Source organism: Paenibacillus sp. IHBB 3054 (genome assembly GCF_051594305.1).
Classification (GTDB): Bacteria; Bacillota; Bacilli; order Paenibacillales; family Paenibacillaceae; genus Paenibacillus_AQ.
Window position 1 is genome coordinate 1 of sequence record NZ_JBOFBG010000029.1, and the last position, 89,225, is coordinate 89,225.

At 49.0% G+C, this 89,225-nt stretch carries 70 protein-coding genes and 2 pseudogenes; 54 read left to right on the forward strand and 18 right to left on the reverse strand.

Annotated elements, in window-relative coordinates; genetic code table 11:
- The 4 genes from ACQ76X_RS24810 to ACQ76X_RS24825 form a co-directional block, all read left to right on the forward strand.
- The coding region (locus ACQ76X_RS24810) for an amino acid adenylation domain-containing protein (protein ID WP_438496405.1) at positions 1-5,425 on the forward strand (5,425 nt) is incomplete at its 5' end.
- Between the two features lie 97 nt (positions 5,426-5,522).
- Complete coding sequence (locus ACQ76X_RS24815; protein WP_438496406.1) at positions 5,523-9,242, forward strand: SDR family NAD(P)-dependent oxidoreductase; 3,720 nt, start codon at positions 5,523-5,525, stop codon at positions 9,240-9,242.
- 33 nt (positions 9,243-9,275) lie between these two features.
- Positions 9,276-10,268, forward strand: coding sequence for a BtrH N-terminal domain-containing protein (locus ACQ76X_RS24820; protein WP_438496407.1), 993 nt, complete (start codon positions 9,276-9,278; stop codon positions 10,266-10,268).
- A 79-nt stretch (positions 10,269-10,347) separates the two neighbouring features.
- Positions 10,348-10,629: a hypothetical protein gene (locus ACQ76X_RS24825; protein ID WP_438496408.1), complete on the forward strand. Its 282-nt coding sequence runs from the start codon at positions 10,348-10,350 to the stop codon at positions 10,627-10,629.
- Positions 10,630-10,925: 296 nt separating this feature from the next.
- On the opposite strand, the gene yhbH is transcribed toward ACQ76X_RS24825, so the two are convergent.
- Complete coding sequence (gene yhbH / locus ACQ76X_RS24830) at positions 10,926-12,089, reverse strand: sporulation protein YhbH (protein ID WP_341097605.1); 1,164 nt, start codon at positions 12,087-12,089, stop codon at positions 10,926-10,928.
- A 701-nt stretch (positions 12,090-12,790) separates the two neighbouring features.
- Between yhbH and ACQ76X_RS24835 the strand changes: the two genes are divergently transcribed.
- Positions 12,791-14,383 carry an amidohydrolase gene (locus tag ACQ76X_RS24835; RefSeq protein WP_438496409.1) on the forward strand — a complete coding sequence of 531 codons (1,593 nt, stop codon included), beginning with the start codon at positions 12,791-12,793 and terminating at the stop codon, positions 14,381-14,383.
- Between the two features lie 173 nt (positions 14,384-14,556).
- The gene (locus ACQ76X_RS24840; protein ID WP_438496410.1) at positions 14,557-15,444 is read left to right on the forward strand and encodes a hypothetical protein; all 888 of its coding nucleotides are present in this window, start codon (positions 14,557-14,559) and stop codon (positions 15,442-15,444) included.
- A gap of 107 nt (positions 15,445-15,551) precedes the next feature.
- On the opposite strand, the gene ACQ76X_RS24845 is transcribed toward ACQ76X_RS24840, so the two are convergent.
- Entirely contained in the window at positions 15,552-16,016 is a 465-nt protein-coding gene (locus ACQ76X_RS24845; RefSeq protein ID WP_438496411.1) for a hypothetical protein, read from the reverse strand.
- A gap of 172 nt (positions 16,017-16,188) precedes the next feature.
- On the opposite strand from ACQ76X_RS24845, the gene ACQ76X_RS24850 reads away from it, so the two are divergent.
- Positions 16,189-16,566: a DUF423 domain-containing protein gene (locus tag ACQ76X_RS24850; RefSeq protein WP_038588519.1), complete on the forward strand. Its 378-nt coding sequence runs from the start codon at positions 16,189-16,191 to the stop codon at positions 16,564-16,566.
- A gap of 90 nt (positions 16,567-16,656) precedes the next feature.
- Here ACQ76X_RS24850 and ACQ76X_RS24855 read toward each other — a convergent pair whose 3' ends face one another.
- Positions 16,657-17,163 carry a hypothetical protein gene (locus ACQ76X_RS24855; RefSeq protein WP_340899557.1) on the reverse strand — a complete coding sequence of 169 codons (507 nt, stop codon included), beginning with the start codon at positions 17,161-17,163 and terminating at the stop codon, positions 16,657-16,659.
- A 201-nt stretch (positions 17,164-17,364) separates the two neighbouring features.
- Here ACQ76X_RS24855 and ACQ76X_RS24860 point away from each other — a divergent pair, with 201 nt between their 5' ends.
- The 11 genes from ACQ76X_RS24860 (at position 17,365) to ACQ76X_RS24910 (ending at position 29,489) form a co-directional block, all read left to right on the forward strand.
- The gene (locus tag ACQ76X_RS24860; RefSeq protein WP_438496412.1) at positions 17,365-17,667 is read left to right on the forward strand and encodes a YunC family protein; all 303 of its coding nucleotides are present in this window, start codon (positions 17,365-17,367) and stop codon (positions 17,665-17,667) included.
- A 369-nt stretch (positions 17,668-18,036) separates the two neighbouring features.
- Entirely contained in the window at positions 18,037-18,498 is a 462-nt protein-coding gene (locus ACQ76X_RS24865) for a Dps family protein (RefSeq protein ID WP_038588528.1), read from the forward strand.
- A gap of 183 nt (positions 18,499-18,681) precedes the next feature.
- Positions 18,682-19,254 (forward strand): DUF1802 family protein, encoded by a 573-nt coding sequence (locus ACQ76X_RS24870; RefSeq protein WP_438496413.1) that lies wholly within the window; start codon positions 18,682-18,684, stop codon positions 19,252-19,254.
- A gap of 229 nt (positions 19,255-19,483) precedes the next feature.
- The gene (sufC, locus tag ACQ76X_RS24875; protein WP_038588534.1) at positions 19,484-20,266 is read left to right on the forward strand and encodes a Fe-S cluster assembly ATPase SufC; all 783 of its coding nucleotides are present in this window, start codon (positions 19,484-19,486) and stop codon (positions 20,264-20,266) included.
- Between the two features lie 28 nt (positions 20,267-20,294).
- On the forward strand, positions 20,295-21,596 hold the full coding sequence (sufD, locus tag ACQ76X_RS24880; protein ID WP_438496414.1) for a Fe-S cluster assembly protein SufD: 1,302 nt from the start codon (positions 20,295-20,297) through the stop codon (positions 21,594-21,596).
- Positions 21,593-22,819 carry a cysteine desulfurase gene (locus tag ACQ76X_RS24885; RefSeq protein WP_438496415.1) on the forward strand — a complete coding sequence of 409 codons (1,227 nt, stop codon included), beginning with the start codon at positions 21,593-21,595 and terminating at the stop codon, positions 22,817-22,819. Before sufD ends, ACQ76X_RS24885 begins: the two co-directional genes overlap by 4 nt.
- Complete coding sequence (gene sufU / locus ACQ76X_RS24890; RefSeq protein ID WP_038588542.1) at positions 22,806-23,243, forward strand: Fe-S cluster assembly sulfur transfer protein SufU; 438 nt, start codon at positions 22,806-22,808, stop codon at positions 23,241-23,243. Before ACQ76X_RS24885 ends, sufU begins: the two co-directional genes overlap by 14 nt.
- Before the next feature lie 20 nt (positions 23,244-23,263).
- Positions 23,264-24,661 (forward strand): Fe-S cluster assembly protein SufB, encoded by a 1,398-nt coding sequence (gene sufB, locus ACQ76X_RS24895; protein ID WP_038588545.1) that lies wholly within the window; start codon positions 23,264-23,266, stop codon positions 24,659-24,661.
- A 155-nt stretch (positions 24,662-24,816) separates the two neighbouring features.
- On the forward strand, positions 24,817-25,365 hold the full coding sequence (locus ACQ76X_RS24900) for a dihydrofolate reductase family protein (protein WP_438496416.1): 549 nt from the start codon (positions 24,817-24,819) through the stop codon (positions 25,363-25,365).
- A 499-nt stretch (positions 25,366-25,864) separates the two neighbouring features.
- Positions 25,865-27,640, forward strand: a complete 1,776-nt coding sequence (locus ACQ76X_RS24905; protein WP_038588551.1) for an ABC transporter ATP-binding protein — start codon at positions 25,865-25,867, stop codon at positions 27,638-27,640.
- On the forward strand, positions 27,630-29,489 hold the full coding sequence (locus ACQ76X_RS24910; protein WP_438496417.1) for an ABC transporter ATP-binding protein: 1,860 nt from the start codon (positions 27,630-27,632) through the stop codon (positions 29,487-29,489). The genes ACQ76X_RS24905 and ACQ76X_RS24910 overlap by 11 nt, the downstream gene beginning before the upstream one ends.
- Positions 29,490-29,583: 94 nt before the next feature.
- Here the strand turns inward: ACQ76X_RS24910 and ACQ76X_RS24915 are convergent, their stop codons facing one another.
- Positions 29,584-29,832, reverse strand: a complete 249-nt coding sequence (locus ACQ76X_RS24915; RefSeq protein WP_341377870.1) for a DUF7667 family protein — start codon at positions 29,830-29,832, stop codon at positions 29,584-29,586.
- A 301-nt stretch (positions 29,833-30,133) separates the two neighbouring features.
- On the opposite strand from ACQ76X_RS24915, the gene licT reads away from it, so the two are divergent.
- The 3 genes from licT to ACQ76X_RS24930 all read left to right on the forward strand — a co-directional run bounded on the left by licT (position 30,134) and on the right by ACQ76X_RS24930 (position 34,533).
- Positions 30,134-30,979 (forward strand): BglG family transcription antiterminator LicT, encoded by an 846-nt coding sequence (gene licT, locus ACQ76X_RS24920; protein ID WP_076113283.1) that lies wholly within the window; start codon positions 30,134-30,136, stop codon positions 30,977-30,979.
- A 221-nt stretch (positions 30,980-31,200) separates the two neighbouring features.
- Entirely contained in the window at positions 31,201-33,057 is a 1,857-nt protein-coding gene (locus tag ACQ76X_RS24925; RefSeq protein WP_438496419.1) for a beta-glucoside-specific PTS transporter subunit IIABC, read from the forward strand.
- A gap of 18 nt (positions 33,058-33,075) precedes the next feature.
- Positions 33,076-34,533 carry a glycoside hydrolase family 1 protein gene (locus tag ACQ76X_RS24930; protein ID WP_438496420.1) on the forward strand — a complete coding sequence of 486 codons (1,458 nt, stop codon included), beginning with the start codon at positions 33,076-33,078 and terminating at the stop codon, positions 34,531-34,533.
- Between the two features lie 129 nt (positions 34,534-34,662).
- Here the strand turns inward: ACQ76X_RS24930 and ACQ76X_RS24935 are convergent, their stop codons facing one another.
- Complete coding sequence (locus tag ACQ76X_RS24935; protein ID WP_438496422.1) at positions 34,663-35,703, reverse strand: HD-GYP domain-containing protein; 1,041 nt, start codon at positions 35,701-35,703, stop codon at positions 34,663-34,665.
- 79 nt (positions 35,704-35,782) lie between these two features.
- Entirely contained in the window at positions 35,783-36,496 is a 714-nt protein-coding gene (locus tag ACQ76X_RS24940; RefSeq protein WP_438496423.1) for a molybdenum cofactor biosynthesis protein, read from the reverse strand.
- A 137-nt stretch (positions 36,497-36,633) separates the two neighbouring features.
- Between ACQ76X_RS24940 and ACQ76X_RS24945 the strand changes: the two genes are divergently transcribed.
- The 8 genes from ACQ76X_RS24945 (at position 36,634) to ACQ76X_RS24980 (ending at position 44,436) form a co-directional block, all read left to right on the forward strand.
- Positions 36,634-38,085, forward strand: coding sequence for a bifunctional metallophosphatase/5'-nucleotidase (locus ACQ76X_RS24945; RefSeq protein ID WP_438496424.1), 1,452 nt, complete (start codon positions 36,634-36,636; stop codon positions 38,083-38,085).
- Positions 38,086-38,162: 77 nt separating this feature from the next.
- A complete protein-coding gene (locus tag ACQ76X_RS24950) occupies positions 38,163-38,990 on the forward strand; it encodes an undecaprenyl-diphosphate phosphatase (protein ID WP_438496426.1) in 828 nt (275 codons plus the stop codon).
- A 151-nt stretch (positions 38,991-39,141) separates the two neighbouring features.
- Positions 39,142-40,245, forward strand: coding sequence for an HD-GYP domain-containing protein (locus ACQ76X_RS24955; RefSeq protein ID WP_438496427.1), 1,104 nt, complete (start codon positions 39,142-39,144; stop codon positions 40,243-40,245).
- A 298-nt stretch (positions 40,246-40,543) separates the two neighbouring features.
- The gene (yfkAB, locus tag ACQ76X_RS24960) at positions 40,544-41,680 is read left to right on the forward strand and encodes a radical SAM/CxCxxxxC motif protein YfkAB (RefSeq protein ID WP_438496428.1); all 1,137 of its coding nucleotides are present in this window, start codon (positions 40,544-40,546) and stop codon (positions 41,678-41,680) included.
- Positions 41,681-41,701: 21 nt separating this feature from the next.
- The gene (locus ACQ76X_RS24965; protein WP_438496475.1) at positions 41,702-43,060 is read left to right on the forward strand and encodes a hemolysin family protein; all 1,359 of its coding nucleotides are present in this window, start codon (positions 41,702-41,704) and stop codon (positions 43,058-43,060) included.
- 254 nt (positions 43,061-43,314) lie between these two features.
- A complete protein-coding gene (locus ACQ76X_RS24970) occupies positions 43,315-43,533 on the forward strand; it encodes a spore coat associated protein CotJA (protein WP_341377872.1) in 219 nt (72 codons plus the stop codon).
- A 4-nt stretch (positions 43,534-43,537) separates the two neighbouring features.
- Positions 43,538-43,804, forward strand: a complete 267-nt coding sequence (locus tag ACQ76X_RS24975) for a spore coat protein CotJB (RefSeq protein WP_038588588.1) — start codon at positions 43,538-43,540, stop codon at positions 43,802-43,804.
- A 62-nt stretch (positions 43,805-43,866) separates the two neighbouring features.
- Positions 43,867-44,436, forward strand: coding sequence for a manganese catalase family protein (locus tag ACQ76X_RS24980; protein ID WP_341091374.1), 570 nt, complete (start codon positions 43,867-43,869; stop codon positions 44,434-44,436).
- A 99-nt stretch (positions 44,437-44,535) separates the two neighbouring features.
- Here ACQ76X_RS24980 and ACQ76X_RS24985 read toward each other — a convergent pair whose 3' ends face one another.
- Entirely contained in the window at positions 44,536-45,105 is a 570-nt protein-coding gene (locus ACQ76X_RS24985; protein ID WP_438496430.1) for a TetR/AcrR family transcriptional regulator, read from the reverse strand.
- A 159-nt stretch (positions 45,106-45,264) separates the two neighbouring features.
- Here ACQ76X_RS24985 and ACQ76X_RS24990 point away from each other — a divergent pair, with 159 nt between their 5' ends.
- The 4 genes and pseudogenes from ACQ76X_RS24990 to ACQ76X_RS25005 form a co-directional block, all read left to right on the forward strand.
- Positions 45,265-46,146, forward strand: coding sequence for a ketopantoate reductase family protein (locus ACQ76X_RS24990; RefSeq protein ID WP_438496432.1), 882 nt, complete (start codon positions 45,265-45,267; stop codon positions 46,144-46,146).
- A 24-nt stretch (positions 46,147-46,170) separates the two neighbouring features.
- Positions 46,171-46,395 (forward strand): annotated as a pseudogene (locus ACQ76X_RS24995) (manganese catalase family protein); the annotation flags it as partial.
- Positions 46,396-46,646: 251 nt separating this feature from the next.
- Positions 46,647-51,179: an S-layer homology domain-containing protein gene (locus tag ACQ76X_RS25000; RefSeq protein WP_438496433.1), complete on the forward strand. Its 4,533-nt coding sequence runs from the start codon at positions 46,647-46,649 to the stop codon at positions 51,177-51,179.
- 105 nt (positions 51,180-51,284) lie between these two features.
- Positions 51,285-51,359, forward strand: a pseudogene (locus ACQ76X_RS25005) (spore coat protein CotJC); the annotation flags it as partial.
- A gap of 77 nt (positions 51,360-51,436) precedes the next feature.
- Here the strand turns inward: ACQ76X_RS25005 and ACQ76X_RS25010 are convergent.
- Together ACQ76X_RS25010 and ACQ76X_RS25015 are read right to left on the reverse strand one after the other, a co-directional pair.
- Positions 51,437-51,778: a nuclear transport factor 2 family protein gene (locus ACQ76X_RS25010; protein WP_438496435.1), complete on the reverse strand. Its 342-nt coding sequence runs from the start codon at positions 51,776-51,778 to the stop codon at positions 51,437-51,439.
- Between the two features lie 29 nt (positions 51,779-51,807).
- A complete protein-coding gene (locus ACQ76X_RS25015; protein WP_438496436.1) occupies positions 51,808-52,602 on the reverse strand; it encodes an SDR family oxidoreductase in 795 nt (264 codons plus the stop codon).
- Between the two features lie 176 nt (positions 52,603-52,778).
- Between ACQ76X_RS25015 and ACQ76X_RS25020 the strand changes: the two genes are divergently transcribed.
- Complete coding sequence (locus tag ACQ76X_RS25020; RefSeq protein ID WP_438496438.1) at positions 52,779-53,663, forward strand: LysR family transcriptional regulator; 885 nt, start codon at positions 52,779-52,781, stop codon at positions 53,661-53,663.
- Between the two features lie 146 nt (positions 53,664-53,809).
- Here the strand turns inward: ACQ76X_RS25020 and ACQ76X_RS25025 are convergent, their stop codons facing one another.
- Positions 53,810-55,549, reverse strand: a complete 1,740-nt coding sequence (locus ACQ76X_RS25025) for an SGNH/GDSL hydrolase family protein (RefSeq protein WP_438496439.1) — start codon at positions 55,547-55,549, stop codon at positions 53,810-53,812.
- Between the two features lie 231 nt (positions 55,550-55,780).
- On the opposite strand from ACQ76X_RS25025, the gene ACQ76X_RS25030 reads away from it, so the two are divergent.
- Positions 55,781-58,687, forward strand: coding sequence for a glycosyl hydrolase 115 family protein (locus ACQ76X_RS25030; protein ID WP_438496441.1), 2,907 nt, complete (start codon positions 55,781-55,783; stop codon positions 58,685-58,687).
- Here the strand turns inward: ACQ76X_RS25030 and ACQ76X_RS25035 are convergent.
- Positions 58,666-59,757, reverse strand: a complete 1,092-nt coding sequence (locus ACQ76X_RS25035) for a GerAB/ArcD/ProY family transporter (RefSeq protein WP_438496442.1) — start codon at positions 59,755-59,757, stop codon at positions 58,666-58,668. The genes ACQ76X_RS25030 and ACQ76X_RS25035 overlap by 22 nt on opposite strands.
- 175 nt (positions 59,758-59,932) lie before the next feature.
- Between ACQ76X_RS25035 and ACQ76X_RS25040 the strand changes: the two genes are divergently transcribed.
- The 4 genes from ACQ76X_RS25040 to ACQ76X_RS25055 all read left to right on the forward strand — a co-directional run bounded on the left by ACQ76X_RS25040 (position 59,933) and on the right by ACQ76X_RS25055 (position 63,929).
- A complete protein-coding gene (locus tag ACQ76X_RS25040) occupies positions 59,933-61,462 on the forward strand; it encodes a spore germination protein (protein ID WP_438496443.1) in 1,530 nt (509 codons plus the stop codon).
- Positions 61,443-62,666: a Ger(x)C family spore germination protein gene (locus tag ACQ76X_RS25045; RefSeq protein WP_438496445.1), complete on the forward strand. Its 1,224-nt coding sequence runs from the start codon at positions 61,443-61,445 to the stop codon at positions 62,664-62,666. The genes ACQ76X_RS25040 and ACQ76X_RS25045 overlap by 20 nt, the downstream gene beginning before the upstream one ends.
- Before the next feature lie 5 nt (positions 62,667-62,671).
- Entirely contained in the window at positions 62,672-62,902 is a 231-nt protein-coding gene (locus ACQ76X_RS25050) for a hypothetical protein (RefSeq protein WP_438496447.1), read from the forward strand.
- A 175-nt stretch (positions 62,903-63,077) separates the two neighbouring features.
- Positions 63,078-63,929 (forward strand): DNA-binding protein, encoded by an 852-nt coding sequence (locus tag ACQ76X_RS25055; protein WP_438496449.1) that lies wholly within the window; start codon positions 63,078-63,080, stop codon positions 63,927-63,929.
- Between the two features lie 320 nt (positions 63,930-64,249).
- On the opposite strand, the gene ACQ76X_RS25060 is transcribed toward ACQ76X_RS25055, so the two are convergent.
- Positions 64,250-65,089, reverse strand: a complete 840-nt coding sequence (locus tag ACQ76X_RS25060; RefSeq protein WP_438496450.1) for a MerR family transcriptional regulator — start codon at positions 65,087-65,089, stop codon at positions 64,250-64,252.
- Between the two features lie 227 nt (positions 65,090-65,316).
- Between ACQ76X_RS25060 and ACQ76X_RS25065 the strand changes: the two genes are divergently transcribed.
- Positions 65,317-66,816, forward strand: coding sequence for an MFS transporter (locus ACQ76X_RS25065; RefSeq protein WP_438496452.1), 1,500 nt, complete (start codon positions 65,317-65,319; stop codon positions 66,814-66,816).
- A 90-nt stretch (positions 66,817-66,906) separates the two neighbouring features.
- On the opposite strand, the gene ACQ76X_RS25070 is transcribed toward ACQ76X_RS25065, so the two are convergent.
- The 3 genes from ACQ76X_RS25070 to ACQ76X_RS25080 form a co-directional block, all read right to left on the reverse strand.
- Positions 66,907-67,449, reverse strand: coding sequence for an NADPH-dependent FMN reductase (locus ACQ76X_RS25070; protein ID WP_076113308.1), 543 nt, complete (start codon positions 67,447-67,449; stop codon positions 66,907-66,909).
- A 177-nt stretch (positions 67,450-67,626) separates the two neighbouring features.
- A complete protein-coding gene (locus ACQ76X_RS25075) occupies positions 67,627-67,788 on the reverse strand; it encodes a hypothetical protein (RefSeq protein ID WP_438496454.1) in 162 nt (53 codons plus the stop codon).
- A gap of 22 nt (positions 67,789-67,810) precedes the next feature.
- Positions 67,811-68,398, reverse strand: a complete 588-nt coding sequence (locus ACQ76X_RS25080) for a sugar O-acetyltransferase (protein ID WP_438496455.1) — start codon at positions 68,396-68,398, stop codon at positions 67,811-67,813.
- 213 nt (positions 68,399-68,611) lie between these two features.
- Between ACQ76X_RS25080 and ACQ76X_RS25085 the strand changes: the two genes are divergently transcribed.
- The 4 genes from ACQ76X_RS25085 (at position 68,612) to ACQ76X_RS25100 (ending at position 72,528) form a co-directional block, all read left to right on the forward strand.
- Entirely contained in the window at positions 68,612-69,550 is a 939-nt protein-coding gene (locus ACQ76X_RS25085; RefSeq protein WP_438496457.1) for an aldo/keto reductase family protein, read from the forward strand.
- Positions 69,551-69,568: 18 nt separating this feature from the next.
- Positions 69,569-70,591: an SDR family oxidoreductase gene (locus ACQ76X_RS25090; RefSeq protein ID WP_438496458.1), complete on the forward strand. Its 1,023-nt coding sequence runs from the start codon at positions 69,569-69,571 to the stop codon at positions 70,589-70,591.
- A gap of 172 nt (positions 70,592-70,763) precedes the next feature.
- Positions 70,764-71,423: a class I SAM-dependent methyltransferase gene (locus tag ACQ76X_RS25095; RefSeq protein ID WP_076114285.1), complete on the forward strand. Its 660-nt coding sequence runs from the start codon at positions 70,764-70,766 to the stop codon at positions 71,421-71,423.
- A 76-nt stretch (positions 71,424-71,499) separates the two neighbouring features.
- On the forward strand, positions 71,500-72,528 hold the full coding sequence (locus ACQ76X_RS25100; RefSeq protein WP_438496460.1) for a CapA family protein: 1,029 nt from the start codon (positions 71,500-71,502) through the stop codon (positions 72,526-72,528).
- Positions 72,529-72,616: 88 nt separating this feature from the next.
- Here ACQ76X_RS25100 and ACQ76X_RS25105 read toward each other — a convergent pair whose 3' ends face one another.
- Together ACQ76X_RS25105 and ACQ76X_RS25110 are read right to left on the reverse strand one after the other, a co-directional pair.
- On the reverse strand, positions 72,617-73,453 hold the full coding sequence (locus ACQ76X_RS25105) for a carbohydrate ABC transporter permease (protein WP_038588763.1): 837 nt from the start codon (positions 73,451-73,453) through the stop codon (positions 72,617-72,619).
- Positions 73,453-74,343 carry a carbohydrate ABC transporter permease gene (locus tag ACQ76X_RS25110; RefSeq protein ID WP_342439198.1) on the reverse strand — a complete coding sequence of 297 codons (891 nt, stop codon included), beginning with the start codon at positions 74,341-74,343 and terminating at the stop codon, positions 73,453-73,455. Before ACQ76X_RS25110 ends, ACQ76X_RS25105 begins: the two co-directional genes overlap by 1 nt.
- A gap of 414 nt (positions 74,344-74,757) precedes the next feature.
- Between ACQ76X_RS25110 and ACQ76X_RS25115 the strand changes: the two genes are divergently transcribed.
- The 9 genes from ACQ76X_RS25115 to ACQ76X_RS25155 all read left to right on the forward strand — a co-directional run bounded on the left by ACQ76X_RS25115 (position 74,758) and on the right by ACQ76X_RS25155 (position 87,243).
- Complete coding sequence (locus tag ACQ76X_RS25115; protein ID WP_438496462.1) at positions 74,758-76,455, forward strand: sensor histidine kinase; 1,698 nt, start codon at positions 74,758-74,760, stop codon at positions 76,453-76,455.
- Positions 76,448-78,094: a response regulator transcription factor gene (locus tag ACQ76X_RS25120; RefSeq protein ID WP_438496464.1), complete on the forward strand. Its 1,647-nt coding sequence runs from the start codon at positions 76,448-76,450 to the stop codon at positions 78,092-78,094. Before ACQ76X_RS25115 ends, ACQ76X_RS25120 begins: the two co-directional genes overlap by 8 nt.
- 124 nt (positions 78,095-78,218) lie before the next feature.
- Positions 78,219-79,547: an ABC transporter substrate-binding protein gene (locus tag ACQ76X_RS25125; protein ID WP_438496465.1), complete on the forward strand. Its 1,329-nt coding sequence runs from the start codon at positions 78,219-78,221 to the stop codon at positions 79,545-79,547.
- Positions 79,548-79,815: 268 nt separating this feature from the next.
- On the forward strand, positions 79,816-81,912 hold the full coding sequence (locus ACQ76X_RS25130; RefSeq protein WP_438496466.1) for a glycoside hydrolase family 36 protein: 2,097 nt from the start codon (positions 79,816-79,818) through the stop codon (positions 81,910-81,912).
- A gap of 166 nt (positions 81,913-82,078) precedes the next feature.
- Positions 82,079-82,726 carry a DUF6033 family protein gene (locus ACQ76X_RS25135; protein ID WP_438496467.1) on the forward strand — a complete coding sequence of 216 codons (648 nt, stop codon included), beginning with the start codon at positions 82,079-82,081 and terminating at the stop codon, positions 82,724-82,726.
- Positions 82,727-83,140: 414 nt separating this feature from the next.
- Complete coding sequence (locus ACQ76X_RS25140) at positions 83,141-83,398, forward strand: AbrB/MazE/SpoVT family DNA-binding domain-containing protein (protein ID WP_038588784.1); 258 nt, start codon at positions 83,141-83,143, stop codon at positions 83,396-83,398.
- A 206-nt stretch (positions 83,399-83,604) separates the two neighbouring features.
- Positions 83,605-84,276: an HAD family hydrolase gene (locus ACQ76X_RS25145; RefSeq protein WP_438496469.1), complete on the forward strand. Its 672-nt coding sequence runs from the start codon at positions 83,605-83,607 to the stop codon at positions 84,274-84,276.
- Positions 84,277-84,586: 310 nt separating this feature from the next.
- Positions 84,587-85,306, forward strand: coding sequence for a glycosyltransferase family 2 protein (locus tag ACQ76X_RS25150; RefSeq protein WP_438496470.1), 720 nt, complete (start codon positions 84,587-84,589; stop codon positions 85,304-85,306).
- Positions 85,307-85,377: 71 nt separating this feature from the next.
- Positions 85,378-87,243 carry an LTA synthase family protein gene (locus ACQ76X_RS25155; protein WP_438496472.1) on the forward strand — a complete coding sequence of 622 codons (1,866 nt, stop codon included), beginning with the start codon at positions 85,378-85,380 and terminating at the stop codon, positions 87,241-87,243.
- 54 nt (positions 87,244-87,297) lie between these two features.
- Here ACQ76X_RS25155 and ACQ76X_RS25160 read toward each other — a convergent pair whose 3' ends face one another.
- Positions 87,298-87,765 (reverse strand): MarR family winged helix-turn-helix transcriptional regulator, encoded by a 468-nt coding sequence (locus tag ACQ76X_RS25160; protein ID WP_438496473.1) that lies wholly within the window; start codon positions 87,763-87,765, stop codon positions 87,298-87,300.
- A gap of 244 nt (positions 87,766-88,009) precedes the next feature.
- Between ACQ76X_RS25160 and ACQ76X_RS25165 the strand changes: the two genes are divergently transcribed.
- Positions 88,010-89,050: an RICIN domain-containing protein gene (locus ACQ76X_RS25165; RefSeq protein WP_438496474.1), complete on the forward strand. Its 1,041-nt coding sequence runs from the start codon at positions 88,010-88,012 to the stop codon at positions 89,048-89,050.
- The last annotated feature ends 175 nt before the right edge of the window (positions 89,051-89,225 follow it).

The window sequence follows — 89,225 nt, forward strand, 5'->3', positions numbered from 1 at the left end:
AGCGGTAGTGTACGGGGAGCAGCAGCTGACCTATGCGGAGCTGAACGCGCGGGCGAATCAGCTGGCGTGGACGCTGCTCGGGCAGGGTGTAGGGCCGGATCACATCGTTGCGATCCTGATGCAGCGCTCAGCAGAGATGATCATCGGAGTGCTCGGCATTCTGAAGGCCGGCGGGGCGTACTTGCCGATCGATCCGGCGCTGCCGGCCGAACGCATCCAATACATGCTGGCGGACAGCGGCAGTCAGTGGTTGATAGGCGATGAGACGCTACTGGCAGAAACGGCCTTTGATGGAGTTAAGCTGGGACTGATGACAGCAAGGGCCGAAACCGCTGCGACCGGTACAATGCATGTCGGGGAGAGCAGCATTATATATGCGTGCAATTTAGGGGCAATCAGCGGACCGGAGAGCCTGGCATACGTCATCTACACTTCGGGCTCTACGGGGCGGCCAAAAGGAGTGATGGCCGAGCACCGGAGTGTGGCCAACTTGACGTCTATGTTTAAACATTATCTACAGGTTACCGGTGATGACCGGATTCTCCAATTTGCGTCCCTCTCGTTCGATGCGTCTGTCTGGGAAATCGTGATCAGCCTGTGCAGCGGGGCGCAATTGCATATAGTGCCGGTGGAAGTGATCCATCACCTCGGGGAGTTCGAGCAGTACATCCGGAAAAACGGGATTACAATAATGAGCTTGCCGCCGGCGTACTTATTACGGATGCATCCGGAGCAAGTCCGTTCGCTGAGAACGGTCGTCACGGCGGGCTCGGCATGTCCGCAGGAGGTGGTGCGGAAGTGGAGTCCTTACGTCAACTTGATCAATGGGTACGGGCCGACGGAAACGACAGTCGGCGCTACGATGTGGCCTGCAGACGGAGCAAAAGAAGAGATGACGATCGTTCCGATTGGCAAACCGATGTCCAATACTCGGGTGTATATACTGGATCAGGAAGGCCGATTACTGCCTATGGGTGTGCCGGGCGAAATTTGTATCACGGGAGCCGGCGTGGCCCGGGGCTATCTGAACCGGCCAGAGCTGACGGCGGAGAAATTCGTCGACAACCCGTTCGAGCCGGGTGCGCGGATGTACCGGAGCGGAGACTTGGCGAGATGGCTGCCGGATGGCAACCTGGAGTACCTGGGCCGGATCGACCAGCAAGTGAAGATCCGCGGCTACCGGATCGAGTGCGGAGAGATCGAGACGCAGCTCATGGCGCATCCACAGATTCGCGAAGCCGTCGTCGTCGACCGGAAGGATGAGCAAGGGCTGGCGTACTTGTGCGCATATATCGTAAGCGACGAAGCCGTTCCGGCAGCTGAGCTGCGTGCGCACCTGGTGGCACAACTGCCGGATTACATGATTCCGTCCTACTTTGTAGCTATGGATGGAATCCCGTTGACTGCCAACGGCAAGGTGGAGCGCAAGGCGCTGCCGGCACCGGACCGGGAGGCGTACAGCGGAGGCTATGAAGCGCCTCGGGATGCGCTGGAGACACAATTGGCGGAGTTGTTCGCAGAGGTGCTGGGGGTAAACGAAGTCGGCATCGGCGATTCGTTCTTTGAGCGCGGCGGTCACTCGCTAAAAGCGATGACGCTGGTGTCGCGTATTCATCAGCAGCTGGCGGTGGAGCTGCCGCTGTGGGAGCTGTTCGCGCGTCCGACGGTGAAGGCGTTGGCGGAATATGTGCGCAGCACGGAGGAAAGCGACTACGGCCGGATCGAGCCGGCGGCGGCGCAGGCGTCGTACCCGCTGTCTTCGGCGCAGCGGCGGCTATACGTGCTTCATGAGATGGAGCCGGAGAGCATGCGCTACAACATGCCGGGCGTCCTGGAACTGGCCGGGAAGGTGGATGCGGATCGGCTGGAGCAAGCGATCCGCTCGGTCATCGCCCGTCACGAATCGCTGCGCACATCGTTCACGTGGATCGGCGGCGAACCAAGACAACAGGTACACGAAGACGTGGCATTTGAATGGGGATGCCGGGAGGCGGAGGAAGCGCAGGCCCGGGAACTCATCTGGAGCTTCGTGCGGCCGTTCGCACTGGATCAGGCGCCGCTGCTGCGGGCCGGGCTGCTGCGGCTGGCGGCGGAGCGCTACTGGCTGGTCTGGGACATGCACCATATCGTGTCGGACGGCGTGTCAGTGAACCTTCTGGTGTCGGACTTCATGACGGCGTATGCCGGCGGGGAGCTGGAGCCGCTGCGGATCCAGTACAAGGACTACGCGGTCTGGCAGCAGGGCACGCTCGGGGTGGAGCGGATGCAAGGGCATGAGGCGTACTGGCTGTCGGCTTATGCGGAGGAAGTGCCGGTGCTGGAGCTGCCGGCCGACCGGATGCGTCCGGCGGTGCCCGGCAGTGAAGGCGGACAGGTATCCACTGAAGTGAATACCAAGACGGCAGAGGCCCTGAAACGAATCGCAGCCGAAAGCGGAGCGACGCTATACATGGTGCTGCTGGCGGCCTATAACGTGTGGCTGCACAAGTATACGGGGCAGAGCGACATTGTGGTCGGGACGCCGGTGTCGGGGCGGACGCATGGGGATACGGAGCCGATGATCGGGATGTTCGTGAACACGCTGGCACTGCGCAATGCCCCGTCTGGGGACAAGCGGTTTATGGACTTCCTGCGCGAAGTGAAAGAGCGGACGCTGGCGGCATTCGAGCACCAGGACTATCCGTTCGAGGAACTGGTAGAGAAGCTGAATGTGCGGCGCGATAGGAGCCGTAACCCCTTGTTTGACACGATGTTGGTGCTGCAGAACATGGAGCAAGCGCGTTTTGGGCTGGCGGATATTGACGTTCGTCCGGTCGAGCTGGACCAACGGACGGCGAAGTTTGACCTGACGTTAAACGTCGCGGAGAACGATCAAGGACTTCACCTGCTGCTGGAATACAGCTGCGCGCTGTTCAACGAGGAGAAAGCCGGACGGTACCTGACACACTTCGTGCAGCTCTTGTCCCAAATCAGCGGGGAGCCGGAGGCAAGCATCGGCTCGTATGAGCTTGTCACATGGGAGGAGAAAGAGCAGCTGCTGCACGGGTTCAACGACACGGCGGCGGCGTATCCGCAGGAAGCGACGATCCACGGGCTGTTCGAGGCGCAGGCGGAGAAGACGCCGGATGCGGTGGCGGCCGTGTACGGGGATCAGCAGCTGACCTATGCGGAGCTGAATGCACGTGCGAACCAGCTGGCGTGGACACTGCGCGGGCAAGGTGTAGGGCCGGAGCGTATCGTGGCGATCCTGATGGATCGCTCGGTGGAGATGCTCGTTGGGATGCTCGGCATCCTGAAGGCCGGTGGGGCGTACTTGCCGATCGATCCGGCGCTGCCGGCCGAACGCATCCGGTATATGCTCGGGGACAGCGGCGCAGCGGTACTGCTGATTCAGCCTTGCCTGGACCCATGCGGATTTGAGGGCACGGTCATCGAGTTGACGCCTGGAGGACAAGCGCAATCCGAGGCCAACCCGCCGCTAGAGCTGGATTCCCGGCATTTGGCGTATGTGATCTATACCTCGGGCACGACCGGAAACCCCAAAGGGGTCATGATTGAGCATCGCGCGGTGGTTAACTTCATCACAGGGATGACGAGAGTGATTCCATTCGGCCCGGCGAAGTCGATTTTATTTGCGACCACGGTGTCATTCGACATCTCGGTGGTGGAGACGCTGCTAGCGTTGACGCAAGGCATGCGAGTCGTGGCAGCGAGCGAAGAACAGCAGAAGGACCCTCAGCAGCTGGCGGCGCTGATCGAACGCCAGCGCATTGGCATGGTGCAGATGACGCCGTCGCGGCTGAAGATGCTGTTGTCGGCGGGCTGCGTGGCGTGGCTTGAAGGCGTAACGGAAATACTGGTCGGCGGGGAGGCATGGACGGACGATCTGCTGGCTGATCTGCAAAGCAAATCGAAGGCCGCGCTGTTCAATATGTACGGTCCGACGGAGACAACGATTTGGTCCGCGGTGCGGGAAGCGACTGCCGATCAGACAGTGACCGTCGGGGGACCGATCGCCAATACGCGGCTGTACATTGTGGGTGACAACCGGCAGCTGCAGCCGATGGGCGTCGCGGGGGAGCTGTGTATAGCGGGCGAGGGTCTGGCGCGGGGTTACTTCAACCGGCCGGACCTGACAGCGGAGAAGTTCGTAGACAACCCGTTCGAGCCGGGGACACGGATGTACCGGACCGGAGATTTGGCGAGATGGCTGCCGGACGGCAACCTGGAGTACCTGGGCCGGATCGACCATCAAGTGAAGATCCGCGGTTATCGGATCGAGTGCGGGGAGATCGAAGCACAGCTTATGGCGCATGCGCATATCCGCGAAGCCGTCGTAGTCGACCGGAAGGACGAACAAGGGCAGGCAAATCTGTGCGCTTATCTGGTATGCAGTATGCCGCTGACTGTAGCCCAAATACATGCTCACCTGTCCGGATATCTGCCGGACTATATGATCCCGTCCTATTTTGTCGAAATGGACCGTATCCCGCTCAATAATAACGGTAAAGTGGACCGGACACTTCTACCTGTTCCGGATGTAGCCATGCAGGATCAAGAAGAGAACCTGCCGCCGGCTACTGAGATGGAGTCTGACATTTTGAAGGTATGGCAAGAGGTTCTTCACAAAGATGATATCGGGGTCACGGATAACTTCTTCCATGTGGGTGGAAACTCGCTGCGCCTTGTGGATATATATGCCAAGTTAGAGCGGAAATATCCGGGCGTTCTTGTTGTAGCGGATTTGTTCGGAAATCCGAATGTGCGTCAATTGGCTCAGTATATCGAAACGGTCCACGCGCAAAAACAAGCACCACCATGGAAGCCCCTTCCCCTCGCCTTCCCGACGACAGGAATGGCCGGGCAAATAGTCTACATTCCGGGCGATGTCCTGCGCTTTGAGCTCCCGGAACGGACGGCTCAAAGCCTGGAATGCATTTCGGGTCACTACAGCATTCAGAAGAGGTCTGTGCTGTTGACCGCTTTTGCCTATTTAATGTCGGAATACGCACAGACAGAAACGGTTACTTTGCCTTGCCTGATAGAAGGCGGCGATGTATGCCGGGTTGAGGTTTCGTTCCGGGAAGCCGAAGAGCTGGAGGAAGTTTTTGCAATAGTAGACGGATACCTGAAAACGGAAGGGCGATTTCATTGGGACCAGGTGAAGTATGCTGTTTATGAGCCGCAAGAAGGCCAAATCCTTTGTGCATTTACAGGCGTTGCCCCATTGCCGTCAGGCTTTGCAAAGCAGTTTGATCTCGTGCTGAGCTGTGGAGAGGACGGTCTTGTCCTGTCGATGACCTGTGAATACAACCAGAGCCGGATTTTACAAGCGTCTGTGGAGAGGCTGCTTCGCCAGTTCGTAAGCTTATTGACTAAAATGCTGGAACAATGCGAAAGGAAGCTCGGTCAGCTGGAGGTGTGAAGTGAACAGGAGAAGTGAGGGGAAGGCAAGCGGTTGTCCTTCTCCTCTATGCTGCCGATGATACATCAGGCGCAGGTTGCGAATTGGAGGGTATGTTGTGAAAAAAAGATTGGTTGATTTCGATGCTTCCGGAATGCTATTCACGGACGAGAATATCAAGTTTGAACAAATCTCAAGTAAGGATATTGCAGTGATTGGTGTGTCCTGCCAAATTGGGAGCGCCAAAAATACAAATGAGTTTTGGGATAGTATGGTTGAAGGGAAGTGTCTGGTTGAAGAAATTCCGCAAGCACGCCAAAAAGATATTACAGATGCGCTGAAGCAAAGCGGCATCGCTCATCAGGAATTTAAGAAAGCTGCTTACCTTGGCAGCATCGACACGTTCGATTATAAGTTTTTTTCTCTGCCGGCTATCGAGGCTCAGTTAATGGATCCGCACCAAAGGCTCTTTCTGGAGACTGTCTATGCCACCATGGAGGATGCGGGGTACGGAGGAAGGGAGCTCGTTGGCAGCGAAACCGGAGTATTTGTCGGATTATCAAGCGACGGGCCCAATGAATACAAAGCATTTGCGCAAATGTCCGCTCCGGAGCTTGTGGGTCTGACAACTTCAGGTAACCTGAAATCGATTATCGCCGGCAGGATTTCCTATATATTTGATTTTAAAGGCCCCAGCAGTGTGGTGGATACTGCATGCTCTTCCTCTTTGTCTGCACTTCACCTGGCATGCCGCTCTATCCGCGCAGGCGAATGCAATACTGCGATAGCGGGAAGCGTCAAAATTAATATGTTACCGGCCAGTCAGTCGAATGACTACAATATGGGAATTGAATCCTCAGTCGGGTACACCCGAACCTTCGATGCAGAATCGGATGGAACGAATGGTGCAGAGGGAGTCGCGGCTGTTCTGCTGAAGCCACTGCATCAAGCGATGGTCGATCATGATCATATTTATGCGGTCGTGAAGGGCAGTGCATGGAATCAGGATGGCAGCTCGGTAGGACTCACAGCACCGAATCCGGCCGCTCAGGAGCGGGTTATTCTGCGGGCATGGCAGGATGCGGGAATCGATCCCGAATCCATCTCCTATCTGGAAGCCCATGGTACGGGAACAAAGCTGGGAGATCCTATCGAAATCCAAGGAATAAATAATGCTTTCCGCAAGCATACCTCCAAGATGCAATTTTGCGCCGTTGGTTCCGTCAAGACGAATATCGGTCATTTGGATCATGCAGCGGGAATCGCTGGTTTTATTAAGGCCGTGCTGGCCTTAGAGCATCAACAAATTCCACCGATGCTGCATTTTAAAGTGCCTAATCCTAATATATCGTTTATTGATTCCCCAGTTTATGTTGCAGACCGGTTAATTCAGTGGGAGCGTTCACCAGGTTCAAAAAGAAGATGCGGGGTAAGTTCGTTCGGTTTAAGCGGAACGAATTGCCATGTCGTTTTAGAGGAGGCTCCTGAACGAACAGAGACTTCCCCTGACCATTTACATCATATTTTCACCTTATCCGCTATGGAACAAACGAACCTGTTAGATATGGTGAAAAGATATATACGTTTCCTATCGGGTTCTGCCGGCCAATATAGAATCGGGGATATTTGCTACACCGTTAACACGGGGAGAGGCCACTACGCTCACCGCTTGGTGCTGAAGGCATGCAGCATAGAAGAACTACTTCAGCAATTGGAGCGATTTCTTAAAACCCCATTCGTTACGATGGAAGAGCATCATATTTATTACGGCAGCCATAACGTCAGCGCTAACAAAGTCACCTGGCCGAATCCTGAAACTGCGACCGGTTCCGCCTCCAAGGACGTCAAAGAACTTCTGTCCAATATTAGCAAGGATTCGTCCGGTGCGGGAAGAACGTTTCATGATTTCGCTCAGGCTTATACACAAGGAACAGAGATGAATTGGAAACTGTTATATCCGACACGTTCTTACAATAAAGTCAGTTTGCCGACCTACAGCTATTCGAAAAGCAGATGCTGGATCAGCATTCCGAAGAAACATATAGAGCCTGTTGAGAGACTCGAAACTTTAACATCCCTGCATGAAGAGCGGCATTGTTATTATCAGCCGAAATGGGTGCCCCTGAGTATTGATGACAAGCGTACGGAGCCCATTGACGGGATGACGGTTTTCTTTCGAACAACAGCTCCGGTTTGCAGCCAGATCCGTACATTGCTGGAAAGACAAAACCGGGATTACATTGAAGTTTATTATGGATCCCAGTACAGCAAAGTAACGGATTGTGAATATGTGATTTCGGGCAATGATTCTGATTATCTCTTATTGCTCGAGCAAGTAGGAAAGGTTGGGCATGTCATCCATGCCTTTGATCTCGAAGAACGGCTGCCGTACCATACCTTGGAGCTGCAGGAACGCCTCGCTCGCAGCATGTACAGTTTGGCTTCTTTATCGAAAGCATTGTTCAAGAAGCAGCGTAGGCAAGAAACAGTGATTTCCGTGTTTACCCGATTTGCAAATGCCGTGACAGGAGACGAGCAACAAATCGATCCGGTCGGTGCCGCCATGCTCGGGATGGCGAAGGTGATTCACCAAGAGCATCCGTACCTGTACACTCGCAGCTTTGATTTGGACGTAACGATTAAACCTCCTGTACTTGGGCAAATGTTATCCCCAATCCGAGAAGCGGCAGAATGTGCATACCGAAACGGTGTCAGATATATCGAAAGCATTCAGGCAGCGGAGCTTGGAACAACCGAAGCCGAAGCCGTTGGTGTTCGGGGCAATGGCGTCTATGTCATTACAGGAGGTCATGGGGGAATTGGCTTAGAGGTGGCCAAACATTGGGCGAGACAACATCAAATCTCCATTGCACTTGTAAGCCGGACACCATTGCCGAGCCGTGAAGAATGGAGCTTAATTAAAGCGAAGGCTGATCCTAAACGCAAACGCATCATTGAGAGCATAGAGGAAATGGAGAGCCTGGGTTCTTCGATACATTCTTACAGCGCGGATGTTTCCGATTTCGATCAAATGGACGCGCTGATCCGGCAGATTAGAGCCAGCCTCGGAAATATTAATGGCATTTTCCATGCGGCAGGCATCGCAGGAGACGGAATGCTGTTCAGGAGAAGCCAAGAGCAAATGGATGCGGTCCTATCTCCTAAAGTAATGGGGACATGGAACTTACACTTGCTTACGAAAGACAATGATCTTGACTTTTTTGTGCTGTGCTCGTCGCTCGCTTCGCTTACTGGGGGAGTGGGTCAAGGAGACTACACGGCTGCCAACCGGTTTATGGATTCATTCGCCTCCTACCGATCCCGATTAGGAATGACGGCTTGTTCTATCAATTGGCCGGCCTGGAAGGAAGTCGGTATGGCTGTTGAATACGGTGTCAAAGAAAGCGACAACGTTATTAGCCATATTTCACCTCGTTCTGCGCTGGCTGCACTTGATCAAATCCTATATTCGAATCGGCCCAGAGTGATTCTGGGACAGATGAACTCTGCACACGCAAATCAAGAAGTAGCGATGAATGGTCAGATTCAGGAACAACCGTTCTTCAAGAACGTACAGCTGGTTGGAAGAGAATCCGGTGAATACACAGAACTTGAGAAATTATTGGCAAGCATTTGGGGAGAACTGTTCGAACGTGATGTGATGAGGGTGGATGACAATTTTTACGACTTGGGGGGACACTCCTTATTGCTTATCCGGGTCGAGGTAGAGCTGGAAAAGCATGGTGTGGCGGTAGACCGTTTAAATATTGAACGGGACCGGACGCTTGAGAAAATAGCGGAAACTCTGGAAAACTCGAATTCTAAGGTTGAGGACTGAGTGCGTGCTTGAAGTGAAAGCGGGGAAAAAGGGATGCCAAAAATCATTGAACCGATAGAACCTTTTAACGAAATCTATTATCAAAGCTGCTTGTATAATTCGTTGTTTCCGGTTATACGGCATTTTCAGCTTAGTATATTGCCGTTACTGATTAACGATTGGGTTGTGTATGAAACGGCCCGGACAGGGGAAGGCACTCTTTGCGGAATCTCTTACAGAAGCAATAAGGGTCTTATTGAAGCTCTTGCAGGGCTTGGAATCGCAGTCGAGAAGGAACGGTTTGCCAGAACAGTTGTTGACAAAATCAAGAGTGCGGTAGACATGGGGAGACCTGTCGTACTATGGGTTGATTGTTACGAATTGCCGATTCGCAAAGACACTTTTCGGAAGAAGCATTTGCCACACACCATCTTAGTTCATGGATATAATGATTGTACCGGCCGTTTTCATATTATTGAACATTTGCAGATGGAGAACCTGTCCTATGATAAAAAAACAATTCGGATGGAAGATTTGGAGCGGGCTTATATTGAATTTGATCATGAATTCAATCAAGGACAAATGAAGCTGGATTCCTACTATGAATTTTATAGGCTGAATCAAGCTGCTTCTATGATTTCCGGCGAAGCGGAACAATACCAGGAACTCATTCAGGCAAATATGAATGTAATTACAGAAGGTCTAGACCAGCTGCTGGAAGTGTCGGAGCTGTTGTATGGGAGATTGATGCAGCAAGCGCACATAGCTATAGATTATGCTGCACAGCAACTCGATAAGCTGAATTCAATCATATTGGCGAAACAAGCGGAGAGCTACAAGCTGAAGCTTTTGCAGATGGAGCAGGAGCCTTTAAGTGCCATTCTACAGAGTATTACTAATGAGTGGAGCATGATTAGAACGATCGTGGGCAAATATGTATACTCCAATCAGTTTAAAGTTGAACAATTCGCCGAATTGCCGGATCGAATCAGCAGTATTTACGATGCCGAGTTAAAGTTTTACGAAACCTTTTTAACGAAGCAATGAAGAGTACACAGATGAACGAGATTATACAGATCGATGATGGTGTTAACACATACTAGGTCCATACAAAGGAGCGTCTACTATGCATTCCATGGATACAATTACTCAGGAATTGCTTGAAATCATTAATGCTCATCTCTTGCAAAGAGCTGAAGAAGCAGGAAAATCGAGTGAAACTGGATTGCTGACCAGCTTGGAAGGTGATCTGGAGTTGTCCAATTATATTAATTCCCTTGATTTCATCATGATTCTCGTTAATATTGAAAAAAAGTTTAACGTGGTGCTGCAAGGAGACCTGAATATACTAACAGATCGAAGTTTTATCCAAATTGCTGAATTTATTGCAAAAAACAGGAATGATTAATGTTAGCCCTGAAAAAGCTTGTATTTAGGGAAGAGATCTTCAGTTAGGGGCTATGTGCAGTATAAAAATGCAGCGCGTATCCGCTTAGGCTACGCGCTGCATTTTCATTTTAGGGGATATGTCACTCACGGCAGATGCTGACCGATGCGGTTCGAAGAGAAGCGCTGTTGGATGCCGTCACCTGCGTACCACCGGGCATCGCTTATCCGCCCGATTAACCGAAAGTAATTCGCAAAGCGATCAATGGCAGCGATTCTTCTTATTTTTTTATTAGTTCTCCATCTAAATCCGGCTCATCACGATTTCGCCAAATCTCTTTTACCGAAAAAGGTCTTGAGCGCCTGATACACTTCCTTCTTATCCTTAATCACATAATGCATGAACTGCTCCTGCTTCAGATGGCGGTAGGCGGACATCAGCGTGCTGCTGCGGTTGTACTGGTTCACCTCGCCGTATCCGAACATATTGCTGCGCTTCAGCAGCTCCCCGATCAGCTTGACGCAACGTTCGTTATCCGAGGTGAGATTGTCGCCATCCGAGAAATGAAAAGGATAGATATTGTATTTGGCCGGCGGATACCGGCTGTCGATAATCTCCAGCGCCTTCTGGTAGGCTGACGAGCAGATCGTGCCCCCGCTTTCACCCCGGGTGAAGAAATCATGCTCACTGACCTCTTTGGCTTCCGTATGATGAGCCAGGAACACAATCTCGACCTTTTCGTATTGCCGGCGCAGGAAGCGGGTCATCCAGAAAAAGAAGCTGCGGGCGCAGTATTTCTCAAAGGTGCCCATGGACCCTGAGGTATCCATCATGGCGATGATGACTGCATTGGAATGAGGAACGGTAATATCATCCCACGTTTTGTAGCGCAGATCATCGGGACTGATGCTGTGGATGCCGGGATTTCCGTTGCTGGCGTTGCGCCGCAGATTCTCCAGCAAGGTGCGCTTCTTGTCGATGTTCGACATCATGCCTTTTTTGCGGATATCGTTGAAGACGATGGACTTGACCTCGATCTCTTCTTTATCCTTCGGTGCTAGGTGGGGCAGCTCCAGGTCCTGGAACAGAATGTCCTCCAAATCCTCAAGGTTCACTTCAGCCTCAACCGTATCCTGACCCGGCTGATCTCCGGCTTTGTCGCCTTTGCCCGGTTGGGCAGATTGCGAATCACGGCCGAGCACATCACCAACCTGGCTTTCCCCGTCTCCTTGGCCGACATGCTTTTGCTTGCGGAAGTTATAGATAATCCGGTACTCATCCAGACTGCGGATCGGCACCTTTACAATCTGTTTTCCGTCCGACATGATAATGTTCTCTTCGGTAACGAGGTCGGGCAGATTATCCTTAATGGCTTCCCTGACCTTCTGCTGATGACGTTCCTGATCCTGATGGCCTTTGCGGTGAAGGGACCAGTCTTCTTTTGACACGACAAACGCATATGGACCGGGTGATTGCGACAGGATGACCACCTCCCATGGAATATAAATCGGTACGGGCGTAAGCACATGCTTCTTAAAGAGAGTGACTCTGAGGCATGCTGTAACTAAAGTATATTCAGGGGTAGGGAGGATATGTGAAGATATCAATGGGTATAAACTGCGGAGCCGGGAACTTTAATCCCTTATTCACTGATCTCTTCAATAAAAAGCCTATAGCTGTTGGACCGGGATATTGCAGATTGCCTTGGTTCTGCACCGCCGGGGTCTGCTTGATGTCAGTGGCTGCAGGGATAGTCACATGACGGCAAAGTGGTATATGATTTCATGAACTACATTAGACTGAAGTGTCTTGAGCATCTCAAGCTCTTCTGCTTCGTAGAGCGAGTCGTTAAACGGGTATTGATAGAATAGCTCCATCCGCAGCAGTCTGTAATCGAAGGGCGGAGAAGGACCGGATAATCGGGAATCACCGGAGAGAGCGGACTTGCGGAAGGCTGGAAAAAGCGGTTTGTGAAATACCGGGGAGTGTACTCGTCGAATTTTTGTTTAAAAAAAGGATTGGAGACGTGAGGGAAGCTATGTGCGAAGAGCCTTATTTACGTCCTAAAAAGGAGCGATTTCCTTGTATTAATTCCGCAGTTGCATGCTTCCGGCTCATGCCCATAGATTGAAAGAAACATGCTTTTAATATAAAAGTTGTTATAACAAAGGAGCAGAAGTACATGACCGCAACCTTATTTAAAAATGGCGTTCTGCCATTTCGCAGCCACCCCGGCGATAATGCTGTATATGTGGAGGACGGCAGGATCACTGCCGTTGGAGAGGGCAGGGACTTGGCCCTGCAGCTTAGCGGCAGAGAATACAACGTTGTCGATTGGGACGAAGCCTATGTGCTGCCCGGTCTGACCGATGCGCATGTGCATCTGGGCATGCACGGGATGAAGCTGGACATGCTGGATTTCACGGGTATGACCTCCAAAGAAGAGATGCTGAATGCAATTGCCAGACGCGCAGAGCTTACGCCTCCCGGGGAATGGATCCTCGGGCTGAACTGGAACGAGAACGAATTCCGGCCTGCCGCAGCGCCGCATATGTCCGAACTGGATGCGGTGACAGAGCGGCATCCCGTATTCCTTACGCGCACTTGCTTTCATGCCTTCCTTGGCAACAGCGAGGCTTTCAGGCGGGCAGGCGTGACCGAATCTACACCAGACTTTGCTTCCGGTGCTTACGGCCGCGACAGTGAAGGGAAGCTGAACGGCTGGATTTATGAGGATGCCTCACAGCCGTTTAATGCCGTGCAGCCGGCGCCCGATTATGCCGCCAAGAAGAATGCGGTCCGCCGGGGAATTGCCGACGCGCTCTCCATGGGGCTTACAGCCGTGCATACAGAGGATCTGCGGCTGCTGGACAGTGTGGAGACGATGCTGCAGATTCACCGTGAGCTGCGCGAAGAAGGCCTGTTCTTCCGCACACACCAGCTGCTGTATTATGGCTATCTGCAGGAGGTGGAGGAGCTGCGGCTGCAGGCAGGCAGCGGTGACGAGTGGCTGCGGCTTGGTGCGGTCAAGCTGTTCGCCGACGGTGCCATCGGCGGACGGACCGCACTGTTGGAGCAGCCTTACAGCGATGCCCCGGATACATCCGGCATCGCAATCCACACACAAGAGAAGCTGAATGAAATTGTCGGCGCGGCGAGACGGCTGTCATTCCCGGTTGCTGTGCATGCGATCGGAGATGCGGCAGCCCGGATGACGCTGGCTGCGATGGACCATCACCGGCTGTCTCCGGAAGCCGTCCTGCCGGACCGCTTCATACATGCCCAGGTGCTGAATGGCGCGCTGGTGGAGCAAATGCGCGGACTTCGGCTCATTGCTGATATCCAGCCGCGTTTTGTGGCCAGTGACTTTCCCTGGGTGCTGGAACGGGTAGGCCCGGCAAGAACAGGGCATCTGTATGCCTGGAATAAGCTGATGAAGGCCGGAATTACCTGTGCCGGTGGCAGTGACGCGCCGATTGAGCCGTTGAATCCATTTCTTGGCCTGCACGCTGCCGTTACCCGGCGCAAGCCGGGGGAATCCCATGAGGGCTACTTGCCGGGTGAGAAGCTGAGCATCCCGGAGGCGATAGGTCTGTTCACAACGGGCAGTGCGGCTGCCGCGGGAGAAGAGCGGGAACGCGGACGTATCGCACCGGGCTTGCAGGGGGATTTCACAGTAATTGACCGTGACGTGATGAGCGATCCCGAGGAGCTGCTGCAGGTGAAAGTACGGATGACTGTGGTCAATGGGGAAATTGCCTACTGTGCGCAATGAAAAAAGCAGTCCGGGTACCGGATGATGAGCTGAAGAAATGCCGCCTCATACGCTTCTAGTGCGCTCCCCATCAATTTCGGCAAAGTTTATGCAACCCCGACTATGGGTTAAACGTTAATAAGGGTAGCAAGCAGATATTGACCATACCGCACGTCTATGAGGAGGCAGTCAACATGAAATCACAACGTTCATTACCGGCTATTGCGGCAGTCGCTGTATTGATGCTGACATTAACCGCTTGCGGAGGCAACACTCCTGCTGAGGCTCCGGGTGAGCCTTCGGCAACGGTTTCTCCGTCACCTGTGGCAAACACTGCAGCGCCTGCACCTAGTCCTACCGCTACTGCTGAAGCACAGGTCATCCAAGGAACCGGCAGCTATGTCGGTCAAATTGACAGTCATTCGATTGAAATAGAAACGGAAGAAGGCCCTACCGCTTTCGAACTGGATGCTGGCACCGAGAGTGTGCTTGAAGGTCTTGAGATGGAGGACCCTGTAGTTTTTGAATATGTAGAAAAGCCGGTGGAGGGTGATCCTTCCGTCGTCCAGCGGATTCTTTCCAAGCTGTCCAAGGCGGAAGAAGGGGCAGCCCCGGCGGCCAAACTGCCGGAGACCCGAACCATGAAGCTTACGCTTGAAGGCATGGCGGAAGAGAAGACTGCCACGCTTGCGGACGGAGAAGGTTATTCGCTTTATGTATTTGATATTTTTACCTTTGATGCGGCAAGCAACCGGTTATCTATGAAGGTGGATCCTGATTATTACGCAGAAATTGAAAAATTGCCTTCTGATTATAATCTCGATCTTTTGGAGCAGGAAGGCCGTAAGGAATTGTCTGCTACTGGCAAGGTGACAGCACTCAGCAAGGAAGAGCGTGATCTCAGAATGTCTGACCTGCGCTTATATTTGACCGCAACAGGTTCCGGCCTGACCCGGCAAACGATCGTCAAGGAAATTGACGGCCAAGGCTACATGATCAAACTCAATATTCCACAGAGAGAGGCCTCGGAAGGCTTCGGGCCACATGTCTACGCATCGCTGGATTCCATCGTAAGCCGCTAGCAGGTGCCTGCATTTCAGCTTAAGTTGCAGTATTAAATAAGAGAAGAGCCACTCCACGAACGACGGGAGTGGCTCTTCTCTATAAATGGAAGTAAATAGCGGGATAATCAGTAGGAGCCGGCATTGACCAGAACGGTAGAAATGAGCAGCATGAACAACAAAAGGATGATAGCATTGATAATGGTGCCGATGACGGCGAAAACTTTGCGGCGGTTGCGGAGAGTCAGCCCGATAATTCCGACAACTGCGCCGATTACATTAACAGCTGCAAGAATCAAAACGGTCAATCCCAGAAACATGAAGGTTCCTGCAGACTCATTGATGATGCTGTTGCTTTCACTAAGAATGGAAGAAGCCTGCATCCCTACCATCACAAAAGTAATCGCATAACCGATAAACGTGACCAGCGCGATCACGAAAGAGGCGATACCTGGGCCGGAATGTTTGAAATCACGTTTATTCTCTTGGTAGGTGTAAGGTACTTCAGGTTTTGACAGATCATTTTGTCCTGGAAATAGGCTTTCCTGCCGGGCTTCCTGTGAGTCGGATTTTGATGGAGAATTATAGTCCATAATAAAAGTTAGCTCCTTGTAAAAGAATGGATTCTTGATACTATCCACTTTTTCATAAGAACGCTTCAAATGCAAGTCCCACATTGAAAAAATCCCGGAACTCCGCTGGAATTGACCCTTGCCGATAAGGTAAGATAGGGGAAGTCCAATAATAAGGAGTTGTATTCTGATTATGCAACGGAGATTTATCGCCTGGGGAGCTTTGCTGGCTATGCTGGCAGTGGGGATCGGCGCATTCGGAGCGCATATGCTAAAGGCTTCGATCAGCGAGGATTACATGAAGGTGTATGAAACCGGTGTGCATTATCATATGATTCATGCACTGGGACTGATATTGGTCGCGATTATTGCAGGACAATGGGGAGAGAGTGTCCGCCTGCGCTGGAGCGGCAGGCTGCTGATCGCAGGAATTGTTCTCTTCTCCGGCAGCTTGTACGTACTGAGTATTACCGGGATCAAAATCCTTGGAGCGGTTACCCCGCTCGGCGGCGTATGTTTTATTGCCGGCTGGATATGTCTGGCCTGGGAAGCCCTTTCCCGTAAGAACTGAAGCCAGCCGGATGGCATAAGCAAATAAAACAAGCACCTTTCACGGAATGCCATTCCGGTAGGGTGCTTGTTTGTGCTGCACAGGTTCGTGCTAATGAAATTCGTCAATTTCATTGAGGTTAAAGGTATAGACCTGTTTCTCATCAACGTGGTAGATGCTTATCGAGTTGGCCGCTTCATCAAAATTTAGAATACGGCAGGGCATGGACATCTGCTTGCCATGACGGTTCGTCCGAATACGGACCAGTTGATTGTTCTGAATGTACTGTCTGATCTTTCCATAAGCATCCGCACGGCTTTCCACTGACGGCTTATCCTCTGTGGGTTTTTCCGGTTGTTTGTCCGCCGGCTTCACTGGCAATTTAAATGGAACTGGAGGGGCTGACTCTTGTTGCAGAGCTATCTTCGCAGAACGTAGAAGGTTGTCAATGGTTCTTCCCAGCTCAAGACCTGAGTTAATGTTGAAATCTGTGATTTTGTCGCTGTTATTCAACATTTCAAGTAAATATTGCAGTGCAAGCGGGTTGGTACGGGCATTAATCAGGATGTCGACGTTAAATAAATAATTTCCGTCCGTGTGTTGTAGTTTCTTGTCCATAAATCCCCCAGCTTTTTACTAAATCGATTCGTAAAGTAAATAAACTATACCATTAAATAAACAATAATCATATACTTCTTTGCTTGGAAATAAGGCTTAAAGTCTCTGTATTTTATTAGGATATAGGACCATCGTCCACACACAGCAAAAGGGCTCCGCATACACATAGAGCGTGGATGACGAAAAAAGGAGGCGCTGCTATTGGTTACCATAGAACCTATTCAGGTCGGAGATCACACCTTAGTTGGAGTCGAGGTGAAACTTCCCAAAACAACGCTGCTCACCATCAGCACAAGCCGAGGGTATATTATGTGCGGAGCGCTGGATGTGGGACTGCTGAATAAGACGCTTAGTGACCGGCAGATTATTGCCGCACGGGCCGTAGGCGTACGCACATTGGCGCAGCTCCTGGCAGCCCCGCTGGAGTCTGTTACTATAGAAGCGGAAAATCTTGGGATTGTGCCGGGGATGGCAGGCAGTGAGGCATTGCTCCGCATGCTCTGAGCGGTAATGAAGGTAATGATTTGGCGTGTTGCAGGGGCCCTCTTGGGGCCCTTTTGTTGAAGTATAAGCATTTATATGCTTTACGCTATAAATTATCCTTCTATTTCTCGCTGAAACGGATACCGTCCTTTTGAGGACGGTATCCGTTTCCACTTGTGCGGGCAGTTAAAGGGCATAAGGCGGGCAATCTTGGTCATCCTACGGATAAGGAGTTGGTTTAAGCCCTCTGAGAGAGCTCGATTTCACTGCAGGTGTGGCTTCCATTTTGTTTCGGCTAACCGCTGGAAGGGTAAAGTAAGTATAGACAATTGCAAGGCCGGACCTTGGACAAGCAGCCGGCTAAATTATGGATAAGGATGGGATCATATCATGGCTAAAGCATCTAACAAAGTAAACACTGCATCATTGGAACAAGTCCTCAACCGTCAAGTTGCGAACCTGAACGTATTGTACGTTAAAGTTCATAACTTTCACTGGTATGTCAAAGGCGAACAATTTTTCGCCCTGCATGTGAAATTTGAAGAGCTTTATGATGATATTACGCTGAAAATGGACGAAGTTGCTGAACGTCTGCTAAGTATCAAAGGCAGCCCTGCGGCTACAATGAAAGAATATCTGGAGATTGCCACCATTCAGGAAGCAACGGGCAAAGAAGATGCCCGGGGCATGGTCCAATCCCTCATTGAAGATTTTGCTACGGTATCCGAAGAACTTACGGAAGGCATTGAGCTTGCGGAGAACGCCAGCGATCAGCCGACAGCCGATTTGTTCATCAAGATCCGCTCCGATCTGGAGAAGCAGCAATGGATGCTGCGCTCGTTTCTGGGCTGATTCCAGCCTGACCCGAAATTACATTTGAAATTCTGCAAAGCCTCCTGTGTGGAGGCTTTGTTTTTGTGTTACTGTGGCATGAGCGTTGGCAGGCTGCGAAATTTGTAGACTCCTGCGGCAAGGGATATAATTTATAGTGAAGATGATGATTTTGAACAGGATAAGTGGAAGGAGTGATTGTCCTTGAACGCCAACCCCGTAGCTTTAAAAGAATGGGCCTCAGCCATCCAAACGCTGACAGAAGGCAAAATGATTATGCTGATGCGTAAAGGGGGGATAGAGGAAGAAACACGGCGTTTTGAACTTAAAAGCCCTTCGTTCTATCTCTATCCCACTTATGAACACCAGCGTGCCGAACTGCTGAAGGAGCCATACCGCCCGCTCGTCGGCCAGACACTGGAAGCAGGCGGCGCAGACTCCGCTGTGATTTCATTGAATGCATATGCTGAAGTGGCTGCTGATCTGGAGGTTCGTGATTTGAATCAGCTGGAACGGCTGTACCCCTATCACATCTGGAGCGAAGGACTTGCGTCCGAAAGATTGCGCTGGAAAGCGAAGGAACCGCTTCATGTCCTGCTGCTTCGTGTATACGTTCCCGAGGCTCCCGCCATTATTCAAGTGCGGCCGGAGTATTCAGGCTGCCGCTCCTGGATTGAACTGGAGTCCCCGCCTGAAGCCGGCAACTTGCGCCCGGTTCTGGGCGACGAAGAGTTCCGGATCAGGAAAGAGGAAATCATCTCCGCTCTTGGGCAGTAGCAGGCTGAGAAAGCGGTAAACGTGGTAGACGGGTATGAAAATTGAAAATAGATATTTGTAAAAAAACTTCCTTTGTAATAAAATTAGTGAGAATCATTGATAATCACTGTGATTCACTTTATAATAATTATAATGTGATATAAAATCTAATTGTGCTGGCAAACAGGGACCCCCTGTTTCAATACAGCTTTCTGATTTTGCAAATTGATGAGTGGAGGGAATAATTATTATGGCAGCAGATTTTGTCATTGAAGGACTAAAAGCGACAATCGAAGGAAAAGAAATTCTGAAGGGTATCAATCTTCAGATGAAGGGCGGCGAAATTCACGCTATCATGGGTCCGAACGGTACAGGTAAAAGTACACTGGCTTCGGCACTCATGGGTCATCCAAAGTATGTAGTCACTGAAGGCACGGCTGTGCTGGAAGGCGAAGACCTGCTGGAGATGGCAGTAGATGAACGCGCACGCGCCGGTTTGTTCCTGGCCATGCAATATCCAAGCGAGATCAGCGGAGTAACCAACTCCGACTTTCTGCGCAGCGCAATCAATTCGCGCCGTGAAGAAGGCAGTGAAATCTCCCTCATCCGTTTCATCCGTCAGATGGAAGCTAAGATGAAGGAACTGGATATGAATCCGGAATTCCTGCACCGTTATCTGAACGAAGGCTTCTCTGGCGGCGAGAAGAAACGCAACGAAATTCTCCAAATGATGATGCTGGATCCGAAGATCGTCATTCTTGACGAAATTGACTCCGGCCTTGATATTGATGCACTCAAAATTGTCGCTGAAGGTGTAAACTCGATGCGCAGCCCGGAACGCGGTTTCCTGGTTATTACCCATTATCAGCGTCTGCTTAACTACATCACGCCTGATTACGTGCATGTTATGATGCAGGGCCGCATTGTGAAATCCGGCGGACCTGAACTCGCGCAGCGTCTGGAAGCAGAAGGTTATGAATGGGTTAAAGAAGAACTCGGCATTGAAGATGAAACTGTAGGACAAGAAGCTTAAAGAGACGCCAGGAAGGAGGAAACCACTTATGACGACGCAAACCATTCTTCCGGTGGATGCCGGACGTCTCAGCGAATTATCGCAGAGCAGCGGCGAGCCAAGCTGGCTGAAGGACAGCCGGTTAAAGGCGCTGGAACTGGCAGCAAGCTTGGAGCTGCCGAAACTGGAAAAGACACGGATAGAACGCTGGAACGTGAACAACTATGGAACCTACAAAGCAAGCCAGCCTTTTACAGCACTTAGTGAAGCACCTGCTTCCATAACGGCCCTGATTCAGGGTCAGGAGGAAGGCAGTCTGATTATTCAACGTAATTCAGGCGCTGTCTATACACGGCTGTCTCCTGAGCTTGCTGCGCTAGGCGTGATTTTTACCGATTTGCAGACAGCAGTCAAAGAGCATGGAGATCTTGTGCAGCGTTATCTGCATAAGGCAGTGCTGCCAGACGAGCATTCTATTGCTGCACTTCATGCCGCCCTGTGGAACGGCGGAGTATTCCTCTATGTTCCCAAGAATGTGGTTATCGACACTCCGCTGCAAGCGGTGCTGCTGACGGATGATGCAGAAGCTGCTTTCGTTCCGCATATTCTGGTGGTTGCCGAATCGAACAGCTCTGTAACCTATGTAGACAACTATGTATCCGACAAAACGGATGCCGGACTGCATAACGGTGCGGTTGAAGTATTTGTAGGTGCAGGCGCCAAAGTGCGCTTTGCTTCGGTACATCAGCTTGGCGTGGACACTACGGATGTGACCTACCGCCGTGCAGTTGTTGAGAACGATGGAACTATTGAGTGGATTGTCGGCGAAATGAATTACGGCGATACAGCGAGTGACACGAAGTCGGTGCTGAAAGGCAATGGTTCAAGCTCCGATGCCAAAGTGATCGCGGTAGGATCGGGTTCGCAGAAGCTGAACTATACGACTCAGGCGCAGCACTTCGGCAAGAACACGCCGAGTGACATGATTACCCGAGCTGTTATGCGGGATTCTGCGACTTCTATTATTAACGGAATTACGAAGATCGAAAAAGGCGCGACAAGAGCCGATGGACAGCAGACCGAGAAGGTTCTGATGCTGAGCCCGAAAGCACGCGGCGACGCCAACCCGATCCTTCTTATAGATGAAGATGATGTAACAGCCGGCCATGCCGCTTCCGTAGGACGGGTCAATTACGAGCAAGTATATTACTTGATGTCCCGCGGGATTTCACGGCACGATGCAGAAACACTGATCATATACGGCTTCCTGGCACCTGTAGTGTCGCAAATTCCACTGGAGGGACTGCGCAATCAGCTCCAATCTCTTGTGGAAAGGAAGTTAGGCCAATGATTAACAGTAACATCCGGGAGCAATTTCCCATCCTCAATCAAAAGATTAACGGCCATCCGCTGGTTTACCTGGACAGTGCGGCAACTTCACAGAAACCGCGCCAAGTCATCGAAGCGGTGAAATCCTATTATGAATGGGATAACGCCAATGTCCACCGCGGTGTGCATACCTTGGGCAGCCGGGCTACGGATGCTTATGAGGGAGCCCGCGAGAAGGTTGCGAAGTTCATTCATGCCCGCAGCACGAAGGAAATTATCTTTACCCGCGGCACAACGACAGCGTTAAATATAGTGGCTTCTTCTTATGGCCCTGCTGTTCTTAGTGAAGGCGACGAAATTGTCATCACCCAGATGGAGCATCACAGCAACTTTATTCCATGGCAGCAGTTGGCCAAGAAGACTGGAGCAACCCTGAAATTTCTTCCGCTGCAGAAGGATGGAACGATCACCCTGGAGGATGCCGAGAATACGATTACGGACAAGACCAAAATCGTAGCCATCGCGTATGTATCCAATGTTATGGGGGTTACCCATCCGGTTAAAGAGCTTGCAGCCATTGCTCACCGCAAGGGTGCAGTTATCGTGGTGGACGGAGCCCAGAGCACGCCGCATATGAAGGTCGATGTCCAGGATCTGGATTGCGATTTCTATGCGTTCTCCGGTCACAAGATGCTGGCCCCGACCGGCATCGGTGCTTTGTACGGCAAGAAGGCATTGCTGGAAGCTATGGAGCCAGTTGAGTTCGGCGGCGAGATGATTGATGACGTCGGTCTTTATGAATCCACTTGGAAAGAGCTGCCTTGGAAGTTCGAAGGCGGGACACCGATTATCGCCGGTGCCGTCGGATTGGGAGCAGCAATTGATTTCCTGCAGGAGATCGGATTGGATGAAATTCACCGTCATGAAATCCAGCTTGCCGCTTACGCGGAGCAGCGTCTTGCAGAGGTTGACGGTTTGACGCTGTATGGCCCGCGTAATCGTCAGGTGGGTGTAGTCACATTCAATCTGGGTGATGTGCATCCGCATGATGTGGCGACGGTGCTGGATGCGGAAGGTATTGCCGTCCGCGCCGGCCATCATTGCTGCCAACCGCTGATGCGCTGGCTTGAGGTCAGCTCGACAGCACGGGCCAGCTTCTACCTCTACAATACGGAACAGGATGTAGATGCGCTGGTCCAAGCTTTAATCAAGGCAAAGGAGTATTTCGCCTATGAACTTGGATGACTTGTATAGACGCGTAATTATGGATCATTATAAAAATCCCCGGAACCGTGGTTCATTTGCAGACGACGCTGTGAAGATTGAGCTGAACAACCCGACCTGTGGCGACCGCATTACGCTGCAGCTTAAGGTAGAGGACGGCATCGTCAAAGATGCCCGGTATAGCGGCGAAGGCTGTTCGATCAGCATGTCTTCGGCTTCCATGATGACGGAAGCCGTCAAGGGACAGACTATAGAGCATGCGCTTGAGCTTGCTGACAAGTTCTCCTCCCTGATGAAGGGTGAGACAGTGGATTTCGGAGACTATGAAGATATAGAAGCCCTTTCCGGTGTTAATAAATTTCCGGCGCGGATCAAATGTGCCACACTGGCATGGAACGCGCTTCGCAAAGGAATAGACGTGGAAGAAGAACATCAACAACATTAGATAACAAGGAGGCTGACACCATGGCTAAGAAAGCGCCTGATATGGAGGAATACCAGTACGGGTTCCGTGATGAGCACAAGTCGATATTTCAGTCTGGTAAAGGACTTACGGCCGAAATTGTGAAGGAAATCTCCGCAATCAAAAACGAGCCGGAATGGATGCTGAACTTCCGCCTGAAAGCTCTGGAGCAATTCCGCAAGATGCCGATGCCTCAGTGGGGCGGCAACATGGATGATCTGGATTTCGAAGACATTCAGTACTATGTAAGACCTTCCGAGAAGCAAGGAAAAACTTGGGAGGAAGTTCCTTCCGAGATTAAAGAAACCTTCGATAAGCTGGGTATTCCGGAAGCGGAGCAGAAGTTCCTCGCCGGTGTATCGGCACAATATGAATCTGAGGTTGTTTATCACAGCATGCAGAAGAGCCTTGAAGACCAAGGGGTTATCTTCACCGATACCGATACTGCGCTGCGTGAGCATCCCGAGCTGTTAAAGAAATTCTTCGGCACGATCATTCCGCCGACAGACAATAAGTTTGCTGCACTGAACAGTGCCGTGTGGTCGGGCGGCAGCTTTATCTATGTTCCGAAGGGTGTGAAATGCGAAGTGCCTCTGCAGGCTTACTTCCGTATCAACTCCGAGAACATGGGTCAGTTCGAGCGTACGCTGATCCTTGCGGATGAGGACAGCTTCGTGCATTACGTAGAAGGCTGTACCGCACCAATCTACAGCACCAATTCGCTGCATAGTGCCGTTGTTGAAATTCTGTGTATGAAGAACTCCCGTGTTCGGTATACTACTATTCAGAACTGGGCACCAAATATCTACAATCTCGTAACCAAACGTGCGGTTGCCGAAGAGAATGCCACCATGGAATGGGTGGACGGCAACATCGGTTCCAAGCTGACGATGAAATATCCTGCGGTTGTGTTGAAAGGCCGCGGAGCTAAAGGTTCCGTATTGTCGATTGCAGTGGCCGGCAAAGGCCAGCACCAGGATGCAGGCGCCAAGATGATCCACTTGGCACCGGACACGACTTCGACGATCGTATCCAAATCGATCAGCAAACACGGCGGCAAGGTAACTTACCGCGGACTCGCTTCCTTCGGCCGTCAGGCGGAAGGCGCGAAATCGAATATCAAATGTGATACGCTCATTCTGGATAACCAGTCCACTTCGGACACGATTCCATATAATGAGATCATGAACGATAATATCGTGCTGGAGCATGAAGCGACGGTATCCAAAGTATCTGAGGAGCAACTGTTCTATCTGATGAGCCGCGGTCTCACAGAAGCCGAAGCCACACAGATGATCGTCATGGGCTTCATCGAGCCGTTCACCAAAGAACTGCCGATGGAATATGCGGTCGAAATGAACCGTCTCATAAAATTCGAGATGGAGGGCAGCATAGGATAACCTTGCTGCACTAAGGTTTTCCAACTCCCCACAATTTAAATTAATATTTATAGTTGCCACCATAATGTGTGTCCGCAGCAGCCCTGATGTTCTTATCTTTCAGGCCTGCCGGGCACATGTTTTGCTTTTGCCCACTACGTATTCAGGAGGCCCACATGAGAAACTTGATTGTGTCTGAATTTTTAACTGTTGATGGTGTAATGGAGGACCCGCAGTGGACCTTTCAATACAGCTCGGATGAGCAGGATCAGTTTAAATTCGCGGAGTTAAAAGCTGCCGATGCGCTGTTGCTGGGGCGCGTAACCTATGAAGGCTTTGCAGCTGCCTGGCCTAATATGCTGGAGCAGACCGGGGAATACGGCGAGATGATGAATGGTTATGCCAAACATGTAGTCTCCACAACCCTGACAGAAGCCGGGTGGAACAATTCATCTCTGATTAAGAAAAATCTGGTGGAAGAAATCACGAAGCTGAAAGAGCAGCCCGGCAGAGACATTCTCGTATTTGGCAGCTGCACGCTTGTGCAGTCCCTGATCTCACTGGGTCTCGTGGATGAGTACCGGTTAATGGTGTTTCCGGTGGTGCTGGGCAAGGGCAAACGTCTCTTTGGAGATGGGCTGGAGAAGCAGGGTTTTGAGCTGGTGCAGACCAAGCGGTTCTCCTCCGGTGTCGCAGTAGTCTGCTACCGGCCTGCAAAGAACTAAGAGCTGTACAGCAGAGGAAACAGCAAGAATGCAATGCAAAAACGCTACCGCTGGAACATGAACCCCATGTTTTGGCTGTTGCGTTTTTTTTTGTTGTAACAAGCTTCAAGGAAATGGATGAAATATGCATAAAAATACACCCTGAATCTTGTGTTTGCTTAATTGAATAGTATTTGCGAGGAAATGGAAGCAATTAAAGCTATAGGTATCCTTTTATTATCATATAAGCCATCTTTATTCGGGAAAAACGTGGAAAACGGCGTTTTCTACCCTTTGCCGCATTAAAATATGGGTGATAAACTGCTTAAAGTCCCTAAAATGGAAGCGCTAAAAAAGCTGGCTTGCGATGTGAGATTTGCATCGCAAGCCAAATGTATCTTACGGGGCAGGCGCCGCCCAGTAGGAACAAGTTCATGCTTACGAAGTGAGATTTGCTTCGTAAAGCTAAGTTCATGCTTACGAAGTAGCTTTACTTCGTAAAGCTTTAAGGAGGAGAGATATGGATGTTCTCAGGCAACTGCGGGGCTTTTATCGAGAGAAGCTGCACTATCTGATTCTGTCGATTTTATGCTTGGCTGCCGCAACTGCAGTGGGGCTTATTACCCCGAATTTGCTACGAAGGTTAATTGATGATGTGATTGTTCCCCTGAAGTTTACTGAGGTGCCCGTACTCGCTCTATCTGTACTGGCCGTGGTAATCGTCAAAGCTTGCCTGCAGTTTGCGCACGGTTTTTTTGGAGGACGGCTGGGTAACTTTCTGGCCTACCGGCTGCGCAATGCCTGCTATGAGAAACTGCAATTTCTGTCTTTCCGCTACTATGATACGGCAAAGACTGGCGACCTGATGTCCCGGTTGACCGGGGACCTTGAAGCGATCCGGAATTTCATCGGCTTCGGCTTCGCCCAATTGCTGAATGTATTTTTTATGGTGCTGTTTGGGTCTATTATGATGTTCACGATCAACTGGCAGCTTACGCTCGTCACACTGATCACTATGCCTTTTCTGGCTGCAGTAGCACTCAGATTCGAATCGAAAATTCATCCGGCCTTTCAGGAGATGCGGCTTGCCCTCAGCTCTCTGACCACGGCTGTTCAGGAGAATATTACAGGTGTACGGACGGTCAAATCGTTTGCCAGAGAGGCTTATGAAGTTGAGAAATTTTCGCACCGTAATGAACGTTATAAGGATAACCAGATTTTTGCCGCCGAGCTGTGGAGCAAATTTTTTCCGGTCATGGAGCTTCTGGCCTCCGTCAGTATAGCCATTCTGCTCGGTGTCGGCGGAACGCTGGTCATCAAGGGCCGCATGTCACTGGGTGAACTGGTCGCCTTCTTCAGTCTGATCTGGTATATTATCGGTCCGGTCTGGGGGCTTGGCTTCCATATCAACAACTATACGCAATCCAAAGCTTCGGGAGAACGTGTACTTGAAGTCCTTAACCAGCAGATTGATGTAAAGGATAAGGAGAATGCCCGCGAGCTTGTATCCTCCGAGGTACGGGGCGAGGTCATTTTCGACCATGTTACATTTGCGTACGGGAATAAAATGCCGGCTGTAAAGGACATTCATTTCGAAGCGAAGCCGGGTGCGGTTATCGGGTTCCTTGGCGGTACCGGCTCCGGCAAATCGACGATTACCCAGTTGATGATGCGCGCCTATGACGTAAATAAAGGAAGCATTACACTGGATGGCGTGGATATCCGGGAATACAATATTCGCAGCCTGCGTTCGCAGATTTCGACAGTGTTTCAGGAGACGTTCCTGTTCTCGTCCTCTATCCGCAATAATATCTCTTACGGCCTCAAAAATGTGAGCATGGAGGAAATCATCCGGGCGGCACAGCTTGCCAAAGCGCATGATTTCATCATGGAGATGCCTGATGGATATGACACGGTAGTCGGCGAGCGGGGGATGGGTCTTTCGGGCGGACAGAAGCAGCGGATCGCCATCGCCCGTGCATTGCTTAAGAATCCGCGTATCCTCATTCTGGATGATGCCACGAGTGCCGTGGATATGGAGACGGAGCATGAGATCCAGACCGGCTTCCAGGAGGTTATGCGCGGACGGACCACGCTGATCATTGCCCACCGGATTTCCTCTCTGCGTCATGCCGACCAGATTATCGTGATGGATGAAGGACGAATGGTTCAAAAGGGAACGCATGCGGAGCTGATTGAAGTTCCCGGCCCGTATCAGGATGTGTACCGGATTCAATACGCCGATTATCTGGCCCGGAATTCGGTGAGAGGGGAGGGGATTCAGCATGAAGCTTGAAGCCAAACAAGCCACAGCGGCTAATGCAAAGCACAATAAAACCGAGGAACAGACGCTTGAAGAACGTTTTGTATACAAGGATGACGACCAGATCGACAAATCTTTTGACTGGAAGCAGTTCACGAGGTTGTTCGGATATATGAAGCCTTACGCGAAGCAGATGCTTCCGCTCGTCTCCGCTCTTATGGTTCTGGGCACAGTCACGAAGCTCACGGTCCCTTTTCTGACCAGTATGGCTATTGACAAGGCAATTGCCCCGAAAGAGGGGAGCCCCAGCTTAACGTTACTGTACACACTTACGGTAAGTGTAGTTGTACTGTACCTGATCCAGTGGATCGCAGGGGTGTACCGGATCAAATATACCAATGTTATCGGCCAACGGGTTATTTATGATTTGCGCTCGGACCTGTTCCGGCATATCCAGAAGCTTTCTTTTAACTTTTTCGATAAACGTCCGGCCGGATCGGTGCTGGTACGGGTGACGAATGATATTAACTCCCTGCAGGATCTGTTCACCAACGGGGTCGTCAATTTATTGATCGACTGTGTACAGTTGGTCGGCATTACAGTGATTCTGCTGCTGATCAACTGGAAACTGGGGCTTGCCGTGATGGTTACGGTGCCGATTATGTTCTTGGTTTCAACCAAGCTGCGGCAGAAGATCCGGATTGCCTGGCAGGATGTGCGGATGAAGAACTCGCGGATCAATTCACATTTGAATGAGTCGATCCAAGGTATCCGGGTAACTCAGGCCTACACACAGGAACAGGAAAATATGCATTACTTTGATGCCATGAACATGGACAGCCGGAAATCATGGAACAAGGCTTCAGCGATGAACCAGGCTTTTGGCCCGATTATTGAAATAACAGGCGGGTTCGGCACCATGATCCTGTTCTGGTTGGGGGCATACTTGATCCAATCCGGAGAGCTGACCGTCGGTTACCTGGTGGCATTCAGTACGTATGTGAGCAACTTCTGGGACCCGATCAACAGACTGGGACAGATGTACAATCAGCTGCTGGTGGCAATGGCGTCTTCAGAACGGATCTTTGAGTATCTGGATGAGCAGCCTTCGGTTCAGGATAAACCGGGGGCAACACCGCTGCCGAAGATTCAAGGGGATATCCGCTTTAACAAGGTTATCTTTGAATATGAAAAGGGCCGTGCGGCGCTGAAGGGTATTGATCTGGACGTCAAGGCCGGCCAGTCGATCGCACTTGTGGGCCACACGGGCTCCGGTAAAAGTACGATCATTAACCTGATCGGCCGGTTCTATGACATTAAGAGCGGCGATATTACTATCGACGGCAAGGATGTCCGTGAGGTTACCCTGCAGAGTCTCCGGGAGCAGATTGGTATCGTGCTGCAGGATACTTTTATCTTCTCAGGAACGATTCGCGACAACATCCGTTTCGGGCGGCTGGATGCCACCGACAAGGAGGTTGAAGAGGTCGCCAAGGCAGTGGATGCCCATGACTTCATCATGAAACTGCCCGGCGGTTACGAAACTGAGGTGGAGGAGCGGGGGAGTGCGCTGTCCATGGGACAGCGTCAGCTGCTTTCCTTTGCCCGGGCACTTCTGGCTGATCCGCGTATTCTGATCCTGGATGAAGCTACGGCGAGTATTGATACCGAGACGGAGATCAAAATTCAGGAAGCGCTGAAGATTCTGCTTCAGGGCCGCACCTCCTTTATCGTGGCCCACCGACTGTCAACGATCCGCCACGCCGATAAAATTATCGTGCTGGATCACGGGGAGATCAAGGAAGAAGGCAATCATGCCGAGCTTACCGCGAGAGATGGCATTTATAACGGTTTAATCGAAGCGCAGTTCCGCTTCTTATAGAAGTAAGAGCAGCCCCATCCGGCATAAGAATAGCTGGAGGGGCTGCTCTTTTTTTTGATTATCCTATTTACAATAGCGGATAAGAAATGGATGCCTAGTTGCGCCGTTTCCCAACTTTGCCGGAAATACGCACTTCAAACATCTGTGCGCTGATCTCCTGCTGCCATTCGGTGTCCTCCGTATGCGCAGCAAGAACAGCTTCATGGGTCAGCCTTGCCATCTCCCAGCAATACATGGTGTTCACCTGCAGGCAATGGCGCTGCTCGGCTTCTTCAGCCGCCGTTAGCGGGCGCCTGCAGCTTGCAGTATAAAGCTCTGCTAGACGCTGATGAACCGGTAGCATAGGTATTCCTCCTCAAAGGTTGTGAGCAGTCGCAAACAACTTCAATCACTGCCTCTTTTTAAGCCTCGCCATGCGGTGGTTAATCCAAACCATGCAGAATCACCGGGAATAATAAAATTTGACTAAAAGAACACAAAAATCTTGAAATCGCTTTTTTTTGTGCTACAATAACAGTAATACAGGATTGTGACCGGTAAGGCGGGCAATGCCTAAGTTGATGCGAGTATCATTTTTTTAATGATATTGGGATCAGCTTAGGCTTTTTTTGTACAAACTAAATGTGGGGGGGGGTGATCAACAGATGATTATAGAGAAGATACTTAACAACAATGTGCTCTTAACCAAGAACCAGAAAGGCAAGGAAGTCATTGTGATGGGCAGGGGGATTTCCTTCAATAAAGTAGCCGGCGACTATGTAGATCCGGAAAAGGTCGATAAAATCTTTTTGCTGAACGAAAATCAATTCACAGCCAGACTGACTGAACTTCTAAATGACATTCCGGTGGCTCATCTGGAATTAGCCAATGAAATTGTCACCTATGCGAATGGAGTTCTCGGTACAGAGCTTAGCGACAATCTCTATCTGACCCTGACAGATCATATCCATTTTGCTGTTCAACGTTTTGAAAAGGGAATTGCACTGAAAAATGCGATGCTGTTTGAAATTAAACGTTTCTATAAGAAGGAATTCTCCATCGGGATGGATGCACTGAAGATCATTGAAAGGGCTACCGGACTTTCGCTGGGCGAGGATGAAGCCGGGTTTATCGCGCTGCATCTGGTAAATGCCAGAATGGACGGCAGTGAAATGAAGTCCACGATCAAGATGACGGAAATTGTTCAGAACATTCTGAATATCGTCACCTACCACTACAAGGTCGTTCTGGACGAGAGCTCACTGAATTATTCGCGGTTCCTTACACATTTGCAATATTTCTCCATGCGGGTATTGAAGAAGGAGAGCAGCAGCAGCGGTGAGGATTTTTTGTACAATCAGCTTAAGCAGACTTATGTGAAGGCGTTTGAATGCGCCAACAAAATCAATGATTATCTGGAAAAATCCTATAGCCAAAGCTTAAGCAAGGATGAATACGTATATCTGACCATCCATATCCAGCGGGTAACAGAACGCAACAATCTGGAGTAAAGCTTGGGTTGAAAGTGAAAACAAAATAATGATCATCTGACAGGGTGTTACTGGTAAGGCAGGCAAAACCTGAACTGATGGCAAAATGGGCGTGTGATGACGTTTCCTTTTTGCTGTGAGTTCAGGTTTTTCTTGTTTGCAGGAGTATAAGGTCAACAGCTGGCACAACCTATACTTGCTGCAACGATCTACATTCTAAAGCTGTAAAGGAGCAAACTAATATGAGCAGCAAAGACTTGTCCAAACAGATTATTACGCTTGTAGGCGGCGAAGACAATGTGAACTCCGTGTTCCACTGCGCTACAAGATTAAGATTTAAGCTGAAGGATTCAAGGAAGGCAGATAAAGCGGCACTGGAAAAAACTCCAGGCGTCATTACTGTGGTGGAGAATAGCGGCCAGTTTCAGGTAGTCATAGGCAACAATGTAAGCCAGGTGTTCGAGCAGATTATGAAGGAAACCTCTCTCCAGGATGCCGAAAAATCCGGCAAAGCCGATGAGTCTTCAGAAAGTACCAGTGTTCTGGGCAAAGCCGTCGATATCATTTCCAGCATCTTTTCTCCGATTCTCGGGGCACTGGCAGGGGCAGGGATTCTTAAAGGGCTGCTCGCCTTAATTTTATCTTTGGAGTGGATTAATGCAGCCAGCGGGACCTATCTGGTTCTGAATGCCGCTTCGGACAGCGTATTCTACTTCCTGCCGGTATTTCTGGCAGTTACAGCTGCGCGCAAGTTCAAGGCTAATCAATTTGTCTCCATTGCTGTAGCAGGCGCTTTAGTCTATCCGGCAGTGATAACCGCAGTCAGCGCACCGGACGCGCTCAGCTTCTTGGGAATACCGGTTGTACTGATCAACTATTCATCCAGTGTTATTCCGATCATTCTGGCGGTCTGGGTACAGTCCTATATAGAGAAGTGGTTCCGTTCGTTCATCCATGAATCGGTTAGAAATATCCTGGTTCCGATGTTCGCACTGCTTATCGTTATTCCGCTGACCTTCCTGGCTTTTGGTCCTGTAGGCTCATTGATCAGCGATGGGCTGGCTTCCGGCTACACCTGGCTCTACAATTTAAGTCCATTGGTTGCCGGTGCCATTGCCGGAGCGTTCTGGCAGGTGTTCGTAATCTTCGGTGTACACTGGGGTTTCGTACCGGTTATGCTCAGCAATATTGCCACATTGGGCTATGACACCATGCTGCCTATCCTTACTGCTGCAGTCTTGTCACAAGCGGGTGCGGTATTCGGCGTGTTCCTGAAATCAAAGAATCCGCAGCTAAAAGCATTGTCTGGCTCCTCAACACTGGCTGCCGTGTTCGGGATCACCGAGCCGACGATCTACGGCGTTACCTTGAAGCTGAAGAAACCATTCATCTACGCCTGCATCTCCGGTGCCATCGGTGGTGCGATCATCGCTATCGGCGGAGCCAAAGCAATAAGCTTCTCCTTACCGGGCCTGTTAGCTCTGCCGACCTATTTTGGCGAAGGATTCTCCTGGGTTGTTATCGGTATCGTTGTTGCTTTTGTATTAGCGGTTATTCTGGTGTATTTGTTCGGATTTGATGATCCTGCAGTACCTGCTGAGGAGGCTCCCGGGCCTGTTGCCGCATCGTCACCCTCGCTGATTGACAAGGAGACGGTGGCTAGCCCGCTGACAGGAACACTTATGCCACTGGAAGCTTTGCCGGACGAAGCTTTTGCCTCCGGAGCCATGGGCCAGGGGATCGTCATTGAACCGGATTCAGGCCGGCTAACTTCTCCTGTGAAGGGAACGGTAACGACTGTATTCCCGACAGGCCATGCAATTGGCATTACCTCCGAGAGCGGTGCCGAGCTGCTGATTCATGTCGGGGTCAATACCGTGAAGCTCAAAGGAAAACATTTTGACAAACGGGTGCAAGAGGGAGATAAGGTCGAGCAGGGCCAACTGCTGCTGGAATTTGATGTAGCAGCGATTCGTGAAGCCGGATTCGTGACTGCAACCCCGGTGATCGTGACCAACTCTGCGAATTATCTGGATGTGCTTAAGACTACTGCAGCCAAAGTACAAAATGGCGACCTGCTGTTGACCATTATCAATTAGAAAAGAGGGAGATTAATCATGACTGTAATCAAAAAAGGATTTCCGCAGAACTTCTTATGGGGCGGCGCTACAGCCGCAAATCAGCTGGAGGGGGCATACGATGCCGACGGCAAAGGATTGTCCAGTGCGGATATGGTTGCCTACGTGCCTAAGGCCGAGCGGACAAATGACCATGCTATAGAAATCACCTCCGAGCGGATTGAACAGATTCTGTCCGGGGAATTCAGCGCACGTTTCCCGAAACGTGAAGGGGTGGACTTCTACCACCGTTATAAAGAGGACATTGCCTTGTTCGCCGAAATGGGCTTCAAAGTGTTCCGTCTGTCGATCAACTGGGCGCGCATCTTCCCGAACGGTGATGATGCCGAGCCGAATGAAGCAGGACTGCAATTCTATGATGATGTCTTTGACGAGCTGCATAAATATGGCATCGAGCCGCTTGTGACACTGGCCCATTACGAAACACCACTGGGCTTGACGCACAAATATAACGGCTGGGCAGGCCGCGAAGTTATCGCTTGCTTCACCCGTTATGCGGAGACTGTATTCCGGCGCTACAAGGACAAAGTGAAATATTGGATCACCTTCAACGAGATCAATATGATGACGCTAAGCCCATTCACGGGCGGCGGCGTTGTAATCGACCGGGCAGAGAACAAGCTGCAGACGATCTACCAGGCGCTGCATCACCAGTTTGTCGCCAGCTCTCTCGCCACCAAGCTGGTGCATGAGATCATCCCGGGTTCGCAGATGGGCTGTATGCTGGCCCGGATGGAAAGCTATGCGAATACCTGCAATCCTGAGGATGTCCTGAAGAATCAGCAGGAGAACCAGATGAATCTCTACTTTACGGATGTGCATGCCCGCGGGGAATATCCGAAGTATATGGAGCGGTTTTTTGAGGAAAACAATGTGGTTATTCATAAAGAGCCGGGTGACGATGAAATTTTGAAACTCCACACCGTTGATTATGTGGCTTTCAGTTATTATATGACGCTGACCGTGTCTGCAAGTCCGGACGGAGAACGCGCACAGGGCAATCTGTTCGGCGGTGTGAAGAACCCTTACCTGAAGGCTTCGGAATGGGGCTGGCAGATTGATCCCACCGGTTTGCGGATTATGCTGAATACGATGTATGACCGCTATCAGAAACCTTTGTTCATCGTGGAAAATGGTCTTGGCGCGTATGACAAGGTTGAAGAAGACGGCTCTGTCCATGACAGCTACCGTATTGATTACTTAAGACAGCATATTGCTCAAATGAAGGAAGCGGTGCTGGACGGCGTTGAACTGATTGGCTATACCAGCTGGGGCCCTATTGACCTGGTGAGCATGTCTACTTCTGAAATGTCCAAGCGTTACGGATTTATCTACGTTGATCTGGATGACGACGGCAACGGTACCTTGAACCGTTCCAGAAAGGATTCCTTCCACTGGTACAAAAAAGTCATCGCCAGTAATGGCGAGGAATTATAGGACTCAGGAGTAAAAGTGTAAGTTGCTTCTCACAAGCAATTAACTATGGATGATCAAGAAGAGGTTCCCTCAGCCGTCACTGGCGAAAGGGAACCTCTTCTTGTGTGGGAATATTTAAACCGAAGTTAACTATTCCATATAAATTTCAACCACCGCGATTTTGCGTTCGCGGGACAGGTCAAGAAATATGCCTTCGCTTTGCACAAGCGGGCGGAAAACATCCAGCGGATTGTTCATGACAATGACACCCATGTCTCCCGTGCTCAGCAGCACGCGTTTACCGATGAAATTAGGCATTAAATGCTGGATAAAGGCTTGTACAGGCCTGCCGTTCAGCTTGCCGAAGCTTAGATTGTTGATTTCACGCAGCACGGAGATCAGTTCTTGCTTGGATTGATAAACACGGTGAGTGGTCATTGCGCTGTAGATATCAGCTACGGCAGCAATCTGGGCATAAGGGTGGATGTCTGATTTCGTAAGGTTGTTGGGGTACCCGGAGCCGTCTTCACGCTCATGGTGCTGCAGGGCAACTAATGCGGTATAAGGATCGTTCATGGAGTTGCGGATAATTTCATGACCGTAAATCGTATGTAATTTGACTTGATCGTACTCCTCCGGGGACAGCTTGCCCGGCTTATTCAGAATGGAGGGGGAGATCCGGCATTTTCCGATATCGATCAAGTATCCGGCCCGGCCGATTTCGTAGCACTCTTTCTTGGAATATCCCAGCCATGAGGAGATATAATAAGAAAGCATGCCCACCTGAAGTGAATGGTTATAAGTGTAATTATCATCCCGGTCCAGCAGAAGCAGCAGAGAGACTACATCCTTGTGTTTATCCAAGGAGTTCAGTGACGGCTGGAGAATATCGTCCACTACAGTTTGATTAAAGCTCCCCTTGGTTAACGCTTCCATATATACCGATTCAAAGCCTTCAATACTTGTATCAAGGTTGGCGGCTACGGCCTGAATGATGGAAGACCTGCTGGTTGGGACTGGTGCTACATGCGCCTCCTCGATATCAACATAATCAACGCCATGCTGTATCAGCTTGGCTATCTCCTCGATCTGGAGAGATGATCCTTTAGGTAGTACATGCAGCCCTCTTGAATTAAAGGTGTCCATCCGCAGGCAATCACCCGGTTTAAGATCCATGACGTGTACTTTCAATGAATATGCCACCTTACATTAGCTATTTTTTCCAGCATAGCAACAAAATCGGGAATATTCAATGGTTTTGAATTACAGGTTAATCTATCTGGTAATTCTGTGCTTTTAGGTCAGAGCCGAGCCACTGTTCTCCAGATTCATTGATGTCTTTTTTCCACACCGGAACGGAGGCTTTAAGCTTCTCGATGGCGTAACGGCTAGCTTCGTAACAGACATCCCTATGCGCCGCTGACACTGCAATAATAACGCTGGCTTCCTTAAGGCCTACGAGTCCTATCCGGTGTGCAATGGCGCAGCGGGCATTCCAGCGTTCCTGAACCCCTCTGCCGATTTCCTGCAGCTTGCTGAGCGCCATCGGGATGTAGGCCTCGTAATGAAGCGCTGTTGTCCGCTGGTCTCCGGTCATCTCACGCGTAGTTCCGACGAAGATTAAGGAAGCTCCGTGATCGCTGTCAAGCACTTTATCCAGAAGAGCTTCTGCATTCAGAGGCAGGTCAGTAATACTGAACAGACCATCTTCAGTCTCGCTCCTTGAGGGTTCGGCTTCTCCTCCGGAAACGGGAGGAATCAGGGCGACTTCGGAGGTTTCAGAGATCTCAGTATCATCAGGAGCGTATTCACGGTCAATAGCTACTAAAGAAACACTAATCTGTGCCGCCGCATCAGGGTAGGAGGCAGATAGAAGCTCCTTTAAACGGCCCGCAGTTACGGAGTTATCGTGAATGTGAAAAGACAGGGTGGAAGAGCCGATTACCTCGGCCAGTCCGGCAAACAGACGTATAGTTATATGCATAGTTTACTCACCTCTTAGGTTCTGATAATGATTCAAATATACCATATTAGCCCTGAAAATGTTATGCTAGGTCTTATAAGATGACACACCTGCCGCTACATTCTGAACGGCTAAACAGGTGGGAGGGACAGAAGCTGATGGAATCCGCGCCGCAAAGATTGACCATACTTCATACGAATGATATACATAGCCACTTTGAAATGATGAGTCTGATTGCTGCGCAGATTGAACTTCTAAAGGCCGAGGCAGGTGGAGATCCCGTGCTGCTGGTGGATATCGGGGATCATATGGACCGGGCAGCTGTGGAAACCGAAGGCACTATGGGCCAGGCGAACATTGATATTCTTAACTTGACCGGATACGACGCTGTCACCATCGGAAACAACGAAGGACTGACCTTCTCGCAGGGAGATGCGCAAGAGACATTGTCTGCGATATTCACCGGCCTGCAGTGTCCGGTGGTGTGCTGCAATTTCCTGGATTCGTCGACGGGAGAACCTCCGCACTGGATCAAACGCCATACGATTGTGGAGAAGGAAGGCATCAGAATCGGGATTACGGGAGCTACGGCAGCTTTCACTTCCTTCTATTCTTTGATGGGCTGGGATGTCATGGACCCTGAGGAGGCGCTGCGTGAGGAGTGCCGTCTTCTGGCCCCGCAGGTCGACCTTGTTATTATTCTCTCTCACCTTGGCCTGCCTGCAGACCGGGCGCTGGCGGAGAAGCTGGAAGGTGTGCATGCGATCCTCGGCGGACATACACATCATATGCTGGAAACGCCGCTCATCATTAACGGAACCGCCGTATGCGGTGCGGGGAAATTCGGCCGCTATGTAGGAAGGCTTGTGTTTGAACGGACAGAGCCTGGAGATTCGTTCAAGTTCTTGAACGGTGGATGCATTGCTGTTGATCCCAATCTGAGCGAGGATGTTATTGCTCCTGCCGTAAGGATGAATTTGCAGCGTGGTCTTGAAGTGCTGGAGGAGACGGTGGCGATCAGTGACCGCGAGCTGCCGCTGGATCTGCAGGGCGAATCACCCTTTGGCAATCTGCTGGCACAGGCGGTGCGGCGGTTCACAGGCAGTCCGATCTCAATAGTCAATACCGGACAGCTTCTCGGGCCGCTTCCAAAGGGGAATATCACTGCAGGGATGCTTCATGCGCTCTGTCCCTCACCGATTAATCCTTGTACGATCAAGCTTGCCGGCAAAGACATCCGCACGGCGCTTGAACAGAGCCTGTCAGACGAGTTCTGCAATAAGGCAATCTTCGGTTATGGTTTCCGGGGAAACGTGCTGGGAAGCCTGGCTGTGGATGGATTAAAAATCTTGTACGATCCGGCGGTCATGCCTTATGATAACGATATTGCCATTTTTGTCGATGGAGAACCGCTGGAGGAAAGCCGGGAATATGAAGTAGGGACTTTGGACATGTTCACTTTTCGGAGCGGATATGAGAGTATCGCTAACGGGCGTGATACAGTGTATCTGCTGCCACATTTTCTGCGCGATCTGCTGCGGATGGAGCTGCAGCGTCCGGGAAGTCTTGAGGAATGTACGCTCGTCCGCTGGGAGAGCAGAGCGACTTAATGTGGCATCACCTACATATGTAAATCTAGAGCAACAAGCTGCAACAAGTTTCATATGTTCAAGAACAGGAGGCTAAGATGGATACTATTACAGCAATTATTCTGGCTATTGTAGAGGGGATTACGGAGTTTATTCCGGTTTCATCAACAGGCCACATGATTCTTACCACGAAACTATTAGGCTATAACGAACAAGAGCCGATAATGAAGACATACGAAATTGTCATTCAGCTCGGTGCGATTCTGGCCATTGCGCTGGTCTACCGCCAGCGGGTTCTGAATTTGCTGGGGATCGGACGCAGCCGTCAAGGCAGAGGCGGTGTGATGCCTGCTTCACGTCTCAATCTGGTGCACATCATTCTCGGAATTGCTCCGGCGCTGGCAGTGGCCTTTTTTGCCCGTGACTTTATCAAGGGGCTTTTCGGGGCTACGACGGTGCTATGGGCACTTGTCGCCGGCGGGATTCTAATGATCGTTGCAGAATGGGTGAACAAACGTAAGATCCGTGTAACTGCGCATGAGCTTGATGATCTGTCTTACGGGCAGGCGCTGGCTATTGGCCTGTATCAGATTATTTCCGTACTCTGGCCCGGCTTCTCCCGCTCCGGATCTACAATCTCAGGCGGTATGCTGAGCGGTGTCAGCTATAAGGCTTCGGCGGATTTTTCCTTCCTCATCGCCATTCCGATTATGTGTGCGGCTTCCGGTTATGAGCTGCTGGATTCGTACAAGTATTTTACAAGTGATACCATTTGGGATTTTGCCATTGGATTCGTAATTTCATTTATAGTCGCTTATGTGGTCGTAATCCTGTTCATGAAGCTGATTCAAAAGATCAGACCGACGCACTTTGCGATCTACCGGTTTATCCTGGCAGCTGTTTTCTGGCTGTTTATTATGCGTTAATCTCCAAAAAAACTTGGTACCGGCAAGGATGTATCCGTTCATCACAAATTTCTTGCCGGATCGCTCAAGGCAACGGTATAGACACAGCGTGTTGACCCTAGGATTTTGAAACAGAATAGTAATTTACCGTTAAGGGCAGGAGTGAGCCAAGGTGCGTTTAGTATCCGTGAATCGGCTTCAGGCGGGAATGAAGCTGGGTAAAAAAATTTATAATGATGAAGGACTTGTTCTGTTAGCGGACGGAATAGAACTTACGGATGCCTTAATTAAGCGGCTGGCAAGGATCGACATCGGCTATATTTATATAGAGGATGCCATCACGGAAGATATCGTAATTACTGGAATGCTGCATGATGAGACGCGCAATCAGGCGCTCAAGGTCATTAGGAGCCAGTTTCAGGATATGTCCGGTGCTTCCGGCATAACTAAAGGCTTCTATCATCTAGACAAAAAATTCTCCAAGATGATGGACTCCATTCTGGAGGACATGTCATCACTGGAGGACCCGATGATTATGCTGGCGGATATGCATACAGCTGACAACTACCTGTATGTCCATTCGCTTAATGTCTGTCTGTATACGCTGGTGCTTGGAATTGCCCATGGCTACAGCAAAGAGGAGCTGCGGGTAATTGGGCTGGGCTCGCTGCTGCATGACATTGGCAAAACGCAGATTCCGGTCAAAATCATCCAGAAGCCGGGGATGCTCAGCGACGAGGAATTCCGCCATATGCAGGCTCATACTGAAATCGGATACCGGATTCTCAAGGATGAGCCGAATATCCCGCTGCTCGCGGCGCATTGTGCCCTGCAGCATCATGAACGTATTGACGGCTCCGGCTATCCACGCGGGCTGACCGGTCCGCAAATCCATGAATATGCCAAATGGCTGGGGATAGCCGATTCCTACGATGCCATGACCTCGAACCGGATCTATAAAAAGGCGATGCTGCCGCATCAGGCGGTAGAGGCGCTGTATGTCGGCTCAGGGACATTGTATGAGCAAAACCAGCTGGAGCTGTTCAGGGACCGTGTAGCGATCTACCCGCTCGGGCTCACAGTGAAGCTGAGCACCGGTGAGAGTGGCGTCGTGGTCAAAATTGATCCCAGTATCCCCCACAGGCCGGTTGTGCGGGTATTTGCCGGCCCCGAGGGTGAGACGGTTATTCCCTTTGAACGGGATCTTGGCAGAGCACTTTCCGTTGTGATCGTCGGCGTGTCAGATGAGGATCAATCTGTGGTGAAGGTGACCTAATGGATGTTGGCGGCAGGGAGATATCTTTTCGGCTTCCCTGCCGTTTCGCAGCGAGGGAAGAAAGCAGGGTACGCAGCGGTGCGGCCTGCTTTCTTCCCCGCTGTTTTTTATACTCTTCCTAAGGAAAGATTCCCCGGGCCGCAACAAAAGGATCTGTCAATTACGCCGCTTGGAGCGGCATAATTGCCAGAAAGTGCAGTTTTTTTGCCGCTCGTGGTATGATATAGGTTAAGTCAACGTTCTTTTTGATTTATTTTGGGTTAATAATAAGGAATACGCACTAAAGGAGCAATAAGAAATGAGTATATTAGAACCATCCTCCACAACTGTCCGGGAACTGTCGCCGAGCTTCGATCCATGGGATCCGATTACTTCACTCCGCAAGCATGGACGGCATGTATTGACTAGTGTGGAGATGACGGTTACCAATCTATGCAACATGCGCTGTGAACATTGTGCGGTTGGCGACAGCCTGACGATGAAAGAAGGAGAATTGCTGCCGCTGAAGAATATGCTGGACCGCCTGGAGCAGGTAGAACATCTGCAAACGATCAGTATTACCGGCGGGGAGCCGATGTTCCGCGCATCGACGGTAGAGAATATCATCGTGCCGCTGCTGAAATATGCCCGTGAGCGGGGCATACGCTCGCAGATCAACTCCAATCTGACTATGCCCTACGCCCGTTACGAGCAGCTGCTGCCGTATCTGGACGTGATGCATATCTCATTCAATTATGTGAACGGAGACGACTTCCATGAGGTAGGCTTCGCCAACAGCGGTCATCCAGTATCACGTGAAGCGGCGTATCGTTTATATGACACGATGCTTGAGAATTCACGGCGGCTCAGTGAAGACGGTATGCTGATATCTGCAGAATCTATGATTAACTATCGTACACACACCAAGCTGCCTCAAATTCATAAGCTGATTGGCGATATGGGCGTAAGACGGCATGAGGTGCATCCAATGTACGCTTCCAGCTTTGCCTCTTCGCTCCCTGTACTGTCTCTGAAGGAAATGGGTGATGCCATTCATTCCCTGCTGGATCACCGCGATCCGGAGATGTGGATGCTGTTTGGCACTCTGCCGTTTTTTGCCTGCAGCTTCCTGGAGCAGGATCAGAAGCTGCTGCGCAGATTGCGTACCGAGAAGAATGTGACGCTGCGCAATGATCCGGACGGAAGAAACCGTGTGAATGTAAATTTATTTACAGGTGATGTGTTTGTCACGGATTTTGCCGATATTTCCGCCTTTGGCAACATCAGCACCAGCAAGCTGGATGACATTTTCGCCGAGTGGCAGACTAAGCATCCGCTTAATCAGAAAGTGAATTGCCACTGTGATGAAGCTGGCTGCTGCGGACCCAACCTTTTGGTGGCTGATATGTATTATCCAGAGGTAGATTTTAAATCAAGGAAAGCGATCACTCTGTAGAAACGAGGCGTTGTTATAGTGGTGCATACGGAATTTGACATAGGAAGATTGCTGCTTAATCTTTTGCTGGTTCTGGTGCTTGTATTGTTGAATGGTATATTTGTAGCGGCGGAGTTCTCGCTGGTAAAGGTCAGACAGTCGCGTCTGACCCAGCTTGTCAGTGAAGGCAACAAGATGGCTGGATACGCGCTGAAGGTCAACAAAAAGCTCGATTCCTACCTGTCAGCGACCCAGTTCGGCATTACCCTCGCCTCATTGGGTCTCGGCTGGGTCGGTGAACCGGCCATCTCAGAGCTGCTGGTCGAACCGCTAATGTTTCAACTCGGCGTCACCGATCATACACTGATTTCCACTGTGTCTGTCATTGTCGGGTTTTCCATTATTACATTTTTACATATTGTGCTGGGCGAGCTTGCTCCAAAGTCCCTGGCGATCCAAAAAACTGAAGGCTCCGCGCTGCTGCTCTCTGCACCGCTAATGTTCTTCTATAACCTGTTTCTGCCCTTTATCTGGGTGCTGAATGCATCCGCCAATGCTCTTCTTAGACTGGTGGGGGTTGAACCGGCCAGTGAAGCCGAGGCGGCTCACTCGGAAGAGGAAATCCGGATTCTGATGAATCAGAGCGCCAAGAGCGGTGTCATTGATAAAGACGAGATGAAGCTGATGGATAACATTTTTGAATTCTCCGATTTGCTGGCCCGTGAAGTCATGCTTCCGCGTACCGATATGGATGTGCTCTATAGCAATCTTACACTGGAAGAGAATATGCGGATCATTACGGAGACGAAACATTCGCGTTATCCGGTTGCCAACGAGGATAAGGACCGGATTATCGGCTTCATCCACATTACCGACCTGCTGTTCGCACCTTTAGAACAGCAGAATGATCTGGCTTCGCTGGTCCGCCCGATTCTGAACGTACCAGAGTCGATGGAGATCAGCCATGCACTGCGCCTGATGCAGAAGAACAAAGCCCAGCTTACGCTGGTTGTCGATGAATACGGCGGCACAGCCGGACTTCTGACTGCTGAGGAGATTCTTGAAGAAATTGTCGGCGATCTGCATGATGAATTCGAGGACGAACGTCCGAGCGTCGAGCGCAATGGAGATTATATCTCAGTTGAGGGCCGGATGCTGATTGAGGATGTCAACGATCTTACGGGTGTGATTATTGAGGATGATGAGGTCGATTCCATCGGCGGCTGGCTGTTCAAAGAGCTGGAGGGCAATCCGTCCAAGGGTAAGCGGGTTGTTGTGGACGATGTCACCTTTGAAGTAGAAGAATCCACCCGATTGCGGATTACAAGAATCAATATCCACCGGGAAAAGCTACTTGTCAGTGAAGAGGACGATACCGGGACAGATGAAGAAAAGGAATAAGCTTTTATGATTTTGCCGGTTCATTGCAGCATGACATTTAATAACCGTATCTTTGCATGGAGAATTCTTTCTCTTTGCAAAGGTGCGGTTTTTTTGCGTGGGCGTTCTGATTCCACCCCAGCCAGTCATAAATTAGTTACGAAGAGATGTGCGTTCAGAAGAAAAGTAAATCAAGTGAATGCTTCCTAGGCGATTTTTGTATGAAGCTGAATCAAGGAAGTATTTGCAACAAAACTTTGAGGAGGGTGTATCTATTGAACTCCCAGGAACGTGTATGGACACCGTATAGGGGACCATTTGACCCTTGTCCGCCGGTGCCGTTCAAAACGTATGTTGTGCCGCCTAACCAATTTATTGCTTTTCAGCCCCCGGGATTGCCGCAGTTTCCGTTACCTGAAGCACTAAGGGCGGGTACACTTTGGCCCGCGCTGTTCAGCCCGTATGAATCCAAAGCCGGCAAAGGAGGAATTTAGGACGATGGAAGCAAATCCTTGCGAGCCCCGTTACTATGAAATGCTGGAGCAGCTGCAGGTTCTGGATTTTGCCCTGGTGGAGCTTAACCTGTATCTGGATACCCATCCAGAGGACTTAAGAGCGATTGAACAGTTCAATCAGCTGACCCAGGAGCGCACCCGGCTGGCCAATCAATTTCAGGAGCTGTACGGCCCGCTGCAGAACTTTGGCCGCGCCTACTCCAAATGTCCGTGGGAATGGAGCCAGAGCCCTTGGCCTTGGCAGGTATAGCGGCACGCTGATCCCGGCGAAGCGGCTAGGCGAATAAAACTATAAGGAGGGTTCATTCCCGAATGTGGATATATGAAAAAAAACTGCAGTACCCGGTACGTGTCGGCAAATGCGATGTGCGGATGGCGCGGTATTTGATGGAGCAATATGGAGGCGCGGACGGGGAGCTGGCGGCAGCGCTTCGTTATATGAATCAGAGATATGCGATTCCCGATAAGGTTATCGGCGTACTCACGGACATTTCAACGGAGGAGTTTGCCCATTTAGAAATGATTGCCACCATGATCTACAAACTGACCAAGGATGCATCTGTGCAGGAGCTGGAGGCAGCGGGTCTCGGCCCTAACTATGCGCAGCGTGATCATGCGCTGTTCTATCAGAACTCCGCGGGTGTTCCGTTCACCGCGGCCTATATACAAGCCAAAGGCGATCCGCTCGCCGACCTCTACGAGGACATTGCCGCTGAAGAAAAGGCCCGGGCTACATACCAGTGGCTGATCGATATGACCGATGACGTCGACCTGCAGGACAGCCTGAAGTTCCTGCGCGAGCGGGAAATTGTGCACGCGCTAAGATTTAAGGAATCAGTGCAGATATTGATTGATGAGCGGGAGAAGAAGCGGGTGTTTTAGTAAGATGTATACATGAGGTAATTATTCAGATTGATAGAAAAGAGCCCAGAGAAGTATCTGCGGCTCTTTTCTTCTGGTAACAGTTCAATGCAGTTTCGATCAGAACCGTAAACCGTTCATTACGTAGGAGCGGACAGTATCTACAAGTAGATCGGTTCGATCTTGTTCTCCGCTTATAAACCAGTAATGCGCAGCACTATAGATCGCGGAACCTGTCATAGCCGAAATGACCCTGGTACGATGGTTGGCTGCCATACGCTGAGTATCCCCGTTCATAATTATGTTCTCGATCATTTGCTGCAGCATCTTTTTTACCTTTTCATGAACAAGCGTAGTAATAGATTTGGAGTCCATTCTGCATACCTGATAAAAATCTACGATGTAATTATATGTCAGTAAGATCAACTGCGTACATATTTCATCTGTGAACTCCTGCGCTTTGACCACTTGCTCAGGAATCATCTCTTGAAAAGCCTGTTCTGTAATTTTCTCCAGCAAAACGTATTTATCTTCATAATGGGCATAGAAGGTGGCACGGTTAATGGTAGCTCTCTGTGCTATATCTTTTATGGTAATTGCATCAAATCCTTTATACCGCAACAAATCTCTGAATGCTTCCCTAATTAACTGTCGTGTACGCAAAACTCTTGGATCTTCCTGATTTGCCATATCAATACTCCCTCTATAAACATCAGATATCTAAATGTGTTGTCTATGCAACTTTTCCTTTACTCTGCTGATTGAAATCGTAATAGTACCATACTATTATTGTATCGGACAGGTGTTGCTTAAACAAACTGTGATAGTTAACTGAAAGGAAGGATAGTATTGAACATCCAAAAAGATAGACTTTTGATAATTGGTGCTGGTGTGATTGGCAGTTTATACGCACTCAGATTTGCGCAGTCAGGACTGGACGTCACATTGCTTGCCCGGGGAAAGAGGCTGGATTCGCTTAAAGCGGATGGGCTGCGATACAACGATAATGGGACGATACAGCAAATATCTATCAAGACGATAGAAAAGCTTGCGAGCGATGATACCTACGATTTCATCTTTGTTCCTGTGCGCTATGATCAGGCAGAATCTGCCCTGTCAGCGATCAAGAATAATCAGAGCAAAACAATTATCACCTTGAGCAACACTGTGGGATATGACCGCTGGCTTGAAATCGTGGGTGATCGTTTACTTCCAGGATTCCCGGGTGCAGGTGGAGACATCAAAGACGGTGTTCTATACGCCCAATTCGGTTCCAAAACTTTTTTTGGTGAAATAAATGGACAATTGACTGAAAGAGTGACGAGGCTTGCCCAAATATTTGAAACAGTTGATTTGCCTTATGAAATACAAAAAGACATTCAAGCATTCCATGTTTCGCATGCTGCGCTCGCTGTAGTGAACAAGCATCTCTATACGAACGACGGAATGGTGGATATAGAGACAGCAAGAAACGAGAGTACTCTAAGCAAGATTGCCGCAGATATTAAACAAAATATTCATCTGGTAGCGCAAGCCGGAATTCCGGTAATTCCGCCTGAAACGAAGTTAATGGGTGAATTGCCTGTAGAAGATATTATATCCCAATACCGCCAGATGCTGAGCGATGAGTTTATCATTGATGTTAAGCTTGGAAACCAGGCTGTCAGCAGGAAGGCTGAAATAATGTTATTGGATGAGGATTTTCATAAAAAATTATCTGTTCGACAATGACATCAGCGCCGAAGAGAGCGCCCGGCCTATATTGCCGCCAAAGGCGATCCGCTGGCCGATCTCTATGAAGACATCGCCGCTGAGGAGAAAGCCCGGGCTACATACCAATGGCTGATTGATATGACCGATGACGTCGACCTGCAGGACAGCCTCAAGTTCCTGCGCGAGCGGGAGATTGTGCATGCGCTAAGATTTAAGGAGTCGGTGCAGATATTGATTGATGAGCAGGGGAAGAAGAAGGTGTTTTGATCAGCTGCAACGATGTAGTAAGCACTCGGTTTGAGATGAAAGAGCCCAGAGATAGTTCTGCGGCTCTTTTTTCATGTTCTGAAATTAAAAAAATCAACAAATAGTATACTAAGAATTTTTATTGCTAACATTGCGATGATCTTACGAACATGTTGCCGCGTTATGCTTTAATAACTAGTCCTTTAAAATTTTAATTTTTATAAAGAGGTTTCGAAGTTAACAAGAACAGACAACAAGGAGCGTGAAAGTTAGTGAGTTATCATCATCCATTTGTAAAGAGAGTATTGAGCGGGATATTGGCAATGACGGTTCTGCTCCCGCTCATTCCACCCTCCTTTTCATCGTCATCGATTGTCTATGGGGATGCAGCGGAGCCTAGCGGTATCGTCATGGCAGAAGATTTCGAAAAGGTTAACTTAGCTGACTTAACCTTTGACAGTGCACGTATTCATAGCGGCAGTATGGCGCTTGAAACGAATCCGAAATACGTTCGCAACGGGGCCAAGTCCTTACGGATTGATTATGACTTCATTGGCGTAACAGATAATCCATCCCAAGTTGCGGTAGGGCCTGCAACTCAGTTGGCGTTAACAAACAGAGTTCCCAAAAAAATCGGGATGTGGGTATACGCCAATAACGAAGGACATGGTCTAACCTCTAAGTTCTACGTTTCATCCACTGGAAAATCCAAAACGTATGAGATTAGGAGTGAAGAGGCAGGTATAGACTGGAGCGGCTGGAAGTATGTAGAGGCTGAAATAGGGGCTGATTTGACTCTGCCGGGCACCCTGGCGTTCTACTTCCAGATGAAAGAAAGACAAATGAGCAAAAAGAATAAAGGCTCGGTTTGGATTGACGACGTCAGGCTCATTTATGATGAACCGGTGGATGAAGATATGGATGTTCCTGTGTTAAGTCCAACTACACCCACTCCCAATCAAACCTTGAACGCGCCCGTCTCCGACATTATCCTGTCAGCGGATGATACTAAGTCGGGTATTGATCCCGACTCGATCCGGTTAACCGTGAATGGTCAGTCTGTTGCACCGGCGGCCTATGCATATGATCTGAATAATAAGGTGATAACCTATCACCCGGATATACCGCTCGGCGGCGGCTATCATCAAGTGCTGGCAGAGGTTAAAGATCTGGCCGGCAATCCGGCAGCAGCAGAGTATGCTTTTAATATTGAGCATGGCGCCATGTTTACATTAGAAGCTCCAGCGGAAGCTGTCAGCAACGAGACCTACCGGTTGAAGCTCGAGGCGAAGGATGTAGGCGAAGCCAAGCGCGTGCATGCTAAGATCAAGTTCGATCCGGAGACGCTGCAAGCGAATGCTATTAACGCACGTTCCGATTTAAGCAATGTGCAGACTACCATCGATAATGCAGGCGGTTATGTTGAATTTAGTGCAGAGGGACTGCAAGGCGACCATGCAGATGCTCTGGCAATCATCGATTTCGAAGTGAATAGATCCGCGAAGATGGAACGTGGCGAGACGTATAAGCATATTGCCATGGTGGGGGGCGGCTTTGGGTATGACGGCGGCCCTTCGGTGAATTCCTTTGCCTCACCGGTTAATTATACGATCGGGTTTCCGTACACTCTAAAAGTTAAGGGATCAGGCCTGCAAACACAGAATATAATCACCGTCACAACTCACGCAGGAGATCCGGTAGAAGGAGCGGAAATTGATTTTACCGATGCAAGCGGCCCTCAGACTTATGTGACCGTAACAGCTGAGGGTTCCAATATATATACGAGCGCTGATAGTTCGTCCGCAGTGTTGCTGGCGGCAGAGAAAAACGGGCAATTTTTCGCCGCAACAGGAAGTACATCCGGATTCGTAAAAGTGTATATGCCGGATGGAACCAAGACCGGTTACATACCATCCGCTAATGTACAGCAGAAGGATCTTACCGAAGGGTTGGGCTTGACGGATGCCAGGGGAGAGATCCATACGTCACTAGCTAACCTTGCAATAGGCACCTGGAAAGTGCAAGCGGTCAAGGATGGCGGTACCAGCGAGAGTATCAGCATGACCGTTGTTTCTCAGTTTGGTGGAGACGATCCGAAATATGTACAAACCTTTGTTACCGAAGATATGAGTACAATGATGAGTGTAGGGTGGCAGACGGCACCTAGAGTTCAACAAACTTCTATCCAATATGTGAAAGATAGCGATTTAGTTAATAGTGACTTGAGTAATGTACCGGAAAAAGCGGTAGAGCAGCTTGCGCTTTCTGATGTGGAGGTCATTCATGAGGTCGCAGGTGGGCCTCTGGGCGAAATTAAGTTCCATAAATCATTGGTTACTGGCCTCGAGTCAGGTACGGATTATCATTACAGAGTCGGCTACGAAGGACATTGGAGTACATGGTACGATTACAAGACATTGGAGGTAGTACCGGATCATCCCGTTTCTTTTGTATTTGTAACAGATTCGCATACCAAAGGTGATAATGGGCTTGCAATTTATCAACAATTGATCAGCAATGCTTTAACTAATTATCCGGACACCCAGTTCATTATGCATGGCGGCGATATGGTTGACGATGGGTCGATCTTGAATGAGTGGAACCAGTTCTGGGAAGCTTCATCGATCTACGCATCCTCTATTCCTTCTGGTTACACAATGGGGAATCATGATGTTAAAGGGGAAGGCAAAGATATTTTTGCGAAGGGATTAGATCTTCCAAATAATGGGCCTGATATCCAGAAGGAGTATGCATATTCGTTCGATTCAGGCGAGGTGCATTTCATTGTGCTGAACTCCGAAGCAGACGAAGTAACCATGGACAAGCAAGCAGCATGGCTTCGTGAGGATATTCAAAAAAGTAATAAAAAATGGAAGATTGTTATGTTCCATAAACCTGCTTATCATACCGAAGATGGACGCGGCAATATGATCGAATATACACAAACATATTTTGCCCCTATTCTGGAAGAATTGAAAGTAGACTTGGTGCTGGAAGGCCACGACCACGTGTACGCGCGCACCTATCCAATGAGTGAAGGGAAGCCATTGTTGAACGGAGAGCAGGGGACTGTCTATTTGGACGGAGGCGCATCTGGCTGGAAGTTCTACGATGGAACAAAATATGAGTATCTGAATTTCATGTTTGACGATGATGTTCCGGTATACTCTGCAATTCAAGTTAGCCATGATAAAATTATAATTCAAGCTCGTACTACGGAAAGCGAAGAATTGATCGACAACTACACGATTGAGAAGAAGGATGAGCTAAAGGTAACTTCCGTGGCAGTATCACCGGCCCAATTGACGTTAAATGTCGGTGACGAGCGCGGGACTGTACTTACCGCTACCTATAGCGATAACTCCGCTGTCGATGTCACGAATCAAGCAACATGGACTTCTTCGAATGAGAGTGTAGCTACGGTAGATGCCAAAGGCATCATTCATGCTGTTGGAATTGGCGGGGCTACAATCCAGGCGAGTTACGGCAACATGCCGCCAGTCAATATTTCTGTAACCGTTCAGGCCAAAGGTACGGTTCCTGTTCTGCTTAAGCTGACAGCCGATCCAGGCACTCACACATTGCAAGCGGGTCAGACAGCTGCTTCTGTTATCACGGCAGTATATGACAATGCAGTGAATACAGTTGTAACGGATCAGGTCATTTGGACGACTTCGGACCCTGCCATTGCCTCGGTATCGGGTGAGGGTGTTATTACGGGCATTGCAGTGGGTGAAGGGGTAACGATCACGGCTTCGTTCGGCGGCAAATCAATTGCGATTCCAATTGTGGTTACTGAGGTGCCAATTCTGACCTTGGTTGATCTGGCTGTAACACCTGCTTCGCTCTCCTTGAAAGCAGGTCAAAAGCAAGCCTTGTCGGTGACGGCAAAGTATTCGGATCTTTCTACTGCCCTTAAGACCTTGGATGCGAATTATGTATCGAGCGCGACTTCTGTTGCTACTGTGAGTGAGACAGGGGTAGTGACAGCGGCTGGCACGGGGACGGCCTCGATCGTAATATCCTTTGGGGGAATCAAGAAGGAGATTTCGGTTTCGGTAACGGCGGCCACAGGCAACAACAATGGAGGCACGACACCGGCAGCAACGCCGACAGCAACACCGGCACCAACAACACCACCACCAACAACAACGCCGACAGCAACACCAGCTGTAACTGCTGCGCCTGCGAAGCCAACCGGAGTGAAACCTGTGTTCAACGATAGAGTAAACATAGATAAGGTTAAAGCTATCGTGGCGAAAGAGCGAACAGCTTCTGTTGTTAAATTCCCGGACGTACCTGCAGCTCTGTGGAGTGCATCGTTCGTTGAACGTGCGGCCCTGATGGGGATCGTAACTGGCTATGTGGATGGTTCATACCGTCCTGACGCCAAAGTAACGCGCGCTGAGTTTGCTGCAATGCTTGTAAAAGCTTTTGGTCTGACAGCTTCGGGTGGTACCGGATTCTCTGATACGCAAGGACATTGGGCTTCGGAGGCGATTGTTGCGCTTCAAGATAATGGAGTGATTATGGGCTACGCCGATGGTTCATTCCATCCCAAGCAGGAGATAACCCGTGCGGAGATTGTGACTATGCTGGCTCGTCTTACGAACTATGTTACCAGCACATCGACGCAATTTTCCGACGTCTCTACGAACTGGGCAGCAGAGCAAATCAATGCCTTCGCTAATGCAGGTATCGTATCGGGTAAAGGCAACGGAGCGTTCAAACCGAACGAAGCTGCTTCCCGCGCCGAATCAGTAGTGATGATCATCCGTCTCTTGGATAAGGTCCTTGCACCATAAGAAGCAGTTCAATTTCTCATTGTGGAGTTTAACGACTAAGGCTTATGTAAATAAACTGAATAAAACGAGCAGCCCAAGCCGGGTTGCTCGTTTTGCTGGTTGTATCAGGGCGATCCGTTGGCCGACCTCTATGAAGACATCGCTGCCGAAGAGAAAGCCCTGGCTACATACCAATGGCTGGGCCTACTTTTTCCCAACGGTGAAACCGGAAGTACACCCTTTGTCCGATTGTCCTCTCTAATCTCTTTTGTAATATCTTAGAAAATGGATAAGCTCACAATTTTATCATCTACAATGCTGAAGTGATATTCCAGCAATAACGGATCGGGTAAACCTGTTTTGTCATAAGTTCCATCCAACTTGCATGTTACAACAACCTCATCCTTATTTTCTTTTACTGCTTTTGGCTCTAACGTTACGTTTGCTCCAAAATGGTATTGATCACTCCATTTTTTAATCGCTTTTTGGCCAATCCGCTTTTTTCCTTCATCCAACACAACGGCATCTTCTGAAAAGCAGTTTACAAATGCTTCCGGATCGGGCTTATTCGCTGCATCAATAAATTTACTGATCGCAGCAGGGATCTGATCGATTTCCATTATTTCTCCCCCTTATTTAGTTTGAACAATTAAACTGTCGGAATGGTACCGCCATCAATGACATATTCGCTTCCTGTAATGGATGCTGCACGGTCAGAAACCAAAAATGCAACCAGCTCAGCGACTTCTTCAGGTAATCCCGGCCTGCCAATTGGAATACCTCCGAGCGAATCCATAAGCTGCTGGAGCGCACTTTCTCTGCTTCCTGTTGTAGTTTCCATCCGATCAATTAACGCATCTGCTGCCTCAGTTTGAATAAAACCAGGAGACAATGAATTAATCCGAATGCCACGGGGAGAAAATTCATTAGAAAGTCCCTTGCTGTAATTAGCGAGAGCAGCTTTAGCTGCTGCATAAGCTAATGTAGTTTCATAAAGGGGCAATCTTCTTTGGATTGAGGTGAAATGAAGAATAACACCTGATTTATTTTCCAACATTAATGGAATAAGGCCGCGATCAAGCCGGACTGCGGCCAGAAGATTCCAATTTAAAGCCTGCAGCCAATCGTCATCGCTAAGAACAAGAGCGCCACCTGGCGGAGTAGTTGATCCGCCTACACAATGGACAATAATATCGATACCGCCAAGCTGTTCTTTCACTGCTGTAATCACTTGCTCTACCCCTTCAGGTGACACAAGATCAGCTTGAACGAATTTAACCGAATGTGCCATGTCAGCAGAAACGGAACGGGCCGTTGTCAGGACTGTTGCTCCGCTGCTTGCAAGTCTATTTACAACAGCTTGTCCCATTCCTTTTGTTCCGCCCGTTACAAGCACTTTCTTGCCTTTAAATTCTGTTGCCGAGTACTCAAATGATCTACTCATATCTATACCTCCTTATAATGAATAACTGAATCCGTGTGTTCAGCGCTCAGTCCCTTAAACCTTTATGTAATGTTCAAGAGGAGCTGGATATAATATTACACTTGACTCTTTTATAACGTCCAATTTATTATATTCATGAAACTTATGAATAATATTAATATAAAGAAGGTCATGTTATGGAGCTTACACAATTAGAGTACTTTATGACTGTTGCACGGTTAGAACACATGACGATGGCTTCAAAGGCACTCGGCATTACCCAGCCAGCGCTAAGTCATGCGATTGCCAAACTCGAGAACGAAATCGGCGCTCCCTTGTTTGAGCGCAATGGGCGAAATGTGAAGCTGAACCGTAATGGTGCAATGTTCTCTAAATGGGTCGGCAAAGCACTGCAAAATATTGAAAACGGCGTAAAAGAAATCGAAGAATGGTCTAACCCGGATACGGGGGTTATTACTTTATCCTATCTCAATATTCTTGGCGTTGACTTAATTCCCCATTTGGTCCGAAGCTATCAATTAGACTATCCCAAAGTCCGCTTTGAATTGACACAAGGGAATCTTGGAGATATAGATGAACATTTGGAACAAGGTCACTCGGATCTTATGATTACATCGAAGGAATCTACTTTAGATAATCATAAATGGGTGATTATTCGAAATATACCATTGTTTATTGTTGTATCCTCCCAGCATCATTTAGCGAATCGTCCAGCTTTGAGTTTGGCAGAGCTGTCGGGCGAACCATTCATTGGTTTGAAAAACAACTGCGGATTAAAAGCGACGATTATGTCGCGTTTCCAACATACTGGTTTTGTCCTTGATTCGGCGTATGAAGCCGAGGACTTAATCACAGTAGCCGGATTTATTAATTCAAATCTCGGTGTATCTGTCCTGCCTAAGACTATCGGATTGATGTTGGATGAACTTGTTTGGATTCCAATTACTGATGAGGGTTGGTATTGGGAAATAGGCTTAAAGTGGAGAGAGGATCGTCATATTTCTCCAACTGCCAAGCGGTTTATTGCATACATTGAAAATGAACAGCAACGACTTGATTGATGTCACGGTTAAGGCCGTTTTTTATTGAGTGGTAACGACCCGCTGGTTGATTTGTACGAGGACTATAAAAAAGAATCAAACAGCGCCTGATTCGGGTTGTTTGAGTCTTTTAAATTGTCTTGATGGGTTGTACAGATATGTAGCTCTTATACGTTATAGCCGAAGCCTAGGATCGTGAAGCATTTGTCCTCATCACCAGCGGCCATTCTTATTTCTATCACATGCTCCAAGTTAAGCTCATCCTGGTACAGGATAACCGGGTTGCAGTGTGTCCAGTTGTTCTCATGCGGATCAGCAGTGACCACCAGTTTGCCATCGACGAGAATGTCCGCTTTTCCAAACTCGGGACTGCCTGAATCCTTGTATACCAGGATAAGGTTTTTGCTTGTTATTGTCAGCTTGAAGCTGTCCTGCCCCGAAGCAGCCTCATGCATCCAGTTATGCGGAAATTCTGGGGTCCCGTAAGGGTTCGCGTCCATTTCCACCATCTGCAATTCCGTATCGCTTCCCGAAAAACCGCCTGCTTCAACGCTGGCAGCGCCTATATGGCTGTTGCGGTCCAGCAGCCGGGTGCAGGCAAAATCATTCCCCAGAACCGGCGGTTTATCCAGTGTGATATCCTCGCTGTTCATAAGCGATTTATAGGTCTCGGAGAATAAGAAGGCGAGGCAATCCGCCATTACCCGGTGACCCTCATTCGTGGGATGATAGATATCATAGAAAAATTGCCTTTTCGATATGATATTACCTTCAGCCTTGCTCAGACGGAACTGTTCTGTCACAGCGTTCTTTACACTGACCATAGGGAGATGATAGTGCATGCCTACGGGGGAGAGCCGTTCCTGGAGGTTCCAGTCATTCACAAAAACACTGAACAGCAGGATCACGGCCGGCTGGTTGCTCGCGGAAAGGATCTTCAGGCAGAGGCTTTCAAAGCAGTTGCCCTTTGTTTCATCGCCCTCGTCATTTACCGCGAATTCCACCACTACGATGTCCGGTGTTACGGCACCGTCCCTGAGAATATCTCTTTCATAGCGGATGACCCCAAGCTCCGATGGCGTTCCGCCTACTCCGGCCTTCACATAATGAATGTTCTCTCCGCCGTCCTTGCCGAACAGTTCCTTAAATCTTAAATAGGACTGATAGGCATAACACTCGGTATGTATAGGCTTGGCCCCCGCACCTTGAGTGATCGAACCTCCGATGTATGCGATCGTGACGTCCTCGCCTTTCACTGCTTTTGCTATCGCTGCCTTCAATCTTGTATTATTGCCTGAATGTATCAAGGACTTTGCGATCATGTCCCCGTATTCATTCGAGCCGAACGAAACCGAGGGTTCAGCAGTAAGTTCAGGCACGGCATAACCGTCATTCAGATAGAAAATAATGCTAACCGTCGCCAACTCACCCTCCCGGCTGAATTCAAAGGCAAATTTGCCGGGAGACTCATCATCCTCGGACCATGTGTAATCCTCTAGCTTGAGCATGATTTCGGTTCCGTCGCTTGGGCAGGGAACAACTAGCCGGGTGCCTGTTTCATACTTGCTCGTTCTGCCCCAGTTCTGGAGATGGAAAGACACCTCGGCATCTGCCCTGGCTGTCTTTACGGACACCCCGATACTATGAACCAGACGGCGAAATCCAGTCCAGCTCCCCAAAAGATCCAGAATCTTCTCATCTGTGACCCCACCTATATATTTGGCCTTATCTATCAGATAGTTGCCTTCGAGATAAACTTCCTGTGAAGGCCTGCACTGAGCCCGTGCTGTCGCCTCAATAGCTGTTTCAAACAGCACGAAAAATCCGCTTCTTTTCTGAGCCGGGTCCTTGGGTGCCTTAGGACCTTCAATTCTACCGGCAGAATGGACCTTGCTATTGTCTTCCACTTTAAACCAGCCTCACTTTCCAATGCCAACGTGTAAACACTTTCATTATAGACTTGAAATCCAGGAGAGCTCAACGATATTCATAAATCCCAATAGTTATTACAATAAGTCCTTTAGTTTGTGTATGTTGATTGAAACCGCTTTAATTATATAATGTGCCTAAGCAGAGTTCTGTCTGGACTTACATTCCTGAAGTTACATTAACAAAGAAAAACAAGGAGCGACATTAGAATGATAACTAATCGTACAATGCCCGGTTCCTCGCCGGCCAAACAATTTACGCTTGTAAAAGAGGGGGACGCGGGCAAGATTTACATAGATCCCAAGGGGGAGGATTACGACGGATTGCGCCGGGTAGCCAAGTCATTTGCAGCAGATGTGCATCTCGTGACGGGTACAGAGCCTTCCATCCTTACACAAAAGGAGCACCTGGCTGGAACGGCTGTTATTGCCGGATCGATTGGCAGCAATGATGTCATTGATACGTTAATTGCAGAGGGGGTTCTGGATGTATCCTCTATTCAGGGCAAGCGGGAGTGCTACCGGATTCAGACGGTGGAACATCCGGTTCCCGGAGTAGATCAGGCGCTGGTGATCGCCGGGAGTGATAAGCGGGGCACGATATACGGCATCTATGCAATTTCCGAAAGGATTGGAGTCAGCCCGTGGGTATACTGGGGGGATGTTGTCCCGGACAAGAAGCCGCTGCTGGCTTTTTCCGCAGAACAGCTCAATATCACATCCAAGGAACCCTCCGTCAAATACAGAGGGATATTTCTGAATGACGACTGGCCCTCCCTGGGCTCTTGGGTGACTCAGGCGTTTGGCGACTTCAACGAACAGTTCTACGACAAGGTATTTGAGCTGATTCTCAGACTGAAAGGGAATTATTTATGGCCGGCCATGTGGAGCGCTGAATTCAGCCTGAACGGCAAGAGCAGCCCGATCGCCAACGCCCGGCATGCTGAAGCATACGGCATCATCATGGGAACCTCCCATCATGAACCTCTGTTCCGGGCAGGCAGCGAATGGCAGAAGGTATACAAGCAGTATGGAACAAGCAACCTGTGGGATTTTGCCCGGAATAAACAGGCGATCATCGATTTCTGGGAAGACGGAATCAAGCGTAATAAGAGCTTTCATAACCTGATCACCCTCGGCATGCGGGGGGAGGCCGATTCCGCCCTGGAGGGTTCTGACCGGGAGAATATTGAACTGCTTAAGGACATCATCCTGACCCAGAAAGACTTACTACGGAAATATAATCTGGACCATGCGCCGCAAATTCTCGCCGTATACAAGGAAGTAGAGAAATACTGGTACGGCACTGCAGAGGTAAAGGGACTGAAGGACTGGGAGGTCCTGAAGGATGTTACGATTCTGCTGGCTGACGACAACTTCGGCAATCTGCGGAAAATCCCCGCGGTACACGAACAGCACCGCAGTGCTGGCTGGGGCATGTATTATCATTTTGACTATCATGGCGGTCCGCATTCCTATGAATGGGTGAATACCATTCCGCTGGAGAAGATTTGGGAGCAAATGTCCATGGCGTTCGATTACGGCATCCGCGAGGTATGGGTCGTTAATGTAGGAGACCTTAAGCCCATGGAATTGCCGATATCCTACTTTCTGGATCTGGCATATGACTTTGAAGCTTGGGGGAGCCGTGCAATCAACCGGACTGGCGAATATACCAGACGGTGGGTGGAGCAGCAATTCGGCCATTCTCTGGAGGTAGGAAGTGTAGAAGGAATCGGCCAGTTGTTATCGGATTACACTAGAATGAACGGCCGGCGCAAACCGGAAATTATCAGCACTTCAACCTTTAGTCTTATGAACGGTCACGAGGCGCAGAGAGTTTTGCAGCTGGCGCTTGGAATTGAGAACGCAGCCGATACCTATAATGCGTTGATCCCTGAATCGCAGAAGGATGCCTATTATCAGCTCGTCTATTATCCTGCGGTAGCTTCGGCCAATGTGGTCAAAATGCATATCTATGCCGGACTGAGCAAGCTGTATGCTGAGCGGGGCAGTGTTCTGGCCAATACCTATGCGAAGTTGACAACGGAAGCAATCGAGCGGGATAAGGAACTGGAGCATTATTATAATACCCGGCTTTCAGGAGGGAAATGGCAGGGGATGATGAGTTCCGCTCATGTCGGGTATGTCCACTGGGATGCGGAAGGGTGGAAGTATCCGGCGGTGCACACCATAATTCCTGATCAGGATTCTCAAATGATCGTTGATGTAGAGGGAACGGATCAAGGATATGTTACGGGTACGGCTACTCTACCGGTATTCAGCAATCTGCACCAAGAGACGTATGAGATCACGATCAGCAATGGCGGAGCGGCGGGCTTCATGTATCGGGCAGACTGCAATGCGGACTGGATCAGGCTGGATAGCACGCAGGAGTGGGTGGACACAGGGAAGACGATACAGGTAAGTGTGGACTGGGAGAAAGCAAAGGGGAAGGAATCGGGCGAAATTACCCTCACCGGTGCCGGAGGAACGGTTAGGATCGAGGTATCCTTGGACTGGTTTGACCTCCGGGAGGTGCCGCCGGCAACCTTTATTGAAGCTCATAATATCGTGGCGATTGAGGCGGAGCATGCCCTAAGCCGTTTTTCGAAATCCGGAGTTGAATGGAGGATTATCGAGAACTATGGCCGTTCTTTATCCTCAGTCAAAATGTTCCCGGACGGAGCATCTTTTGCCGGGCCGGAGCATGCGCCATATCTGGAGTACCGGATTCTGGTACGTCAGGACGGGGAGTACACCTTGACCGCCTATCTTGCCCCGACGAACAATCTGTCACCGGTCAGAGGAATGAAATATGCGGCAGGTTTTGATGGCGAAACTCCGGTGATTGCGGACGCCCTGCCGCCGGACTATGAAGGAGGCAACCATGACAATGAACCTTGGTGCCGCGCCGTAATGGACAATATTCATATGCCTGTCACCCGTCATACGCTGACCCAAGGCGTGCATACTCTCCGTTTTTACGGACTCACTGCCGGCCTGGTTGTGCAAAAGCTGGTGCTGTCTGCTACCATGCTGCCCTATTCCTACCTTGGGCCGGAGGAGAGCTACAGTACAGGCCAGGCGAAGGTTCAGATGCGTTTTTTGATGTGATAGACAATGAGCAGCATTAGCGGGAAAACGATGGAATAGGTGAAGTCCCAGTCTACCCAGGAGGCGGGGACTTCTTTGACGTAGAAAATAATATCTTTTGCAATCAGATGGGTCAGCCCGTAAATCAAAAATGCCACCGGAAAAATTAGGGGACGGTATGATTTCAGCTTCAGCAGCTGGGCGGTCCCTAAGACAAAGGCGTAGAAGTAAAGCGCTGTTTTGAAATAGGTGCTAATAATCCATGTGGTAGCCATTAAAGCCTCAATCCGCTGCAGAAAATTGGCAATGTTGATTCTTTGGGCAAGAATATAGGCTGCATAGAAGTTGTGCTCGGAGAAATAAGCCCCAAGCACAGTCAGGGAAAGAAACAAAATAAGGTTCAGTCCAACCCCTCCGATGAGCAGGGCGATGAATATATCCCGGCTTGTATTGCTTTGTTTTTTGGCATAGGGATACACCATGAAGAATACGCATAATTCCCCAAACGGATAAAACACCCCGAAAAAGACTGTGTGCAGCATGTCAGGAAACGGTGTATTCATAATCGGATAGATCTGCTCTATACGCATATCGGGAATCAGCAGAGCGAGCAGACCGATCAGAAAAACCGTAAAGAACGGGAGGAAAATCTGGGCCGCCCGCCCCAGTGTTTCCAGACCCAGTCTTAATCCATACACCAGCAGAAAAATGGCCATGAAACGGATAACTCCCCCGGGGGTAGCCTCGTAAATCTGTGTGGACATAAAATCTTCAATTTCCCTGACATAGGTAGAGGCAGCAATGAGAAAAAAGATTAAATAACTCAGAGCTACCGCTCCACCCACCCATTTTCCTAAAATTTGTTGTGAAAGCTCGATAATTGTTTTATTAGGATCAATATTGGCTGTAGTTATCATCAGCTTTAGGGTTGCGAGACCCAAGGGAATACTAATGAGGCCTGCGATCCACGCATCTTCGTGAGCTCCTGCTGTCATTATCGAAGGATATACAAGCGCCATGTCCCCAATAAGAGTGAAAAGCCCGAGTACTATCATTTGAGCTGTACTGATCTGGTCCTTTTCAAGTCTCATTTGATTCCTCCGTATCTGCTGCAAGCACTCTTCAGCGTTTCAATATTATTTTCCTTAGCATGCAATATCCTTCCATAATTATGCACCCTAAACAAAATAGAGGTGGAATCGGGATAATTATCAAATTTCGCATCATACTAAGGACAGTTTGTTCACGAAAAACGGAGGTTACGTTATGGAGGATATCCTTAGAAGCCCATTGTCACACCGGCTAGAGGATAATCAGAAGCAGCTATCCCAATTGCTCGGGAAAAGCACCGATCTGATAATCAAAGAATTGCAGCTGGATCCATGTACGCAAATTGCAGTGATCTATATAGATGGTCTTGTAGACACGCAGGTGCTGCATAACTCTATTCTTTTTTCCCTTCAGGAAGGCTGTGCCCCGGAGCTGCTGAGGGATCTTGATGCCGGGCAGAAGTTTGAGCTTCTGCAGAAACGTATCCTAATCGCAGGAGATCTATCTGTTACTGATGATCTGAGACAATTTGTGTATCAGCTGATGTCCGGCAATGTGATGGTGCTGGTGGACGGAATACCGAGTGCCCTGCGGATTGGGCTTCCCGGGTGGGATGACCGGAATGTAAGTGAACCCAGCTCGCAATCGGTTGTGAGGGGACCGATGGAGGCGTTCACAGAGAATATGAGAACGAACACGTCATTGATCCGAAGAAAAATAAAAGACAGTCACCTGTGGCTCGAAACCTTCCAGATCGGCAAGGTGACGCAGACCAGCGTGTCCATTATGTATCTCACTAATCTCGCAAGCCCTGACCTGGTGCTGGAGGTAAAGCGCCGACTGGACCAAATAGATACAGACAGCATTCTGGAGAGCGGATATATCGAGGAATTTATTCAGGATAAGACTGCCACGCCTTTCCCGACGATCTATAACAGTGACCGGCCGGATACCATCGCGGCGGGGATTCTGGAAGGGAAAGTGGCGATTCTTGTGGACGGAACGCCGTTTGTCCTGCTGGTGCCTTGCTTTTTTGTCTCCTTTTTCCAATCTGCGGAAGATTATTATCAGCGGTCCGATATTGCCACCTTGCTGCGGTTTGTTCGCTTTCTTTCTTTTTTTATTACGATGCTTGCCCCCTCTTTTTACGTGGCGGTTACTACGTATCATCAGGAGATGATCCCTACTAGTCTGGTCATAAGCCTTGCCGCACAACGGGAGAGCGTCCCGGTTCCGGCTTTCGTAGAGGCGCTGCTTATGGAATTAACGTATGAGATTCTCCGGGAAGCGGGCGTGAGAATACCGAAGAATATAGGGCAGGCCATCTCTATCGTCGGTACGCTGGTCATTGGCCAGGCAGCCGTTGCGGCGGGTTTTATCTCATCGGCGATGGTTATTATTGTATCCATTACGGCTATTTCCAGTTTTGTCATACCGGAGTCGGGCATGGCCATTGCCGCAAGAATGATTCGTTTTGTATTTATCGTGCTGGCTGGTTTTATAGGATTGTACGGGATATTGTTTGGCGTGTTTTTGATTGTGCTGCATTTGGCAAGCCTTCGTTCATTCGGCATGCCTTATATGAGTCCACTCGCTCCATACGAATCGAAAGATCTGAAGGATTCGATCTTCCGCATTCCTTGGCCGCTTTTAAAGACAAGGCCGGCTAACTTGAAAGTACAGAATCTAAACCGTCAAGACACTTCCAAGGGGAAGGAACCGATTTATGAGCCCAATAAAAAGTAAAGTTCTTCCTCAGCTGCTGCTTGCCCTTCTCATTCCCCTGCTGCTTAGCGGTTGCTGGGAAAGAAAGGAATTAAATGAAGTAGCCTTTATACTGGGAATGGGACTGGATAAGGCGGAATCCGGCTACAGGATCACGATGCAGGTGGTTATTCCTTCTTCGATTTCTTCACAGACAGCTGGAGGAACGAGCGGCGGCGGGGTACCAGTGGTTGTATCCAGCTTCACAGTGCCCACGATCTATGAATCGGACCGGCAATACACTCTCATCAGTTCGAGAACCGCCTACAAAGGGCATATCCGCGTACTGGTGATCGGAGAGGAGCTAGCCCGGTCCGGTATCGCTGAGATACTTGATGTACTGAAGCGGAGCCGGGAGCCGCGAAATGATTACTACGTCATGGTCGCGAAAGGGACCACAGCGGAAGAAGTGCTGAAGGTTCTCACCCCGCTTGATAAAATACCGGCGAATAAATTGTTTAGTTCCCTGGACAAATCCTACAAGATATCAGCCAAAACAACTGCTGTCTCCCTTAACAAGTTCGTTGATGATCTGCTGTATGAAGGAATTAACCCGGTGTTGACCGGAGTGGAGGTGGTTGGCAATGCCAGTGAAGGCGACAAGATGAGCAATCTGGAACAGAGCGTACCTAAAGCCAGTTTGCTATACCGTAGCTTAGCTGTATTTAAGAAAGACAGGATGGTCGGGTGGTTAAGTGATAAAGAGACAATCGGCTATAATTACATCACCGATAACGTTGTCAAAACCTCAGGTAATGTAATAGGGGACGATGGCCGGCCTATTGTTATTGAAGCGATACGGACAACCACTAAACGGAAAATGAAGATGGTCGACGGCGAACCGCATATTTATATTCACGTAAAGGCGGAGGGCAATGTGCAAGAAGTTCTGAGCAAGGATAACCTGGAGGCGGAGAGTGTGATTAGACAACTGGAAAGGAAATCGGAAGAGCGGATAATCCTGCGGATGGAAACTGCCGTCAAGCAAATTATTGAGCGCTACAATGTGGATGTCATGGGCTTTGGACAGTTGATCTACCGTGCCAATCCTAAAGCTTGGGCCAGGCTGAAGCAGACAAAGGGGGACAATTATCTGAAATCGCTGCCTGTCCATTACAAAGCCACCATGTCGATTAACCGGATCGGTATTACAGACAAATCTTTTATTGACGATGTCAAGGAGTGAGCGAAATGCTGCTGCTGTTATTTCTGGCTATTGCGGCTGTCTGTATAGCCGTCGATGTGCCCTTGCTAAAGCGGGGAAGCAGGACCCGAGATTTGCTGGTCTGGGGTATGCTCTGGATCATGGGCCTTGGTGCGACTGTCTGCTTCTTGTACAGAATCAAAGTACCAAGCCCGCTCCTTCTGGTCATGCTGATCTATAGGCCCGTCAACAGCCTATTTGAATCATGGTTTTATTAAAATGCTGGCTTTTGTTTTTATTAATCCAATTAACCATGTCGGAATTGTTAAAACCTTTAGTAGATTTGGTATAATTAAGATATTTTAGGAATATGTATGCGCTTGATTAATTGACCATAGGAAAAAAGAGGACTATAATTGGTATAAAATGGTATGTTAAGGAGTGATATAGAAATTGCTGGAGCTGGATGGGATGAATGCGGATTCTTTGGTTGACATGCTCAAACTGTCATTTTCGTGGGAGAACTGGTCAGCCGTAATTGAAATTTCAGACAAATTATTTGAAATTATCGCCATCGCATATGAAACGTCTCAGTATAACACCAAGACACCTCAAAAATATCAGTTAAAAAGAAATATTGTCTACTATTTTGGGTATAGCTTATTAATGAAGGGTGTCGCTTACCAAAAGGTGGGACAATACTCAGAGTCAAGAAAGTGTATTGATCAATATAGTAAATTAAGTTGGATTAAGAACTTAGATGAAGAAGGCAAAGAGGAAGTTGAATTCTACAAAAACATGGCTAAAGCAAACGGCTATGTGATCGAATTACTTGAGGGAAATGAAGAAGTTTTGCAGGAGTATGTTGTTTTTTTGCAAAGTATAGGTAAGGAAGAATTGTTAAATGGAATGTTAACAGTCCTTGAGTCTGCAATAAGATACAACTATTCTGTTGATTGGGTAATTGATTTATTTAAAGATCAAATCGGGGAGATCGGCAGTAAGGAGAAAAGAGAAGATGTAAGAAGTTATATAGATTATAAATATTTACACGCTACATACTTGTATAAAAGGAAAAATATCGCTGATTCCATAAATTTGATTCTCGATATTTTAATACTCAGTGGTAAACTTGAAGATGGAACAGGCTTTCGGAAGTCCGTTGCATTCTACGAATTGCTCAGAAGTGAAGCTTCAGATTCGCAACATGAGATGCATCAAGAGATAATGAAAAATATCTTAGAGAGGGAGTTTTTGAACAATGAAAAAGACGATCTTGTTGCTGACAGCCGTATTAGTAATTAGTTCAGTCGTAGTTGTTACCTCTGCAAGCGCTAATAATACTCCGACGACAAATTCGTTATCCGTTAACAGCATTTCTCTCAATAATCATGGAACAGGACACTAATTTACTTTTCTTTTGATAAAGCTGTAAAATATTGTTGACCCTTAGAATATGATATCGAACGAAGACTCTACGCAATATGTAGGGTCTTCGTTCTATTACAATATGATTATAGATATGCATACAGCATTATTCCGACAACGCAGATCACAAGGTCATGATCCTATCTAACCAAAGCGGAGGATTCCCAGGAATTCTTCGCCTTCTGTTCCGGTGCAGGTTAGCAGTCTGACACTTCAACTGATATTTGTATAACATAGTTGTCCGGATTTTTTTCTGCCAAATAGTTGAGGAGGTCCACTGAGTAAGCACTCCCGGATACAGCCATTCCTTTGCTGCTTATATATTTGTTTATCATTGAGTACGTTACGGGCATTGTTTCATACGATCCTCTATGATTCATGATGACATAGCGTCCTTTGGGTTTGATGATCATCCGCTCCCCCGGAATCGGGGTCTTGAGCCTATTGGCAATATAATCTGCATAATAATCTCCCGACTCCAGGCGGTCCTTGCCTAAAATGGTCCAAATCGGGAACTCGCAATCAATAAAGTGATTCTCGCAATATTCCCGGTGTTCGCTTAATTTGTGAGCAAACTCCTTGTCACCATCGCCCTGTTGTAATTGTATGGCAATGAAATATTCCTCTTCACATTCCTCTATCGACAGCCCATCGTCTACCTTCCCCTGAGCTTGCTCCGTCATTTCAATAGCGCCTTTCAATAGGTTTTGCATCCTTTTAATTTTATTCCGCTCGACTTCCAGGACATCCAGCTTCTGTTTGAGTAGCTCCAGGAGCAATGGGGTGTTCTGATTTTGCATGAATCCCTTGATCTCCTGAAGTGAACTCCCCGCCTTTTTCAACACATTTATAATATCAAGCGTGTAAGATTGCGGAATGGAATAATAACGGTAGCCCTTTGAGTTGGTATATTCCGGTTTTAAAAGCCCGATTTCATCATAATGAAACAGGGTATGTTTGGTGACTCCGCAAGTTTTGGCAAATTCGCTGGTAGTAAGGTATTGATTGTGATTTTCCGGCATATGCAGTTCCTCCATCCGATTCTAGATGTGTTATATAAGTTGAACTTTAGATTTACCGAGCCGGCATAGAACGCAACTGCAGTGAATGTTTGGACTTCCGGGCGCTGTTGCCTCTAGGTAGTTCTTTAGTTCAAATTATATAGCTTTTAATTTTATCTTGAAAATCAGCGCTTGACTATAGGGTTACCCTATAGTTTAACGTTTGAAATGTAAAACATACTTTGTATTATTGGAGGAACAACATGTCTAAGTTCAAACGTTGGATAATTCTGGCTATCGTATCAAGCGCACTTTTGCTTATTGTGATGGATATGACCATCCTGTATACTGCATTGCCCAGCTTAACGCATGATCTCGGTGCGTCTGCGTCAGAAAAATTATGGATTCTCAATGGTTACTCTCTCGTTATGGCGGGTCTGCTTCCGGCGATGGGGACACTTGGGGACCGTTTGGGTTATAAAAAAATCTTCACCCTCGGGTTGCTCGTATTTTCTGTTGCTTCACTTACCGCAGCCTTTTCCCCCGTCCCTCTAGTATTGGTTGCAGCACGGGTTCTTCTTGCAGTTGGAGCGTCCATGATGATGCCTGCGACATTGTCCATTATCAGAGTTACCTTTACGGATGATCGTGAACGTGCACTCGCAATCGGTATTTGGGGCTCCATTTCCTCCGGCGGTGCAGGACTTGGTCCGATTGTCGGCGGGCTTTTGCTGGAACATTTCTGGTGGGGTTCCGTGTTTCTGATTAACCTGCCGATTGCGATCATTGCCTTGGCCTTAACGGTGATTTATGTTCCGCAACATGCTGGCAATAAAGATAAGAAATGGGACCTCATCGGTTCGATCCAAATCATGATCGCTATGGTGGGACTTATCTATTCAATTAAAGAATTTGCGCGGCGTGACGGGTCCATAACATTCGCTATAATGGGTGCAGTTGCCGGTGCCCTGGCACTGATCATCTTTATCCGTCGCCAGAACAACAGCAGCAGTCCGCTAATTGATCTTTCTTTATTCAAAATCACAAGATTCTCCACTGGTTTTATCACTGCCCTGGTTGGTGCATTTGCACAAATGGGGATTCAATATATTGTGACCCAGCGTCTTCAATTGGTGGAAGGTCTGACACCGCTCCAAGCAGGGTTGTTCACGATAAGCATCCCGGCTGCAGCTCTAATTGCCGGCCCGATAACGGGGGCTGTCATGCACCGTTTTGATGTTATCCGGTTGAAGAGCCTCTCTCTGCTGATTGCCAGTCTGGGGATGGCCATCTATTTAACGCAGTTTAATGCAGGTATAGCCGGGCAAATTGTTGGACTGGCTTTATTGGGTGCTGGATTGGGAGCAGGTATGACTGCAGCCTCTCATTCGATTATGAACTATGCCCCTTCACATAAAGCAGGTATGGCTGCGTCCATTGAAGAGGTTGCATATGAAATGGGGGGAGCATCGGGCATAGCTATCATCGGAAGTATGTCGGCGCTTGTGTATTCCTTGTCTATGAAAATCCCTTCGGGGCTTAAGGTGCCTGCGATTGTGAAGGACAGTCTGGACGAAGCACTGCTGGTTGCAGAGGGTTTGCCTTCTCCAGCTGCAGAAGCATTGAAAGAGGCAGGCCGTACTGCCTTTGACCACTCTTTTTTTATTATTCTTGCGGGTGTAGCTGTATTTTTGGCAGCAGCGTCGCTAATCGTCCGGTTAGCCGGAGGACGGTCCAAGGCTCATGATCTTTTAAAGCTTTAGTGCTGGGCACCAGGAGGTGAGGAGAGGGAAAGGGAGTAACGCAAAAAAGCCACTTCACGGTGTGAAGTGGCCCGAAATACCGTTCCTCTATTATTGACGCAATGTCTTTAGCGCTCCGCTCCAGGCCAGCACTTGATCAAGCATCGCGTTTACATTTGCGGTATGCAGATCAGCCGGTTTGAAGACTGTACCGTTCTCGAAGTCTGTGAACAAGGACAACAGTGGGTGTACCCGGACATCTGCTACCTGCAGTTCACCGAGAATTCCACGCAAGTGTTCAGCGGCGCGTACACCGCCTGCAGAACCATAACTTACGATACCTGCAGCTTTATTGTTCCATTCATCACGGGCAGAATCCAGTGCATTCTTGAGTGCTCCCGTAAGGCTGTGATTATATTCTTGGGCAATGAACACGAATCCGTCGAGTGTGGCAAGCTTTGCTCCCCAAGCCTGAGCGGGTGCGTAATCATCACTTTCACCAAGCAGCGGCAATTTGAAATCAGCAATGTCCACGATCTCATAGTTGGCATCTCCGCGTGCGTCTGCGATTCCTTTTACCCATTCACCTACTTGCGGACTTACCCGTCCTTGACGAGTGCTGCCGAGTATAATACCGATGTTTAACTTTGTCATTTGAATTACCTCCTGAGTGATTTCTTAGTTATAGTTTCTAATAACTTCTATGCGTTTATTATAGCATATTACTTTTTTAAAGCAAGTGGTTTTTCGAAACTATCGATTATTAAATTTGAACTGAAATTACTAGGCGTAATACAAAAAATCCGCCAAAACGGCGGATTCTGATGCTGCTTATTGATCAATCTCCATGTCTCTATAATATTCGTCTTTGAGCGTTTCCCAATGCTGTTTGTCTTCTTCGGTAATGGTTCTAAGCACTTTGCAGGGGTAACCCACAGCAATAACATTATCGGGAATATCCTTGGTGACTACGGCCCCGGAACCGATGATCACAATATCAAATGGACTCTGACGGCTATTCCCGCCGGTATTTATCCCGGTCTGCTTCCGTAATTTCGCGGATTACCCGGCAGGGATTGCCGGCTGCGAGCACACCGGAGGGAATGTCTTTGGTTACGACACTTCCGGCGCCGATGACCGTGTTGTCACCGATGGTCACACCCGGCAGGACGCTTACACCGCCGCCAATCCAGACGTTGTTTCCAACTGCAATCGGAAAGGCAACTTCCAGCCCTTGATTGCGCTGTTCCACGTCGAGTGGGTGCCCTGCAGTATAAAATCCGCAGTTGGGCGCTACGAATACATTGTCGCCGAAGGTAATCTTCGCGCCATCGAGCATTACACTGTTGTGATTGATATAGAAATTTTCTCCGATCTCAATATTATAGCCATAGTCGCAGACAAAAGGTTGTTCGATCAGGAACCGCTCTGCTGTGCTTCCCAGAAGTTTTCTGATGATTTCTTCTCTTCCTTCGGTATTTACCGGATGCAGCCGGTTGTATTCATAGCACAGTCCCTTAGCGTATAAACGTTCTTCGATCAATTCCTTGTCATAATTTGCATCGTACAATAAACCTAAATGTGATTTCTCTTTTTCTGTCATAACCATCTGATCTCCACTTCTTATCATTTTAGTGCCGTATATATGAGTCCACATTGCCCCAATTCAGAGTAGATGTCAACTTTGCGGCGGAGATAACGATTTCTATTTTATTCAAATAGGATGGAATTTACAGGTGAACTGATCTAGAATAAAAGTTGTGTACAAAACAACCGGAGCCATTAGAGCCGGATCTATGGAGAGGAGCAGTGTGAAATGAAGTATCGCAGATTGGGTGGAACAGGGCTTAAGGTCAGTGAAATCAGCTTGGGAAGCTGGCTGACTTACGGCGGTTACGTGGAACGTGAGAATGCCGTTAAAGCCATTGAAACCGCTTACGGATTGGGTGTTAATTTTTTTGATACGGCCAATGTATATGAAAAAGGAGCGGCGGAGAAAGTGCTGGGCGAAACTTTACGCGGATTTCCCCGCGAGTCCTATGTTCTGGCGACCAAGGTTTTCGGCGTTATGGGGGAGGGGCCCAATGACCGCGGATTGTCCCGCAAGCATATTACCGAGCAGTGCCATGCCAGTCTGAAACGGCTTGGGGCCGAATATGTGGACATTATGTACTGCCATCGCTATGATCCGGAAACTCCTATTGAAGAAACACTGCGGACACTGGATGATCTGGTCCGTCAGGGCAAGGTGCTCTATGTGGGTGTAAGTGAATGGACGGCAGCGCAAATGGCGGAAGCGCTCGCGGTCGCCGACCGTTACCTGCTGGATCATATCGTTGTTAACCAGCCTATTTATAATATGTTCGAACGTTATATTGAGAAAGAGATCATTCCGCTCGGCCAGCGCAAAGGAATCGGACAAGTTGTCTTTTCTCCGCTGGCCCAAGGTCTGCTGACGGGTAAATACAGCTCCGTCTCTGATATTCCTGAGGACAGCCGGGCTGCTAAGCTGGACTGGATGCGCAAAGGGATAACGGATGAGAAGATTGCCAAAGTGCGTCAGCTTGAGGGTGTTGCGGCTGAACTGGACATTTCTGTCGGCAATTTGGCGCTGGCCTGGATTCTGCGTCAGCCTAATGTGGCAAGCGCGCTGGTCGGTGCAAGCCGTCCGGAGCAGGTTGAGGAGAATGTTCTGGCCTCAGGCATAGAGCTCTCCGGGGATATTGTGAGCAAAATTGAGGAGATTCTGGGCTAAAGAGAGGAGCAGACAGAGATGAAGGTATTATTTATCGGAGGGACAGGATTAATTAGCGAGGCCGTCTCCAGACTGGCTGTTCAGCGCGGGATAGAGCTGTATCTGTTTAATCGCGGAGAGCGGGGCGAATTCGTGCCGGAAGGTGCGAAGGTGATCCAGGGAGATATCCGCAAGGGGGCGGAAGCCCGTGAAATGCTGAAGGGGTATGAATTTGATGTTGTGGTAGACTGGATCGCGTTCACTCCTGAGCAGGTACAGCTCGACATCGACCTGTTCACCGGCAAGACGAAGCAATATATCTTTATCAGCTCGGCATCGGCTTACCAGAAGCCGCAGCGGCATTATCGGATCACGGAAGAGACGCCGCTTATCAATCCATACTGGCAGTATTCACGCGATAAAATCGCCTGTGAGGAACTGCTGCTGGAAGCCCATCGCAGCAACGGCTTCCCGGTTACGATTGTCCGTCCGTCGCATACTTATGGCGTTACAGCGATTCCTGCAGCTTTGACGAGCTGGCAGCATCCCTGGTCACTGGTAGAGCGCATCCGCAAAGGCCAGCCCCTCGTGATTCATGGGGACGGAACCTCACTCTGGACGCTGACCCACAATACCGATTTTGCCAAAGGGTTTGTCGGCCTGCTAGGACATGCAGAAGCCATTGGAGAGGCTGTCCATATCACTTCTGATGAAGTGCTGAGCTGGAATCAGATTTATGCTGCCATTGGGGAGGCTGCAGGCAGAGAGCCGAAGGTTGTGCATATCTCCACGGATTTCATCGCAGCCCATACACCGGCGGGCACAGCGGATGGCCTGATCGGGGACCAGGCGGTAAGCAGTGTGTTCGACAACAGTAAAATCAAAAGGCTTGTACCGGATTACGAGGCTACGGTTCCATTCGCAGAAGGAGTGAAGCTGTCGGTGGCGTGGTTTGAGCGTCATCCTAAGCTGTGCTTGATGGACCAGGAATGGTCGAAGATGCTGGACAACCTGATCGGCAAACATGGCATTGATCCCAAGCTGCTTTCTTATTACGTCTAAACTTAAGCTCATAGGCTGCACATAAGCTCAAAAGACGGTGATTCCTAATAAGGATCACCGTCTTTTGTGGGGGATTTTGTTGCTTATACGTGCTGGTGTGAGAGCGTGGCATGAAACGGGGAATCTTGAATATACTCTCACTACCGAAATTCCCTTAAAAGGAGTCCTGGCCATGCCGACACATCCGTATGTCTCCCGTTTTTTTGTAAATTCCGATGCACGCCGTGAGAAGCTGATTTACGATCTGCCGGAATCCTGGTGGAGCCGCCCTTATGAATACGAGTGGTGTACAAACTTTATTTCGCCCCATGATGTGGTGCTGGATGCCGCTTGCGGCATTTCCCATCCGCTGAAGTTCTATCTCGCCGGATTCAGCGACGAGGTCTATGCCTGTGATCTTGATGCCCGCATCCTGTCAAGGGAAGCGATCCTCCAGAACATTGCCGATGATATCGGAGCCGAAGCGGCGCGGCAGGCGGGGGCGAGACGGACAACAAGTCTTCATCTGGCCCAGGCCGATCTCACCAAGCTGCCGTATGCCGATGAGAGCTTTGATACGATTTTTTGCATCTCGGTACTGGAGCATCTGTCGCTGGAGGATTCTGTGCGTGCGGTGCAGGAGTTCCATAGGACACTGAACGGAGAGGGCCTGCTGGTACTGACCTTTGATTATCCTACAGTCAATCTGCCGCTGATGAACGACGTGCTGCTGCAGTCCGGATTCCAGTATTGGGGGGAGACGGATTTCAATCTTCCTGAGGATGCTGTGCGTACAGATTTGTGGGGCGGGCTGAACTGTTTCAGAGCTGTGCTCAAAAAAGCGCAAATCTAGCAGGACTTTATACCCTTCTTTTAAGAATCTGCTTTCAGTATAGTAGAACAATATCTTATAAAAAGGGGCTAGAGTATTGAAAAGATTGGCAATCATTACAGTTATATTGTGCCTGCTTGTTCCCTCTTCTGCTGTATTTAGCAAAGGGGCAGCGGCGCAGGAGAACATCACACTTGCTTTTGCCGGAGATATTCTGCTGGACGGTTTTGTGGGCGAGCAGATTGCAAAATACGGGGTTCATTTTCCATTCACCAAAGTGGCGCCGGTCCTGCAGAAAGCGGATCTTGCGTTTGCGAATCTGGAGACACCGGTATCGGTTAGAGGGAAGGCGGCCGAGAAGACCTTTGCCTTCCGCTCCAAGCCGGAAACACTGGGTGGACTCAGCTATGCGGGAATTGATGGCGTGACCGTGGCTAACAATCATATCCTGGATTACGGGCAGAATGCTATGCTGGATACGTTGGTGCATCTGGACCGGCACAAGATCGGCCATACAGGTGCAGGCAACAATATTGAGGAAGCCTTCAAACCGTATATTAAGACTGTCAAAGGCAAACGGATAGCTGTGCTGGGCACAAGCCGCGTGTTAACCGGCACCTCCTGGTATGCCGGGAAAAACAATCCCGGAGCTGCTTCAGCCTACACTGCGGAGCCACTGATGGGTGCGATTAAGAAGTCGGCTAAGGACAACGATTATACCATTGTGTATATCCATTGGAACCAGGAGTTCAAGGACTATCCGGAGGACTACGCCCGGACGCTGGCCAAGCAAATGATCGACTGCGGCGCGGATATTATCCTTGGTGCGCACAGCCACAACCTGATGGGGATCGAATATTACAAGCATAAGCCGATCTACTATTCGCTGGGTAATTTTGTGTTCAACCGTTCTACGCGCGGAGGAGAGAAGACCCTGCATTCGATGCTGGTCAACTTTACAATCAGCGATAGCGGTGTAACCGGCAAAATTACACCGGTTAAGATTATCGTCGGACAGCCGAATTTTATGGGCAATGCCTATAATCAGGAGACTATCAAGCGTATGAACAAGCTGTCGTTCAATGCTGTCGTAGCGGCAGACGGTACAGTTACAGAGGATCTCTGACCTCAATAATATAAAGAGCATGTGATCGAGCCTAATGGCTAATCACATGCTCTTTTTTTGTCATATGAAGTTCAACACTATATTGAAATCAGCCCTTCACTGCCCCGGCGACAACGCCTTTAACAATATACTTCTGCAGGAAGATGAATACGACGATGGACGGCAGTACAGCCATTACCATGGCCGTCATCGCATATTGCCAGTCCGAAGTGTATTGGCCCACGAATGTATAAGCTGCCAGCGTAAGTGTCTTCGTATCCGGCGAGCCGTTGACCATAAGCAGCGGAAGCAGGAAGTCATTCCAGATCCACATGACGTCGATGATGACGATGGTCGTCGTTACCGATTTCAGCAGCGGGAAGATTACACTGAAGAACAGGCGGAAGCCGGAAGCCCCGTCGATCGTGGCGCTTTCATCGATTTCCAGCGGAATGCCTTTGACGAAGCCGTGATAGATGAATACGGCCAGCGGAGCTCCGAAGCCCCAGTACAGCAGACCCAGTCCCCAAGTGCTTTCGGACAGGTTCAGGTTCTTGGCAGTCTGCAGTACGGTCAGCATGATCGACTGGAACGGAATGAGCATCGGCATGATGCAGAGGAAGTAGATCACTCCGCTCCATCTGGATTTCGTCCGTGCAAGCTTATAAGCCGCAATGGACGAAATGAACACGATTCCCAGCAGGCCGACGCCGGTAATAATGAAATTGTTCAGGAACAATCTTGGATAATTGATGAACTCCCACACATAGGAGTAGTTGCTGAAGGTCAACTTCTTCGGCAGGGCAATAACGTCAGTCATGACCTCACTGAAGCTTTTCAGAGAGTTGATTACGGTCAGGAACAGCGGATATAAGAACAAAAGAGATAGGAGGACCAGAACAACTTCCAGAATGATCTTGCCCGCTTTGCTGTTGTTTGTTTTCATTATGCCTCAACCTCTCTTCTCTTGAAGAACGTAAGCTGGATGATCGTCACGACAAGCACAGCCAGGAAGAGGATGAGCGCTTTTGCCGTACCATATCCGTACAGATTGTTCTGGAAGGTATCCCGGTAAATATCATAAGCGATACTGTAGGTAGTTCCGCCAGGGCCGCCGCCGGTCAGCGACAGGATAACGTCGAACACCTTGATCGAGTTGGTCAGGGCCATGAATACCGAAATGGTGATAGATGGAGCGAGCAGCGGCAGAGTGATGCTGAAGAATCTTCTCAGCGGTCCGGCACCGTCCACGGTGGCTGCTTCCTTCAGGTCTTCAGGTACAGATTGCAGACCGGCAATATAGATGACGAGATAGAAGCCGACCGATTGCCATATGGAGACTCCTAAGATTGAGATGAAGGCCAGTCCCGGCGTACCTAGCCAGCTTAGGTCGAATATGCCCCAGCCTGTACTTTCTCCGAGGGAGTTGAAGCCTTGCATGAAGATGAATTTCCAGATGAAGCCGACGATAACAAGACTGAGGATATAAGGGATAAAGAAAGCCGCTCTCAGCCAGGAAGTCGTCTTCAGCTTCATGTCCAGAAGCACGGCCAGCAGGATGGCCAGCACGTTAACAAGTATGATGTAGAGCACCGCATATTTGATGGTGAACCACGCCGAATCGGAGAAGTTGGTATCTCCTGTGAAGATCTGCTTGAAATTATCCAGTCCGACGAATTTGGGATGTTTGGATATCCCGTTCCATTTGGTCATCGAATAACGGATGGTCATGGCAAAAGGAATGTAGAATGCTACAGCGATACAGATCAGAACAGGAAGCGTGAAAATTCCGAATTCTATTTTCTCACGCCATTTTCTGCCGAGTGTTTTTAACATGGAAGCACCTCTTCTTGTATTTATAGGGTGGGAGTAATGTGCCTGGCTTGCCACACATAACCATTCCGGTTAGTCTATATTGTGTATTATAGAGCAGACCCCTATACTCAAAAATGGATTTAAGAGTACAGTTAGGGGTAAAAAGGTGAACTGAAAAGAACACCAAAAAGATGCTGAAGCTGGAGAAAAGGGTCCTGGCATTTTGCGGAGGCCACCATTTCCGGTATTGAACCCTGCAAGCAAAGGAGGCCGCCGCACATCATTAGATCAATTCTGCATAAGCTGTTTGAGCCTTTACTGGAGCGGATTTCACGCCGTCTGGCGAATAAGCTGATTCTGCTGTTCACGACCATTATTATCCTGGTGGTTACTTCGCTGACGTTCATTTCCTATGGAATGCTGCGCAAGGAATCAGTGAACAGCAGAATAACGAGCACAAGCAACAACCTGCTGCTGGTCGGCCGTAATCTGGAGAGTTACCTTGACGGGATCGAGCAGCTGTCCCTGCCGCAAATCTCCTATGATGAGATTACTTATGCCATTATGCATGAATCGGAGGATTACGCCTCCAAGATGTATGTAGAGGATTATCTGAAGAACCTCTATTTTTCACGCAATGACCTGGAGGCCATAACCCTCTACGTGATTAAAGAGCAGAAGTATTATTATGTCACCAAAGAGAACTATAATATTACAATCCGGGTCGCCCAGCACCCCCCGATTGAGAATCTCACCTGGTATAAGCGTGCGCTGGCAAGCCCGTTTAACCGTTCTTATCAATCCTTTGTGCAGGACACTTTGGAACAGGATGACTATCCTATCAATACCGACAAAAGCTTCATGGGCTACCACAGGCTGCTCCGTTCGATCGCGTCCAGAGAACCGCAGGCGGTATTGTCCTTGTACTTCAACTCCAGCGTCACTGATGAGATCATGAAGGATATTCCGTTCAGCAGCGGAGAGCATTTGATGTATGTCAGCCCGGATAATGAGGCGTTTGTGGTGGATGACCGTGAATTTTATGCCAAAAGTGAAGCGGCAGGTCTGTTGGACCAGCTGACCCCAGCTCAAGGCGGACGGCTTACGTGGTCGGCTGATGAACAAAAATATCTGGTGATCTATGACATTAATAAAAAAGAGGGCTGGAAGCTGATCAAGCCGATTCCCTACAAAGAAATTTACGAAGCGGCGACAACAACACGTAAATTAAACTACTTCATTGGCCTGCTGTTTCTGATCGTCTCGGTGATCCTTGTCAGCTTCATCTCCAACAGGATCACAAATCCGCTGAAAAATCTGTCGCTGCAAATGAAGCGGTTCAGCACCGGCAGCTTTGATGCCGAGGCACAGGTGGAGGGCAACGATGAGATCGCGTATCTCTCACGCCATTTCAATAAGATGGTGGAGAAAACCAATGAACTGATCAATGAACGCTATAAAATGAAAATCGTCGAGAAAAACGCGGTGCTCAAAGCGCTGGAGGCGGAGATTAACCCGCATTTCTTATATAATGCCCTGCAGGCGATTTCTACAAAGGCATTAAAGAACAACAATGACGATATCGTCGAGATGGTCGATAATCTGGCTTTGACGTTGCGATATTGCATCAGCGGCCGTGATGTTGTTGCGGCCAGGGAAGAGCTGAGGCATATTGAACGCTATTTGGCGCTACAGAAGGCCCGTTTCGGGAGCCGGATGCAGATCGTCTACGATTGGGACGAGACCTTGATGGAGCTGAGTATTCCCAAGCTGTCCATTCAGACGCTGGTGGAGAATTGCATCAAGCATGCGCTGGAGAGGGTATCCTCTACAGTCACGATCAGGATTGAGGCGCGGATTACTCCAACCTATAATGTGATTTCTGTACTGGATGACGGACCTGGTATTAGCGGGGAACGGCTTGCGGAAGTGCTAAGCTCGTTGCAGATCCAGTGGGAGGAATTTGGAGGAGACCTGTCCGATGACGGGAATGAAAGCATCGGGCTGAAAAATTTGAATACACGGCTGAAGCTCTTATATGGAGAAGAAGCGGGTCTGGCGATCAGCAGTAATGAGCACGGAACGGCAATGGAAATGCAATTACCGCGGGGAGGACTGGGACAACATGTATAAAGTACTGATCATAGATGATGAAGAGCCGCTGCGCGAAGCCATCAACATTCTGGGGGACTGGAAGGGACTAGGGGTAGATCAGGTGCTGGAGGCTACGGACGGCAACGTTGGACTGGCCATGCTGCGGCAGCACAAAATAGATATCGCGCTTGTCGATATGAAAATGCCGGAGCTGAACGGCAGCCAGCTGCTGCAAATCGCCGAGCATGAATTTCCGGATCTGCTGCTCATTGTTATCAGTGGTTACAATGATTTCGAATATACCCGGCAGGCGATCCGTTCTAAGGTTGTCGACTATTTGCTGAAGCCGGTTAACCGGAATGATCTGAATAGCGCGCTGCGTAAGGCCGTCGACCTGCTGGAGGCAAAACGCAAGAAAGAAAGCGAATTTATCAGCCGGAACATCACGCTGAACATGTCCATTCCGAAGCTGAAGGAGAAGATGTATCTGTCGATTATCGAGCGCAGCTTCAAGAACCAGTCTAATGAAGCCTTTTTGCCGCTGATCGGCGCAGATACACCCGGCCATTTTTTTGCTGTCGGGATTGTCCGGCTGCTTAATCTGGAGCAGGTCCGCAAGGGAAGATTTCATGAAGACCGGGATCTGATGCATTTTGCCGTAACGAATGTCATCAATGAGAACAGCGGCGGGGATTTTGAAGCGTTCAGCTTCGTCAGCCCCCGGGCAGAGCGTGAATTTATCGCTATCTTTACCATGAAGGGCGGTTACGGGCAGGATGCGGCCTTTCTATCCCTGCATCATATGAAAAAGGCCGCTTCGACTTTGAAGGAGCTGTTCGGAATTGCCTGTGCAGGAGGCATTGGAGAGCCTTATAGCGATTGTATGGATATCGCACAGTCGTATGACACCGCCAAAGCGTCACTGGACGCCATTGATCTGCTGAATCTAAAGAGCGGCATCGTTGCTGCCGGTGCAGGTGCCAAACCTTCAGTTAAGGACAGCCCTTCGCTGACTGCCCGGATGCCGCTTATCCGCAATATTCTGGAGAGCGGAAATGTGAATCATGCCAAAAGCATTCTGTGTGAATTCACCGGACAATGGCAGTCTTCCGGGCATTTCAGCCTCGGTGCAGCTGACCGGACGATTCAGGAGTTCATTATTTTGCTGAACGATATCGCCAAGGAACTGAATGCGGTTCCTGAACGGCTGCGCGGCGGCAAAGATAAGGGATTGCGCGGGCTGGGGATCGCCGGTGATTTTGCCTCCTTTGAGCAGTTTGAAGGCGTACTGAATCATATTCTGGATGTCTATGCCGGTGAAATCGGCAGATCCCTTGCCGGTAACCGCGGCAATGTGCTGGAAAATATTAAAGCATACATTGATAACCACTATTTCGAGAATATTAAAATATCGATGTTCACGGATAAATATTTCCTGAGCAGAGAATACTTGATGAAGCTGTTCAAGGCCCAATACAGTTACGGCATTCATGAGTATGTACAAAAGGTAAGAATGGACAAGGCCAAGGACCTGCTGTTTGATCCTGCCCTCAAAATCCAGGATATCTCCGAGATGCTGGGCTATAAGGACAAAAACTATTTCAGCAAGGCGTTCCGCAATTATTATGACTGTTCACCTTCTGAATTCAGGCTCCTTTTGCCCGGGGTAGAAAAGTGAAACGGTTACATTAGCCCACTTTTTTACCCTCATAAGTTCACTTATGTACATTCTTATCCTTTTTCTTTTTATTTAGAATAGCAACAAGACCACACAAGATGCATAAGAAAAAGGGGGCAACATCATGTTAAAACGATTTATGGGACTATCTGCAAGTCTGCTGCTCGTCGGCGGTCTGCTGGCCGGTTGCGGCGGGAACAACAATAATGCCGCTACTAATAATACGGCTGGTACAAACGGGACGGATAATGCTGCCACAACTGATTCTTCCAAGCCCGTAACGATTAATATGTTTACCGCATCTCCGGAGTACACCGATGCGTTCAATGCCTACATCGCAGAATACAAAAAGGTTAAACCGAACGTTACCATCAACCTGGAAATTATGCAGGCTGACTACAATACGGTACTTAAATCGAAAATTGCTGCCGGCAGCACTCCTGACGTGTTCCAGACGACAGCCGGTGGAGATATTGATACCTTTGCTGAATACAGTGCCGATCTTACGAATGAGCCGCTTGCGGCAGCGATGACCGATGCAGTCCGCTCCAATATGAGCTCTACCGACGGCAAGGTGCTGGGACTCCCGGTGAAAGGCAACCTGTTCGTACTGATGTACAACAAAAAGCTGCTGTCTGATGCCGGAATTACAGAAATTCCAAAGACAACCGCCCAACTGGATGATGCGATCACCAAGCTGGAGGCAAAAGGCATTACACCGTTCGCCAATGCCTACAAAGAGTGGTGGGTATGGAAGCATATCTTCCAACACTTCGTGGATGCGGCTGCAATTGATGCCGGTACGGATGCCAAAACGCTTGTAGCGGATTTCATCGCCGGAAAGACGACCATCAAGGATCACCCGGTGCTGTACAATAACTTCTTTAATTACATTGACACTACAGTTAAGCACGGTACGGACAAGCCGCTGGAGCGCGACAGCAATGCTCAAGTCAGCGACTTCGCTCTTGGCAAAACCGCATTTATGAACGGTAAGGGCGCATGGGATGAAGAAGCCATTAAGAAAATCACACCAGATTTTGACCTTGGCATCGCCGGCTACCCTGTCAGTGACAAAGCGGAGCAGTCCCAGATTATTACCGGTGCTGACCAGGCGCTGCGTATCAACAAGGATTCTGCTGTAGTTAAAGAAACTATTGAGTTCTTCAACTGGCTGTATACTTCTGAGTACGGAAAAAACTGGTTCTCCACCGTGGCTAAGGTAATCCCGCCAATCAAGGATGCTCCAATGCCTGACCTGCAAATGCCTAAGGAAATGGAAGAAATCCTGAAGACGGAGAAATCCGGCGACCTGTCAGTCAACTACTCTCTGGATACCTTCCACCAGAAATTCGGTGAACTGATGCAGGCTTACATCGGCGGCAGCAAAACTAAGGATCAAGCGATCAACGAAATTCAGAAAGCCTGGATCCAATTCGGATCGGCTCAATAAAACATTTCGATGTGGGACGGTCTCGAAGGTAAGATTCATTTACCGGGGGGCCGTCCCTTTATTGTTGGCGGGAGGCGGTGAATGCCGTAACTGCGGTGAATGTTTGGATTTCCGGCCGCTACGCTCCTCCAATTCCAAAATTCCCCTCCGTTACTCTTTCACCGCTGGGAGTTTATTTTGTAGTTGTAGAGCGCGAATAGTTACGAATACAAAAACAGAACTTATAATCAGGAGAGACACCAACATATGGCAGGAGGCTAAATTAAATATGGACAACAAGATCATTGAAATCGCCGAAAATGGACTTTATCTTACGATTGAAATTACAGCGGAGCAGGATGTCCGGCTGCTGCACTTCGGAGCGTCACCTTTGGAAGCCGGGGCTATCGCCGACAAGAATAAACCGGGCTTCCGGCTGCTGGAGCTGCAATTGTCGGGCGAAGACCGCGCCGAATATCACGGGCGCACACACCGGGCATCCTATCCGGGGCTCCGGATGGTATATGCCGGGCACAGCGACACGGTGAATGCTCTGGGACGCAAGCTGGAGCTGACCTTGACCGATCACGTCACGGGAATTCAGGCGGTACAGCATTTTCAGTTCTATAAGGGCGTGCAGATTGCCCGCAGCTGGACAGTGCTGAAGAATGCCGGTGAAGCCGAGGCGGCAGTGGAATACATCTCGTCATTTGCTCTTACAGGTGTAGACAAGGAGGGAAGCGGCGACCGCAATGACAAGATCGAGGTAACCCTCGCGCATAGCGGGTGGCAGAGTGAGCTGCAGTGGCGGACCTACCGGCTGCCTGAGCTCGGGATGTCCCATCTGGCCGACCGCGGCTCGAAACGGATTGCCGCAAGCAATACAGGTTCCTGGTCGGCGGCAGAATTGCTTCCCATGGCTGTGCTGCACAACAAGGAGAGCGGGACAAGCCTGTTCTGGCAGATTGAGCATAACGGCTCCTGGCATTGGGAGCTGACGGATCAGTATGATCAGCTTACACTGCTGGCCAGCGGGCCTACAGAGCATGACAACCACTGGTGGCTGAAGCTTGCTCCGGGTGAGGAATTCACCTCGGTACCTGTAGCTGTGGGTGCTGTACAGGGAGGATTCCAGGGTGCAGCGGAACAGCTTACGGCGTACCGCCGGATTATCCGCAGACCCAATGAGGATAATGAGCTGCTGCGGATTATTTTTAACGACTATATGAACTGCCTGTGGGGAAGCCCGACGACGGAGAAGCTGCTGCCCTTAATCGATGCCGCCGCCGATGTCGGCTGTGAATATTTCTGCATCGATGCCGGCTGGTATGCGCCCGGTGAGTGGTGGGATGGTGTAGGACAGTGGGAGCCTTCCAGTGAGCGGTTCCCGGAAGGGATTAAATATGTGCTGGACTATATCCGCAGCAAAGGAATGATTTCCGGACTATGGCTGGAGCTGGAGGTTATGGGCATCAACAGTCCGAAGCTGGCGGAGACCGATGACAGCTGGTTTTTCATGCGGCATGGCAAACGGGTCAAGGACCGCAGCCGCTATCAGCTCGATTACCGCAGCCCGAAAGTTATTGAACATGCAAACGGTGTTATTGCCCGTCTGGTTGAGCAGTACGGCGTAGGATACATTAAGATGGATTACAACATCAATGCAGGGATCGGAACAGAGACGGCTGCGGACAGCTTCGGCGACGGACTGCTGCAGCATAACCGCGCCTATCTGGCCTGGCTGGACAGCATCTTTGTGCGTTATCCAAATCTTGTGATCGAGAACTGTTCCAGCGGCGGCATGCGTATGGATTATGCGATGCTCAGCCGGCACAGTATCCAGTCGACCAGCGACCAGGAGGATTATGTACAGTACGCGGCCATAGCCGCAGGCTCGCCGGCGGCACTGACACCGGAGCAGTCGGCGGTCTGGTCATATCCGCTGCGCGAGGGCGATGATGAGGAAGTCATCTTCAATATGGTCAATGCGCTGCTGCTGCGTGTGCACCAGAGCGGACATTTGGCAGAGCTTGAGCCCCGCCGCAGGAAACTGGTCAAGGAAGCACTGGATTATTACAAAACCATCCGCAGCGATATCCCGCATGCCACGCCTTTCTGGCCGCTCGGCCTGCCGGATAGCGGGGGCGAATGGGTGAGCCTCGGGCTGCGGCGCGGGGAACGCAGGTACGTCGCGGTATGGCGGATTGCCGGAGAAGCCGAGAATGTCCAATTGCCGATAGAAGAGCTGAAGGGGCTTGAACCAGCCATCGCCTGTGCCTATCCGCAGCAGCATGACTTGGCCTGGAATTGGAATAAATCAGCAGGAGTATTGACGGTGGCCCTCCCACCAGGAAAAACAGCGAGATTGTTTGAGATTACTTCGTAAAGTTCGTAAAGCTTGCAGCCAGGGCCGGCTCCCCCTCAACCTGATTCTTGGGGAGCGGCTGCTGGTTCTTTTTTGTACATATTGAGGAAAGACTAAAATACAAATTCCGGAAGCCGATATATTAAATGGATGATTCAGGAAAAAAGAATAAAGGAGTTGGTTTAATTTGTTGAATGTAGCTCCACTCAGCAGCCTTAATCGTGCGGGGGCAACAATGGCAAGCCAGAAAAGTCAGAATTCAGGGATTTCTTTTCAAGATGCATTATCGACAACGAATTCGGAAGCAGTTTTGACGGAATTGGAAAATAAATTCGGCATTAAGATCAATGTGCAAGCTATACCCAAGACCGAAGAAGCAGTAAAGAGTGTGTATTCCCATAGTGTTGGCAAAGGAAATGTTACGATCGCTCCCAATATACTGAATCAGTCGGCAACAGATCCACAATTGCAAAAAAAAGTAGAAGATATCATACAGGACCATTTTGCGTCCAGCGCTAATGATAAACCGGGTGATGCCAGCGGGGTAATTATACATCCGGATGGAACAGCTACGTTTTGGGTTATTGGTGATTATTTGACACCTGCCGAGCGGGAAAAGATTCAGAAAGAAGTAGAGGCAGACCAAAAGAAGAAGGCGGAGCAGTTGGACTTGTTGAGTAAATTAGGCAGCAGCACGCTCCTCTCACAACTCGGGTCATTTACAGAGACCTCCAGTAGTGGCGAAGAAGCAAATAGTGTGTATCTAAATAGTGTGCGTCAAGCCAGTCTGGATTCAATGCTGTGGAAAAAGGATCTGTTTAAATTAATTGATTAATAACTTCTTGGATTATGATAACCGCCTAGGTCAACGCGTTTATGACCATTTAGGCGGTTTTTTGCTATGCCATTTGAATCTTCATTCTGTCAGTCCCCCCGCAAATTGACTCCCGGATTCATTCTATTACTTACAATTAATAAAATTTAATTTAACATTTTTCCATAAAAAACTGTCAATGGTAGCCGTTTTCGGCTATTATAATGTATAAACTTCGAATATTTTGTCGAATCGACTCTAGATTATAACGAATAATTTGTCGATAAATATCAAAAGTTGTAGAAATAAAATTGACAGGAAAGAAATAGCACTTTAAAATGCAGATATAGCGTAATCATTACTACTATTTAGAAGCTATGATAGCTTTTAACTCAAATGATTATATAAAGTGTTTATTTCAAGGGAGGATGCATAATGATGAAAGCAACAGGTATTGTAAGAAAAGTAGATGAACTGGGACGTATCGTGATTCCGATTGAGCTTCGCAGAACAATGGGAATTGACATAAAAGACCCACTGGAGATCTTCGTTGATGGTGAAAAAATCATTCTCAGAAAATATGAGCCTACCTGCATCTTCTCCGGAAGTGCCGAAAACCTGATTAACTTCAAAGGTAAAATGGTAAGCAAAGATGTTCTTGATGAATTGATTTCGAGTTTTGACCATATCTAATTTTTTTCCCTAACCTTACAGATTCCAATGACAGCGGGGGACCGGTGGCAGACACGTTGCAGTGTCCGCCAGCGGTCCCCTTTTGTTAATCTCGACTCCATAGACAATACACGCTGCTTTCCTATATCATAAAGGAATGTAACTTAGAGCTGCATGCGCAGAGCAGAGATCACTCGCAAAACAATTTGGAAGGGATGAGTCACCTGATGCTAAAGAAACCGGAAGCAATTGTATTTGATATGGATGGAACGTTGTTTCAGACGGAAAGCCTGTTATTGCCTGCTTACCATAAAATGTTCGATATCCTGCGGGAAGAAGGGCTGCATACCGGGCCGACTCCGCCGGAGGAACTTATTCTTGGCAGTCTTGGCATGCTGCTGGAGCAAATTTGGAAGAATGTAATGCCGGATGCCGATGAAGCTGTACACCGCCGGGCGGACGAGCTGCTGCTGCAGCTGGAGGTTGAGGGATTGGAGGCAGGCGGCACCCTGCTCTATCCAATGGTTAAGGAGACCCTTGCCGCACTTCATGAACGTGGAGTCAAGCTGTTCGTGGCCAGCAACGGGTTGGAGGATTACATCCACAGCATCGTTGTTGTGCATGAGCTGAAGGATTTGTTCGAGGGCTTGTACAGTGCTGGTGGACAAGGCACTGCGACCAAAACCGAGCTGCTGCGCATTCTGCTGGACAATCACGGGATCAGCAGCGCGTGGATGGTTGGGGACCGTTCCTCCGATGTGGAGGCCGGCAAAGGAAACGGACAGACCGTAATCGGCTGTGCCTATGCAGGCTTCGGACGTCAGGATGAGCTGAAGGGCTCAGACGTTATTATTACTTCTTTCGATGAATTAATCGGATTGTACGACCGGGCCGAGTAACGGTTAGAAGCAGGATGCGCCATTCCTGGTACATCTGCAATTCAAGCCTGCCTACAAATACCCCTTGCTCCGCGGTGCTGCGGACAAGGGGCGTTATTTTTCTACTCTGGAAAAGATTAAGTTCTTCGGCGGTTTGCCGGACAAAACGCCTGGAAAAATAGGTTGATAACCTATCTATTTTGTGATTTAATGCAGTAGTACTGTTAAATCTTTTGGATCGGACCGGAACGCACTAACCTGCGTTTTTTTACTGTCCTGTAACCCTTCGGGTGCGGCGTGAATATATTAATTGGTACTGAGGTGAATCTGTTTGGTTAGATTGTCTGTGGTCGTACCGATTTATAATGAAGAAGGCAATATCCGGGAGCTTCACCAGAGCATAACGGATGCGGTGCAAGACAAGGTGGACAGCTATGAAATTGTGCTAGTCGACGATGGCAGCAAGGATCGGACCGCCTTGATTCTGGATGAGGTTGCACGGTCTGACAAGTCGGTGAAGGTCATTCATTTCGAGAAACATTGCGGGCAGACGGCGGCTGTCTGGGCGGGCATAAGGCAGTCCAGGGGAGAGCTGGTCGCGCTGATGGATGCCGATCTGCAAAGCGATCCGCGTGATATATTCAGGCTGATGCCCTTTATCGGCAGAGTGGATTTTGTGAACGGCAAACGGGAGAACCGGAAGGATACTTTTTTGAAAAGGATATCCTCATGGATCGGCAACGGAGTAAGAAATTGGCTTACGGGCGAAAGGATCCAGGATTCTGTATCTCCCTTAAAACTTATGAGACGGGAAGTGGCGGACAGCTTCTTTTTATACAATGGCATGCACCGTTTTTTGCCTACACTGGCCAAGATGAACGGATTTACAGTCATCGAGGTTACAGTAACGCATCAGGAGCGAAAACACGGACATTCCAAATATGGTGTGCTCAGTCCGGCAATTACAGGGTTCGTAGACGCTGTTGTCATAGGTTGGCTAAAAAAAAGGGTCATCCGGTACCGCATCAGATCTATCCCTAATCCGGATTAACGAGAAGCTTTCTGAAATCGGGAGGAGGTGCGGCGGCTGGCCAAGTTTTTAAAGAAAGGGATAGAGTCATTATGAACAAATTCGATATTAAAAATAAATTATACAAGCCTATAGTATTATTCAGCTTAGTTTTGCTTATAAAGAGTGCAGTTGCCTGGTTTGTCGTCTTTAACGACGGTCCCAACTGGAGCATGGTGTTAACGGAAATACCCTTTTTCATCATTGTGTTCAGTCTGATTGAATGGCTGGCCTCGAAGCGGAAGATATTGTACTACATGATCGCCAATCTGCTGATTACGGTTATTTATTTTTCCGTTCTGATGTATTACAAATATTACGGTGTGATCGCTACATATCATGCTTTGCAGCAAGCGGATAAAGTCACTAAGGTAGGAGAGAGCACGTATTCTCTGATCGCCCCCTATTACCTGTTTATCTTTGTGGATATTATTTTCTTCCTCTTCTTTATGTTCCGTCCCAAATATATTGCAAAATGGAAGGAACGAGGTTTGAAGCGCATGAACCGGGCAGTTCTGCTGGTCATCACGGCCGTTTCCATCGGACTCTGCTTCTTTAGCATCTGGCCTAATCATGCGAGCATGAATGAGATTAAAAAAGCGGAGAGCATGGGGATTCTCAATTACGAGCTGTATACCCTGTTTGCGGATACCACTGAGGACGAGGAGCTTATTGACAGTAAGGAGATTACCCAGCAGGCGGTCAATGAGCTGAAAGGAATCCAGGAGCCGGCAACACCGCAATTTTATGGGGCTGATAAAGGCAAGAACTTGATTGTGGTGCAGATGGAGTCGTTCCAGAGCTTCCTGCTCGGACTAACCATTGACGGCCAGGAGATCACTCCAAATCTTAATAAGCTGGTACAAGAAAACACGTATTTCAATAATTTTTATACGAATGCGGGCCAAGGGACAACTTCGGATGCGGAGTTTGTGGTGAACACCTCTTTCTACGTTCCCAAGAATGAGCCGGCTACCTCTTCGGCGTATATGGAGAAATCTGTGCCGAGTTTGCCGAAGCTGCTAGCCTCGAATGGCTATGACACGGCAACCTTCCACACCAATAGTGTGGATTTCTGGAACCGCAAGGAGTTATACAAAGCGGTAGGCTTTGACACCTATTATGACCAGGCCTTTTTTGGCGACGATGACCATATCGCCTTTGGCGCATCGGATGAAGTGCTGTTTGCCAAAACAGTGCCGCAGCTTTCCAAGATGGATGCCGGGGATAAGCCGTTTTATGCGATGGTGATTTCGATGACCGCCCATCATCCATACCATATGCCGGAGGATAAATATAAGATGGAGTTGCCGGAGCGCTTCGAGGGAACGCTGCTGGGCAATTATATTCGCGCCCAGAATTACGCGGATTATGCGATGGGGCAATTTCTTAAGGAACTGAAGACAAGCGGCCTGTGGGATGACAGCCTTGTCGTCTTCTATGGCGATCACCAGGGACTGCCGATGTACACGCTTGGCAGCGATGAGAAGGAACTGATCAATGGACTGGTCGGCCATGAATATGGCTACACCGATATGTTCAACATTCCGTTCATCGTACATTCGCCGAGTGCTAAACTGCCTGCGGTAATGGATCACACGGGCGGCCAAGTCGACATCTTGCCGACGGTGGCCAATCTGCTGGGAGTATCGGTTCAGAATCAGCTGCATTTTGGTGAAGATCTGTTTAATCAGCAGACTAACCTGCTGCCGGTCAGACATTTCCTGCCGACAGGCTCGTTCATTAACGACAAGAGCATTTATGTAACAGGAGATGCCTACGCGGACGGTACCAACTACAGTCAGCTGGATAACTCCAGTCTTGAGGGCGGATCTACAGAAGCGCAATTTGATGCTGTACAACGTCTGCTGCATCTGTCCAATAGCTATATTTTACAGCTGCCGGACCTGGAACAATAATCAAAAGCACAAAGTATAGGTTGTCAACCTACGCTTTGTGCTTTTTTGTACACTCTAGTAGCCATCCGGCTGATTCTGTATTTGTTCAAAATAGGCATGTACCCTGTTCAGGAGTTCAATTAAAGTTTCACTTTGCTCCTGGCCCAAATAATCGACCATGCCTTTAAACATCTCCCGGATCTTGGCGACGGCTTTATCTGCGAGCAGCTCGCCTTTTTCCGTCAATACAATACTGCTGATTCTCCGGTCCTGTGAATCGCTGGTGCGCACAACAAAACCTTGTGACAGCAGGCTGTTCACCATCTGCGTAATCGTAGGGGAAGTTACCTTAAGCAGCTTGCTGATCTCGGAGACAGTCAGTACCTGCTTGTCCGCTTTTGTATTGCGGAGTCTGATCGTGATCAGCAACCGTATTTCACTGGGCTTTAGCCCAAACATCGTTAGCTTCTGCCAATTCATCTTGGAGAATTGCTGAAAAGCCCCCAATAATTCATCCACATGTTCATACCTGTCTTCTTTCACTAATACACCTCATAAGCTTATTTACCTATTATTATAGCCCAGATTTAATCACTTTAGGAGTCAATAAATATACTCAGAATTTATAGCAAGGTTCGACAATTTCCGTATAAATGATTTGCTATAATGCCTTTAAGAAACGAGAGGTGTTTTTAGAATGAGCTATATTAAGTGGATTCTGAAGATCGTACCTATACTTTTCATTGGGAAATCAGGAAAATTATCAAAAGGATAGGAAGATGTTTTAATGAAAAAGTTCATATTCTTTATAGTATTTTGTATGTGTATCTTGTTTTATCCTAATACAACTACTGCGATGAAGTATACCTATCTAAAAACAGGACAGCTAGGTCTTATCAGCATTTCTGAAGGTGAATATATGGATTTTCAGTACGACAACAATGGAAATATGATCGGAAGGAAAAGCTTAACCTGCAAAAGTTCTGAGTTCAAGCTAATCAATGTAAATAGTAATAAAGCTTTGGATGTTTTTGCGGGGAACACAAGCAACGGTACGAAAATACAGATTGAGGAAGATAATGGGACCGATGCGCAGCGCTGGCTGATTTGTAATGCACCAAATGAAACCTATAAATTAATCAATGTGAATAGTGGAAAAGCGCTTGATATTACAGGAGGAAAAACGGCTGAGGGTACATCAGTTCAACTTTGGGATGATAATGGAACCGAGGCTCAGGCATGGCGTATGGTGGATAACGGTGATAGCTCCTATACACTTTTAAATGTATACAGTAATAAAGTGCTTGATGTAGCAGACGGGAGCGTGAGCAACGGATCAGCTGTTCGGATATGGACATCTAATGGAACATCGGCACAGAAGTGGAGACTGGTCAAGGCAATTTCTAATGGAGCTGAATTCAAAGTGTTGAATTATGGAAATCAAAAAGCGTTAGATGTCACTGGAGGAAATACTGCTGATGGCACTCCGGTACAAATTTGGACAGATAATAGTACTGCCTCTCAACGATGGCAGGTGTTCGATACAGGAGGCAACAAGTATAAACTGATTAATGTAAACAGTGGGAAGGCGCTTGAAGTGTCTGGGGGAGGCACAAACAATGGATCAGCTGTACAGGTATGGACAGATAATGGAACGGCTTCTCAACATTGGACAATAATTGAGAATGAAGATGGCTCTTGTACACTGAAGAATGTAAACAGCAACAAGGTGCTGGACATACCCGGAGGAAGCAGTGCGGATGGAACACGCTTGCAGATATACACAGACAACGGAACATCCTCTCAAAAATGGAAGCTAGTAAAATGAAAAGCAATAGTCTTAACTTAGCCCGTTATTCCTTATTTTAATCACCTACAACCAATCATAGAATCTTGGAGGAACTTTCTTGAAGAAATCAACAATAGTGACCATGTTTGTCAGTGTGCTTTTAACTCTTTTTAGCTTTAATGCTCAGACTTCAGCGGCTGTGGGACCGGAGGGG

Bases quoted from the DNA above. Each gene is read 5' to 3' on its own strand.
- ACQ76X_RS24820 (WP_438496407.1), top strand. From the start codon at position 9,276: ATGCCAAAAATCATTGAACCGATAGAACCTTTTAACGAAATCTATTAT.
- ACQ76X_RS24825 (WP_438496408.1), top strand. From the start codon at position 10,348: ATGCATTCCATGGATACAATTACTCAGGAATTGCTTGAAATCATTAAT.
- ACQ76X_RS24835 (WP_438496409.1), top strand. From the start codon at position 12,791: ATGACCGCAACCTTATTTAAAAATGGCGTTCTGCCATTTCGCAGCCAC.
- ACQ76X_RS24840 (WP_438496410.1), top strand. From the start codon at position 14,557: ATGAAATCACAACGTTCATTACCGGCTATTGCGGCAGTCGCTGTATTG.
- ACQ76X_RS24845 (WP_438496411.1), bottom strand. From the start codon at position 16,016: ATGGACTATAATTCTCCATCAAAATCCGACTCACAGGAAGCCCGGCAG.
- ACQ76X_RS24850 (WP_038588519.1), top strand. From the start codon at position 16,189: ATGCAACGGAGATTTATCGCCTGGGGAGCTTTGCTGGCTATGCTGGCA.
- ACQ76X_RS24855 (WP_340899557.1), bottom strand. From the start codon at position 17,163: ATGGACAAGAAACTACAACACACGGACGGAAATTATTTATTTAACGTC.
- ACQ76X_RS24865 (WP_038588528.1), top strand. From the start codon at position 18,037: ATGGCTAAAGCATCTAACAAAGTAAACACTGCATCATTGGAACAAGTC.
- sufC (WP_038588534.1), top strand. From the start codon at position 19,484: ATGGCAGCAGATTTTGTCATTGAAGGACTAAAAGCGACAATCGAAGGA.
- sufD (WP_438496414.1), top strand. From the start codon at position 20,295: ATGACGACGCAAACCATTCTTCCGGTGGATGCCGGACGTCTCAGCGAA.
- ACQ76X_RS24885 (WP_438496415.1), top strand. From the start codon at position 21,593: ATGATTAACAGTAACATCCGGGAGCAATTTCCCATCCTCAATCAAAAG.
- sufU (WP_038588542.1), top strand. From the start codon at position 22,806: ATGAACTTGGATGACTTGTATAGACGCGTAATTATGGATCATTATAAA.
- sufB (WP_038588545.1), top strand. From the start codon at position 23,264: ATGGCTAAGAAAGCGCCTGATATGGAGGAATACCAGTACGGGTTCCGT.
- ACQ76X_RS24900 (WP_438496416.1), top strand. From the start codon at position 24,817: ATGAGAAACTTGATTGTGTCTGAATTTTTAACTGTTGATGGTGTAATG.
- ACQ76X_RS24905 (WP_038588551.1), top strand. From the start codon at position 25,865: ATGGATGTTCTCAGGCAACTGCGGGGCTTTTATCGAGAGAAGCTGCAC.
- ACQ76X_RS24910 (WP_438496417.1), top strand. From the start codon at position 27,630: ATGAAGCTTGAAGCCAAACAAGCCACAGCGGCTAATGCAAAGCACAAT.
- ACQ76X_RS24915 (WP_341377870.1), bottom strand. From the start codon at position 29,832: ATGCTACCGGTTCATCAGCGTCTAGCAGAGCTTTATACTGCAAGCTGC.
- licT (WP_076113283.1), top strand. From the start codon at position 30,134: ATGATTATAGAGAAGATACTTAACAACAATGTGCTCTTAACCAAGAAC.
- ACQ76X_RS24925 (WP_438496419.1), top strand. From the start codon at position 31,201: ATGAGCAGCAAAGACTTGTCCAAACAGATTATTACGCTTGTAGGCGGC.
- ACQ76X_RS24930 (WP_438496420.1), top strand. From the start codon at position 33,076: ATGACTGTAATCAAAAAAGGATTTCCGCAGAACTTCTTATGGGGCGGC.
- ACQ76X_RS24940 (WP_438496423.1), bottom strand. From the start codon at position 36,496: ATGCATATAACTATACGTCTGTTTGCCGGACTGGCCGAGGTAATCGGC.
- ACQ76X_RS24945 (WP_438496424.1), top strand. From the start codon at position 36,634: ATGGAATCCGCGCCGCAAAGATTGACCATACTTCATACGAATGATATA.
- ACQ76X_RS24950 (WP_438496426.1), top strand. From the start codon at position 38,163: ATGGATACTATTACAGCAATTATTCTGGCTATTGTAGAGGGGATTACG.
- yfkAB (WP_438496428.1), top strand. From the start codon at position 40,544: ATGAGTATATTAGAACCATCCTCCACAACTGTCCGGGAACTGTCGCCG.
- ACQ76X_RS24975 (WP_038588588.1), top strand. From the start codon at position 43,538: ATGGAAGCAAATCCTTGCGAGCCCCGTTACTATGAAATGCTGGAGCAG.
- ACQ76X_RS24980 (WP_341091374.1), top strand. From the start codon at position 43,867: ATGTGGATATATGAAAAAAAACTGCAGTACCCGGTACGTGTCGGCAAA.
- ACQ76X_RS24985 (WP_438496430.1), bottom strand. From the start codon at position 45,105: ATGGCAAATCAGGAAGATCCAAGAGTTTTGCGTACACGACAGTTAATT.
- ACQ76X_RS25010 (WP_438496435.1), bottom strand. From the start codon at position 51,778: ATGGAAATCGATCAGATCCCTGCTGCGATCAGTAAATTTATTGATGCA.
- ACQ76X_RS25015 (WP_438496436.1), bottom strand. From the start codon at position 52,602: ATGAGTAGATCATTTGAGTACTCGGCAACAGAATTTAAAGGCAAGAAA.
- ACQ76X_RS25020 (WP_438496438.1), top strand. From the start codon at position 52,779: ATGGAGCTTACACAATTAGAGTACTTTATGACTGTTGCACGGTTAGAA.
- ACQ76X_RS25030 (WP_438496441.1), top strand. From the start codon at position 55,781: ATGATAACTAATCGTACAATGCCCGGTTCCTCGCCGGCCAAACAATTT.
- ACQ76X_RS25035 (WP_438496442.1), bottom strand. From the start codon at position 59,757: ATGAGACTTGAAAAGGACCAGATCAGTACAGCTCAAATGATAGTACTC.
- ACQ76X_RS25040 (WP_438496443.1), top strand. From the start codon at position 59,933: ATGGAGGATATCCTTAGAAGCCCATTGTCACACCGGCTAGAGGATAAT.
- ACQ76X_RS25045 (WP_438496445.1), top strand. From the start codon at position 61,443: ATGAGCCCAATAAAAAGTAAAGTTCTTCCTCAGCTGCTGCTTGCCCTT.
- ACQ76X_RS25050 (WP_438496447.1), top strand. From the start codon at position 62,672: ATGCTGCTGCTGTTATTTCTGGCTATTGCGGCTGTCTGTATAGCCGTC.
- ACQ76X_RS25060 (WP_438496450.1), bottom strand. From the start codon at position 65,089: ATGGAGGAACTGCATATGCCGGAAAATCACAATCAATACCTTACTACC.
- ACQ76X_RS25065 (WP_438496452.1), top strand. From the start codon at position 65,317: ATGTCTAAGTTCAAACGTTGGATAATTCTGGCTATCGTATCAAGCGCA.
- ACQ76X_RS25070 (WP_076113308.1), bottom strand. From the start codon at position 67,449: ATGACAAAGTTAAACATCGGTATTATACTCGGCAGCACTCGTCAAGGA.
- ACQ76X_RS25080 (WP_438496455.1), bottom strand. From the start codon at position 68,398: ATGACAGAAAAAGAGAAATCACATTTAGGTTTATTGTACGATGCAAAT.
- ACQ76X_RS25085 (WP_438496457.1), top strand. From the start codon at position 68,612: ATGAAGTATCGCAGATTGGGTGGAACAGGGCTTAAGGTCAGTGAAATC.
- ACQ76X_RS25090 (WP_438496458.1), top strand. From the start codon at position 69,569: ATGAAGGTATTATTTATCGGAGGGACAGGATTAATTAGCGAGGCCGTC.
- ACQ76X_RS25095 (WP_076114285.1), top strand. From the start codon at position 70,764: ATGCCGACACATCCGTATGTCTCCCGTTTTTTTGTAAATTCCGATGCA.
- ACQ76X_RS25105 (WP_038588763.1), bottom strand. From the start codon at position 73,453: ATGAAAACAAACAACAGCAAAGCGGGCAAGATCATTCTGGAAGTTGTT.
- ACQ76X_RS25110 (WP_342439198.1), bottom strand. From the start codon at position 74,343: ATGTTAAAAACACTCGGCAGAAAATGGCGTGAGAAAATAGAATTCGGA.
- ACQ76X_RS25120 (WP_438496464.1), top strand. From the start codon at position 76,448: ATGTATAAAGTACTGATCATAGATGATGAAGAGCCGCTGCGCGAAGCC.
- ACQ76X_RS25125 (WP_438496465.1), top strand. From the start codon at position 78,219: ATGTTAAAACGATTTATGGGACTATCTGCAAGTCTGCTGCTCGTCGGC.
- ACQ76X_RS25130 (WP_438496466.1), top strand. From the start codon at position 79,816: ATGGACAACAAGATCATTGAAATCGCCGAAAATGGACTTTATCTTACG.
- ACQ76X_RS25140 (WP_038588784.1), top strand. From the start codon at position 83,141: ATGATGAAAGCAACAGGTATTGTAAGAAAAGTAGATGAACTGGGACGT.
- ACQ76X_RS25145 (WP_438496469.1), top strand. From the start codon at position 83,605: ATGCTAAAGAAACCGGAAGCAATTGTATTTGATATGGATGGAACGTTG.
- ACQ76X_RS25155 (WP_438496472.1), top strand. From the start codon at position 85,378: ATGAACAAATTCGATATTAAAAATAAATTATACAAGCCTATAGTATTA.
- ACQ76X_RS25165 (WP_438496474.1), top strand. From the start codon at position 88,010: ATGAAAAAGTTCATATTCTTTATAGTATTTTGTATGTGTATCTTGTTT.